105 protein-coding genes, 1 other RNA gene and 5 pseudogenes are annotated in these 110741 nt (G+C 60.4%); 61 read left to right on the plus strand and 50 right to left on the minus strand.

Translation table 11 applies throughout. The annotated features are described in order from the left end of the window. Window positions 1-163: 163 nt before the first annotated feature. Window positions 164-619, minus strand: coding sequence for a dUTP diphosphatase (dut, locus tag AB4N48_RS25190; RefSeq protein WP_041476635.1), 456 nt, complete (start codon window positions 617-619; stop codon window positions 164-166). A 5-nt stretch (window positions 620-624) separates the two neighbouring features. Continuing rightward, window positions 625-1833 (minus strand): bifunctional phosphopantothenoylcysteine decarboxylase/phosphopantothenate--cysteine ligase CoaBC, encoded by a 1209-nt coding sequence (gene coaBC, locus AB4N48_RS25195; protein ID WP_016772551.1) that lies wholly within the window; start codon window positions 1831-1833, stop codon window positions 625-627. A gap of 133 nt (window positions 1834-1966) precedes the next feature. Between coaBC and radC the strand changes: the two genes are divergently transcribed. After that, on the plus strand, window positions 1967-2641 hold the full coding sequence (gene radC / locus AB4N48_RS25200; RefSeq protein WP_095181239.1) for a RadC family protein: 675 nt from the start codon (window positions 1967-1969) through the stop codon (window positions 2639-2641). A 145-nt stretch (window positions 2642-2786) separates the two neighbouring features. Here radC and AB4N48_RS25205 read toward each other — a convergent pair whose 3' ends face one another. Continuing rightward, the gene (locus tag AB4N48_RS25205; RefSeq protein ID WP_133335679.1) at window positions 2787-4373 is read right to left on the minus strand and encodes an ABC transporter substrate-binding protein; all 1587 of its coding nucleotides are present in this window, start codon (window positions 4371-4373) and stop codon (window positions 2787-2789) included. A gap of 446 nt (window positions 4374-4819) precedes the next feature. Here AB4N48_RS25205 and rpmB point away from each other — a divergent pair, with 446 nt between their 5' ends. Further along, on the plus strand, window positions 4820-5053 hold the full coding sequence (gene rpmB / locus AB4N48_RS25210; RefSeq protein WP_007920377.1) for a 50S ribosomal protein L28: 234 nt from the start codon (window positions 4820-4822) through the stop codon (window positions 5051-5053). Between the two features lie 11 nt (window positions 5054-5064). Beyond that, entirely contained in the window at window positions 5065-5220 is a 156-nt protein-coding gene (gene rpmG / locus AB4N48_RS25215; protein ID WP_016772554.1) for a 50S ribosomal protein L33, read from the plus strand. 203 nt (window positions 5221-5423) lie between these two features. Here the strand turns inward: rpmG and AB4N48_RS25220 are convergent, their stop codons facing one another. Then, a complete protein-coding gene (locus AB4N48_RS25220; RefSeq protein WP_150742913.1) occupies window positions 5424-5786 on the minus strand; it encodes a cupin domain-containing protein in 363 nt (120 codons plus the stop codon). A gap of 236 nt (window positions 5787-6022) precedes the next feature. Between AB4N48_RS25220 and AB4N48_RS25225 the strand changes: the two genes are divergently transcribed. Both AB4N48_RS25225 and AB4N48_RS25230 read left to right on the plus strand, forming a co-directional pair. Continuing rightward, window positions 6023-7516 carry an aldehyde dehydrogenase gene (locus AB4N48_RS25225; protein WP_041476638.1) on the plus strand — a complete coding sequence of 498 codons (1494 nt, stop codon included), beginning with the start codon at window positions 6023-6025 and terminating at the stop codon, window positions 7514-7516. A 259-nt stretch (window positions 7517-7775) separates the two neighbouring features. Further along, entirely contained in the window at window positions 7776-8918 is a 1143-nt protein-coding gene (locus tag AB4N48_RS25230) for an MFS transporter (protein ID WP_056791596.1), read from the plus strand. A gap of 87 nt (window positions 8919-9005) precedes the next feature. Here the strand turns inward: AB4N48_RS25230 and AB4N48_RS25235 are convergent, their stop codons facing one another. Next, complete coding sequence (locus AB4N48_RS25235) at window positions 9006-10574, minus strand: phospholipase D family protein (RefSeq protein WP_460059655.1); 1569 nt, start codon at window positions 10572-10574, stop codon at window positions 9006-9008. Window positions 10575-10635: 61 nt separating this feature from the next. Beyond that, on the minus strand, window positions 10636-12057 hold the full coding sequence (locus AB4N48_RS25240; RefSeq protein ID WP_041476641.1) for an aminotransferase-like domain-containing protein: 1422 nt from the start codon (window positions 12055-12057) through the stop codon (window positions 10636-10638). A 175-nt stretch (window positions 12058-12232) separates the two neighbouring features. On the opposite strand from AB4N48_RS25240, the gene AB4N48_RS25245 reads away from it, so the two are divergent. Continuing rightward, window positions 12233-12475, plus strand: coding sequence for a DUF1127 domain-containing protein (locus tag AB4N48_RS25245; RefSeq protein ID WP_150637114.1), 243 nt, complete (start codon window positions 12233-12235; stop codon window positions 12473-12475). Window positions 12476-12595: 120 nt separating this feature from the next. On the opposite strand, the gene AB4N48_RS25250 is transcribed toward AB4N48_RS25245, so the two are convergent. Beyond that, window positions 12596-13906 carry an NAD(P)/FAD-dependent oxidoreductase gene (locus tag AB4N48_RS25250; protein ID WP_460059654.1) on the minus strand — a complete coding sequence of 437 codons (1311 nt, stop codon included), beginning with the start codon at window positions 13904-13906 and terminating at the stop codon, window positions 12596-12598. A 146-nt stretch (window positions 13907-14052) separates the two neighbouring features. Here AB4N48_RS25250 and AB4N48_RS25255 point away from each other — a divergent pair, with 146 nt between their 5' ends. Continuing rightward, window positions 14053-14406, plus strand: a complete 354-nt coding sequence (locus AB4N48_RS25255) for a YkgJ family cysteine cluster protein (RefSeq protein WP_041476668.1) — start codon at window positions 14053-14055, stop codon at window positions 14404-14406. Between the two features lie 120 nt (window positions 14407-14526). Here the strand turns inward: AB4N48_RS25255 and AB4N48_RS25260 are convergent, their stop codons facing one another. Further along, window positions 14527-15015 (minus strand): Lrp/AsnC ligand binding domain-containing protein, encoded by a 489-nt coding sequence (locus AB4N48_RS25260; protein WP_010465173.1) that lies wholly within the window; start codon window positions 15013-15015, stop codon window positions 14527-14529. Between the two features lie 153 nt (window positions 15016-15168). On the opposite strand from AB4N48_RS25260, the gene dadA reads away from it, so the two are divergent. The 6 genes from dadA to AB4N48_RS25290 all read left to right on the plus strand — a co-directional run bounded on the left by dadA (window position 15169) and on the right by AB4N48_RS25290 (window position 21290). Then, the gene (dadA, locus tag AB4N48_RS25265; RefSeq protein WP_056791607.1) at window positions 15169-16473 is read left to right on the plus strand and encodes a D-amino acid dehydrogenase; all 1305 of its coding nucleotides are present in this window, start codon (window positions 15169-15171) and stop codon (window positions 16471-16473) included. Further along, window positions 16445-16798 carry a RidA family protein gene (locus AB4N48_RS25270; protein WP_041476645.1) on the plus strand — a complete coding sequence of 118 codons (354 nt, stop codon included), beginning with the start codon at window positions 16445-16447 and terminating at the stop codon, window positions 16796-16798. Before dadA ends, AB4N48_RS25270 begins: the two co-directional genes overlap by 29 nt. Window positions 16799-16891: 93 nt before the next feature. Then, window positions 16892-17965, plus strand: coding sequence for an alanine racemase (alr, locus tag AB4N48_RS25275; protein ID WP_095181432.1), 1074 nt, complete (start codon window positions 16892-16894; stop codon window positions 17963-17965). Window positions 17966-18053: 88 nt separating this feature from the next. Then, window positions 18054-18602 carry a cupin domain-containing protein gene (locus tag AB4N48_RS25280; RefSeq protein ID WP_016772566.1) on the plus strand — a complete coding sequence of 183 codons (549 nt, stop codon included), beginning with the start codon at window positions 18054-18056 and terminating at the stop codon, window positions 18600-18602. A 181-nt stretch (window positions 18603-18783) separates the two neighbouring features. Further along, window positions 18784-19197, plus strand: coding sequence for a c-type cytochrome (locus tag AB4N48_RS25285; protein ID WP_039757383.1), 414 nt, complete (start codon window positions 18784-18786; stop codon window positions 19195-19197). Window positions 19198-19367: 170 nt separating this feature from the next. After that, on the plus strand, window positions 19368-21290 hold the full coding sequence (locus AB4N48_RS25290) for an acetyl-CoA hydrolase/transferase C-terminal domain-containing protein (RefSeq protein WP_460094489.1): 1923 nt from the start codon (window positions 19368-19370) through the stop codon (window positions 21288-21290). A gap of 132 nt (window positions 21291-21422) precedes the next feature. Here AB4N48_RS25290 and AB4N48_RS25295 read toward each other — a convergent pair whose 3' ends face one another. After that, window positions 21423-21995: a xanthine phosphoribosyltransferase gene (locus AB4N48_RS25295; protein WP_016772573.1), complete on the minus strand. Its 573-nt coding sequence runs from the start codon at window positions 21993-21995 to the stop codon at window positions 21423-21425. A 57-nt stretch (window positions 21996-22052) separates the two neighbouring features. After that, on the minus strand, window positions 22053-24062 hold the full coding sequence (gene rep, locus AB4N48_RS25300; RefSeq protein WP_150742918.1) for a DNA helicase Rep: 2010 nt from the start codon (window positions 24060-24062) through the stop codon (window positions 22053-22055). A 272-nt stretch (window positions 24063-24334) separates the two neighbouring features. Here rep and AB4N48_RS25305 point away from each other — a divergent pair, with 272 nt between their 5' ends. Continuing rightward, on the plus strand, window positions 24335-26008 hold the full coding sequence (locus AB4N48_RS25305) for a putative bifunctional diguanylate cyclase/phosphodiesterase (RefSeq protein WP_150742919.1): 1674 nt from the start codon (window positions 24335-24337) through the stop codon (window positions 26006-26008). Window positions 26009-26136: 128 nt separating this feature from the next. On the opposite strand, the gene AB4N48_RS25310 is transcribed toward AB4N48_RS25305, so the two are convergent. Then, entirely contained in the window at window positions 26137-27531 is a 1395-nt protein-coding gene (locus AB4N48_RS25310) for a NorM family multidrug efflux MATE transporter (RefSeq protein ID WP_056791616.1), read from the minus strand. 160 nt (window positions 27532-27691) lie between these two features. Here AB4N48_RS25310 and AB4N48_RS25315 point away from each other — a divergent pair, with 160 nt between their 5' ends. From AB4N48_RS25315 to AB4N48_RS25325, 3 genes are all read left to right on the plus strand, one after another. Beyond that, window positions 27692-28612: a LysR substrate-binding domain-containing protein gene (locus AB4N48_RS25315; RefSeq protein WP_024014781.1), complete on the plus strand. Its 921-nt coding sequence runs from the start codon at window positions 27692-27694 to the stop codon at window positions 28610-28612. A gap of 188 nt (window positions 28613-28800) precedes the next feature. Then, on the plus strand, window positions 28801-30777 hold the full coding sequence (locus tag AB4N48_RS25320) for a methyl-accepting chemotaxis protein (RefSeq protein WP_016772578.1): 1977 nt from the start codon (window positions 28801-28803) through the stop codon (window positions 30775-30777). Window positions 30778-30972: 195 nt separating this feature from the next. Continuing rightward, window positions 30973-32187 (plus strand): aldose 1-epimerase family protein, encoded by a 1215-nt coding sequence (locus AB4N48_RS25325; protein ID WP_150742921.1) that lies wholly within the window; start codon window positions 30973-30975, stop codon window positions 32185-32187. Here AB4N48_RS25325 and AB4N48_RS25330 read toward each other — a convergent pair. Further along, window positions 32184-33044, minus strand: a pseudogene (locus AB4N48_RS25330) (YifB family Mg chelatase-like AAA ATPase); the annotation flags it as partial. The gene AB4N48_RS25325 and the pseudogene AB4N48_RS25330 overlap by 4 nt on opposite strands. A 121-nt stretch (window positions 33045-33165) precedes the next feature. Here AB4N48_RS25330 and AB4N48_RS25335 point away from each other — a divergent pair. The 5 genes from AB4N48_RS25335 (at window position 33166) to AB4N48_RS25355 (ending at window position 37095) form a co-directional block, all read left to right on the plus strand. Next, window positions 33166-33963, plus strand: a complete 798-nt coding sequence (locus AB4N48_RS25335; protein WP_460094490.1) for a hypothetical protein — start codon at window positions 33166-33168, stop codon at window positions 33961-33963. 541 nt (window positions 33964-34504) lie between these two features. Beyond that, window positions 34505-34966 (plus strand): hypothetical protein, encoded by a 462-nt coding sequence (locus AB4N48_RS25340; protein WP_460094491.1) that lies wholly within the window; start codon window positions 34505-34507, stop codon window positions 34964-34966. A gap of 73 nt (window positions 34967-35039) precedes the next feature. Continuing rightward, the gene (locus AB4N48_RS25345; protein ID WP_460094492.1) at window positions 35040-35858 is read left to right on the plus strand and encodes a DUF4393 domain-containing protein; all 819 of its coding nucleotides are present in this window, start codon (window positions 35040-35042) and stop codon (window positions 35856-35858) included. A 339-nt stretch (window positions 35859-36197) separates the two neighbouring features. Beyond that, on the plus strand, window positions 36198-36413 hold the full coding sequence (locus tag AB4N48_RS25350) for a hypothetical protein (RefSeq protein WP_460094493.1): 216 nt from the start codon (window positions 36198-36200) through the stop codon (window positions 36411-36413). A gap of 136 nt (window positions 36414-36549) precedes the next feature. Further along, window positions 36550-37095, plus strand: coding sequence for a recombinase family protein (locus tag AB4N48_RS25355; RefSeq protein WP_460094494.1), 546 nt, complete (start codon window positions 36550-36552; stop codon window positions 37093-37095). A gap of 457 nt (window positions 37096-37552) precedes the next feature. Here AB4N48_RS25355 and AB4N48_RS25360 read toward each other — a convergent pair whose 3' ends face one another. The 3 genes and pseudogenes from AB4N48_RS25360 to AB4N48_RS25370 form a co-directional block, all read right to left on the minus strand. After that, window positions 37553-39310 (minus strand): recombinase family protein, encoded by a 1758-nt coding sequence (locus AB4N48_RS25360; RefSeq protein ID WP_460094495.1) that lies wholly within the window; start codon window positions 39308-39310, stop codon window positions 37553-37555. A gap of 46 nt (window positions 39311-39356) precedes the next feature. After that, window positions 39357-40001 (minus strand): annotated as a pseudogene (locus AB4N48_RS25365) (magnesium chelatase domain-containing protein); the annotation flags it as partial. A gap of 383 nt (window positions 40002-40384) precedes the next feature. Further along, the gene (locus tag AB4N48_RS25370; RefSeq protein ID WP_082530345.1) at window positions 40385-40849 is read right to left on the minus strand and encodes a hypothetical protein; all 465 of its coding nucleotides are present in this window, start codon (window positions 40847-40849) and stop codon (window positions 40385-40387) included. 323 nt (window positions 40850-41172) lie between these two features. Between AB4N48_RS25370 and AB4N48_RS25375 the strand changes: the two genes are divergently transcribed. Then, window positions 41173-41370, plus strand: a complete 198-nt coding sequence (locus tag AB4N48_RS25375; RefSeq protein ID WP_460143622.1) for a HigA family addiction module antitoxin — start codon at window positions 41173-41175, stop codon at window positions 41368-41370. A gap of 212 nt (window positions 41371-41582) precedes the next feature. On the opposite strand, the gene AB4N48_RS25380 is transcribed toward AB4N48_RS25375, so the two are convergent. Next, complete coding sequence (locus tag AB4N48_RS25380; RefSeq protein WP_008086041.1) at window positions 41583-41843, minus strand: accessory factor UbiK family protein; 261 nt, start codon at window positions 41841-41843, stop codon at window positions 41583-41585. A 394-nt stretch (window positions 41844-42237) separates the two neighbouring features. Here AB4N48_RS25380 and glnK point away from each other — a divergent pair, with 394 nt between their 5' ends. The 4 genes from glnK (at window position 42238) to sutA (ending at window position 45019) form a co-directional block, all read left to right on the plus strand. Beyond that, window positions 42238-42576, plus strand: a complete 339-nt coding sequence (glnK, locus tag AB4N48_RS25385) for a P-II family nitrogen regulator (RefSeq protein ID WP_002555808.1) — start codon at window positions 42238-42240, stop codon at window positions 42574-42576. 37 nt (window positions 42577-42613) lie between these two features. Further along, complete coding sequence (locus tag AB4N48_RS25390; protein WP_041476939.1) at window positions 42614-43951, plus strand: ammonium transporter; 1338 nt, start codon at window positions 42614-42616, stop codon at window positions 43949-43951. 214 nt (window positions 43952-44165) lie between these two features. Further along, complete coding sequence (locus AB4N48_RS25395) at window positions 44166-44591, plus strand: secondary thiamine-phosphate synthase enzyme YjbQ (RefSeq protein WP_071172132.1); 426 nt, start codon at window positions 44166-44168, stop codon at window positions 44589-44591. A 101-nt stretch (window positions 44592-44692) separates the two neighbouring features. Next, window positions 44693-45019 carry a transcriptional regulator SutA gene (gene sutA / locus AB4N48_RS25400; RefSeq protein WP_236167761.1) on the plus strand — a complete coding sequence of 109 codons (327 nt, stop codon included), beginning with the start codon at window positions 44693-44695 and terminating at the stop codon, window positions 45017-45019. Window positions 45020-45209: 190 nt separating this feature from the next. Here the strand turns inward: sutA and AB4N48_RS25405 are convergent, their stop codons facing one another. From AB4N48_RS25405 to lptM, 6 genes are read right to left on the minus strand one after another with little or no spacing between them, the layout of a single operon-like run. Next, a complete protein-coding gene (locus tag AB4N48_RS25405) occupies window positions 45210-45917 on the minus strand; it encodes an HAD family hydrolase (RefSeq protein WP_460094497.1) in 708 nt (235 codons plus the stop codon). Beyond that, entirely contained in the window at window positions 45914-46813 is a 900-nt protein-coding gene (xerC, locus tag AB4N48_RS25410) for a tyrosine recombinase XerC (protein WP_024014773.1), read from the minus strand. The genes AB4N48_RS25405 and xerC overlap by 4 nt, the downstream gene beginning before the upstream one ends. Window positions 46814-46815: 2 nt before the next feature. Continuing rightward, window positions 46816-47541, minus strand: coding sequence for a DUF484 family protein (locus AB4N48_RS25415; RefSeq protein WP_042607115.1), 726 nt, complete (start codon window positions 47539-47541; stop codon window positions 46816-46818). A gap of 13 nt (window positions 47542-47554) precedes the next feature. Next, the gene (gene dapF / locus AB4N48_RS25420) at window positions 47555-48385 is read right to left on the minus strand and encodes a diaminopimelate epimerase (protein ID WP_041476933.1); all 831 of its coding nucleotides are present in this window, start codon (window positions 48383-48385) and stop codon (window positions 47555-47557) included. Between the two features lie 3 nt (window positions 48386-48388). Further along, the gene (gene lysA, locus AB4N48_RS25425) at window positions 48389-49636 is read right to left on the minus strand and encodes a diaminopimelate decarboxylase (RefSeq protein WP_460094498.1); all 1248 of its coding nucleotides are present in this window, start codon (window positions 49634-49636) and stop codon (window positions 48389-48391) included. 9 nt (window positions 49637-49645) lie between these two features. Next, window positions 49646-49816 (minus strand): LPS translocon maturation chaperone LptM, encoded by a 171-nt coding sequence (gene lptM / locus AB4N48_RS25430; RefSeq protein ID WP_016772589.1) that lies wholly within the window; start codon window positions 49814-49816, stop codon window positions 49646-49648. A gap of 314 nt (window positions 49817-50130) precedes the next feature. Between lptM and cyaY the strand changes: the two genes are divergently transcribed. From cyaY to rnk, 3 genes are all read left to right on the plus strand, one after another. After that, complete coding sequence (gene cyaY / locus AB4N48_RS25435) at window positions 50131-50463, plus strand: iron donor protein CyaY (protein ID WP_056791639.1); 333 nt, start codon at window positions 50131-50133, stop codon at window positions 50461-50463. A 3-nt stretch (window positions 50464-50466) separates the two neighbouring features. Beyond that, window positions 50467-50688 (plus strand): DUF1289 domain-containing protein, encoded by a 222-nt coding sequence (locus AB4N48_RS25440; RefSeq protein ID WP_076564524.1) that lies wholly within the window; start codon window positions 50467-50469, stop codon window positions 50686-50688. 254 nt (window positions 50689-50942) lie between these two features. Then, window positions 50943-51362: a nucleoside diphosphate kinase regulator gene (gene rnk, locus AB4N48_RS25445; RefSeq protein ID WP_024014769.1), complete on the plus strand. Its 420-nt coding sequence runs from the start codon at window positions 50943-50945 to the stop codon at window positions 51360-51362. Between the two features lie 9 nt (window positions 51363-51371). Here rnk and AB4N48_RS25450 read toward each other — a convergent pair whose 3' ends face one another. From AB4N48_RS25450 to AB4N48_RS25460, 3 genes are all read right to left on the minus strand, one after another. Beyond that, window positions 51372-54215, minus strand: coding sequence for a class I adenylate cyclase (locus AB4N48_RS25450; protein ID WP_460094499.1), 2844 nt, complete (start codon window positions 54213-54215; stop codon window positions 51372-51374). A gap of 182 nt (window positions 54216-54397) precedes the next feature. Next, window positions 54398-54643 (minus strand): TIGR02647 family protein, encoded by a 246-nt coding sequence (locus tag AB4N48_RS25455; protein ID WP_003229392.1) that lies wholly within the window; start codon window positions 54641-54643, stop codon window positions 54398-54400. 200 nt (window positions 54644-54843) lie between these two features. After that, a complete protein-coding gene (locus AB4N48_RS25460) occupies window positions 54844-55131 on the minus strand; it encodes a hypothetical protein (RefSeq protein WP_460094500.1) in 288 nt (95 codons plus the stop codon). A gap of 123 nt (window positions 55132-55254) precedes the next feature. Between AB4N48_RS25460 and AB4N48_RS25465 the strand changes: the two genes are divergently transcribed. Continuing rightward, window positions 55255-55914, plus strand: a complete 660-nt coding sequence (locus tag AB4N48_RS25465; protein WP_056791651.1) for a glutathione S-transferase family protein — start codon at window positions 55255-55257, stop codon at window positions 55912-55914. A gap of 119 nt (window positions 55915-56033) precedes the next feature. On the opposite strand, the gene argH is transcribed toward AB4N48_RS25465, so the two are convergent. Beyond that, a complete protein-coding gene (argH, locus tag AB4N48_RS25470) occupies window positions 56034-57428 on the minus strand; it encodes an argininosuccinate lyase (RefSeq protein ID WP_056791653.1) in 1395 nt (464 codons plus the stop codon). A 317-nt stretch (window positions 57429-57745) separates the two neighbouring features. On the opposite strand from argH, the pseudogene AB4N48_RS25475 reads away from it, so the two are divergent. The 8 genes and pseudogenes from AB4N48_RS25475 to rsd all read left to right on the plus strand — a co-directional run. Beyond that, window positions 57746-57901 (plus strand): annotated as a pseudogene (locus AB4N48_RS25475) (sensor histidine kinase); the annotation flags it as partial. Further along, entirely contained in the window at window positions 57898-58644 is a 747-nt protein-coding gene (locus tag AB4N48_RS25480; RefSeq protein ID WP_016772598.1) for a LytR/AlgR family response regulator transcription factor, read from the plus strand. The pseudogene AB4N48_RS25475 and the gene AB4N48_RS25480, both read left to right, overlap by 4 nt. A 137-nt stretch (window positions 58645-58781) precedes the next feature. Continuing rightward, window positions 58782-59723 carry a hydroxymethylbilane synthase gene (gene hemC, locus AB4N48_RS25485; protein ID WP_252882855.1) on the plus strand — a complete coding sequence of 314 codons (942 nt, stop codon included), beginning with the start codon at window positions 58782-58784 and terminating at the stop codon, window positions 59721-59723. After that, window positions 59720-60418, plus strand: a pseudogene (locus tag AB4N48_RS25490) (uroporphyrinogen-III synthase); the annotation flags it as partial. The gene hemC and the pseudogene AB4N48_RS25490, both read left to right, overlap by 4 nt. Window positions 60419-60502: 84 nt before the next feature. Further along, on the plus strand, window positions 60503-61645 hold the full coding sequence (locus AB4N48_RS25495; RefSeq protein WP_252880181.1) for a uroporphyrinogen-III C-methyltransferase: 1143 nt from the start codon (window positions 60503-60505) through the stop codon (window positions 61643-61645). Next, window positions 61642-62880 (plus strand): heme biosynthesis protein HemY, encoded by a 1239-nt coding sequence (locus tag AB4N48_RS25500; protein ID WP_150637092.1) that lies wholly within the window; start codon window positions 61642-61644, stop codon window positions 62878-62880. The genes AB4N48_RS25495 and AB4N48_RS25500 overlap by 4 nt, the downstream gene beginning before the upstream one ends. Before the next feature lie 216 nt (window positions 62881-63096). Next, complete coding sequence (locus AB4N48_RS25505) at window positions 63097-63648, plus strand: disulfide bond formation protein B (protein ID WP_305381736.1); 552 nt, start codon at window positions 63097-63099, stop codon at window positions 63646-63648. A 181-nt stretch (window positions 63649-63829) separates the two neighbouring features. Next, window positions 63830-64288 (plus strand): sigma D regulator, encoded by a 459-nt coding sequence (gene rsd, locus AB4N48_RS25510; protein ID WP_460094501.1) that lies wholly within the window; start codon window positions 63830-63832, stop codon window positions 64286-64288. A 57-nt stretch (window positions 64289-64345) separates the two neighbouring features. Here rsd and AB4N48_RS25515 read toward each other — a convergent pair whose 3' ends face one another. Next, the gene (locus AB4N48_RS25515; RefSeq protein ID WP_016772603.1) at window positions 64346-65011 is read right to left on the minus strand and encodes an FKBP-type peptidyl-prolyl cis-trans isomerase; all 666 of its coding nucleotides are present in this window, start codon (window positions 65009-65011) and stop codon (window positions 64346-64348) included. 192 nt (window positions 65012-65203) lie between these two features. Here AB4N48_RS25515 and AB4N48_RS25520 point away from each other — a divergent pair, with 192 nt between their 5' ends. After that, window positions 65204-66370, plus strand: a complete 1167-nt coding sequence (locus tag AB4N48_RS25520; protein ID WP_460094502.1) for an AlgP family protein — start codon at window positions 65204-65206, stop codon at window positions 66368-66370. Here the strand turns inward: AB4N48_RS25520 and AB4N48_RS25525 are convergent. Continuing rightward, the gene (locus AB4N48_RS25525; protein ID WP_460094504.1) at window positions 66367-66828 is read right to left on the minus strand and encodes a TIGR02444 family protein; all 462 of its coding nucleotides are present in this window, start codon (window positions 66826-66828) and stop codon (window positions 66367-66369) included. The genes AB4N48_RS25520 and AB4N48_RS25525 overlap by 4 nt on opposite strands. A gap of 50 nt (window positions 66829-66878) precedes the next feature. On the opposite strand from AB4N48_RS25525, the gene AB4N48_RS25530 reads away from it, so the two are divergent. From AB4N48_RS25530 to rhtB, 3 genes are all read left to right on the plus strand, one after another. Then, entirely contained in the window at window positions 66879-68789 is a 1911-nt protein-coding gene (locus AB4N48_RS25530) for an ATP-binding cassette domain-containing protein (protein ID WP_056791667.1), read from the plus strand. Next, on the plus strand, window positions 68789-69370 hold the full coding sequence (locus AB4N48_RS25535; protein WP_460094505.1) for a mechanosensitive ion channel domain-containing protein: 582 nt from the start codon (window positions 68789-68791) through the stop codon (window positions 69368-69370). Before AB4N48_RS25530 ends, AB4N48_RS25535 begins: the two co-directional genes overlap by 1 nt. 154 nt (window positions 69371-69524) lie before the next feature. Then, window positions 69525-70157: a homoserine/homoserine lactone efflux protein gene (gene rhtB / locus AB4N48_RS25540; protein WP_024014759.1), complete on the plus strand. Its 633-nt coding sequence runs from the start codon at window positions 69525-69527 to the stop codon at window positions 70155-70157. 217 nt (window positions 70158-70374) lie between these two features. On the opposite strand, the gene AB4N48_RS25545 is transcribed toward rhtB, so the two are convergent. The 5 genes from AB4N48_RS25545 to AB4N48_RS25565 all read right to left on the minus strand — a co-directional run bounded on the left by AB4N48_RS25545 (window position 70375) and on the right by AB4N48_RS25565 (window position 75144). Next, window positions 70375-71121, minus strand: a complete 747-nt coding sequence (locus AB4N48_RS25545; RefSeq protein ID WP_236167750.1) for a penicillin-binding protein activator LpoB — start codon at window positions 71119-71121, stop codon at window positions 70375-70377. Window positions 71122-71124: 3 nt separating this feature from the next. Continuing rightward, window positions 71125-71712 (minus strand): penicillin-binding protein activator LpoB, encoded by a 588-nt coding sequence (gene lpoB / locus AB4N48_RS25550; RefSeq protein ID WP_016772610.1) that lies wholly within the window; start codon window positions 71710-71712, stop codon window positions 71125-71127. A gap of 36 nt (window positions 71713-71748) precedes the next feature. Beyond that, window positions 71749-72120: a YcfL family protein gene (locus AB4N48_RS25555; protein WP_016772611.1), complete on the minus strand. Its 372-nt coding sequence runs from the start codon at window positions 72118-72120 to the stop codon at window positions 71749-71751. Between the two features lie 16 nt (window positions 72121-72136). Beyond that, window positions 72137-73531: a COG3014 family protein gene (locus tag AB4N48_RS25560; RefSeq protein ID WP_056791673.1), complete on the minus strand. Its 1395-nt coding sequence runs from the start codon at window positions 73529-73531 to the stop codon at window positions 72137-72139. 206 nt (window positions 73532-73737) lie between these two features. Next, window positions 73738-75144: a COG3014 family protein gene (locus tag AB4N48_RS25565; RefSeq protein ID WP_150637080.1), complete on the minus strand. Its 1407-nt coding sequence runs from the start codon at window positions 75142-75144 to the stop codon at window positions 73738-73740. 242 nt (window positions 75145-75386) lie between these two features. Here AB4N48_RS25565 and AB4N48_RS25570 point away from each other — a divergent pair, with 242 nt between their 5' ends. Further along, complete coding sequence (locus tag AB4N48_RS25570) at window positions 75387-77285, plus strand: FTR1 family protein (protein WP_095181268.1); 1899 nt, start codon at window positions 75387-75389, stop codon at window positions 77283-77285. Window positions 77286-77387: 102 nt separating this feature from the next. Continuing rightward, window positions 77388-77843 (plus strand): YaiI/YqxD family protein, encoded by a 456-nt coding sequence (locus AB4N48_RS25575; protein WP_041476910.1) that lies wholly within the window; start codon window positions 77388-77390, stop codon window positions 77841-77843. A gap of 104 nt (window positions 77844-77947) precedes the next feature. Here AB4N48_RS25575 and elbB read toward each other — a convergent pair whose 3' ends face one another. Both elbB and AB4N48_RS25585 read right to left on the minus strand, forming a co-directional pair. Then, entirely contained in the window at window positions 77948-78616 is a 669-nt protein-coding gene (gene elbB, locus AB4N48_RS25580; protein ID WP_016772616.1) for an isoprenoid biosynthesis glyoxalase ElbB, read from the minus strand. A gap of 167 nt (window positions 78617-78783) precedes the next feature. After that, window positions 78784-79443 (minus strand): DedA family protein, encoded by a 660-nt coding sequence (locus AB4N48_RS25585; protein ID WP_095181269.1) that lies wholly within the window; start codon window positions 79441-79443, stop codon window positions 78784-78786. 207 nt (window positions 79444-79650) lie between these two features. Between AB4N48_RS25585 and hemB the strand changes: the two genes are divergently transcribed. Together hemB and ppk1 are read left to right on the plus strand one after the other, a co-directional pair. Next, window positions 79651-80664: a porphobilinogen synthase gene (gene hemB, locus AB4N48_RS25590; RefSeq protein ID WP_122751194.1), complete on the plus strand. Its 1014-nt coding sequence runs from the start codon at window positions 79651-79653 to the stop codon at window positions 80662-80664. An 18-nt stretch (window positions 80665-80682) separates the two neighbouring features. Continuing rightward, entirely contained in the window at window positions 80683-82908 is a 2226-nt protein-coding gene (gene ppk1, locus AB4N48_RS25595) for a polyphosphate kinase 1 (RefSeq protein WP_016772619.1), read from the plus strand. Window positions 82909-83152: 244 nt separating this feature from the next. Here the strand turns inward: ppk1 and ppx are convergent, their stop codons facing one another. From ppx to AB4N48_RS25620, 5 genes are all read right to left on the minus strand, one after another. Beyond that, window positions 83153-84655: an exopolyphosphatase gene (gene ppx, locus AB4N48_RS25600; RefSeq protein ID WP_076564507.1), complete on the minus strand. Its 1503-nt coding sequence runs from the start codon at window positions 84653-84655 to the stop codon at window positions 83153-83155. A 224-nt stretch (window positions 84656-84879) separates the two neighbouring features. Next, window positions 84880-85617, minus strand: coding sequence for an amino acid ABC transporter ATP-binding protein (locus AB4N48_RS25605; protein WP_256807805.1), 738 nt, complete (start codon window positions 85615-85617; stop codon window positions 84880-84882). After that, window positions 85604-86254 (minus strand): amino acid ABC transporter permease, encoded by a 651-nt coding sequence (locus tag AB4N48_RS25610; RefSeq protein ID WP_016772621.1) that lies wholly within the window; start codon window positions 86252-86254, stop codon window positions 85604-85606. The genes AB4N48_RS25605 and AB4N48_RS25610 overlap by 14 nt, the downstream gene beginning before the upstream one ends. Next, a complete protein-coding gene (locus tag AB4N48_RS25615) occupies window positions 86251-86919 on the minus strand; it encodes an amino acid ABC transporter permease (protein ID WP_122612308.1) in 669 nt (222 codons plus the stop codon). Before AB4N48_RS25615 ends, AB4N48_RS25610 begins: the two co-directional genes overlap by 4 nt. 21 nt (window positions 86920-86940) lie before the next feature. Beyond that, window positions 86941-87726 carry a transporter substrate-binding domain-containing protein gene (locus tag AB4N48_RS25620; RefSeq protein ID WP_016772623.1) on the minus strand — a complete coding sequence of 262 codons (786 nt, stop codon included), beginning with the start codon at window positions 87724-87726 and terminating at the stop codon, window positions 86941-86943. Window positions 87727-87982: 256 nt separating this feature from the next. Here AB4N48_RS25620 and AB4N48_RS25625 point away from each other — a divergent pair, with 256 nt between their 5' ends. The 6 genes from AB4N48_RS25625 to AB4N48_RS25650 all read left to right on the plus strand — a co-directional run bounded on the left by AB4N48_RS25625 (window position 87983) and on the right by AB4N48_RS25650 (window position 94174). Next, the gene (locus AB4N48_RS25625) at window positions 87983-88690 is read left to right on the plus strand and encodes a FadR/GntR family transcriptional regulator (protein ID WP_056791723.1); all 708 of its coding nucleotides are present in this window, start codon (window positions 87983-87985) and stop codon (window positions 88688-88690) included. Between the two features lie 120 nt (window positions 88691-88810). Then, complete coding sequence (gene trxA / locus AB4N48_RS25630; RefSeq protein ID WP_003206727.1) at window positions 88811-89140, plus strand: thioredoxin TrxA; 330 nt, start codon at window positions 88811-88813, stop codon at window positions 89138-89140. A 247-nt stretch (window positions 89141-89387) separates the two neighbouring features. Then, the gene (rho, locus tag AB4N48_RS25635) at window positions 89388-90647 is read left to right on the plus strand and encodes a transcription termination factor Rho (RefSeq protein ID WP_003229334.1); all 1260 of its coding nucleotides are present in this window, start codon (window positions 89388-89390) and stop codon (window positions 90645-90647) included. A gap of 239 nt (window positions 90648-90886) precedes the next feature. Then, complete coding sequence (gene ubiD / locus AB4N48_RS25640; RefSeq protein ID WP_039757427.1) at window positions 90887-92353, plus strand: 4-hydroxy-3-polyprenylbenzoate decarboxylase; 1467 nt, start codon at window positions 90887-90889, stop codon at window positions 92351-92353. Beyond that, on the plus strand, window positions 92353-93321 hold the full coding sequence (locus AB4N48_RS25645; protein ID WP_460094508.1) for a CDP-6-deoxy-delta-3,4-glucoseen reductase: 969 nt from the start codon (window positions 92353-92355) through the stop codon (window positions 93319-93321). The genes ubiD and AB4N48_RS25645 overlap by 1 nt, the downstream gene beginning before the upstream one ends. 184 nt (window positions 93322-93505) lie before the next feature. Beyond that, window positions 93506-94174: a gamma-glutamylcyclotransferase gene (locus tag AB4N48_RS25650; RefSeq protein ID WP_024014748.1), complete on the plus strand. Its 669-nt coding sequence runs from the start codon at window positions 93506-93508 to the stop codon at window positions 94172-94174. On the opposite strand, the gene glpT is transcribed toward AB4N48_RS25650, so the two are convergent. Further along, on the minus strand, window positions 94150-95499 hold the full coding sequence (glpT, locus tag AB4N48_RS25655; protein WP_024014747.1) for a glycerol-3-phosphate transporter: 1350 nt from the start codon (window positions 95497-95499) through the stop codon (window positions 94150-94152). The genes AB4N48_RS25650 and glpT overlap by 25 nt on opposite strands. Before the next feature lie 257 nt (window positions 95500-95756). Further along, window positions 95757-96733, minus strand: a pseudogene (locus AB4N48_RS25660) (NADPH:quinone oxidoreductase family protein). Window positions 96734-96883: 150 nt separating this feature from the next. Between AB4N48_RS25660 and AB4N48_RS25665 the strand changes: the two are divergent. After that, the gene (locus AB4N48_RS25665) at window positions 96884-97291 is read left to right on the plus strand and encodes a flagellar basal body-associated protein FliL (protein ID WP_460094509.1); all 408 of its coding nucleotides are present in this window, start codon (window positions 96884-96886) and stop codon (window positions 97289-97291) included. 19 nt (window positions 97292-97310) lie between these two features. On the opposite strand, the gene AB4N48_RS25670 is transcribed toward AB4N48_RS25665, so the two are convergent. The 4 genes from AB4N48_RS25670 to AB4N48_RS25685 all read right to left on the minus strand — a co-directional run bounded on the left by AB4N48_RS25670 (window position 97311) and on the right by AB4N48_RS25685 (window position 102687). Continuing rightward, entirely contained in the window at window positions 97311-98429 is a 1119-nt protein-coding gene (locus AB4N48_RS25670) for an ABC transporter permease (RefSeq protein ID WP_095181272.1), read from the minus strand. Next, complete coding sequence (gene rbbA, locus AB4N48_RS25675; RefSeq protein WP_460094510.1) at window positions 98429-101152, minus strand: ribosome-associated ATPase/putative transporter RbbA; 2724 nt, start codon at window positions 101150-101152, stop codon at window positions 98429-98431. The genes AB4N48_RS25670 and rbbA overlap by 1 nt, the downstream gene beginning before the upstream one ends. Next, window positions 101149-102114, minus strand: coding sequence for an HlyD family secretion protein (locus tag AB4N48_RS25680; protein ID WP_305381729.1), 966 nt, complete (start codon window positions 102112-102114; stop codon window positions 101149-101151). Before AB4N48_RS25680 ends, rbbA begins: the two co-directional genes overlap by 4 nt. Before the next feature lie 123 nt (window positions 102115-102237). After that, a complete protein-coding gene (locus AB4N48_RS25685; RefSeq protein ID WP_095181275.1) occupies window positions 102238-102687 on the minus strand; it encodes an EVE domain-containing protein in 450 nt (149 codons plus the stop codon). A 197-nt stretch (window positions 102688-102884) separates the two neighbouring features. On the opposite strand from AB4N48_RS25685, the gene AB4N48_RS25690 reads away from it, so the two are divergent. Continuing rightward, window positions 102885-103040, plus strand: coding sequence for a hypothetical protein (locus AB4N48_RS25690; protein ID WP_024014743.1), 156 nt, complete (start codon window positions 102885-102887; stop codon window positions 103038-103040). A 35-nt stretch (window positions 103041-103075) separates the two neighbouring features. On the opposite strand, the gene AB4N48_RS25695 is transcribed toward AB4N48_RS25690, so the two are convergent. The 4 genes from AB4N48_RS25695 to AB4N48_RS25710 form a co-directional block, all read right to left on the minus strand. Then, entirely contained in the window at window positions 103076-103681 is a 606-nt protein-coding gene (locus tag AB4N48_RS25695) for a 5-formyltetrahydrofolate cyclo-ligase (RefSeq protein ID WP_252882847.1), read from the minus strand. Window positions 103682-103761: 80 nt separating this feature from the next. Beyond that, window positions 103762-103940: non-coding RNA, 6S RNA (gene ssrS / locus AB4N48_RS25700), on the minus strand. A gap of 30 nt (window positions 103941-103970) precedes the next feature. Next, window positions 103971-104288: a cell division protein ZapA gene (locus tag AB4N48_RS25705; protein WP_016772632.1), complete on the minus strand. Its 318-nt coding sequence runs from the start codon at window positions 104286-104288 to the stop codon at window positions 103971-103973. After that, complete coding sequence (locus AB4N48_RS25710) at window positions 104285-104494, minus strand: TIGR02449 family protein (protein ID WP_007911197.1); 210 nt, start codon at window positions 104492-104494, stop codon at window positions 104285-104287. Before AB4N48_RS25710 ends, AB4N48_RS25705 begins: the two co-directional genes overlap by 4 nt. Before the next feature lie 125 nt (window positions 104495-104619). On the opposite strand from AB4N48_RS25710, the gene AB4N48_RS25715 reads away from it, so the two are divergent. The 6 genes from AB4N48_RS25715 to AB4N48_RS25740 all read left to right on the plus strand — a co-directional run bounded on the left by AB4N48_RS25715 (window position 104620) and on the right by AB4N48_RS25740 (window position 110680). Next, window positions 104620-105180 carry a YecA/YgfB family protein gene (locus tag AB4N48_RS25715; protein ID WP_041476897.1) on the plus strand — a complete coding sequence of 187 codons (561 nt, stop codon included), beginning with the start codon at window positions 104620-104622 and terminating at the stop codon, window positions 105178-105180. A 27-nt stretch (window positions 105181-105207) separates the two neighbouring features. Beyond that, the gene (pepP, locus tag AB4N48_RS25720) at window positions 105208-106542 is read left to right on the plus strand and encodes a Xaa-Pro aminopeptidase (RefSeq protein ID WP_256807823.1); all 1335 of its coding nucleotides are present in this window, start codon (window positions 105208-105210) and stop codon (window positions 106540-106542) included. Beyond that, the gene (ubiH, locus tag AB4N48_RS25725) at window positions 106539-107726 is read left to right on the plus strand and encodes a 2-octaprenyl-6-methoxyphenyl hydroxylase (protein ID WP_095181278.1); all 1188 of its coding nucleotides are present in this window, start codon (window positions 106539-106541) and stop codon (window positions 107724-107726) included. The genes pepP and ubiH overlap by 4 nt, the downstream gene beginning before the upstream one ends. Continuing rightward, on the plus strand, window positions 107719-108204 hold the full coding sequence (locus AB4N48_RS25730) for a DUF4442 domain-containing protein (RefSeq protein ID WP_460094512.1): 486 nt from the start codon (window positions 107719-107721) through the stop codon (window positions 108202-108204). The genes ubiH and AB4N48_RS25730 overlap by 8 nt, the downstream gene beginning before the upstream one ends. 9 nt (window positions 108205-108213) lie before the next feature. Next, window positions 108214-109431: a 2-octaprenyl-3-methyl-6-methoxy-1,4-benzoquinol hydroxylase gene (locus AB4N48_RS25735; RefSeq protein WP_460095578.1), complete on the plus strand. Its 1218-nt coding sequence runs from the start codon at window positions 108214-108216 to the stop codon at window positions 109429-109431. 244 nt (window positions 109432-109675) lie between these two features. Then, complete coding sequence (locus AB4N48_RS25740) at window positions 109676-110680, plus strand: extracellular solute-binding protein (protein WP_110599906.1); 1005 nt, start codon at window positions 109676-109678, stop codon at window positions 110678-110680. Window positions 110681-110741 lie beyond the last annotated feature (61 nt).

The following is a 110741-nucleotide window of genomic DNA, read 5'->3' on the forward strand; positions in this document are numbered from 1 at the left end:
CGGCAAAACCTTGATTTACGGTGTTAAAACCTGCTGCCGATATAGCGCATTTTTTGTGGCGAGGGGATTTATCCCCGATGGGCTGCGCAGCAGACCCAAAATCTTGGGGCCGCTTCGCAGCCCATCGGGGATAAACCCCCTCACCACAATAATTTCTATCCGGTTATTTGGTGCCGGTATGGCCAAAACCACCGGTACCGCGCTCGGTCTCGACAAACTCTTCAACCATTTCGAAATGCGCCTGCACCACCGGTACCAGCACCAATTGCGCCAGGCGTTCGCCGACGGTCATGGTGAAGTCGCTCTGGCCGCGGTTCCAGCAGGAGACCATCAGCGGGCCCTGGTAATCGGAGTCGATCAGGCCGACCAGATTGCCCAGCACGATGCCGTGTTTGTGGCCCATGCCCGAGCGCGGCAGGATCAGCGCGGCGAGATTCGGGTCGCCGATGTACACCGACAGGCCGGTGGGAATCAGCACGGTTTCACCCGGTTTGATCACGATGTCCTGTTCCAGCATGGCGCGCAGGTCGAGGCCGGCGGAGCCCGGCGTAGCGTATTGCGGCAGCGGGAATTCGCTACCGATGCGTGGATCGAGGATCTTGGCTTGCAAAGCGTGCATGTAAATTAAACCTGGTTCAGACGTTCGGCGATAAAAGTGACCAGTTGGCGAGCGATCTTGCTCTTGCTGGTCTGGGCGAAAACCGTGGCGTGCAGCTCACGGTCGATGACGCTGCAGGCGTTTTCTTCGCTGTTGAAACCGATGCTCGGATTGGCGACGTCGTTGGCGACGATCAGATCGAGATTCTTGTCCTTCAGCTTGCGTGCAGCGTAGTCGAGCAGGTGTTCGGTTTCGGCGGCGAAGCCGACACTGAACGGACGGTCGGGACGGGTCGCGATAGTGGCAAGGATGTCCGGGTTGCGCACCATTTGCAGGACGAAGCCGTCACCGCTCGTAGGATCTTTCTTGAGTTTATGCGGGGCGACGACTTCAGGGCGGTAGTCCGCCACCGCTGCCGACGAGATGAACACGTCGCAAGGCATGGCCGATTCGCAGGCGGCGAGCATGTCGCGGGCGCTGACCACATCGATCCGCGTCACGCGATCAGGCGTCGGCAAGTGCACCGGGCCGCTGATCAAAGTGACACGGGCGCCGGCTTCCACGGCTGCTTCGGCGAGGGCAAAACCCATTTTGCCGGAGCTGTGGTTAGTGATGTAGCGCACCGGGTCGATGTTTTCCTGAGTCGGGCCGGCGGTGATCACCACATGCTTGCCGGTCAGGGCCTGGCGCTGGAAGCAATCAGCGGCGAGCAGGGCCAGATCGGTGGCCTCCATCATGCGGCCCATGCCGACGTCGCCGCAGGCCTGGCTGCCCGAGGCCGGGCCGAAAGTCTTCAGGCCACGGCTTTCCAGCAGTTGCAGGTTGGCCTGGGTCGCCGGGTCGCGCCACATCGCCTGATTCATCGCTGGCGCGACAGCAACCACGGCGTCGGTGGCCAGCACCAAGGTTGTCAGCAGATCGTTGGCAATGCCTTGGGCCAGACGGGCGATCAGGTCGGCGGTGGCCGGGGCGATCAGCACCAGATCGGCCCATTTCGCCAGCTCGATATGACCCATGGCGGCTTCGGCGGCAGGGTCGAGCAAGTCGAGGTGAACCGGGTGGCCCGACAGGGCCTGCATGGTCAGCGGGGTGATGAATTCGGCGCCGCCATGGGTCATGACCACGCGCACTTCGGCACCCTGGTCGATCAGGCGGCGAACCAGATCGGCGCTCTTGTAGGCCGCAATGCCGCCGCCGACGCCCAGAACGATGCGTTTCCGATACAGCCGCTGCATAGGTCTGCCTTTCATTTCGTTGATGACGGCGGCGCGATACCCCTCCCCAGGGTTGAATCGACCGCCAAAAAGATGGGCTACGATATCACAGCGACCGCTACGGAACAGCGGCGCCCACAGACAAGGAGGTGCTATGAGTATTCGCGATTGGCCGGCGGCGGAACGGCCGCGGGAAAGGCTGTTGGAACACGGCGCAGGGAGTCTTTCGGACGCTGAGTTGTTGGCGATTTTTCTGCGCACCGGATTGCCCGGAAAAAGCGCTGTCGACCTCGCCAGACATCTGCTGACGCAATTCGGTGGCCTGCGTTTGCTGCTCGAGGCCGATCAGGACGCATTCAGCAAACAACTGGGCCTCGGCCCCGCCAAGTTCGCGCAGCTGCAAGCCGCGCAGGAAATGAGCAAGCGCCATCTGGCCGAGCGCTCACGACAGAAACCGGCACTCGAGAACCCTCAGGTCGTCCGCGATTACCTCAAGGCGATGCTGCGGCATGAGCCGCACGAGGTGTTCGGCTGCCTGTTTCTCGATTCGAAACATCAGGTGCTGAATTTCGAGGCGCTGTTTCGCGGCTCGATCGACAACACCAGCGTGCACCCACGGGAGGTGGTGAAGCGCGCGCTGGCCAATAACGCCGCAGCAGTGATCCTCTGTCACAACCACCCGTCCGGAAACACCGATCCGAGTCAGGCAGATCGGCTGCTGACCAAGCGCCTGCAGAAAACCCTGGAACTGATTGACGTGCGAGTGCTCGATCACTTCATCGTCGGCGACGGCGAACCGCTGTCGATGGCGGAGTGTGGCTGGATGTAGTTCTCGGCGCCGATTCTGGACCTTGTGGGAGCGAGCCTGCTCGCGAAGGCGTTTTATCAGTCAGCATCATTGTTTGCTGAAAGACCGCTTTCGCGAGCGGGCTCGCTCCCACAGATTGTTTCCATCCACCGGCGTGTCAGGCAGGTTATTTGAGGCTGATCTTGGAATAATCCTGCCGGCCAAACGGGCTGACGGAATAACCCTGAACATCCTTGCGCGTCAAAGCGTAGGCCGTCGGGTGCGCCAGTGGCAGCCACAATGCCTGCTGCTGGATCTGCGCTTGTGCCTGCTCATACAGCTTGGTGCGCACGCCTTGCTCGCTGGTGGTCTTGCCGGCGCTGATCAGCTTGTCCAGATCGGCGTTGCAGTAGCGGGCGAAGTTGGTCCCGGACTTCACTGCCGCGCAGGAAAATTGCGGGGTGAGGAAGTTGTCCGGGTCGCCGTTGTCGCCGGCCCAGCCCATGAATAGCAGATCATGTTCGCCGGCCTTGGCGCGGCGAATCAGTTCGCCCCATTCGATCACGCGGATTTCTGCCTGGATGCCGATCTCGGCCAGATCCGACTGCAGCATCTGCGCGCCGAGGCTTGGGTTCGGGTTGAGCAGGCTGCCCGATGGCCGCGTCCAGATTGTGGTCTGGAAGCCGTCCTTCAAGCCGGCCTTGGCCAGCAGCGCCTTGGCCTTGGCCACGTCGTGCGGGTAGCCCGGCAGGTTCTTCGCGTAGCTCCAGGTGTTCGGCGGGTACGGGCCATTGGCCGCTTCGGCGGTGTCTTCGAACACGGCTTTGATGTAGTTGGCCTTGTCGAAAGCGAGGTTGATCGCCTGGCGCACTTCCGGCTTGTCCAGCGGCGGATGCTGGCTGTTAATGCCCACGAAAGCGGTCATGAAAGCGTCAGTCTTTTCGACTTTCAGCGTCGGTTCCTTCAGCGCGGCCTGTACATCCAATGGTTTCGGCGACAGGGCGATCTGGCATTCATTGCGCCGCAGCTTTTGCAGGCGCACGTTGGCGTCCGGCGTGATGGCGAAGATCAACGGGTCGACGGCAGGCTTGCCATGGAAATAATCCGGGTTGGCCTTGTAGCGAATCGCCGCGTCTTTCTGAAAGCGATTGAACACGAACGGACCGGTGCCGATCGGCTGGCTGTTGAGTTTGTCGGTGGCGCCGGCCTTCATCAGTTTGTCGGCGTATTCGGCGGAATAGATCGAGGCGAAGCCCATGCTCAGGGTCGCGAGGAAGGTCGAATCCGGATGATCAAGCGTGAAACGCACGGTGAGCGGGTCAAGGGCGTCGATCTTCTTGATCAGGGTTGGCAGTTGCATCGACTGCGCATGGGGGAAGCCGCTCTGCGCGACTTTGTGCCACGGGTTGGCCGGGTCGAGCATGCGGTCGAAGCTGAATTTGACGTCTTCGGCACTCAGCTCGCGGCTCGGCTTGAAGTAATCGGTTGTGTGAAATTTCACCTGCGGGTGCAGTTTGAACACATAGGTGAGGCCGTCGGTGCTGACTTCCCAGCTGTCGGCAAGGCTCGGAATGACCTTGCCGCTGGCGGTGTCGAAATCCACCAGGCGGTTCATCAATACGTCAGCCGAAGCATTGGTGGTGGTCAGTGAGTTGTACTGCACCACGTCGAACCCTTCAGGGCTGGCCTCGGTGCACACGCTCAACGCGGCGGCCTGGGCAAGGGGGCTCAGCAGGAGCGGGGCGAGCAACAGGGGTAGGGCAGCGAGGCGCATGGTCGGTTTCCTTTACAGATCGAAGGCCCATCTGCAAGTGCAGTCTGGAAAAGTCCTACCCTAGAGCTCTGAATTGCAAATGACTATCCCCTTTTTGCATTTTCAGGCGCACTCTTGCGCGGTTTCGAGCGTGGGCCGCCCGATGAAAAGTCTGAATCGCCTGTAGGACGGGATTTCTGCGACGAGTGGTCAAAACTGGCCGCAGCCTTTGTCCAAGGCGTCTGCGGCGGAAAAAATCGCCCTTTTGCCGATTGATTGCACACCGATTGTTGTTGCACCCCGGTCTTTCTGGTATAAAGCAGCGCTCTTTTCTAGGGGCCCGGTTCCTTCACTGTAGGTGTAGCCGGTAAGACCTCTAAAGAAACGCGGCGCCTGGCGCCAAATGACTGAGAGATTAAGCGGCCAACCCATGCCGGGTTGGGCATGTGGTTTTAGAGGGCTGAGGCATGTCGAGAGTATGTCAAGTTACCGGTAAGGGTCCGGTGACTGGGAATAACATTTCCCACGCAAACAACAAAACCCGTCGTCGTTTCCTGCCGAACCTGCAGCATCACCGCTTCTGGGTTGAAGAAGAGAAACGTTTTGTGCGTCTGCGCGTATCTGCCAAAGGCATGCGTATCATCGACAAGCGTGGCATCACTGTCGTGCTCGCCGAACTTCGCCGCGATGGCAAGATTTAAGGGAGCTAATCATGCGTGAATTGATTCGTTTGATCTCGAGCGCCGGTACTGGTCACTTCTACACTACCGACAAGAACAAGCGTACTACCCCGGACAAAATCGAGATCAAGAAATATGATCCGGTTGTTCGCAAGCACGTGATGTACAAGGAAGGCAAAATCAAGTAATTGATTTTTCCTGACTACGAAAAAGGCCCGTATCGTGAGATACGGGCCTTTTTTTTGCCTTGGATTCTGCGGTGACCGGTTGGGCCTTATCGCTGGCGAGCCAGCTCCCACTGTGATTGCCGGTCTTCACAGAACCTGTGTCATGCACAAAACCTGTGGGAGCTGGCTTGCCAGCGATGAGGGCCGATCAGCCAGCAAACATCTCAAGCCTTCTGTTCAAAGATCACATAAACCTTGCGGCAAGCCTCCAGCACTTCCCAGGTTCCGCGAAACCCCGCCGGGATCACGAAGCGATCGCCAACGCGCAAGGTCTTGGCATTGCCATCGCTGTCACGCAATACCGAAACCCCCTGCAGAATCTCGCAGTACTCATTCTCGGTGTAATTCACCGTCCACTGGCCCACCGCGCCTTCCCACACACCAACACCCATTTGCCCACAAGGGCTGTCGTATTGATGAAACACCGCTTGCTCAGGGTCGCCTTTGAGCACTTTCGCCGGGTCCGGGCGATAACGCTCGGCTTCGCTGCTGGCGAGGCTGATGTCGACGACGTTCTGGATGTTCATTGTTGTTTTCTCCGTTAATGACGGCGCGTTGGCTGGAATGGGCCAAAGTCTATGTTTATTAAAATGAACACCGCAAGGCCGTATGGCCAGCTTATGTCAAATATATTGAAACAAACCCGGTCGCTGGTTTAGGGTGGCGGGTGCCTCGGGCCGAAAGTGCAGGCTGGCCGGGCAGAATTCTTGAACAGCGCCGCAGCGCTTGCGGTGCTCGTATTCAATAAGAGGAGGACACCCGAATGACCACCCTGACTCGTGCCGACTGGGAACAACGCGCCCGCGATCTGAAAATCGAAGGCCGCGCCTTCCTGAATGGCGAATACACCGACGCCGTTTCCGGCGAAACCTTCGAATGCATCAGCCCGGTCGATGGCCGCTTGCTCGGCAAGATCGCCAGCTGCGACGCCGCCGATGCTGACCGTGCTGTAGAAAACGCCCGCGCCACCTTCAACTCCGGCGTCTGGTCGCGCCTGGCGCCGACCAAACGCAAAGCCACCATGATCCGCTTCGCCAGCCTGCTGAAACAGCACGCCGAAGAACTCGCGCTGCTGGAAACTCTCGACATGGGCAAGCCGATCAGCGATTCGCTGTACATCGACGTGCCGGGTGCGGCGCAGGCGCTGAGCTGGAGCGGTGAAGCGATCGACAAGATCTACGACGAAGTCGCCGCGACCCCACATGATCAACTGGGCTTGGTGACTCGCGAGCCGGTGGGCGTGGTCGGCGCTATCGTGCCGTGGAACTTCCCGCTGATGATGGCTTGCTGGAAACTCGGCCCGGCGCTGTCGACCGGTAACTCGGTGATCCTCAAGCCGTCGGAAAAGTCGCCGCTGACCGCCATCCGTATCGCTGCGCTGGCCATTGAAGCCGGTATTCCGAAAGGCGTGCTCAATGTGCTGCCGGGCTATGGCCACACCGTCGGCAAGGCGCTGGGTCTGCATAATGATGTCGACACGCTGGTCTTCACCGGCTCGACCAAGATCGCCAAGCAACTGATGGTCTACGCCGGCGAATCGAACATGAAGCGCGTCTGGCTGGAAGCCGGCGGCAAGAGCCCGAACATCGTCTTCGCCGATGCGCCGGATCTGCAGGCCGCCGCTGAATCCGCCGCCAGCGCCATCGCCTTCAACCAGGGCGAAGTCTGCACCGCCGGTTCGCGTCTGCTGGTCGAGCGCTCGATCAAGGACAAATTCCTGCCGATGGTGATCGAGGCGCTGAAAACCTGGAAGCCCGGCAATCCGCTGGACCCGGCGACCAACGTCGGTGCGCTGGTCGATACCCAGCAGATGAACACCGTACTGTCGTACATCGAATCCGGCCATAGCGATGGCGCCAAACTGGTCGCCGGCGGCAAGCGCATCCTCCAGGAGACCGGTGGCACTTACGTCGAGCCAACCATTTTCGATGGTGTGAGCAATGCGATGAAGATTGCTCAGGAAGAGATTTTCGGCCCAGTGTTGTCGGTGATCGCTTTCGACAGCGCCGAAGAAGCCATCCAGATTGCCAACGACACGCCATACGGTCTGGCCGCAGCGGTGTGGACCCAGGACATCTCCAAGGCGCATCTGACTGCCAAGGCCCTGCGCGCCGGTAGCGTGTGGGTCAACCAGTACGATGGTGGCGACATGACCGCGCCGTTCGGTGGCTTCAAGCAGTCGGGCAACGGTCGCGACAAATCGCTGCACGCCTTCGACAAGTACACCGAGCTGAAGGCGACGTGGATCAAGCTGTAAGACGTTAGCGAGCCCGGTCACTCCGGGCTTCCTGACCAAACAGAGATCCCCTGTGGGAGCGAGCTCTGTGGTGAGGGGATTTATCCCCGTTTGGCTGCGAAGCAGTCGCTAAACCATTGCACGAGGTGTACCTGGTACATCGTGGTTGCAGGTTTTGGGGCCGCTGCGCGACCCAACGGGGATAAATCCCCTCGCCACAGGGGCTCGCTCCCACAGTGATTTTGTGGTGCATATAAAAATATCCACAGGAGCGTGGAACATGCGGTGGGCGACGTATTTCGCCGTGTTGGCGTCTGTCTTGAGTGTCGGTCTGGCCCTGGGGGTCAGCATGCCGCTGGTGTCGTTGCGTCTGGAGGGCTGGGGCTACGGCTCGTTCGCCATCGGTGTGATGGCAGCCATGCCGGCAATCGGCGTGCTGCTCGGGGCGAAGGTCTCCAGCCATCTCGCTGCGTATTTCGGCACGGCGAACCTGATGCGCCTGTGCCTGTGGGCCGGGGCATTGTCGATCGGCCTGCTGGCGCTGCTGCCGAGTTATCCGATCTGGTTGCTGCTGCGGTTGCTGATCGGTGTGATCCTGACCATCGTGTTCATTCTTGGCGAGAGCTGGATCAATCAGCTGGTGGTCGAGCAGTGGCGCGGGCGTCTGGTGGCGCTGTATGGCAGCAGCTATGCGCTGAGCCAGCTGTCCGGTCCGTTGCTGCTGGGTGCGCTGGGTACCGAGCATGATTACGGTTTCTGGGTCGGGGCCGGTCTGCTGACGCTCTCGCCTTTCCTGCTGCTGGGGCGCAGCGGCGCGCCGAGCAGCGAGGCCAACAGCGTCACGTTTGGTGATCTGTGGGGCTTCGCCCGTGAGCTGCCGGCGATTGCCTGGGCGGTGTCATTGTTCGCCGCGTTCGAAGCGATGATCCTGACGCTGCTGCCGGTGTACTGCCTGCAACAGGGGTTCACCGCCGAAATCGCGCTGGCCATGGTCAGCACCGTGGTGGTCGGCGATGCGCTGCTGCAATTGCCGATCGGCGCATTGGCCGATTACCTGTCGCGGCGCACGCTGTTTGCTGGTTGCGCTGTGGTGTTGATGCTGTCGAGTCTGGCCATTCCGATGCTGATCGACACGCTGCTGATCTGGCCGCTGTGGGTGCTGTTCGGCGCCAGTGCTGGCGGCTTGTTTACCCTGTCGCTGATTCTGATTGGCGAGCGTTATCGTGACGATGCGCTGGTGCGCGCCAATGCGCATATTGCCCAGTTGTGGGGTGTCGGTTGTCTGGTCGGGCCATTGGCGGCGGGGGCGGGGAGTCAGTGGATCAACGGGCATGCGTTGCCACTGTTGATGGCGGCGGGGGCTTTCGGGTTGGTTATCCTGTTGTTGCGCCAGGGCGCCTTCGGCAAAATCCAGACTGCTTGAGATCAAAAGATCGCAGCATCCGGCAGCTCCTACAGTTGGAAATGCGTTTGCCCTGTAGGAGCTGCCGAAGGCTGCGATCTTTGCTTTTTACAGCATCCGCTCCAGGCCGACGCTGGTGCTGAACCATGAGTTGAAGCGCCGCCACCAGCTCCCCGGTTCCTTGGTCAGGGTATGCATCTGGCCGTTGTCCTCGGTGACCCAGACGACCTTGCCGTCCTCGAGTTTCGCCTGATAACTCAAGGTCGGCGCCATGCCTTGCAGTGCCAGTGCGCGCACATGCTCGGCCAGTTCCGGGCTGTCGACCAGGACGCCGACTTCGGTGTTCCACAGCACCGAGCGCGGGTCGAAATTGAACGAGCCGATAAACGATTTGCGTCGATCAAAGATCATCGCCTTGCTGTGCAGGCTGGAATCCGAGCCGCGAAACGACTTGCTGTAGAACACGCGTGGCCCGCTGCCGTAGTTATCCCCAGGCTGGCGGCGCAACTCATAGAGTTTCACTCCGTGTTCAAGCAACGCCTTGCGATAGGGCGCGTAACCGCCATGCACCGCCGGCACGTCGGTAGCCTCCAGCGAATTGGTCAGCAGACTTACGGAGACCCCGGCATCGGCGCGCCCGGTCAGGTAGACCAGCCCCGGCTGGCCGGGCACAAAGTAGGCGGAAATCATGATCAGCTCTTTGCTGACGCCGGTCAGTTCCGGCGCCAGTTGCGTGGTCAGCAGCAGATGCGGATCCGGTTCGCCCTTGGACAGGACCTTGCTCGGTGCATCCCATAGTGCCTGGTTCCAGGCCCAGATCAGCTCTCTGCGCCAGATGTCCATGCGCGGGTCGGTGGTGAACTTCATCAACTGCTGATACAGCGCGTGGTTCTGCTTGCGGGTTTCTTCCAGCGACTCTTCCAGGCGCGTGCGCGTGTTTTGCAGGTCGGCGGCGGTCGGTTGGCTGGAGAGGAATTCGTCGATCGGCTTGCTCAGCGCGCTGTTCCAGTACTGGTCGAAACTGTGTCCGAGCTGCTCGGCCACCGGGCCGATGCTGAGCATGTCGATGTCGGTGAAATTCAGGTTGGCTTCGGCGTCGAAATATTCATCGCCCAGATTGCGCCCGCCGACGATGGCCGCGCTGTTGTCCGCCAGCCACAACTTGTTGTGCATGCGCCGGTGCTGCACGGACAGATTGAACAGTCGCCCGGCCGCGCGTGTTACGCCGGTGCTGCGTCCCAGGTGCAACGGATTGAACAAACGAATCTGGATCTGCGGATGTGCCGCAAGGGTCGCGATGATCTGGTCGAGGCCGTCGCTGGTGGTGTCGTCGAGCAGGATGCGCACGCGCACGCCACGGTCGGCCGCCTTCAACACTTCCTCCACCAGCATCCGCGTGCTGATGCCGTCGTGGACGATGTAGTACTGCAAATCGAGGCTGACCTGGGCGTGACGAATCAGCTCGGCCCTGGCAGTAAACGCCTCGCCGCTGTCGGAGAGCAGGCGAAACCCTGACTGCCCCTTGTAGGGCGCGGCCTGCGCCTGGATCGAACGGCCGAAGCTGGATTGCGAAGCTGGCAAAGCCTGGCTCGGTTCGCGCGGTACATCAAGGCTGGCGCAGCCGCTGAGGAACGAGGCGAGTATCAGTAAAGCGAGTAGGGGCTGTCTGAAGCTCACGTAGGGTCGTTCCGGTTGGCGGCTGAGGTCGGCAATTTGGACGCCGGGCGCGCAAAAAAGGTCAGTCGGTCTCAGCGAGTAATTTGATTGCTGCAGCGCCGACCTTGCGCACCGCTTCTTCGATCTGCGCTGTTGGTTTGGCAGCGTAGTTCATACGCAGACAATTGCGGTACTTGCCCGAGGCGGAAAAGATGCTGCCGACAGCAATCTGTACGCCCTGATCGTGCAGCGCGCGATTCAGTTTCAGCGTGTCGAAACCTTCCGGCAGTTCCACCCAGAGCATGAAGCTGCCTTGCGGGCGACTGGCGCGAGTGCCGGCGGGAAAGTAGCGGGTCACCCAATCGATCATCGCGTCACGATTGCGTTGGTACTGCATGCGCATGCGCCGCAAGTGCGGCTCGAAATGGCCGGCCTTGATGAATTCGGCGATAGCGATCTGCGGTTGTGGTGCGGTCGAGCCGGTGCTGATGTATTTCATGTGCAGCACTCGCTCCAGATATCGGCCCGGCGCCACCCAGCCGATGCGCAGCCCCGGCGCCAGGGTCTTGGAGAACGAGCTGCACAGCAACACGCGGCCGTCTTCGTCGAAGGATTTGATCGTACGCGGGCGCGGGTAGGTATAGGCCAGCTCGCCATACACATCGTCTTCGATGATCGCCACGTCGAAACGCTGGGCGAGCGTCAACAACGCGCGTTTGCGCGACTCGGGCATGACGTAGCCGAGCGGGTTGTTGCAGTTTGGGGTGAGCTGAATGGCCTTGATCGGCCACTGTTCCAGCGCCAGTTCCAGGGCGTCGAGGCTGATCCCGGTGAGCGGGTCGGTGGGGATTTCCAGGGCTTTCATGCCCAGGCCTTTGAGGGTCTGCATGGCGCCGTGGAAACTCGGCGAGTCCACCGCGACGATGTCGCCCGGCTCGCAGATCGCGTGGATGCTGGTGGACAGCGCTTCGTGGCAGCCAGTGGTGATCACCAGATCGCTGGCGCTCAACTGGCAGCCGGAATCAAGCATCAGCCGTGCGATCTGTTCGCGCAGTTCGAGGTTGCCGTGGATGTTGTCGTAATACAGACCAGGCATGTCCTGCCGCCGACTGATTCGCGCCAGCCCACGCAGCAGCGGCTTCATGGTGGGTGAGCCGACGTCGGGCATGCCCCGACCCAATTGCACGACGTCCTTGCGCGGTACGGCGCGAATGAGTTCCAGCACCTGATCCCATTGCGAAATCTCTACCGGCCGTTGCGCGGGGCGGCCTACTGCGGGCAGCTCCGGCAATTCGCGTCCTACGGGGACAAAATAGCCGGACTTGGGTTTTGGCGTGGCCAGACCGCTGTCTTCAAGCACGCGATACGCCTGCTGCACCGTGCTCAGACTGACTCCGTGTTCGACGCTCAAGGCACGCACCGACGGCAAGCGGTCGCCGGGACGATAGAAGCCTTGTTCGATGCGGGTGCCGAGCAATTCGGCGAGGTTTACATACAGAGTCATGGTGGCCTCGGTGCGTCTTGGTGAAAACCAGTACAGATGCGGCAAAAATCAATCATTCAGTCGGCGAATCGGCAAATCTGTATGGATTTAATACTGGTTCTTTGAGTCTGTAATGGTTTTGCTCGCCCGCGCATCATGGAATCTCTGGCTACCCAAGTAAACAGGAGCAACGAAAATGAACGGCTTGAGCGATGTGCGGCTGACGTTACACAGTCAGGAACTGGCGGCAGGGCAAAAGGACAACGCGCGCAATCTGCTGCGTAATGCGCCGTCCGGCCTCAGTCGCTGGGAGCTGTTCTGGCATCGTCTGCACACGCGCAAGGCGTTGCTCGGCCTGACACCGGAGCAGCTCAAGGATGTCGGGTTGACGCGGGAGCAGGCAAGGGAGGAGGGGTTGAAGCCGTTCTGGCGGATATGAATACCGCAGAGCGTTCCCATGCTCTGCGTGGGAACGCCGGCCCGGACGCTCTGCGTCCGCTGTGACGCAGAGCGTCACTGGATGCATTCCCGCGCGGAGCGTGGGAACGATCCTGATTCGTCAGACCAACTCTTTCAGCCGATGCCACAACATCCCCAACGCCAACAACGGCGAGCGCAAGTGCTTACCGCCGGGGAAGGTGATGTGCGGCACCTTGGCGAACAGATCAAAGCCGCCGCCGTGCTGCCCGCTGATTGCTTCGGCCAGCAGCTTGCCGGCCAGGTGTGTGGCATTCACTCCGTGGCCCGAATAAGCCTGGGCGAAATACACGTTCGGCTGGTCGGCGAGCCGGCCAATCTGCGGCAAGCGGTTGGCACCGATGCCGATCATCCCGCCCCACTGATAATCGATTTTCACCTCGGCCAGTTGCGGGAACACTTCAAGCATCTTCGGTTGCATATAGGCGCCGATGTCTTTCGGATCGCGCCCTGAATAATGGCAGGCGCCACCAAACAACAAACGTCGATCCGCCGAGAGCCGGTAGTAATCGAGCGCCACCCGCTGGTCGCAGACCGCCATGTTCTGCGGCAGCAGGTTGTGCGCCTGCTCTGCGCTCAACGGTTCGGTGGCGATGATGTAGCTGCCGGCGGGCAGGACCTTGCCGCTCAGTTGCGGGTTGAGGTCATGGAGATAGGCATTGCAGCCCAACACCAGAGTCTTCGCCCGCACCGAGCCTAGCGCGGTGTGCACCTTCACTTCGGGGCCGTAATCGATGCGCGTCACTGCCGATTGCTCGAACAACTGCACGCCCAGTTGCTGCGCCGCTGCCGCTTCGCCCATCGCCAGATTCAGCGGGTGCAGATGCCCGGAACCCATGTCGATCAAACCGCCGACATAGCGCTTGGAACCGACCACGGTGTGCATTTCACTGGCCTGCAACAGACGGGTTTCGTAGCGATAACCCAGGCTGCGGAGTTCTTCGGCATCTTCGGCAAAACCGTCGAGATCGGAAGGCTTGTTGGCGAGGTCGCAGTAGCCCCAGGTCAGATCGCAGGCAATGCCGAAACGCTCGACGCGGTGACGGACAATCTCCACCGCTTCCAGGCCCATGAGTTTCATTTCGCGCACGCCCTCGGCACCGATGACATTGGCGAACTGATCAAGGCCGTGACCGACACCGCGAATCAACTGCCCGCCGTTGCGACCGCTGGCGCCCCAGCCGATCCTGTGCGCTTCCAGCAACACCACGCTGAAACCGCGTTCGGCCAGTTCCAGCGCCGTGTTCAACCCGGAAAAGCCACCGCCGACCACGCAGACATCCGCCACCACCTCGCCTTGCAGCACGGGATGGTCAGGCTGCGGCAGGCTGCTGGCGGCGTAATAAGAGGCAACGTGGGGTTGGCTCGCGGTGGTCGGGGCGCGGGCGGTCATGGGCATCATCCAACGGCTGAGTGTCGAGAAAATTTGACGGAGCATAAGCCGCGCGCCCGAACGTGGGCAACATCGGTCGGCCTGCGGTGTCTGGATCCGGACTTTTGCGGCACAATCATCAGCCCGCCACTTTGGTCACCGTTTCGATGAGCTGCAACAGTCAGAAAATCCGCACCCTGCGTCAGCAGATCCCCACGTTCGACTGCGTGCCGGGCTGCCACGACTGCTGCGGCCCGGTGACCACGTCGCCCGAGGAAATGGCCCGGCTGCCGCGCAAATCCCGCGCCGAGCAGGATGCCGCGCTGGAAGAACTCAACTGTGTGCACCTGGGGCCGAATGGCTGCACGGTGTATGAAGAGCGGCCGCTGATCTGTCGATTGTTTGGTACGACCAAGACCCTGCCGTGCCCGAACGAGCGGCGGCCGGTGGAGTTGATACATCCACGGGTCGAGAAGCAGATTTTCGAGTACATGGCGGCGAATCGGCAGGTGTTGGTGTAAGTGATCGTTCCCACGCTCTGCGTGGGAATGCCTCTTCGGACGCTCCGCGTTCGGCCTTTGGGACGCAGAGCGTCCCGGGCTGCATTCCCACGCAGAGCGTGGGAACGATCATTGCGGTGATCAGTCCGGAATCGGCAGGCAAAGGCTCTCTTTCACCTCTTCCATGACGATATAGCTCTTCGATTCACGCACATGTGGCAGCTTCAACAGAATGTCGCCGAGCAGTTTGCGGTACGAGGCCATCTCGGAAATCCGCGCCTTCACCAAATAGTCGAAATCTCCTGAGACCAAATGGCACTCCAGCACATGCGGCAGCTTCAGCACCGCGCGGCGGAATTCCTCGAATGTGTCTCCGGATTTGTAATCGAGACTGATCTCGACAAACACCAGCAAGCTACCCTTCAAGTGCTGCGGATTGAGCCGGGCGTTGTAGCCCATGATGATCCCCTCGCGCTCCAGGCGCCGCACGCGCTCGGTGCAGGGCGTGGTCGAGAGGCCGACCTTTTCCCCGAGTTCGGTAAAGGAAATCCGCCCATCCGCCTGCAGGATGCGCAGGATGTTGCGGTCGATCTTGTCCAGCTCACGTTTGGTCTGAGTGTTAGTACGCATAGGGGATGCGCCTCCGTGAAAAGGGTTTTTGCCGAGAATTGTCGCCAAATATAGGCGCTTATATAGTGAAAAGCACTGGCATTTCTTTTTTACACTGCGCCCATCATTGCTCTAACAAACAGTTCGGCGAAAAGCCGCGATGAGGGATTGAAAATGCGCGTCATGGTCTTGGGTAGCGGCGTCATCGGTACCGCCAGTGCTTACTATCTGGCCCGTGCCGGGTTTGAAGTGGTGGTGGTCGACCGGCAGCCTGCTGCGGCCATGGAGACCAGTTTCGCCAACGCCGGCCAGGTCTCGCCGGGTTACGCCTCGCCCTGGGCCGCGCCGGGCGTGCCGCTCAAGGCCATCAAGTGGTTGCTGCAACGCCATGCGCCATTGGCGATCAAGGCCACCGCTGATATCGACCAATACCTGTGGATGGCGCAAATGCTGCGCAACTGCACCGCCAGCCGTTACGCGGTGAACAAGGAGCGCATGGTGCGTCTGTCCGAGTACAGCCGCGACTGCCTCGATGAATTGCGCGCCGAAACCGGTATCGCCTACGAAGGCCGCAGCCTCGGCACCACGCAGTTGTTCCGCACCCAGGCGCAATTGGATAACGCCGCCAAAGACATCGCCGTGCTGAAAGAATCCGGCGTGCCCTTTGAAGTCCTCGACCGCGCCGGCATTGCCCGCGTCGAACCGGCTCTGGCAGGCGTAACTGACATTCTCGCTGGCGCGCTGCGTCTGCCCAATGACCAGACCGGCGACTGCCAGATCTTCACCACCCGTCTCGCCGAAATGGCGCGCAAGCTCGGTGTGGAATTCCGTTTCGGCCAGGACATCCAGAGGCTCGATTACGCCGGTGACCGCATCAACGGTGTGTGGATCGACGGCAAGCTGGAAACTGCGGATCGCTACGTACTGGCGCTGGGCAGCTACTCGCCGCAGTTGCTCAAGCCGCTGGGCATCAAGGCCCCGGTGTATCCGCTCAAGGGCTACTCGCTGACCGTGCCGATCACCAATCCGGACATGGCGCCGACCTCGACCATTCTCGACGAGACCTACAAGGTCGCGATCACCCGCTTCGACAACCGCATCCGCGTCGGCGGCATGGCCGAGATCGCCGGTTTTGACCTGTCGCTGAACCCGCGTCGGCGCGAAACCCTGGAGATGATCGTCAACGACCTTTATCCTCAGGGCGGCAATCTGGCCGAAGCGAGTTTCTGGACCGGCCTGCGTCCGACCACGCCGGACGGTACGCCGATCGTTGGCGCCACGCCGTTCAAGAACCTGTTCCTCAACACCGGTCACGGTACGCTCGGCTGGACCATGGCCTGCGGTTCCGGCCGTTTGCTCGCCGACCTGATGGCGAAGAAAAAGCCGCAGATCAGCGCCGAAGGCCTCGATATTTCCCGTTACGGCAACCAGACCCAGGAGTCCGCAAAACATGTCAATCCAGCGCCAGCTCACCAATGAGCGCATGAGTCAGATCGTCAGCCACAACGGCACCGTGTATCTGGCCGGGCAGGTCGGCGACGACTTTGACGCCGGAATTGAACAGCAGACCCGCGAGGTGCTCGCCAATATCGAGCGCCTGCTCGATCTGGCCGGGACGGACAAGCAGCATCTGTTGTCGGCGACGATCTACCTGAACGACATTGAAGCGCACTTCGCCGGGATGAACGCGGTGTGGGACCAGTGGCTGCCAAAAGGCGCCGCACCGGCCCGTGCCACCGTCGAAGCGAAGATGGCCAAGCCAAGCATTCTGGTGGAGATATCCATCGTCGCCGCGCTGCCATAACGTTTTACAGATCCCTCTCCCGGTGCTGTTGGCGGTTCACGTCGTCAGTCAGCGCCGGTTTTTCTTCCCATGACCGCCCAGAAGTCTGCCGCCATGCGTCCTGCCCGTGCCCTGATCGACCTCCAAGCCCTGCGCCACAACTACCGAATTGCCCGCGAAGTCACCGGCGCCAAGGCGCTCGCCGTGATCAAGGCGGACGCCTACGGCCATGGCGCGGTGCGTTGCGCTCAGGCGCTGGAAGCCGAGGCTGACGGTTTTGCCGTGGCCTGCATCGAAGAAGCATTGGAGCTGCGCGCTGCCGGAATTCGCGCGCCGGTACTGCTGCTGGAAGGCTTCTTCGAAGCCGATGAGCTGGCGTTGATCGTCGAGCATGATTTCTGGTGCGTGGTGCATTCGCTGTGGCAGCTCGAAGCGATCAAACAGGCAGTCCTGAGCAAACCGATCACGGTGTGGCTCAAGCTCGATTCCGGTATGCACCGCGTCGGCCTGCATCCGAAAGATTATCCAGCGGCCTATCAACGTCTGCTGGCCAGCGGCAAAGTTGCGAAAATCGTGTTGATGAGCCACTTCGCCCGCGCCGATGAACTGCATGCGCAAAGCAGCGCCGAGCAGGTCGCGGTGTTCGAAGCGGCGCGTCAGGGTCTGGCGGCGGAAGTCAGCCTACGCAACTCGCCAGCCGTGCTCGGTTGGCCAGAAATCCAAAGCGACTGGGTACGCCCGGGCATCATGCTCTACGGCGCGACCCCCTTCGAAGAAGTCAACGCCGTGGCCGAACGCCTGCAACCGGTGATGACCCTCGAATCGAAAGTCATCAGCGTGCGTGAATTGCCGGCCGGCGAACCGATCGGTTATGGCGCCAGATTCATCACCGACAAGCCGATGCGCATCGGCGTGGTCGCCATGGGTTACGCCGACGGTTACCCGCGTCAGGCGCCGACCGGCACGCCGGTGCTGGTGGCCGGCAAACTCAGCCGCCTGCTGGGGCGTGTGTCGATGGACATGCTCTGCATCGACCTGACCGACATACCGGAAGCGGGCCTCGGTTCCAACGTCGAACTGTGGGGCAAAAACATCCTCGCCAGCGATGTGGCGAAGTGGGCCGATACCATCCCGTATCAGATCTTCTGCAACCTGAAACGTGTGCCAAGGCTCTATTCCGAGGGTTGACGCCGCTGCGGGGGCCAAGTGTTGTAAATACTGAACGCTGTCGCCATGATAACGCTCAATATTCTTACAACATCAGGAGGCTCCCGCCTTGGACGTCGGTGAACGACTGCAATCGATCCGCAAGCTCAAAGGGCTTTCCCAGCGTGAACTCGCCAAACGCGCGGGCGTCACCAACAGCACCATTTCGATGATCGAAAAGAACAGCGTCAGCCCATCGATCAGTTCGCTGAGAAAGGTGCTCGGCGGCATTCCCATGTCGATGGTCGAGTTCTTTTCCGAAGAGATCCTGCAGGACCAGCCGACCCAGATCGTCTACAAGGCCAATGAGCTGATCGACATCTCCGACGGCGCCGTGACCATGAAACTGGTCGGCCGCGCCCACCCGAGCCGCGCCATCGCCTTCCTCAACGAAATCTATCCGCCGGGCGCCGACACTGGCGAAGAAATGCTCACCCACGAGGGCGAGGAAACCGGAATTCTGGTCGAAGGCCGCCTCGAACTGGTGGTGGGTCTGGAAACTTTTATCCTCGAAGCCGGCGACAGCTACTATTTTGAAAGTACCAAGCCGCATCGTTTCCGTAACCCGTTCGACGTGCCGGCGCGACTAATCAGCGCAGCCACGCCGGCGAATTTCTAAGCAGAAGGCGCCAAGCCAATACGGCAAAGGCCCCAGAACCATTTTACCGATGGGCAACAAGACCCCTCTAACCATGGGGTTGTTTCAGTACGGCGGCCTACCCGCTATACTTGCGCCCGCCTGCGAACCGTGGCCGCAGGCGTGAATAGCCACCATTGAGGGTGAACGCGTGAACCTAATTATGAAAATGCTGGCCGCACCAGCAACCGTACTGGCCCTCTGGGCTGTCAGCGCTCAAGCTGCGACAAATGACGACATCGCCAAGCGCCTCGAGCCCGTCGGCCAGGTGTGTGTTCAAGGGCAGGAATGCAAGGGTATGGAAGTGGCTGCTACCGCTGGCGGTGGCGGGGGAGCAAAGGCCCCTAAAGACGTGATCGCCAAGCACTGCAACGCTTGTCACGGCACGGGCCTGCTCGGCGCGCCGAAGATCGGCGACAAGGCAGCCTGGAAGGAGCGGGCCGATCATCAGGGTGGTCTGGACGGCATCCTCGCCAAGGCCATCACCGGCATCAACGCCATGCCGCCAAAAGGCACCTGCGCCGATTGCTCCGATGAAGAGCTCAAGGGCGCGATCAAAGAGATGTCCGGTCTGTAATCAGCGCCGGCTTTGAAAAAAAACCGTCTTCGGACGGTTTTTTTGTGTCTGTGGTTTCTGGTTTCCGATTCAGTTAGGCCCTGATCCCTCCAAACCAAACACTGTCCTTTGCAGCAAACTCAAGGCAATCTCGGTCTACCCCTATCAATAGAACGGGCGGGAGGCTTCAGATGGTGCAGTTGTGTTCGATCGAACAGGCGGTGGACGACGTGCTGGCGCGTTTGCCTGCGCACATCCACATGGGCCTGCCGCTGGGGTTGGGCAAGCCGAATCACTTCGTCAACGCGCTGTACCGGCGCATCAAGGACCTGCCCGAGCGGCAGCTGACGATCTATACCGCGCTGTGCCTCGGTCGGCCGAATCTGGGCGATGGGTTGCAGAAGCGCTTTATCGAGCCTTTTGTCGAGCGCGTGTTTGGTGATTATCCGGAGTTTGATTTTCTCGCCGATCTCCAGCATGACAGCCTGCCCGCCAACATCCGAATCCAACAGTTCTTCATGCAGCCGGGCAGTCTGCTCAACAGCGCGCCGGCGCAGCAGGATTACGTCAGCAGCAATTACAGCCATGCTGCCCGCGACATCAATGCGGCGGGCCTGAACCTTGTGGCGCAACTGCTGGCCAGCAACAGTGAGCATCCCGATCGTCTGAGCCTGAGCTGCAACCCGGACATCACCCTCGACCTGCTGCCGATGATCGCCAAGCGCCGCGAAGCGGGGGAGACCATTGTGCTGGTCGGCCAGGTCCATACGGATCTGCCGTACATGCCCGGCGATGCGGAAGTCGATATCGACACGTTTGATCTGCTGATCGACGAAAAGGACAGCAGCACGCTGTTTTCCACGCCGAATATGCCGGTGGGCTTTCAGGATCATTTCATTGGTTTGCACGCCAGTGCGCTGGTGCGCGATGGCGGTACATTGCAAATTGGTATCGGCTCGATGGGGGATGCGTTGACTGCTGCGCTACTCGCGCGGCAGGCCGATAACGCCGGCTATCAGGCGGTGCTCGATGACATCAACCTCAGCCAATGGGCGCAATTGATTCAGCGCGAGGGCGGCACCGCGCCATTTGCCAAAGGCCTCTACGGTTGCAGCGAGATGTTCGTCAACGGGCTGCTGGTTTTGGCGGATGCCGGGATCATCCGGCGCAAGGTCTATCCGGATGTGCCGACCCAAGAGCAGGCCAACGCCGGCAGCCTAGATGAAGCGGCACAGCCTGACGGTATCTGCGTCCACGGCGGCTTCTTCCTCGGCCCGCGCAGCTTTTATGAACGGCTGCGCGAGTTGCCGCAAAGCAAGCTGCTGGAATTCAACATGACCCGTATCAGCTACATCAACGAGCTGTACGGCCAGGAAGAGCTCAAGCGCTTGCAGCGCATCGATGCGCGCTTCATCAACACCGTGTTCACCATGACTCTGCTCGGCGCCGGCGTGGCTGATCAATTGGCAGACGGACGCGTGCTCAGCGGGGTTGGCGGCCAGTACAACTTTGTTGCTCAGGGCCATGCGCTGGAGGGCGCGCGATCGATGTTGATCCTGCGCAGCTGGCGCGAATCGGGCGGCGAGGTCAGTTCCAATATCGTCTGGGACTACGGCCACTGCACGATCCCGCGGCACCTGCGCGACATCGTCGTCACCGAGTACGGCATCGCCGACCTGCGCGGAAAATCCGACGCAGCGGTGATCGAAGCGCTGCTCAACATCAGCGATTCTCGCTTCCAGCCGGGACTGATCGAACAGGCGCAGAAAGTCGGCAAGCTGCCAAAGGATTTCCGTATCGATCCACGGTTTGCCGATAACACACCGCAACGCTTGCAGGCGATTGCCGCGCGACATCCGAACCTGTTTCCGGAGTATCCGCTGGGCTGTGATTTCACTGTGATCGAACGGGATCTGCTGCGGGCGCTGAACTGGCTGAAGAGCAAGTTCAAGCTGACTGAGATTCTGGAATTGGGCAAGGCAGCGCTGGATGCGCCGGAGGCCTCAACGTTCCCGGAACACCTTGAGCGGATGCAGCTGACCAATCCGGAAGGTCTCAAGGAAGACCTGTTCCAGCGCTTGCTGCTCACAGGCCTCAAAGCTGCCGCGCAATAACTGACCACCCCGGAACCCACTGTGGGAGCGAGCCTGCTCGCGAAAGCGGTGTGTCATTCACTCAACAGGGTGACTGACACAATGCATTCGCGAGCAGGCTCGCTCCCACAGGGGATAACTCGGGGCGGCGGGTTACTCGATGAAGGTAACGACGCCATCCTTCAGCGATTGCACCCGGGCCAGGGATTCAACGCGGTAGCCCTGCGAGTCCAGTTCGGCGCGGCCGCCCTGGAACGACTTTTCGATGACGATGCCCAGACCGGCAACGGTGGCGCCGGCCTGTTTGATGATCGAGATCAGCGCTTGCGAGGCCTTACCGTTGGCCAGGAAGTCGTCGATGATCAGCACGCGGTCGCTGCTGGTCAGGTGGCGCGGGGAGATGGCCACGGTGCTTTCGGTCTTCTTGGTGAACGAGTACACGGTCGCCGACAGCAGGTTTTCAGTCAGGGTCAGCGACTGTTGCTTGCGGGCGAAGATCACCGGCACGCCGAGGTTCAGACCGGTCATGATCGCCGGGGCGATGCCTGAGGCCTCGATGGTGACGATCTTGGTGATCCCGGAATCCTTGAACAGCGCGGCGAATTCGTCACCGATGAGCTTCATCAGGGCCGGGTCGATCTGGTGGTTCAGAAAAGCGTCGACTTTCAGGACCTGATCGGAAAGCACGATGCCTTCTTCGCGGATTTTTTTGTGCAGTGCTTCCACAACAGCTTCCTCTGTTGGCGCGATGGGCGCCGAAGGTAGATTAAAAAGTAGTCGATTCTAGCGCTTTAACATCGCGCGTATGTCGGCCAATGCGCTATTGCCACGCACGGCTTTGACTTCAGTTGGGGTGTCGTCGTTGCCTTCCCAGGCCAGATCGTCCGGCGGCAGCTCATCCAGAAAGCGACTCGGCGCGCAGTCGATGATTTCACCGTACTGCTTGCGCTTGGCAGCGAAGGTGAAGGCCAGGGTCTGGCGGGCGCGGGTGATGCCCACGTAGGCCAGGCGACGCTCTTCTTCGATGGTGTCGGCTTCGATGCTGGAACGGTGCGGGAGGATTTCCTCTTCCATGCCCATGATGAACACGTAAGGAAATTCCAGCCCTTTGGACGCATGCAGCGTCATCATCTGCACACCTTCGGCACCGTCCTCTTCTTCCTGCTGGCGCTCGAGCATGTCACGCAGCACCAGTTTGCCGATGGCGTCCTCGACGGTCATTTCGCCGTCTTCGTCTTTCTCGAGGGTGTTTTTCAACGCCTCGATCAGGAACCAGACGTTGCCCATGCGGTAGTCCGCCGCCTTGTCGCTGGAGCTGTTGGTGCGCAGCCAGTTCTCGTAATCGATGTCCATGACCATGCTGCGCAGCGCAGAGATCGGGTCTTCGCCGGCGCACTGCTCGCGGACCTTCTCCATGAAGCGCTTGAAGCGCGCCAGGCGATCGGTGAAGCGGCTGTCGAGATGTTCGCCCAGACCGATTTCGTCGGTGGCGGCGTACATCGAGATCTTGCGCTCGGTGGCGTAGTTGCCGAGCTTTTCCAGGGTGGTCGAGCCGATCTCGCGACGCGGCACGTTGATCACGCGCAGGAAGGCGTTGTCGTCATCCGGATTGACGATCAGGCGGAAGTAAGCCATCAGGTCCTTCACTTCCTGGCGACCGAAGAAGCTGTTGCCGCCGCTCAGGCGATACGGCACCTGGTGGTGTTGCAGCTTCAATTCGATCAGCTTGGCCTGGTAGTTACCGCGATAGAGAATCGCAAAATCGCTGTACGGGCGGTCGGTGCGCAAATGCAGGCTGAGGATTTCCATCGCCACGCGCTCGGCTTCGGCGTCCTCGTTGCGGCAGCGGATCACGCGGATCTCGTCGCCGTGGCCCATCTCGCTCCACAGCTGTTTTTCGAATTCGTGCGGATTGTTCGAGATCAGCACGTTGGCGCAGCGCAGGATGCGGCTGGTGGAGCGGTAGTTCTGCTCCAGCATCACCACTTTCAAGGACGGATAGTCGTCCTTGAGCAGCATCAGGTTTTCCGGGCGCGCGCCACGCCAGGCGTAGATCGACTGGTCATCGTCGCCCACCACGGTGAACTGGTTGCGCTTGCCGATGAGCATCTTCACCAACAGATACTGACTGGCGTTGGTGTCCTGGTATTCGTCGACGAGCAGGTACCGCACCTTGTTCTGCCACTTTTCGAGAATGTCGGCGTGTTCTTCGAAGAGCTTTACCGGCAGCAGGATCAGGTCATCGAAGTCCACCGCGTTGAACGCCTTGAGCGTGCGCTGGTAGTGGGTGTAGACGATCGCGGCGGTCTGTTCCTTGGGATTGCGCGCGTTTTCCAGGGCCTGGGCGGGCAGGATCAGGTCGTTTTTCCAGGCGCCGATCATGTTCTTGATCTCGTCGACGCCGTCGTCGCCCGCGTATTCCTTCTGCATGATGTCGGTCATCAGGGCTTTGACGTCGGTCTCGTCGAAGATCGAGAAACCGGGTTTGTAGCCCAGCCGCGCATGTTCCTTGCGGATGATGTTCAGGCCCAGGTTGTGGAAGGTGCAGACGGTCAGGCCGCGCCCTTCGCCGGCACGCAACAGGGTGCCGACCCGCTCTTTCATTTCGCGCGCGGCCTTGTTGGTAAAGGTCATGGCGACGATGTACTGGGCGCGGATGCCGCAGTTCTGGATCAGGTGCGCGATCTTGCGCGTGATCACGCTGGTCTTGCCGGAGCCAGCACCGGCGAGCACCAATAGAGGGCCGCCGACGTAGTTCACGGCTTCTTGCTGCCGGGGATTGAGTCGGGACATACGAAAATTCGGGAGTCGTTGACGAAATGGGCCGGCATTTTAACAGGCTCAGCGATTTCTGCTGCTCTGTCCGACTTGTGACGCAACACGCGATTCAAATTTGCCGGTTTTGTTACTTTCACGCAGGATACGCGGGGATTTTGCGGCTAATGTTCTCATTCGTGACACAAAATAACGTTTAGAGGTCGTTGTCATCAGACAACGCATTGGTCATTGTTCAGCACACCGGCATAATGCCCCGCCTACATCATTGCAGAGTCTAGGGAGTCAGCTTGTCTACGCCTGTCGAACCCTTGCGTTTGCTGCTACTGGCCGAAGAGCCAGCGTGGACAGCGTTGTTGCGTGAGTGTCTGGCTCCGATGGGGAGCGCGGCGGTGCTGATCAGCGCGCCGAACTGGGATTCGGTCAGCCGCCTGTTCGAAGACAACCGCCACGCGGTACTGCTGACCCTGCCAGCGTTGCAACCGCCGCCCGGGCGTTGCAGCCTGCCGACCGTTCTGCTGCTGGAGCACGAGCCGGCCACCGCGCCGGTCGGTGTCAGCGACTGGCTGGTGTTCGACGCTCTCGACGCCGGCATGCTCCAGCGCTGCCTGCGCCATGTGCGCGAGCGCGGCGTGCTGGAAAACACTCTCCAGCGCCTCGCCGAACAGGACCCGCTGACCGGCATCGCCAATCGCCAGGGCTTTCAGACTCTGCTTGCTGCGCGCCTTGCCGAGGGCGACGGGCGCGGTCTCGCCCTCGGCCATCTTGATCTCGACAATTTTCGCCATGCCAACGACGCCCTCGGGCATCAGGCCGGGGATCGTCTGATTCTGCAGGTCGTCGCGCGGCTGAAAAGTCAGCTGGAGGCCGGCGATCAACTGGCACGGCTGGGCAGCGATGAATTCGCTCTGCTGATCGATACCCGCCGCGCGCCGCAACGCGCCGAGTGGATGGCCGAACGCATCACTGAGGCGTTGGCCGAACCTTATTGGGTCGACGGCGAGAGCCTGCTGATCGGCTCCAGCCTTGGCATCGCCCATGCCCGCGCCAATGGCGGCGCCGATCCATTGATGTGGCACGCGCACATCGCCATGCAGCAGGCCAAGAGCACGCAGGGCTGCACCTTTCATATCTTCAACGAACGCATCAATCGCAACGCGCGGAGCATGGCCGATCTCGAAAGCGAGCTGCGCCGGGCCTTGCGCCGCGATGAGCTGGAACTGCATTACCAGCCACGCCTGAATCTTGAGGACGGCCAGATTGTCGGCCTCGAAGCGCTGGTGCGCTGGCGTCATGGCGAGCGCGGTCTGTTGCCACCGAGCGAGTTCGTCCCGCTGGCCGAGCAGAGCGGTCTGATCGTGCCATTGGGTTACTGGGTGATTTCTCGCGCCTTGCGCGACATGCAGGCTTTGCGCGAGCAGGGTCTGCCGGCGCTGCACATGGCGATCAACCTGTCGTTCCGCCAGTTTCAGGACAGCCAGTTGCTGCCGACACTCAGCCGTCTGATTGCCGAGCGCGGCGTCGAGGCGCAGTGGCTGGAATTCGAACTGACCGAAACCGCGGTAATGCGGCGCAGCGATCTGGTCAAACAGACCATGGACGCTCTCGGCCGCCTCGGTGTGCGCTTCTCCCTGGACGATTTCGGCACCGGGTTTTCGTCGTTCGTGCACCTCAACAGCCTGCCCATCACCTTGCTGAAGATCGACAAGAGTTTTGTCGGCGGCATGGAACAGCGCGAAGAGAACCGCAAACTGGTGCACGCGATGATCAACCTTGCGCACAACCTGCATCTGGAAGTGGTCGCCGAGGGCGTCGAAACGCCGGAGCAACTGGAATTGTTGCGCGGGTTCGGCTGCGATCAGGTGCAGGGTTATCTGATCAGCCGACCGTTGCCGCTGGATGAGTTGGTGGAATATCTGACGTCTGGATCGAACCAGCAGCCGGCCCTGGAAATCGTCGGTTGATCACAATTGTTGCGGCCGGCGCAAATCCCCGTGGGAGCGAGCCTGCTCGCGAAGACGTTCTGTCAGCTGAATGATCTGGGCCTGGCACTCGGTCTTCGCGAGCAGGCTCGCTCCCACAAAGGAAACCCTCATTCGGCCTGGGGGATGTTGAAACCTTGAGCTTGCGGCTCGCGCCGAATCATCCGCTGCATCTTCCATTCGAACGCCAGCGTCAGGCTCACCGCCGCACACGCCAGGCCCAGCGCCAATCCCCACCAGACGCCCGTCGGCCCCCAGTTCAAATGGAACGCCATCCACCACGCCGCCGGTGCGCCAATCAGCCAATAGCAAGCCAGTCCGACCAGAAATGTGGTTTTGGCATCCTTGAGCCCGCGAATACAGCCCATGGCAATCGTCTGCGTGCCGTCGAACAGCTCGAACCACGCCGCTACTGCCAGCAGGCTCACCGCCAGACGGATCACCTCGGCAAACGCCGGGTCATTATGGTCCAGGAACAGGCCGACCAACTGGTTCGGCCACAGCCAGAACACCAGGGCGAAGCCGAGCATCACCACGGCGCCGAAAGCGATACCGACACGCCCGGACATCCGTGCATCGACCAGTTGCCCGGCGCCGTAGTGTTGGCCGACGCGCATGGTGATGGCATAGGACATCCCGGCCGGGACCATGAAGGCCACCGACACGATCTGCAGGGCGATCTGATGCGCACCCATTTGCGTACTGCCCATGGTGCCCATGCACAACGCGGCAAAGGCAAACAGCCCGACTTCCACCGCATAGGTGCCGCCAATCGGCAGGCCCAGGCGCCAGAGTTCTTTCAGGTATTGCCGGTTCGGCCGCGACAGACCGGCGCGCAACGGATAAGCGTCATAGGCCGGATGCCGGCGGATATGCCAGGCCAGCGCCAGTGCCATGCAGTTGGCGACAATCGCCGTGACCAGACCGATGCCGGTCAGACCCAGCTGCGGCAGGCCGAACATGCCGGTAATCAGCGCGTAGTTGAGCAGGAAGTTGGCCACCGTGCCGGCGAGGCTGATGACCATCACTGGCGTCGCCCGGCCGATTGCACTGGTAAAGCCGCGCAGCGCCATGAAGCTCAGATAACCGGGCAGGGCGAAGGGCAGGGCGATGAGGAATTGCCCGGCGGCGTTGACGTTGGTTTCGGTCTGGCCAAACAGCAGCAACACCGGTTTGAGGTTCCACAACAGCAGCCCGGCGCCGAGGGCCATCAGCCAAGCCAGCCACAACCCGGCCTGGGTCAGGCGCGCGGCACCGATGATGTCGCCGGCACCCTGACGGATCGCCACCAGTGTGCCGACCGCTGCAATCACGCCGATGCAGAAAATCGACACGAACGAGTAGCTCGCCGCACCGAGGCCGCCACCGGCCAGCGCTTCGGGACTGAGGCGCGCCATCATCAGGGTGTCGGTGAGCACCATCAGCATGTGCGCCAACTGCGAAGCAATCAGCGGCCCCGCCAGCCGCAGAATGGCCCAGAGTTCGGTACGCACAGGATGCTGCATGGTCATCACCACCCAAATATCAGAGGAAGCAGAAGAGCGTCGATTCTCGGCGCTTGGCAGGCTTTGCACAAAGGGATAAAAAGGATGGGTGGCATGATTAATACTCATCCTGAAACGTACCCGCCGAATTGGCTGTATCCCCGCTACTGGAGCTTTTTGTATGTCCCGACGCCTTCCGCCGTTGTATGCCCTGCGCGCATTCGAAGCGGCAGCGCGACACAGCTCGTTCACCCGCGCGGCGGAAGAATTGTCGATCACCCAGAGCGCGGTCAGTCGGCACATGCGCACCCTTGAAGAACACTTCGCCTGCCGGCTGTTTCATCGCAGCGGGCGCAACCTGCAACTGACCGAATCGGCGCGGCTGCTGCTACCCGGAATCCGCGAAGGCTTCGCCGCCCTCGAGCGCGCCTGCAATACCTTGCGCGCCGAGGACGACATCCTGCGCATGAAAGCGCCATCGACCCTGACCATGCGTTGGCTGCTGGCGCGGTTGAGTCGCTTCCGCCATTTGCAGCCGGGCAATGAGGTGCAACTGACCAGCGCGTGGATGGACATTGATTCGGTGGACTTCAACAACGAACCGTTCGATTGCGCGGTGTTGCTCAGTGACGGGCATTTCCCACCGGACTGGGAAGCGAGCCTGCTGTTTCCCGAGGAATTGATTCCGGTCGGCGCGCCGAACCTGCTCAATGACCAACCTTGGGATGTAGCGCGTCTTGCGACCGCCGAACTGCTGCACCCGACCCCGGATCGCCGCGATTGGCGCAGTTGGCTGGAGCGCATGGGCCTGTCCGATCAGGTCTCGCTCAAGGGCGGACAAGTGTTCGATACGCTGGAGCTGGGCATGATCGCCGCGGCGCGCGGCTATGGCGTTTCGATGGGTGATCTGTTGATGGTTGCCGAAGATGTTGCGCAAGGGCGCTTGAGCCTGCCGTGGCCGACCGCCGTCGCCAGTGGCCTGAATTATTACCTGGTGTGGCCGAAACCGCGTCCGGGAGGTGAACGTTTGCGCCGCCTCAGCGATTTTCTCCAAGGCGAAGTCCGCGCCATGCAATTGCCGGCGGTAGAGCGCTTGAGCTGAAACGTTCGAGCCGGCACAATGCCACTACTGCGCCATACCCACGCAATCCGCTCAAGTATTCGGTTTTACCGCCGACTACGAGCATGTGGAACCGTCGTGCCGGTTCCGCGTTACACCCCACTATTAGAATATTTTCCGGGCAATTACCGCGATCAAGGAGGATTCGGTGGCTCGGCCAGGAGCTGTTCATGTCTCAACCTCGTGCTCGGATCGCCTCGCAGCTGGGTCTTGCCCTTGCTGTGATACTGGCGATAGTCATCAGCGGCAGTACGGTGTTCGCCTTGCGTTCGCTGGATTCCGCCAACCTCGCCACCCGTGAAGAGCATCTGGCCAGTGAGGCCCGGCTGCTGGCCGATCAACTGAGTACCTTCCACGGTACGCTGCGCGAAAGCACCTTGCGCCTGAGCGGTCTGTTCGAAAAACGCTTCGGCAGTGGCCTGAGTGTGCACCCTGATCAGCCAGTGACCGTGGCCGGCGTGCAGACCCCGGGTCTGCATCTGGGCAACGAAGTGCTGAACAACAACTTCAAGGAAGTTGACGAGTTCAAGCAGATGACCGCCGGTGTGGCCACGGTATTCGTGCGCAGCGGCGAAGACTTCATTCGCGTCAGCACCAACGTCAGCAAGCAGGACGGCACCCGTGCCATCGGCACCGTGCTCGATCATGCCAACCCGGCCTACGCGAAGTTGATGGCGGGGCAGAGTTATGTCGGTCGCTCGCTGCTGTTCGAGCGCTACTACATGTCGCAGTACACACCGGTGCGCGATGCGGGCGGCAAGATCATCGCCGTGTTGTACGTAGGTTTCGATTACACCGACGCGCAGAACGCGCAGTTCGCCAATCTCAAGCGCTTCCGCATTGGCAAGACCGGCTCGCTGGCCCTGCTCGACGAGCAGAACAAATGGCTGGTGCCGATTGCCGGCGTCGAAAACCTGGATCAAGCCGCCCCGACCATCAACAACCTGGTGAAAACCCCGGGCAAGGGTGAGTTCTGGAGCGACAAGGGCGAGGACTTCTACAGCATCGCCGTGCCGTTTGAAGGTGGTCCGTGGTCGGTGGTGGCGAGCATGCCGAAAGCCGAGATCCGCGCGGTGACCTGGAGCGTCGGTACGCAACTGGCGATCGGCAGCCTGCTGGCGATGTTGCTTGCGGTCGGTTCCGTGGTCTGGCTGCTGCGCAGCAAACTCGCGCCGTTGGGCGATCTGGTGCGTCAGGCTGAGGCCTTGGGTGCTGGTGATCTGAGCGTGCGTCTGAACGTATCGAGCCACGATGAAATCGGGCAGCTGTCCCGCGCGTTCAACCAGATGAGCCAGGCGCTGTCGACCATGGTCGAGCACATCCGCCGCGCTTCGGAAGAGGTCAATAGCCGTGCGCAGGCGCTGTCCGGTTTGTCCGGTGGTGCTTACGAAGGCATGGAGCAACAGTCGGGCGAAATCACCAGCATGGCCGGCGCCGTGGAAGAGTTCAGCGCGACGTCGTTGAACATCGCCGACAACATGGGCGCGACCCAGCGCCTGGCGCAGGAAAACGCTCAGCAAACCCAGATCGGCCGAAGCTCGATGGAAGAAGCGTCGTCGTCGCTGGAGCAGATCGCCGGTGCGCTGAACAGCACCGCCAGCGTGATCAACACGCTGGGGCAGCGTTCTCAGGAAATCGGCGGCATTGTCGGTGTGATCACCTCGATCGCCGAGCAGACCAACCTGTTGGCGCTCAACGCTGCCATCGAAGCCGCTCGTGCCGGTGAACAAGGTCGCGGTTTTGCCGTGGTCGCGGACGAAGTGCGCAGCCTCGCCTCGCGTACCCGTCAGGCGACCGACGAAATCTCCAGCATGATCCACAGCATCCAACAGGAAACCGGCAACGCCATCAGCACCATGGAACAGGGCAATGTGCTGATGCAGGAAGGCCTGTCGCGCAACGCCAATGTCGCCTCGGCGCTGGCGCGGATTGACGAGCAGAGCCGTTCGGCAGGCCAGCAGTTTGCTGCGATCACCACCGCCACTCAGGAACAAAGCAGCACTGCGACGTTGCTGAGCAGCAATTTGCAGAGCATCGCCTTGGCCAACAGCGAGCAGCGTGAGGTGGTGTCGAACCTGGCTGTCACCGCGAAAGAGCTGGAGAAGCTGGCGGCGGATCTGCGTTCCGAGGTTGATCGCTTCCGTTGATGCATCTTTGAAACAGCTATCGCGAGCAGGCTCGCTCCCACAGTAGTCGGCGTAATTCACAAATATTGTGAAGGCCCGATGTCCCTGTGGGAGCGAGCCTGCTCGCGAATGCTTTTCTCCCACCGCTTCTTTGCACTTGCTGAAACGTTTCCGCAGCGCTATAAAAATGGCACAACTCCAATAAAGGCTGCTGCCATGACCCCGCTCAAACTCCTCGTCGCCCTCGGCGCATTCTCTGCCGCTTCTCATGCCATGGCCTGGGACTATGTCCTGCTCGACGCCAACACTCCGGCAAAAAACCGGACGATCACCAGTGAGCAACTCGGTGTAAAAACCGCCAAACCGTTTTCCGTGACCTTGCGTACTCTGCATGGCGGTCGTCAGGAGGGCGTCAGCATCGTCGACATCGATAACGGCACGATGAAACTCTCGGTGGTGCCAACCCGTGGCATGAACGTGTTGCAGGCTTCGGTGGGCGACGTGCGCATGGGCTGGGATTCGCCGGTCAAGGACGTGGTCAACCCAGCGTTCATCGAACTCAACGGTCGCGGTGGTCTGGGCTGGCTGGAAGGCTTCAATGAGCTGGTCACCCGTTGCGGTTACGAGTGGGTTGGCCATCCCGGCATGGACAACGGCGAACTGCTGACCCTGCACGGTCGCGCCGCCAACATCCCGGCCAGCACCGTCACTTTGCACATCGACGAGAAGCCGCCGTATGCCATCACGCTGCGTGGCGAGCTGAAAGAGCAGGCATTCAAGAAAGTCGATTTCTCGGTAGCGACCGAACTGGTCACCGAACCGGGCAGCGCAAGCTTCGCCCTTAACGACACCCTGACCAACAACGGCGACTATGCGAAGGAATATCAGGCGCTGTATCACAGCAACTTCAGCACGCCGTTTCTTGAGCAAGGGGCAAAATTCGCTGCGCCGGTGAAGCAGGTATCGCCGTTCAACGACAAGGCCAAGGGTGACCTGCCCGACTGGCAGACCTATCGCGGGCCAACCAAGGATTACGACGAAACCGTCTACAACGTCGTGCCTTACGCCGACGCCAAGGGCGACACCTTGACTGTGTTGCACAACAAGGCCGGTAGTCTCGGCGTATCCGTTGGCTTCAACACCGAGCAGTTGCCGGTGTTCTCGCTGTGGAAAAACACCGACACCCAGGGGCAGGGCTACGTCACCGGGCTGGAGCCTGGGACGAGTTTTTCCTATAACCGTCGCTATCAGCGGCCGTTGAATCTGGTGCCGACCATCGCCCCAAAACAGCACAAGCAGTTCCAGATCAGCTACAGCCTGTTGGCGGATAAAGCTGCGGTGGATAACGCCTTGAAGCGCGTGACCGAGATTCAGGCCGGGCGTGATACCGAAGTGCGTCAGGCACCGCTGGTTGATCTGACCGAGCATTAAGGTGTCGCCGGCCGGTATTGCAGTGCCTCGGCCAGATGCTCGCGGGTAATCGCATCGGCCTGCTCAAGATCCGCCAGTGTGCGCGCGACCTTGAGCAGGCGATGCGCCGAGCGCAGCGACAGGATTAGTCGCTCGCATGCCGCCTCCAGCCATTTCTCGTCAGCTGTGGATAACTTGCAGTGACGCTTGAGCCCCGGCAGATCGAGAAACGCATTGGCACAGCCCTGACGCTTCTGCTGTCGTTCGCGAGCCTCGGCCACCAGAGCCGCAGCGCTGGCGCTGTTTTCGCCGGGCTTGGCTGCCGGATTCAACGCGGTTGCCTCCCGCGCCACGGTCAGGTGCAGATCGATACGATCCAGCAGCGGCCCTGACAACTTGTTGCGATAGCGTTGGACCATATCCGGTGTGCACGAGCATTTGCCGCTGGGTTCGCCAAGATATCCACAGGGGCACGGATTCATCGCGGCAACCAATTGAAATCGCGCGGGGAAACGTACGCGATCCTTGGCCCGCGCGATGACGATATGTCCCGACTCCAAAGGCTCGCGTAAAACTTCCAACACCTTGCGATCAAACTCCGGCAACTCATCGAGAAACAGCACGCCGTGGTGGGCGAGGGTGATCTCGCCGGGTTGCGGTTTCGAGCTGCCACCGACCAATGCCGGCCCTGAAGCCGAATGGTGCGGTTGCCTGAACGGCCGCTGCGGCCAGTGAGTCAAGGGAACCCCGCTGGCGACCGATTGAATCGCTGCCACTTCCAGCGCCTCGCATTCGGAAAGCGGCGGCAGCAAACCCGGCAGACGACTGGCCAGCAGCGTCTTGCCGGTTCCCGGTGGCCCGCTAAACAACAGGTTGTGAATGGTTACAAAACATAATCGCTTTGGTTCTGTATGCCATGGCGTGCGTGATGTTTGCCTTTGACTGATGGCGTGTTGATATCTACCATGGCTCGTCATGTTATTAATAACGAGAAAGTAGATGTCCGGGACAAAATTGATACCAGAAAAAATAACAAGTCCGTTTCAATTGATGGCCGCTTGGTTTTCTATGTTAGTACTGTTGGTAGGGGTGTTGCTCGCAGCTGCTATAAAGATTGAAAAGCCGGAGTGGGCGGCTGGCTATCTAGTGATTTGCTCAACAATTTTGATAATGGTGGTATTAGGGTGTGTAACTTTAATGCTTACAAAGTTTCGGCCACACCTTCAGGATGGTAAAGAGTACGCTCAGTGGTTACGGTCAACAGGAAAATATGCAGCCGCCTTACGCCTTGGCCAAAGCAGCACCGTGGTTGAGAGTCGTGCTTCCTCGGTAGTTGTAACTTCCACCGCCTCGGCAGATGAAATCCCATTGGCTCCACTGCAGGGGTATGGAACGGTTAATATTTCCAGTTTGAGCGGCTGTGAGAAGCTTGCAGAAAAGATTAATGCTATCGGTATTACGCCATATTTGTATGATGGTGGGGTTGATGATGGTTCTAGGAGTTCTAATTTCAGCGAGCACGAAAGCATCTGGCTTGGAAAGAGAGTTTCCAGCAATTATGTTGCGGCTGTGTTTAAAATAGTCTCTGAGTATTGGCCTCATTTAAAATATGTTCATTTGTCTAGTGATGGTGAGGCACCACCGGATGATGTACATGACGAAATTTTTGTGGGAGGGGCGACGTCAACTGCTTTGGGTTTTGGTCTCAAGCCATGGACCCAAAAAGAGCTTTCTTCACTTGATAGTACGATGCGAATTGAAGAGCTTCACAAGTTGATTCGTAGCAAATACAGCTAACGTTAATGTTAAGAGCCTTGGAGAGTACTGGCGGAATTGCGACAGTGCTCTTTGCTTACAGAAATTCACTTGTTCTGTATGTGCAATGTTAAAGTAATCACGCGGCCGCATAATTATCTGAAAAAGGCAGTGTCGATTTTTAGGTCGAGGCACCTCCTAATTTTTCTGTTGCTGGAGGATGCAGTACTAGCAGGTTGTGTATAGATACCAAACATTTTGAAACTGTTCTAAAACTGCACTAAAACCCATACAAAACATATGGGATTAATCTGCTGTCTGGCGCTTCATTGGCATGGGAGGCCATGTTTCTGGGACTGGTGTTTAGCAAAGGCCTGATTGCGATCCAGTTTGAGTTTTACCGCACTACTAATGCATAATCGTGACCAAAATCGGTCCCCGATTCGCCGTCCTTCGCTTAAACGCACGCCAGTGTTGACGCTGGCTCCAGTATTTGTTGGCCAGTGATGTAGAAGAACGTTGGATTCGTAAGTATAGGAGGGGGACTCCGTGTGAGTGTGTTCATCTGTAGAGAGGTTAGTGTGTGAGTGAGACGAGTGAAGAGAAGACAAAGAGAAAGTATCTGACAGTCCTTCGTGGCTACCAATGGTCGTACCAGCATTCAATCTTTTACAAAGATGCTGAACAAAGTCATGCCTTGCTTGATGACATGGTGAGATTCAAGCAGGTACTCCGTAGAAGGTGTCCAGATCAACCGTTCCTGATTCGAGTACAAGCACTCAAGAGGGGGGCTGTCCATCAGGCATTTCTCTCCATCATCACCACAGCAAAGGTGGAAGACCTACAGGAGATCGCAAACAATACGTTCCCTGCGTTGATGAATGTTGTTGGTCGGCGTCTGTCAGCAGAGAGGCTGTCCCAGCAGGCAAGTGTCATTGAAGAAGCCAAGCCACATGACCTTTCCAAGCTGTTCGACAAGTCTGGGATCAATCGGTGGACACTGCTCAATAAGCAGCGTCTAGCTGAATTGAATGATGCGGTTTGACGGAAGGGGGGCTAGAGTATCAGCCAGTGTGGCGTTCTGTCAGTCCCGTAGTGTATGACGTTGAGGAGCTGTAATGGGTGAGGATAACAAGGTCAAGGAAACGGTTGAGGCGGTAACGGGGCTGGTACAAGCCATTCCAATTTATCAGGACCTGGCTCAGCCCGCTGTGAAGCAAGTAGGCAAAGCACTTGAGACTGTAGGGAAGGCAATTAACGTTGCTCTTGCCCCTGTCGGGGCGTTAGTTTGGGGTTATGAGAAATGCCAAGACTTCATATCCACGAAGGTGGCAGATCGTCTCAAGGATGTTCCACCTGAAGACATCATTACACCGAAGCCCAATGTTGCTGGTCCAGCTATAGAAGCCTTGAGATATACAGGTCATGAAGAGACGCTGAGTGACATGTACGCGAACTTGCTGGCTGCGTCCATGGACAAGAATACTGCGAATGGTGCTCACCCAGCCTTCGTTGAAATCATCAAGCAGCTAACGCCAGATGAGGCGAAGATTCTTGCTCTCTTTGCTCCCGGCCGTGCATTTCCCCTTCTCAATGTTCGGGCGTCTTACAAAATTGATCCTGAATTTACGAAGGGCTCGAGGGTAAGGCTTGCTCACTTTTCATTGTTGGGCGAAGAGGCTGGGGTCGAGTTCGTAAATCTGACGCCAGCATACCTTGATAATCTTTGCCGCTTGGGATTGGGAGATTACCTTGGCACCGGCATTCACTACACCTCCCCCAATCTTTATGACAAGTTAGAGAGCCATCCAAGCATTCTTGCTCTTAAACAAGAGATTGAGGCCGATCCAGAGTTGAAATGCGATTTGGTCCGAACTGGTTTCAATATCACTGAACTGGGTAAGCAGTTTGCGAACGTATGTGTTTTTCGTAAATGACTTGTTGCCTTCTCCTCCAGAGGTTTCCTATCGCTGTTACTGGTATCCGTTTCAAGCCACCATTTTCTTCGACAAGCACTATTCCCTCAGTACCTTGCGGAAAGAGCTTCCTGAACTAGCTTTGACGGTGTCGCCAACGTGGTGATTGGCTATTAAGGAGCGAATATGCCTACTAGGTATCGTGATGCAGTGAGCGGCGAGTACATCAGTGGAGAAAAGGCGAAGCGGAATCCGAGGGAGTCTGTAAAGGAGACCGACAAGCCATCGAAGCCAAAGGGTAAATAGCATCACCGGGAGGGTGGCACTAGGCGCCCTCACACCTCTCAAGGACGACCGCCCATGACCACCCAGAATCAAGCAATAGCCATGGCTGACGCTTTAACGTTGATGCTTTATAGCCAGCATGGCATCGCTGCCGCTTTGGAAGAACTCGCCAATTGGATTTCCAACCAAGGGGGAGCCATCGCCGCCGAAAATGCTTTATCAGCGTTGCAAGTTCTCGACTTGAACGCTCAAGCCATTACCGATGCGATCAATCAGGTGCGACAAGCGTAGTGCGGTGTGTTCAACTGGGTACACCCTGATGACCGCTTGTCGGGTGAATACAGTTTCGTGGCTCCCAGCGTTGTTTCCAGCTGGTCTGAAGGGCATAATGGCAGCATCTAGACCCAGATGAATACAGGTGGCGGAAATGGATGTTGGATATGTACGGATCAGCTCAGTAGACCAGAACATTGCCCGTCAGCTTGATGGCGTACAACTGGATAAGGTTTACACCGACAAATGCTCGGGTAAGGACACTAACCGTCCACAACTTCTAGTGATGCTGGATTCGGTCCGGGAAGGCGATACAGTTCATGTTCACTCGATTGACCGTCTCGCACGTAGCCTGTCAGACCTGCTGAGTCTGGTTCAGTCCTTGAATGAGAAGGGCGTGTCTGTCCGCTTCCACAAAGAGAGCCTTATGTTTACTGGGGCCGATGACAAGTACCAAAACTTGATGCTCCAGATGATGGGGGCGGTTGCTGAGTTCGAACGTTCGATGATTCGAGAGCGTCAGCGAGAGGGCATCAAGAAGGCGAAAGACGCAGGTGTGTACAAAGGTGGAGTGAAGACCACTAATGCAGACGCCATCCGTACCCACGTCGCTAATGGATCGTCATACCGAGATACTGCAAAGGCTCTTGGCGTGAGTCTAAGCACGGTACAGCGAGCCATGAAGAAAGAATCCGTCTGACCAGCGACCTTTTACAGTGTCCTCCATCCCGCCACAGAGAAGGCTTGTGGTTTGGTCCTGGGCTTCGGTCATTCTGTATTGCTCGCTTCCGTGTGGCGTAGCAGAGCGTCTGCTGGGGCTGCCAAGGGTTATTTGTGGTGCCCTTTGGACCTTTTCTATTGACCCCGGCCATCGCCTGTCAAGCACCTCAGGTGTCGAGCTGTGATTTCATGGAGGGCGCTCAGCTTATTAGTTTGGCTGACGTTTGGATCGACCCCCACCCTGCACAAAGTACGAAAAACGGCGGGACGGCACAGTTAGTTAGAGATGTCCTCAGGCTACGTTGGTGGATGGCTTCCAAGGCGTCTGTGGCGCTGTATAGGCAGAGATAGATAAATACGGCTGGTAATGGACTGCCTATCTGTATCTGCTCTCCTGCGGCTTTGTATGGTCATCCTGAGGGTGTTCTGCTCGGCGGCTATTGTTGCTTTGTACGAGTTATCGACTTTGGCAGAGTGCCTTTGAACCTGATTTTGACCTTGCTGATGTCCATTTCTTTGATCCGATTTACAACGTCCTCGGAGTCAATAAGGGATGGATTGTTAAGGAGTTCTATCAGGCGAATGGCAGCGTCTCTTTGCTCGGCTGAAATTTCTCCCTGTAGCACCCTCAGGTCGACGATATTCTTCTGGGCGGCGAACATCATCATCGAGTTTTCGAAATGAATGATCTGGAACTGGGTGATGCCTTCTGCTGACACGGTGTACATCTGCATAGGCAGCTTGTGGTTACTGGTGACAGACGCAAATATCAATATGCCAAGACGCTTCAGGAGTCGGTTAGCAGCATGCCTGCCTTCGAATGACACGATGTCTAGTTGGGCGAAAAAGTCCTTCTTGGACACCACCTGATTCACCGCCAGCAGTTCCCTCAACCGTTGTTGCTCTTCACCCAGCGCTGCTTGTTCGCTTTCGAGGTTTTGTACCAGCACCGCCAACGCAGAGGATGGAGCTTCGGTCATTAATGTCACAGCCGTGGCTAGTCGTTCGTTTACGGTCTGCATCTTGCCGTCTACGGTAGCCAGTTCTTTCATCGTCTGACCTTCACTGGCTTGCACGAGGCTCAGGCTATCCACCTTCGCCAGTACCTCACGTAATACACGTTCTGCACGTTCCACTCGGAGATAACCGTTCTTGCATACGCCTTTGCGGGCAGAGTGACATTGCAGGTAGGTTGCCCCTTTCGGAGGGCGTCCCTTGTTAACAAGATGCATCGCATCGCCGCAGGTCCGGCACTTCATGATCCCTTGGAACACATTGAATCGTTCGGATTGCTTGCCAGTCTTGTGAATGCGACGTTCAGCACGAACCGCTTGTGCCTGATAGAAAACAGATTCTTCAATCACGACCGGGAAGAACCCAGTTACAGGTTGGCCATCATTGACTCGTTTCCCTCCGACTATATGTGTGGGCTGATACTCGCCAAGTAGGGCACGGTTTCCCAGAAGCTTGGATATGCTGCTTGTACCCCACGCACCAGAGTGGTTCCGATTACGACTACCAAAGACTGGGATGCCACGTTCGTTGAGCAATCGGGGAATCACACCCTGGCCATAGCCCTGTATCGCCAAGTCGAAGATGAGCTTCACGGTTTCAACACGTTCTGGAATCGGCATGTACGCGTCATCGATAAGCGTCAGCCAGTAGGGGCATGCCTTTCCCAGTGGTTTCTTCTCTGAACGAGCAAGTGCTTTCTTGTTGGACCATGCTGCCGATACACGATCACCCTTAATGGAGCTTTCGTTGTGGGCACGGGACATGTGAACGATGGAGATGATCAGATCAAGTTCGTTGAACTCGTCGGTGTATAGGCGTTCATCTGCCAGCGTGACTACTCGGATTCCTCGGTTGAGGAGGTCCATGAATCGGGGTAATGCAGTGTTCACCTTTTCCCGCGACAGCCTGTCGAGGCTTTCCACCAGAAGGTAAGAGCCACGCTCGATGGTGCCGTTCTCGACCAGATCAAGGAAGCGTCTGAGCTGACCTTCATCATCGAGGTGACGCCCGCTGTAGGCACTCTTGCCTTTGTCGAGGAATGTGTACTCTTTGGCCGTAGCAAGCTCAAGTCCGTGATCAACACAGTATTGAACTGCCGCATCACGCTGCCGTCGGTAGCTGTCACCCTTTGCTTGTTCGGGGCTGCTGAATCGGACGTAGCTGTACGCTTTGTTGGTCATCGTAATGGGTACTTGGATTCAAATGTTTTGTAACCTAGCACAATGTTAACAAATTGTGAGCTCCCGCTGCGGCAATCAGCAGTGCGCGCTTTGCGGCTGTTTGACCCTGCACTTCGTTGAGGTCGGGATAGGGCTTGGCAGCGTGCATCAAACCATCGGAAACGTAAGGCTCGACCGGCGTGTGCCCATTGAAATGCGCCACCGCTTCCAGCAAATGATCGACCGCAAACACCTTGAGCCCGGATGCCAGGCACGCCTCTTCTGCATTCGCTCGAGGCACCACCAGCGCCCGCCCGGCCTTGCGCGCCGCCAGTGCCGCCGGCAGCACACCACGCACCGGCCGCACGGCACCCGACAGCGCCAACTCACCCAGACATTCCACCTCGTCCAGGGTCAGGCAGGGCACCTGCACACTGGCCGACAAAATCCCCAAGGCAATCGCCAGATCGAAGCGTCCGCCATCCTTGGGCAGATCCGCCGGCGCCAGATTCAAGGTGATCCGCCGCGCCGGAAATTGCAGTCCGGAATTGATGATCGCGCTGCGTACGCGATCCTTGCTCTCCTTCACCGCCGCTTCAGGCAGGCCGACCATGGTCAGCGACGGCAGACCGTTGGCCAGATGGACTTCGACGGTAACAGCGGGGGCTTCCACGCCAATCTGGGCGCGACTGTGGACAATGGAGAGGGACATGGTCGTTCCTTGAGCTGAATCGGGGAGCCGCTTCCTGCGGGTTTTTGAAGGGTAGTTGAGCCGGGTTTCGGTGCTGAAATAGAGGTTTACAAGACGTATCCAGACCCGATGGGCTGTCACTGCTTGCCTGAATTAGAGCGTTGACTCTCGCACGGCATTGAAGGATCATCCCATTCGAGGACTGCAACTGCGCATTCGTCGGGACTGGGCACCAGCAAAAGCTCCCCCGCATTTTTGGCAGCAGAGAAAGCTGGTTTCTCTGAAGTAGTGACGACGGGCTAGCCTGTCGGATTCTGAACCCAAGGCCGTAAAGCCAGGAGCTAAAGAATCGCTGCGACTACTCCTCAAAAAATACTTAAAAGGCGTCCATCGGACGCCTTTTTTTATTTCTGATTTGGTGGTGCTCGTGGTATCTGCCCCACTAACGTGCCATGTGCACGTTTTTGCGGGTACCAAGTCACCACGAAGTAACCAAATCCTGTGGCGCGCTCGTGTCGCGGTTCAAGAATCAGTGTTCCCATAGATGTCCTCAGTACCGCGACCCTGTTTCCACATCGTTGTTCTTTGAACTCACAATAGATTTGCGCCCCCGGGACGATCATTTTCGCAACAATCGCTGCTACCCCATCGGCAGTCTGGCAACCATGCTTGAGCAAATCGGCACTATGGGCTTCCCAAATGTGCACTACGCCAAAACCACTATTCGCTCGACGGTGAATACCTACCCGCAGATAAATCTTCCCGCCTGGCAAGCCGAATTTTGGCATATCGGGGATCGTGCCAAAGATGTAACCACCATCTGGATGCTGAACCAGCGTGTTTTCTTTGAGCTTGAGCAAATCAGACAAGAGGGATCCAGAACCAGAGTGTCTGGCGATCAATGTGTATCGCCTGGAACTCGACGAATAGGATCGACCAGCGCAGGCGAAAGCCACCAGCCTAATCACAGCGAAGAGCTCACGGAATCAGGCGCAGACGCTGATGTTTGTAGGGCCATGCCCTAATATTTGTAGGACGCTGGCGAAAGGGGTGTGAAGGTCTTGTACCGGGAGTCGGATGTTCCAGTTTGGCCACTCAATGCAGCCTCTGGAGGCGAAAAATGGACCGCAATGGTATGCGCCCGATTCATCCGGGCGAGGTTCTGAATAAGTAATTCATGGAGCCGTTGAGCATGACCGTCATGGATCTGGCCATGCCCACGAAATGGCCCGAAAGCGAGATCGAAGAGCTTGTGAAATGCCAGCTCAGGATCTGCGCCGATCTGGCAATCAGCCTCGCCATTCAGCTCAACACTACGCCTGAGTTCTGGATGAATCTTCAGTCGACTTACGATTTGCGCAGAGCCCAGCTCCGGCATGCGGGCTCATAGCGATTGCAGCATCCGCGAAGCCCTTTTCCACCATGGCCCTGCCCGGGTCGCCCAACCCTCTGCTGAACATTCAGCATCAGATGAGCTTAGAAACCTGGGTTTTTTGGCGCAATCGGACGGCGGTCATCAAGGTTGTAGGACGTTGCGGGGATGGTTCAAGGGCTGAAGATCAAAAGATCGCAGCCTTCGGCAGCTCCTACAGGGGACGCGAATTATTCAGCGGGCGGTGTCAGCTTCGCTTCCATCTCGGCAACCTTGGCTTCGAGGCTTTCGAGGCGGGCGCGAGTACGCGCCAGCACTACCATCTGACTATCGAACTCTTCCCGGCTGACCAGATCAAGTTTGCTGAAGGCACTTTGCAGCAGCATTTTGAACTGGCTTTCGATTTCGGCTTTCGGCAGCGGGGTGTCGCCGTTGAAGAGGCGGGAGGCGGTGCCGCTCAGGGCGTCGAGGAAGTCTTTGGGCGCGAGCATGGGAAATGTCCTGGAAACAATGGCCGGCAGTGTATCACGCAGTGTCTATAGTCAATCCCGTTGCACGGATGCACGCTTTTCGCGCAGGGGGACGGACGGTGGCGCACCGTTGTTGTGCGTATCGGCAAAAGCTTTTCTGCCCGAGCGCGTGCAACAGGGGCCAAGAGATTGAAATGCAGGGTTTTTGCCGAGCTGGCAAGGTTTCTGCTTAGTCACCCTCGACCCATGCACTGATGCAGTCGCTGTGACGAATGCAGTGCGGCAGACGAAGCGGGGAGTTTCGTCTGATGCGGTTAGCTGGCGTCAACGATGCGTTACAAAGCCAGGCACTGCGCTTAGACTTGAGACGGGTTTGTTTTCCTGGGGCAAGTCCACCAATTCGGGAGAGAGTTTCATGAAGCTAGTCACTGCCATCATCAAGCCGTTCAAGTTGGACGACGTGCGCGAGTCGCTGTCCGAAATCGGCGTGCAGGGCATTACCGTTACTGAAGTCAAAGGCTTCGGCCGGCAGAAGGGTCACACCGAGCTGTATCGCGGCGCGGAATATGTGGTCGATTTTCTGCCCAAGGTGAAAATCGACGTGGCCATCGACGACAAGGATCTGGATCGGGTTATCGAGGCGATAACCAAAGCGGCCAACACCGGCAAGATCGGTGACGGCAAGATCTTCGTGGTCAATCTGGAACAGGCGATCCGCATCCGTACCGGCGAAACCGATACCGACGCGATCTAAGCGCCGCCACAAACCCAACGCCCCAGGAGAAAACAATATGACTCTGCGTAAATTCGCAGGGCTAGGCGCCCTGTTGTCCATCGTAATGCCCGGCATCGCCATGGCGGCAGACGAAGTGGCAGCGCCAGTCCTCAATTCCGGCGACACCGCCTGGATGCTCACCTCGACAGCGCTCGTGCTGTTCATGACCATCCCCGGCCTGGCGCTGTTCTACGGCGGTATGGTTCGCTCGAAAAACATTCTTTCCGTGCTGATGCAGTGCTTCGCCATTACCGGTCTGATCAGCATCCTGTGGGTCATTTATGGCTACAGCATTGCCTTCGACACCACCGGCATGGAGCAGGGCGTCGTCAACTTCAATTCGTTCTTCGGTGGCATGGGCAAGGCGTTCCTCGCCGGTGTCACGCCTTCGAGCATCACCGGCCCGGCGGCGCTGTTCCCTGAAGCGGTGTTCATCACCTTCCAGATGACCTTCGCGATCATCACCCCGGCGCTGATCGTCGGTGCGTTCGCCGAGCGCATGAAGTTCTCCGCGATGCTGATTTTCATGGGCATCTGGTTCACTTTGGTTTATGCACCGATCGCGCACATGGTCTGGTCCGGTAACGGCGGCCTGATGTGGGACTGGGGCGTGCTCGACTTTGCTGGCGGCACCGTGGTGCACATCAACGCCGGTATCGCCGGCCTGGTCGCGTGCCTGGTACTGGGCAAGCGCAAAGGCTTCCCGACCACACCGATGGCTCCGCATAACCTCGGCTACACCCTGATGGGCGCGGCGATGCTGTGGGTTGGCTGGTTCGGCTTCAACGCTGGTTCCGCTGCTGCCGCCAACGGCACTGCCGGTATGGCCATGCTGGTTACTCAGATCGCCACCGCCGCTGCGGCACTGGGCTGGATGTTTGCCGAGTGGGTCACCCACGGCAAGCCAAGCGCACTGGGGATTGCTTCGGGCGTGGTCGCCGGTCTGGTCGCGATCACTCCGGCCGCTGGCACTGTAGGCCCGATGGGTGCACTGGTGATCGGTCTGGCCGCAGGCGTGGTGTGCTTCTTCTGCGCCACCACCCTGAAACGCAAACTCGGCTATGACGACTCCCTGGATGCCTTCGGCGTGCACGGTATCGGCGGTATCCTCGGCGCGATCCTCACCGGTGTGTTTGCCGCACCGGCACTGGGCGGCTTCGGCACCGTGACTGACATCGGCGCGCAGGTCTGGATTCAGATCAAAGGCGTCGGCTTCACGGTGATCTACACCGCGATCGTGACTTTCATCATCCTCAAGGTGCTGGACGCCGTCATGGGTCTGCGCGTAACCGAGGAAGAAGAGTCGGTCGGCCTCGATCTGGCACAACACAACGAACGCGGCTACAACCTGTAAGTACGCGCGATAAAAAACTGCCCGGTTCGCCGGGCATTTTTTTGTCCGGGATTTGTCATTCAAGGTGCGGCTGAAAGGATTTTTCTTACGGCTTTGGTCGTCTTTACGACGAGGCTTTTTCTGCGGGCAATCGCTTACATCGCTGCAGGAATATTAGGGCCTTTGTTTTTTTTCAGAGCACGCTAGAATGCGCCCCGAACGAGCGGAGAACTGTATGTGGCAACAGACTCTGATAACCCTGCGGGCAAGGCCCCGGGGCTTTCATCTGGTGACGGACGAGTTGCTCGCAGGCTTGCCTGAACTCAAGACCTGTCGGGTCGGTCTGTTGCATTTGTGGCTGCAGCACACGTCGGCGTCGTTGACCATCAACGAGAACGCCGATCCGGCAGTTCGTCGCGACTTCGAACGATTTTTCAATCGTCTGATCCCACAAGGAACAGACGGCTACGAGCACAACGACGAAGGCCTGGACGACCTCCCGGCGCACTTCAAGGCCAGCGTGCTCGGTTGCCAGATCAGTCTGCCGGTTGCGGCAGGGCGGCTGGCACTGGGTACCTGGCAAGGGATTTATCTGGGCGAGCACCGTGATCATGGCGGTGCCCGTAAAGTCCTCGCCACCTTGCACGGTGAACAGGCATGAGCCGCTGCCGGGCAGCGGCAGAAGATTTTTCAACGGCGGCTTCGACAGCCGCCAAAGCTGGTCTATAACTAATCTGCTTTTGGCAAGTCATGAGGTAGAACATGAGCGACGATGATCTGGAAAACGACGACCTCGAAGTAGGCGACGAAGACGAGGCCGAGGAAGGCCTGGGAGCGGCAGCGGAAGACGTTACCGAAGACGATGGCGGTGACGACACGCCGGCCCCGGCTGCCAAAGGCAAAGCCAAGGCTGCGGTCTCGGTCGACGAGTTGCCGAGCATCGAAGCCAAGAACAAGGAGCGTGACGCCCTGGCCAAGGCCATGGAAGAATTCCTTGCGCGCGGCGGCAAGGTGCAGGAAGTGGAGGCCAACGTGGTCGCCGATCCGCCCAAGAAGCCGGACAACAAGTACGGCAGCCGCCCTATCTGAGGCGCGTCGCTCGCTTGCTGAAAAAGCCCGCCGTCGCTGCGGGCTTTTTTATGCCTGAAATAAATCCGTTGAAAGCAAATGCAGTCCTCTGTGGGAGCGAGCCTGCTCGCGAAGAGGGCATGTCAGCCGACATACATGTTGAATGACACACCGCATTCGCGAGCAGGCTCGCTCCCACAGGGTTTGTGGATTATTTCGAGGTGGCATTCCAGCGGGAGAGGACGACGGGCAATTCGGTCAGGCTGCGAATTTCCGCATCCGGCAAGCGCTCCGCCTCCCAGACCTTGCCTGTCGGGTTGAACCACACCGCGCGCAACCCCGCCTGCTGCGCCCCGGCGATGTCATCGCCGGGATGATCGCCGACATGCACCGCCGCTTCAGCACCCACACCACCGCGCTGTAACGCTTCATGAAACAGCCGCGCATCCGGTTTGGCGATGCCGATGTCTTCGGCACACAAGGCGAACTTGAAGTAATCCGCCAGCCCCAGCCGGCGCACGTCGGCATTGCCATTGGTGACCACGCCGAGGGCGTAATGATTGGCGAGCAGCTCCAGCAGCGGCTCGACCTCCGGGAACACTTCGATCTGATGCCGCGCATGCAGGAACACTTCAAAAGCCTTGTCAGCCAGCTCCGACGCCTCGCCGTGGGCATACCCGGCTTCTTCGAGCGCATGGAACAGCACACGTCGACGCAGCGCGCTGATGCGGTGCTTGAGCCCCGGTTCGCCCGCCAGCACGCGCTCGCGAATCGACCACAAATGCTCCACCGGCACCGCGCCCAGGTTCGACGCATGTTCGCTCAGCCATTCGCGCAACACGGTTTCGGCGCTGGCGATTACCGGAGCGGTGTCCCACAGAGTGTCGTCGAGGTCGAACGTGATCAACTGAATGCTCATGAATCATCGCCTTTCATGCGTTTGGCCCGGGGATGGGCGCTGTCGTAGACCGCCGCCAGATGCTGGAAGTCGAGGTGGGTATAGATCTGTGTGGTTTTGATATCAGAGTGACCGAGCAATTCCTGCACCGCGCGCAAGTCCTGCGAGGACTCGAGCAAATGGCTGGCGAACGAGTGCCGCAGCATGTGCGGATGCAGGTTCTGCCCCAGTTCGCGCTCGCCAGCCAGTTTGACCCGCACCTGAATCGCCCGCGGGCCGAGGCGTCGGCCTTGCTGGCTGACAAATACCGCGTCGTCCGCCGGGTTGGTCATGGCGCGCAGCGGCAACCAGTGTTCAAGGGCTTCGCGGGCCTTGGTGCCAACCGGCAACAGCCGGGTCTTGCTGCCCTTGCCGAGCACCTGAACCATGCCGTCGGCGAGGTCGAGTTGATCGAGATTGAGCCCGGTCAGCTCGGACAGGCGCAGGCCAGAGGAATAGAACAGCTCGAGAATCGCCTGATCGCGCCGGGCGAGAAAATCGTCCTCGACCGCACCTTCCAGCAGCTGCAATGCGCGGTCGGTATCAAGGGTTTTCGGCAGGCGCCGTTCGCCTTTCGGCGGGGCCAGGCCGGTGGCCGGGTCGTGGTCGCACAGGCCTTCGCGATTCAAGTAGTGATAGAGCCCGCGCACCGCTGAGAGCAGGCGGGCGAGGCTGCGCGAGGACTGGCCTTGCGCATGCAACCGGGCGATCAGGCTGCGCAGGCGCTGGATGTCCAGCGCGGCCCAGCTGCCGATGTTCTGCTTGATGCACCAGCCGAGGACTTTATCGAGGTCGCGGCGATAAGCCGACAGGGTGTGCGGCGACACCTGTCGCTCACTGCGCAGATGTTCGCAGTAAGCGTCCAGTTGTCGTTCCATGGTCAGCGTACCGAGCGCAGCGAGCTGTTGACCCGTGGCAGCACGCGGCCCATGACCTCGGCGATGTAACTGAGGAACAGCGTGCCGACCGAGCTCTTGTAGTGCTGCGGGTCACGGCTGGCGATGGCCAGAATGCCGTGAATGCCCTGATGGCTGACGGCAACCACGGCGGTCGAGCCGATCTGCTGGCGCTGTTCTTCGCCGAAGAGGAAGTCCAGCTCATGTTCACGCAGGCTGCCGCTGACGCTTTTGCCTTCGGTGAGCAGGCCGCCAATCGCGGTTTGCGCATCGGCGTGGGTTACCCAGCGGCCGACCGGGGCCGGGTTGTCGCCGAGCAGGATCAGGCTGACGAAGGGCACCTGGAAATCCTGACGCAGGCTGTCTTCAACGCTGATGACCACGTCTTCCAGGGTCGATGCATCCATCAGCGCGAGAATCAGGCGGCGGGTTTTTTCGAACAGGCGATCGTTGTCGCGGGCCACGTCCATCAGATGCGAAAGGCGATGGCGCATCTCGATATTGCGGTCGCGCAGGATGGTCATCTGCCGCTCGACCAGCGACACGGTGTCGCCGCGTCGGTGCGGGATGCGCAACGACGGCAGCAGCTCTTCGTGCTCGACGAAAAAGTCCGGATGAGCCTCCAGGTAGGCGGCAACCGCGGCTGCCTCGAGGCTCTCGGACGCTGATTCGTCGGCTGGTCGGGCGGGTACCTGTGGCTTGTCGGTCATGATTTCTGCTCGCTCAAAGACGCACTTGTCCTTCGTATACACGCACTGCCGGACCGGTCATCAACACCGGTTCGCCCGGGCCGGCCCACTCGATGGACAGACGCCCGCCGGGCAGGTCGATCAACAGCGGCGAATCCATCCACCCCTGACTGATGGCCGCCACCGCCGCCGCACAGGCGCCGGTGCCGCAGGCCTGGGTTTCCCCGGCGCCGCGTTCCCAAACACGCAGTTGCGCGCGATGGCGGTCGATGACCTGAAGGAAGCCGACATTGACCCGCGCCGGAAAGCGCGGGTGATGTTCGATCTTCGGCCCCAGTTCATGCACCGGTGCGCTGTTGATGTCGTCCACGCGAATGACCGCATGGGGATTGCCCATCGACACGGCGGCCAGTTCGACCGTGGTGCCATCGACTTCCAGCTGATAGCTGCTGGCCTGGGCCGGCGCCTGGAATGGAATGTCTGCCGGCACCAGGCGCGGCGCGCCCATGTTCACGCCGATCTGGCCGTCGTTACGCACGTCCAGTTCAATGATGCCGCCCTTGGTCTCGACGCGGATCTGCCGTTTGGCGGTCAGACGCTTGTCGAGCACGAAGCGGGCGAAGCAGCGCGCACCGTTGCCGCACTGCTCCACTTCCGAACCGTCGGAGTTGAAGATCCGGTAGCGGAAATCCACATCCGGGTTGCTCGGCGCTTCGACGATCAGCAACTGGTCGAAACCGATACCGGTGTGGCGGTCGCCCCATTGCTTGGCGTGTTTGGGCTGAATGTGCGCGTGCTGGCTGACCAGGTCGAGGACCATGAAGTCGTTGCCCAGGCCGTGCATTTTGGTAAAACGCAGCAGCATGGGTTACTCCGGCAGCAGGCTTTCGCCGGCAAACAGCTCGGCCACGGTTTCGCGGCGACGCACTTCAAAAACCTGATCACCATCCACCAGCACCTCGGCAGCACGGCCACGGGTGTTGTAGTTGGAACTCATGACAAAACCGTAGGCGCCGGCCGAATGCACCGCCAGCAGATCGCCTTCTTCCAGCGCCAGCTCGCGGTCCTTGGCGAGGAAGTCGCCGGTTTCGCAGATCGGGCCGACGATGTCGTACTTGCGTGCAGCGCTGTCGCGCGGTTTCACCGCGGTGACGTCCATCCATGCCTGATACAGCGCTGGACGGATGAGGTCGTTCATCGCCGCATCGACGATGGCGAAATCCTTGTGCTCGGTGTGCTTGAGGTATTCGACCTGTGTCAGCAACACGCCGCCATTGGCAACGATGAAGCGGCCTGGCTCGAACACCAGCGCCAGATCACGCCCGTCGAGACGTTCGCGCACAGCCTTGATGTAATCGGCAGCCAATGGCGGCTCTTCATCGCGATAACGCACGCCCAAACCACCACCGAGATCGATGTGGCGCAGGTGAATGCCGCAATCGCCGAGGCGGTCGGCCAGATCCAGCAGGCGATCGAGCGCATCAATGAACGGCGGCAGGGTGGTCAGTTGCGAACCGATATGGCAGTCAACACCGACCACTTCCAGGTTCGGCAGATGCGCGGCGCGCACGTACACGTCTTCGGCATCGGCAATGGCGATGCCGAACTTGTTCTCTTTGAGACCGGTGGAAATGTACGGGTGGGTGCCGGCATCGACGTCCGGGTTCACGCGCAGCGAAACCGGGGCGCGAACACCCAGCTCGGCGGCGACTACTTGCAGGCGCTCGAGCTCATCGGTGGACTCGACGTTGAAGCAGTGCACGCCGACTTCGAGGGCGCGGCGCATGTCGTCACGGGTCTTGCCGACGCCGGAGAAAACGATCTTGTCGGCGCTGCCACCTGCGGCCAGTACACGTTCCAGCTCGCCTCGGGAAACGATGTCGAAACCGGCGCCGAGACGGGCCAGGACATTCAGCACACCGAGGTTGGAGTTGGCTTTGACCGCGAAGCAGACCAGATGCGGCATGCCGGCCAGCGCATCGGCGTAGGCCAGATATTGCGCTTCGATGTGCGCGCGCGAGTAGACATAGGTGGGCGTGCCGAAGCGGTCGGCGATGGCGGACAGCGCCACACCTTCCGCGAACAGCTCCCCGCCACGGTAGTTAAAAGCGTCCATGGCGATCCCTTAGTAAACGTCGTGCTTATGAGCCTTGGATGGCTGCTTCTGCGAAGACTGGGCTTGTTCGGCCGGGTCCTGATCGTCATCCGGCAGGTACAGCGGGCCTTTTTGACCACAGGCCGAAACGAGGCAGGCAACCGCGACGAGCGCAGCAAGGGAAGAGATCAGGCGCTTCATGGCGAAATCCTTGAAAATGCGTTAATTGCGCCGGAGTATACCGGCCACCCGGCAGCTTGCCTATGCGAGGGGGTTCCCGTCCGGCGGGGCTCCTGTGATGCGCATCATCCCTGTGGGAGCGAGCCTGCTCGCGAAGGCGTCGGCAAATTCAACAGGCTCGTTGCCTGACACACCGCTTTCGCGAGCAGGCTCGCTCCCACGGGGGCGGTGCTGGATGGGCCGACAGGTGCTTGGTCGTTAATCTTTGCAATCGGTCGGCAGCGTCCGTATCTTTCGGCGCTTGAGCCTGATCAGACATTTTTGAGGTTGCCGCAATGAGTTTGTCCGAAGCCCGTTTCCACGATCTGGTCGATGCTACCCAGCAGACGCTGGAAGATATCTTTGATGACAGCGACCTGGATATCGACCTGGAGAGCTCGGCAGGTGTCTTGACCGTCAAGTTCGAAAATGGCTCGCAGCTGATCTTCAGCCGCCAGGAGCCGTTGCGTCAGCTGTGGCTGGCGGCCGTGTCCGGTGGTTTCCACTTCGACTATGACGAAGAAAGCGAGCGCTGGATGTGCGACAAGAGCGAAGAGCAATTGGGCGAAATGCTGCAGCGCCTCGTCAAGCAGCAGGCTGGCGCCGAATTCGATTTCGAAGGTCTGTGATTCGTGACTGATGCAGCGCCTGTTCGCCCGCCGAAACCGCTCTACAGTAACGTCAGCCCGGCGGTGCCTTCGCCGTGCACGGGTGTGTGTCGACTGGACGAGCAGAAAGTCTGTCTCGGCTGTGCGCGCCACGTCGAGGACATTCGCGAGTGGCGCTCGGCGGATGATCAGCGGCGCCGGGTGATTTGCCAGCAGGCTACCGCACGAAAATCCCAAGCCTGTTGATATTGTGGCGAGGGGATTTATCCCCGTTGGGTCGCGTAGCGGCCCCAAAATCTATACGGCTGCTGCGCAGCCGAACGGGGATAAATCCCCTCGCCACAAGGGTTTCACCCAGGCAAAAAAGGGCGTGACTTGTATATTTTTTGAGCTGTGATAGTGTCCGCGAACGCCTCAAACCACCGAGGCACGGTGAAAACCCCGTCTTTTTTGGCGGGGTTTTGCTTTTTTTGTGCAGAAGAAAGGAGTCTGCCTGGATCATGACCGCACCTTCCATCACCCTTACCCGTCTGGACGTGCAACGTCTGGAGCGCCTGATCGACAGCCTGAGCGACAAAGACCAGGCTGCGCCGGGCGTGATTGCGCTGCAAACCGAGCTGGACCGCGCCGATACCGTGGTCGGCCACGATGAAGTGCCCGCCGATGTCGTGACCATGAATTCCCGCGTGCATTGCCGCGAAGAAGGCAGTGGCAAGGATTACCACCTGACGCTGGTCTATCCCAAGGACGCCAACGCCGATGAAGGCAAGATTTCCATTCTCGCGCCGGTCGGCAGTGCGCTGCTGGGCCTGAAGGTCGGTCAGCATATCGATTGGCCGGCGCCGGGCGGCAAATCGCTGAAACTGACCTTGCTGGAAGTGGAATCGCAACCGGTCAACGGCGGCGCCTTTCCCGAATAAATCCCCGCTTCAAACCTGTTCGAGCGCTTCATTCAACGAGCGCTCCAGGTCCGCCTTGTAGCGCAGATACAGATTGCTTGAACTGTGCCCGTCACCGAGCAGACCCGACAGGTCGAGGTCGGTGATGTAGCAGCGATAACGCTCGGTCTCGCGGCGCTGCTCGACGATCTCCCGGGCGACCACGCTGAACAACTGGTCGCCATGCTCCAGCTCGCTGAATTCCCGCTGATTGCAATACAGGGTGACCTGCACTTCGCCGGGTGCGGCTTTGCCGATGATCGCCTGCACGTCGTAGAACGGTTTGTTCACCGGGGTCTGCGGTGCTGGTCGGGTTTCGACCCTGCGCGAGCGCCCCGGGCCTGACGGCAACAGCTGGTAATACAAAGTCTCGGGGCTGCCCGCAGGGCCACCGTCCATCGGCAATTGCGCTTCCCGGCGATACTGGATCGATTGCAGAAAACGTTGCAGCGGCACCAGCAGACTCTGCTCGTCGTGGTACGGCAGCTGCTGTTGCCACAGCGCATTGAATTCATCCAGCACGTACAGCTCCGCCTGCGGTTCACTGATGCGATAGAACACCTGAATGCACTCCGGCTGACCCATCGGCAGGATCAGCGCCAGATCGTGATCTTCCAGAGCCATCGGGTCGAGGTGCAGCGGGCTGTAGCGCGGTTGTTCTTCGCCAAGATAATCGAGCAGCGCCGGCAGGGTGGCGAGGGCGACATGGTTGACCTGCCCCGGCACCAGCTCCAGCACGTGATAGTGCTGCTGCACCTGAATCAGGTAGCGGTGATTCAGCTCGCTGAGCAACAGGGTCTGCGCAGTGTCGACGATTTCCTCGACGCGGCGGGCAATGAATTGCGCGCGGTTGTGGCAGAAGCAGCGCACTTTCAGCGAAGGCTGCACCGGGCCGCGCGGCAGGTTGTTGAGGTAATCGCGCAGGCAGTCGAGCAGCGCATGCGGGCCGTCGAAACGATTGACCAGCACTTCGTTCCAGCTGTTGAGCGTGACCTGATCGAGGGTCAGCACCAGGTTCTCGCGCACGCCGGCATAGCTCAGCGAGTCGGTGCGTTCGGTGGTCATCAAAATGTTCAGATCACGGTGATGCTTGAGCGGATCGACGCCGACGTTGATCAGCAGCAGCACTTCGCTGGGCACGGCGGCGCGCAGCAAGGGCTCTTCGGCGACGGTGGACAAGGGCAGGGCGATGCATTGCTGCAGGCTGCCGAGCAGGTTGAACAGCTCGAACTCGCTCAAGTCGCTGGTGCCCGGATGCAGGGCCAGGCGGGTGCTGCTGTCGATCACGCCGTTGCGGTGGCACCAGGTCAGCAGTTCAAGCAGCTCGCGACTGCGCTTGATCGGCGCGAAGTGTTCCCACTCCAGCGCCGTCAGGCTGCCGTTGTACAAACCCCACTGGGTCTGCCCCGGCTCCTTTTTGTTCGGCGACTGCACCAGGGTCAGGGTGTCTTCGGCCAGGTCCGGGGCGATGCCCGGATTGATGAACTCGACCTTGTCGGCCTTGCGCTCGAATGCCGCGTAGAGTCGACGGCCAAGCACATTGAGGTCGCGCTTGTTGATCAGGCTGACAGTCTGTTCGCTGCGGGCGAACTGGGTCAGGAAGCGATAGCTGTAGTTGAGTTCGTTGACCAGCGCTCGGCGCTCGGCGCTGACCTGGCGGACTTTCCACTGACTGCGGCTGTCGAGCAGCGCCAGTTGCCGCTGATCCCAGTGCCACTCGCCGGCCAGGCGTTCGAGCAGTGCGCGTTGCCAACCCTGACTGCGGCTGTTGCCGGTGAGCTTGCGGTTGACCTTCAGATACAGCGCGCGGCGCACCAGCTCAAGGCGTTCCGGTTCGTTGCGGGCGAGCAGGTATTCCTCGATACGCCGGTACACGACCATGTACGGGTCAAGCTCATCGAGATCGAGCTGATTGGCGAACACGGCTTTCTTGAAGCGCAGGCTCAGGCACTGCACCTGCGGATGTTCGCTGGCGTACACCTCGGTCAGCAGCAGTTTGAGCACCGACTTGTAGGGCGACTCGATGCCTTTGAACAACTGCCACAACCCGGCACCGATGAATTCGCCGGGCGGAATGGTCGCCATCGGCCCGAGATCGAGGGTTTCATCGGCGCGAATAAAACGTTTGGACAGCAGGGTGTGGGTGTAAGCGTCGTAGGCTGTTTCTTCATAGACTGGCACCAGCCACCAGATCGGCGTGCGCCCGGCCAGCCAGATCGCCGTGCGATAAAACTCGTCGAGCAGCAGATAGTGCTGGGTGCTGCCGCAGTTTTCCGAACTGAGCTGAGCATCACGTTCGCCTTTGACGAAGCGCGCCGGGTCGATCAGGAAGAAATGCGCCTCGGCACCCTGGCTCGCGGCCCAGGTTTCCAGCAACTGGCATTTCTTGCGTAGCTCGGCGAGTTCGCTTTCGCTCAGATCTGGGGCATGGCAGACCCACACATCCATGTCGCTCTGATCGGCCTGTGCCAGCGTGCCGAGGCTGCCCATCAGGAACAGACCGTGAATCGGTCGCGGTGGGTTGCTGCCATGGCGCGGTTTGTAAGAAAACGAGCGGGTCAGGCGCTGCGCCTCGGTCAGCGCATTGGCGTCCGGCTCATAATTCGAGAGACCGGCCGGCGTACTGCCCGAGACATAGCCGGGCAGCAACGGATGATTGACGTGAAAGAACAGCGGCAACAGCGTCAGCACGCTTTGCTGGCGCGTCGACAAACCTTCGAGGGCGCGGCCGAGGCGGCCTTCATTGAGTTTGAGAAAACGGGCGCGCAGTTGGCTGAGTACCTTGCGGTCGATGCCTTCGTCCAGGTCGGGGCGGATTTCGTGGGTGCGCGTCATGTCAGCTCAAACCGGCTTGCAGGCTCGGACGTAGAGGGTCTCGGAATGGCCGCAGTTTAGCCTCTGCGCAGCAGGAGGTTTAAGCTGAATTTGTTTTTTGACGTCAGATTTTCATCGGCAGTGATCAGGCTGGCCCGCGGAAATCCCGTGGCAGGAGTTTCCGTGGGCAAAGTCGGAAAAAGTCAGGCGGTTTCCTGCTCTCTCAGAATCGTCAGTACGGTCTGCACGTTTTGCGCGGCATCGCGGCCGAGGCTGGTCAGATAACCGCCATCGGGCTGGTCGGTGAGTTCTTTTTCGAAGAGGCGTTTGGCGGCGGCTATGTGTTTCGGGGCAGCGGTCTGATGAATTTTCAGACCTTCCTGGGAACTGTCCAGGTTGAAGAGTGCAAGGACTTCCAGTTCGGCAACCAACTCAGGGGTAAGCGACATAAGGACTCCAGACTTTCTAGGAATTGGACGACAGCGCCCCTAAGGTGAACCCGCTGGTGCAGCATGTCCAGTGCTCGGATCAGGGGATTTTGTCTTGAGGCGAATTCCAGTGTAGTCCGCATAAAAAAGATCGCAGCCTTCGGCAGCTCCTACAGGAGATTGGTGCAGGAGCTGCCGAAGGCTGCGATCTTTTGATTTTATTATTTTTCCGGTGGCAGCTCTGGCAGCTTGCGCAATGCCGTTTCGTACCATTCGGTGTTGAACGCGCGGTCTTCATCGAGCATCGCGTCAATCTCATAGGCAAGCACGTGAGCCATGAGGTTGAGGATCTCTTCGCGCTCCATACCGACCAGAGTCAGCTTGTTCAATGTCGCCTTGGCCGCTGGGGGGGTGTCGCTTTCGATCTGGTTCTCGATGGCTTCGATCAGCGTCGCTTCGGTGAATGCTTCTTCGTCGTCATCGTTGACGATATCTGTCGGCTCGCTCATGGCAGGCTCCTCAGGGAAAGGCGCCAGTTTACCCGCATTCAGCGGCGTGATGCTGCTGGCGGGAAACGTCGCGGCGATCTATAAACAGGCACTGCCCACCCCGCACGGCCTGGAGGCTCTGTGATGTTCAAGCTCTACGGATTTGCTGTCAGCAACTACTACAACATGGTCAAACTGGCGCTGCTGGAAAAAGGCCTGCCCTTCGAAGAGGTGACGTTCTACCCGGCGCAAACCCCGGAGTCACTGGCGATCAGCCCGCGCGGCAAGGTCCCGGTGCTGGGCGTCGACGCCGGTTATATCAACGAAACCGCGATCATTCTCGAATACCTCGAACAATCACAAAAGGGCACGCCGCTCCTGCCCAGCGATCCGTTCGAGCGCGCGCAGGTATTGGCGATTGCGAAGGAGATCGAGTTGTACATCGAGTTGCCGGGGCGTGCCTGCTATGGCGAGGCGTTTTTCGGTATGACGTTGCCGGAGGCGATCAAAGAGAAGACCCGGACGGAGCTGCTGCTGGGCTTCGCGGCACTCGGCCGCCACGGCCAGTTCGCCCCGTATGTGGCGGGTGACAGCCTGAGCATTGCCGATTTGTATTTCCTCTACAGCGTGCCGCTGGCCTGTGCGGTCGGGCAGAAGCTGTTCGGGATTGATCTGCTGGCCGAGATGCCGCAGGCGAAGGCGCTGCTGGAGCGGTTAGAGCAGAATCCGCACGTGCAGAAGATTGCGGCGGATAAAGACGCGGCGATGCCGGCGTTTTTGGCGATGATTGCAGCCAAGAAGTGAATTTTGTAGCGCTCTGAAGTCAGTCATCGCTGGCAAGCCAGCTCCCACAGGGCTATGGGTCGAACGCAAAATTGTGTTCCACATAGAACCCTGTGGGAGCGGGCTTGCCCGCGATGCTTCTAGCGGCTGGCCAGCAGGGCCTGACCGCGCGCCACCGCAGCCCTGACCTGCGCCGGCGCAGTCCCGCCGATATGGTCGCGGGCATTCACCGAGCCTTCCAGGGTCAGCACGGCAAACACGTCCTGCTCGATCTGATCGCTGAATTGACGCAGTTCTTCGAGGCTCATCTCGGCCAGATCCTTGCCCGTGTCCACGCCGTATTTCACCGCGTGGCCAACGATTTCATGGCAATCACGGAACGGCAGGCCACGGCGCACCAGATAATCCGCCAGGTCAGTCGCAGTGGAGAAACCGCGCAGTGCCGCTTCACGCATGATCGCGTGTTTCGGCTTGATCGCCGGGATCATGTCGGCAAACGCGCGCAGCGAATCGCGCAGGGTGTCGGCGGCGTCGAACAGCGGCTCCTTGTCTTCCTGATTGTCCTTGTTGTAGGCCAGCGGCTGGCCCTTCATCAGGGTCAGCAGGCCCATCAGCGCGCCGAAGACGCGGCCGGTCTTGCCGCGTACCAGTTCGGGCACGTCAGGGTTTTTCTTCTGCGGCATGATCGAGCTGCCAGTGCAGAAACGATCCGGCAGATCGATGAACTGGAACTGCGCGCTGGTCCACAGCACCAGCTCTTCGGAGAAGCGCGACAGGTGCATCATCGCGATGCTTGCGGCCGAGCAGAATTCGATGGCGAAGTCACGATCGGAGACGTTGTCCAGCGAGTTGCCGCCGACGGCGTCGAAGCCGAGCAGTTGCGCGGTGTATTCGCGGTCGATCGGGTAGGTGGTGCCGGCCAGTGCGGCGCTGCCCAATGGCATGCGGTTGGTGCGCTTGCGGCAGTCGACCAGACGCTCGTAGTCGCGGCTGAGCATTTCGAACCAGGCCAGCATGTGGTGCCCGAAAGTTACCGGCTGCGCGGTCTGCAAGTGGGTGAAGCCCGGCATGATGCTTGCGGCCTCACGCTCGGCTTGCTCCAGCAGGCCTTTTTGCAGGCGGGTGATCTCGGCGAGGATCAGGTCGATTTCATCGCGCAGCCACAGGCGGATATCGGTGGCGACCTGGTCGTTGCGGCTGCGCCCGGTGTGGAGCTTTTTACCGGTGACGCCGATGCGGTCGGTCAGGCGTGCTTCGATGTTCATGTGCACGTCTTCGAGGTCGACGCGCCAGTCGAACTGGCCGGCCTCGATTTCGCCCTGAATGGTCTTCAGGCCATCGATGATGCTGTCGCGCTCGGCATCGGTCAGCACGCCGACCTTGGCCAGCATGGTGGCGTGGGCAATTGAGCCCATGATGTCGTGGCGATACAGGCGCTGGTCGAAAGTGACGGAGGCGGTGAAGCGGGCGACGAAGGCGTCGACGGGTTCACTGAAGCGGCCGCCCCAGGACTGATTGGTCTTGTCAGTGCTCATGAATTCGCTCGTATCGGCTTGAAGAAATGGCGTGAAACGCTGGCGCGGATAATAACAGGGTTGCCAATCCTGTCGCTGACACCGGTCGATACGTTTTTTCGCGGATGTGTCAGGCATGTCCGGCGCGGTCTGCAAGGAATTTACAAAAGGATATTTTTTGATTGAGCAATATCGTTCCGACGAACGTCTACAGTGGACATAAGGGTCGGTGCGAATGCGGATCATGCAAAGGTCCGGCCACTGGCTATAAGAAGAGGGGGCGGGTGAGTTGTACAACGGTCACCCACCGCGAGAAACGCAGGAAACACTGGGCTCTGAGCCGTTCGACCCGGACGCTGGCAAATATTGCTGGCCGACGTACGGCACTTTTTGGCGCTCGGGCTAGTCTTAGCGTGGATCGCGGTGACGGAGGTCACTACACCTGTCTACGCTATCCTTGTGCGAGACTCACGCAGGAATCCAGCGCAATATGAATGTCCTGATCGTTGATGACGAACCCCTGGCTCGCGAGCGCCTAAGCCGTATGGTGAGCGAGCTCGAGGGTTACACAGTCCTGGAGCCCAGTGCCACGAATGGCGAGGAGGCGTTAGCGCTGATCGACAGCCACAAGCCGGATATCGTGCTGCTCGATATCCGCATGCCGGGCCTCGATGGCCTGCAGGTTGCTGCCCGACTGTGCGAACGAGAGACGCCGCCGGCCGTGGTGTTTTGCACCAGTCCCGATGAATTTGCCGTGGAAGCCCTGCAGGCCAGCGCCGTGGGCTATGTGGTGAAACCTGTGCGAACCGAACACTTGAATGAAGCCCTGAAGCGGGCTGAACGTCCCAACCGGGCGCAACTCTCGGCCCTGACCCGTCCCGCTGCCGAAAGTGGCAACGGCCCACGCAGCCACATCAGCGCACGGACCCGTAAAGGCATCGAGCTGATTCCGCTGGATCAGGTGGTCTACTTCATCGCCGACCACAAATACGTGACCCTGCGTCACGAAGCCGGCGAGGTGCTGCTCGACGAACCCCTCAAAGCCCTTGAAGACGAATTCGGCGAACGCTTTGTGCGTATCCACCGCAACGCGCTGGTCGCTCGCGACCGCATCGAGCGCTTGCAACGCACCCCACTGGGACATTTCCAGTTGTTCCTCAAAGGCCTCAATGGCGATGCGCTGATTGTCAGCCGTCGGCATGTTGCCGGTGTGCGCAAGATGATGCAGGGGCTGTGACCCGGTCTTCGCCGGGCCTTTCGAGTTCTTTTACCCGGCATGGCAGGCCAGGGAGGCCGCGCCGGTTCTGATTCAGGTCAAAGTGAAATTGACTGAGCTGTTATTATCCGCCGTATCTATTCAGTACGGATTGTTCCATGTCCCCTCGCGAAATCCGCATCGCCACCCGTAAAAGTGCGCTGGCCCTCTGGCAGGCCGAATACGTCAAAGCCCGTCTCGAGGCGGCCCACCCGGGCCTGCTGGTGACGCTGGTGCCCATGGTCAGTCGCGGTGACAAGCTGCTCGACTCGCCACTGTCGAAGATCGGCGGCAAGGGCCTGTTCGTCAAGGAACTGGAAACCGCGCTGCTGGAAAACGAAGCTGATATCGCCGTGCATTCGATGAAAGACGTGCCGATGGACTTCCCGCAAGGCTTGGGTCTGTTTTGCATCTGCGAGCGTGAAGACCCGCGCGATGCTTTCGTCTCCAACACCTACGCCAGTCTTGAAGGGCTGCCTGCCGGTGCCATCGTCGGCACCTCGAGCCTGCGTCGGCAGACGCAATTGCTGGCGCGTCGCCCGGATCTGCAGATCCGGTTCCTGCGTGGCAACGTCAACACCCGTCTGGCCAAGCTCGACGCCGGCGAGTACGACGCGATCATCCTCGCCGCTGCCGGCCTGATCCGCCTGGGTTTCGAAGAGCGCATCACATCGGCGATCAGTGTCGATGACAGCCTGCCGGCCGGTGGCCAGGGCGCGGTCGGCATCGAATGCCGCAGCGCCGACCACGAAATCCACGCCTTGCTCGCGCCTTTGCATCACGCCGATACCGCTTCGCGGGTGAATGCGGAACGCGCCCTCAACAAACATTTGAACGGCGGCTGCCAAGTGCCGATCGCCTGCTACGCCGTGCTTGAAGGCGAGCAGTTGTGGTTGCGCGGTCTGGTCGGTGAGCCGAGCGGTGGCAAGCTTCTCAGTGCCCAAGCCCGGGCGCCGCGTGCCGACGCGGAAACCTTGGGTGTGCAGGTCGCTGAAGACTTGCTCAAGCAAGGCGCTGACGACATTCTCAAAGCTGTCTACGGCGAGGCGGGTCACGAGTGACAGCCTGGCGCCTGCTGCTGACGCGCCCGGCAGACGACTGCGCGGCGCTGGCCGAACAGCTGGCCGGGCACGGGATTTTCAGCAGTTGTCTGCCGCTTTTGGACATTGTTCCGCTGCCGGTCTCTGACACTATTCGCCAAGCGATTTCGCGATTGCCCGCTTGCAGCGCAGTGATCGTGGTCAGCAAACCGGCGGCGCGGATCGCGGTGGACTTGCTCAAGTCTGAAGGCGCGCCGCCATTGAGCATGCCGTGGTTCAGCGTCGGCGCGGCGACCGCAGGCATTCTTCGCGAACACGGTCTCGATGTGAGCTTTCCGGTTGACGGCGATGACAGTGAAGCCTTGCTGCAATTGCCGCGTCTGCGCGAGGCGGTGAGCCACCCCGGCGCGCAGGTGATGATCCTGCGCGGCGAGGGCGGTCGTGAACTGCTCGCCGAGCGCCTGTGCGCGCTTGGTGCTAGTGTCGAGTATCTGGAGTTGTATCGCCGTGAACTGCCAGCCTATCCGCTGAACGAGCTGCCACGGCGGATCGAAGCGGAACGCTTGAACGGGCTGGTGGTCAGCAGTGGACAGGGTTTCGAGCACCTGCGGCAGATGGCCGGCGATGCCTGGCCGAAGATCGCGCAGTTGCCGTTGTTTGTTCCAAGCCCGAGGGTCGCCGAGCTGGCACGTGCCGCCGGGGCTCAAACAGTTGTGGATTGCCGCGGCGCGAGTGCCGCGGCTTTGCTGACGGCGTTACGGGAATTTCCCGTGCCGTTTTCTAATGCAAAGGATGGATACGTGAGCGAAACAGCCTTGCCAAAAGATGACGTCCAGCCTGCGCTCGATGCCCAGGTTGAAACTCCACCACCGGCCAAAGAGCCGCGCCGAGGCAATGGACTGGCAATTGTCGCCCTGCTGCTCGGCGCCGCCGGTGTCGCCATTGGCGGCTGGGGTGTCTGGCAGGTGCGCCACCTGCAGAACAACACGCAGCAACAGTCGAGTCAGGTGCAGGCGCTGAACGATCAGGCGCAGAGTCTGAAGCTCAACGAACAGCGTCTGACCGAACGACTGGCGCAGTTGCCCGGTGCGGACGAACTCGCCGAGCGCCAGCGTCTGGTCACGCAACTGCAGGGCGATCAGCAGCGCCTCAATCAACGTCTGGAAACCGTCCTCGGCGCCAGCCGCAAGGACTGGCGTCTGGCCGAGGCCGAACACTTGCTGCGTCTGGCCAGCCTGCGCCTTTCAGCGCTGCAGGACATCAGCAGCGCCCAGGCACTGGTGCAGGGCGCCGATGAAATTCTCCGTGAGCAGAACGATCCGGGTTCCTTCGCCGCGCGCGAGCAAGTGGCGAAAACCCTGGTCGCCTTGCGCAGCACCGAACAGCCGGATCGCACCGGGCTGTTCCTGCGTCTCGGCGCGCTGCGCGATCAGGTCATCGACCTCACGGAGCTGGCGCCGGAGTACAAGGATCGCGGCGAGTCGCTGCTGGGCCTGACCAACGATGGCGATGGCGCCAGTCGCTGGGCGCAATGGTGGGACAAGGTTTCGCGCTATATCCGCATCGATTTCAACGCTGACAAAAACGTCAAACCGCTGCTGGCCGGGCAAAGCCTGAGCCAGGTGCGCCTGGCCCTGAGCCTGGCGCTGGAGCAAGCGCAGTGGGCGGCGCTCAACGGTCAGGCGGCGGTGTACACCCAGGCGCTGGCCGAGGCACGCGATGTGCTCAAGGGCAATTTCAACCCGGACAATCCGCAAAGCAAAGTCATGCTCGAACAGGTCTCCGAGCTGAGCAAGGAACCGGTCACCGTCAAGACGCCGGATCTGACCGGCACCTTGAGTGCGGTGCAGGGGTATCTGGAGCGGCGTAACGTCAATGCCGAAGAATCGGTGAAACCGTTCGCCAAGCCAGCCGCCAATGCTGCGCAGGAGGCGACCCCATGAAGCGCCTCTATGTAATCGTGTTTCTGGTCATCGCCGCGACGGCAGCGCTGGGCCTGGCGATTGCCGAGCATTCCGGTTACGTGCTGGTGGCGTACAAGAGCTTCCGTTACGAGTCGAGCCTGTGGGCGACCCTGGCGGTGATCGCGGTGCTGTGGCTTCTGTTCTGGGGCATCAAGGTGCTGGTCGAGCTGGTGATGACCTCCACCGGCGTGGTCAATCCGTGGTCGCGACGCAATCGCAGCCGCCGCGTGCAAGTGGCGATCGAGCACGGGCAGCTGGATCTGGCTGAAGGTCGCTGGGCCAGCGCGCAACGGCATCTGACCCGCGCGGCGGAAGCCGAGCGCCAGCCATTGCTTTATTACCTCGGCGCCGCACGTGCGGCGAACGAGCAAGGCCAGTACGAAGAAAGCGATCGTTTGCTCGAGCGTGCGCTGGAGCGTCAGCCGCAAGCCGAATTGGCAATTGCCCTCAGTCACGCACAACTGCAAACCGATCGTGGCGACACCGACGGTGCGCTGGTGACCTTGCAGGCAATGCATGAGCGGCATCCGCGCAGCGCGCAGACGTTGCGTCAATTGCAACGTCTGCATCAGCAGCGTGGCGAATGGTCGGCGGTGATTCGTTTGCTGCCTGAGTTGCGCAAGGACAAAGTGCTGCCGCCGGCAGAACTGGCCGAGCTCGAACGGCGCGCCTGGGGTGAGAACCTCTCGCTGGCAGCGCATCGTGAAGAAGACGGTACGGTGGGTCTGCAATCGCTCAAGCGGGCGTGGGAACAGCTGACTTCGGCGCAGCGTCAGGAAGCACCTTTGGTACTGGCCTATGCCGAGCAATTGCGCCAGCTGGGCGCTCAGGTCGAGGCCGAAGAGGTCCTGCGTACAGCGCTCAAGCGCAAATACGACAGCCATCTGGCGCGGCTTTATGGTCTGGTTCGTGGCAGTGATCCTGCGCGTCAGTTGCAGACGGCCGAGGGCTGGCTCAAGGAGCACCCGGCCGATCCGAGCCTGCTGCTGACCCTTGGACGCCTGTGTCTGCAAACCAGCCTTTGGGGCAAGGCCCGTGACTATCTGGAAAGCAGTCTGCGCGTGCAGCGTAATCCGGAGACCTGTGCGGAGTTGGCCCGTCTGCTTGCACAGCTTGGCGATACCGAGCGCAGCAATCAGTTGTTCCAGGAAGGTCTGGGGCTGCTTGATGAACGCCTGCTGGCGGCGCCTCTGCCAGTCCCGGCGAAGGTATGAATGGCGAGGGAGGTTGCTCCCTCGTGAACTTCGATGACCGAAAATTCCCCTTCTTTGCGCTCTACAGACAAAGTCCTACAAAGCGCTTCACCGTTTCCTATCGAGCCTGTCGGGTTTTCCCTACACCTGTGGTGAACTGTCGCCAGGCCCTTGCCTTGAAAGGCTGACACGCTTTCCTCTACCGTAACCGTCTGTCTCTACTGTTACGGAAAAGCCATGTCGTTGGCCTGCTCACGCTCCTTGTTCTTCATGGCTTTCATTGCGGGGGCCTTTGCTCTGGGAGCTTCCTATTACCTCGAATACGCGGTCGGCCTGACGCCTTGCAGTCTGTGCCTGGTGCAGCGATTGTTCCTCACATTGCTGTGCATTGGCTGCGGCGTGGCGGCGGTGCATGGCCCCCGGCGCGTTGGCTTATGGTGGTACTGGCTGTTTGCACTCGGCGCCAGTCTGGGGGGAACCACCGCTGCGTGGCGGCAGGTGTTGATCCAGAGTGACTCGATGCTGCAACTGGTCAAATGCTCGCCAACCGTGGAGTCACTGTTCAGCGACCTGCCGTGGATCTGCGCCTTGCAACGGATGTTCAACGGCGGCGCCGATTGTGCGGACATCTCCTGGACACTGTTCGATTTGAGCATCCCGGAATGGAGCCTGCTGTTTTTTGTCGGCGTGTCGATCCTTGCGGTTTATCAGTTGTTGCGTCTGACCTGGAGCGCTCTGCAACGATCTGTCAGCGACGAAGCGTCGCACCACATGCTGGTCAGGGATTAAACACTTGTATGAACTTTATCTCCTGCGTACCTTGAAGCCATAGGCGTGCGGGCATAATCTGGCCGGCACGTGTCATTGGATTTATGTTGCTCGATGACGCTCTGCCCGATCGTCCACCAGTCAAATCAGAACAGGGGCGCGGGTGTAGAGCAGCATGACCCACAAGGGAAGAGAGATCGCCATGCTCGAAAGTTGTCAGAATGCTCAGGAACGTTGGGGTGGGGTTCATCTGCTGATCGACCGCTGGTTGCAGGAGCGTGAAGAGCTGATCGGCGCCTACGACAAGCTCGGTGCGCAGCCTGAGTCGCTGTCCGAGAGCCGCAAGCCTTTGCAGGAATTCTGCGGCGTGCTGGTCGATTACGTATCGGCGGGGCACTTCGAAATCTATGAACAGCTGACTGGCGAAGCCAAGGCGTTCAACGACAAGCGCGGTCTGGAACTCGCCGAGACCATCTATCCGCGCATCGACGTCATTACCGAGAAGCTGCTCGCGTTCAATGATCTGTGCGATGAAGGCAAATGCGTTGCGGAGAAATTCAAGGAATTGGGCGGCTTGCTGCATGAGCGCTTCGAACTTGAAGATTGCCTGATCGAAGTGCTGCACACGGCACACAAGACAGAAGATCCGGTTCAGGCCTGATCCACGTCCTTCATGAAAAACGGTGCGCCCGAAAGCGCACCGTTTTTTTATGCCTGATCAGCTCGTCGCGCCACGCAATTCCACTTCGAAAACCAGAGGCGTGAACGGCGCGATCAGGTCGCCGGCACCGTCGGCGCCATAGGCTTGATCCGATGGAATCACCAGCCGCCATTTCGCCCCCACCGGCATGTTCTGCAAGGCGGTGCGCCAACCGGCGATCACGCTGTCGAGGTTGAACCATTGCGGCTGGGTGTTCTGATCGAACACGGTGCCATCCGGCAGCTTGCCGACATACAGCACCTGCACTTTGCCGTCCGGGCCGGCCTTGGCGCCAGTGCCCGGAACCAGTTCAGTCAGAAGGATGCCATCGGCCAGTTCCTTCACCCCCGGTTTGGCTTTTTCCGCACTGAGAAAGCGTTGCTCGTTTTCCATCGCCGCGTCGCTCGATTGCCGTGATGCCTGCTCGGCATTGCGCGATTCGTGGTCGGCCAGAATCTGTTCGATACGCGCTTCACTCAGCGCCAGCGGCTTGCCCTGATACGCTTGTTGCAGACCTTCGATCAGCGCCTGGATCTGCAACTGCGGCACCTCTTGGCGCAGCCGTTCGCCGAGGCTGGCACCGAGGCTGTAAGCCAGATCATGAGCATCGTTCGCCGTGTTTTTTTCATCGGCATACGCCGTCGAAAAAAACACGCAGAGGGACAAAATAAAGTAGCGCGACATGGGCACTCTCCGACCTGGGATGCGGGAGATTATGCCAGTGCAAACGTCTGCATCGGTGAACTGCTTTTTCCCGCGTACAGAACATTTCGGCTTCGGTGCAACGCAACGGTGCAGATACTGTCAACATGCCCTAGCGGCGGTATCAGCAGAGGTCTAGTATGAGCCGCACTCACGTCAGCCAGGAGGTAAACCATGTCGGCCACCAAGAAGCCTGTAAATACTCCGTTGCACTTACTCCAACAGTTGTCGGGCAGCCTGCTCGAGCATTTGGAAAACGCTTGCTCGCAAGCCTTGGCTGATGCTGAAAAACTGCTCGCCAAGCTGGAAAAACAGCGCGGCAAGGCGCAGGAAAAACTGCACAAATCGCGCTCTAAATTGCAGGACGCCGCCACCGCCGGCAAAGCCAAGGCACAGAACAAAGCCAAGGCTGCCGTGAAAGAACTCGAAGACCTGCTGGACGCTTTGAAAGATCGTCAGTCCGAAACCCGCAGCTACATTCTGCAACTCAAGCGCGATGCCCAGGAAAGCCTGAAACTGGCCCAGGGTGTCGGCCGCGTGCAGGAAGCAGTGGGCAAGGTTCTGTCGTCGCGTTCGGCCAAACCGGCAGCAGCACCAGCGAAGAAAGTCGCTGCTAAACCTGCTGCAAGCAAAGCCCCGGCGAAGACCGCTGCGGCGAAACCTGCTGTTGCGAAAACCGCCACCAAACCAGCGGCCAAGGCGCCAGTGAAAGCGGCTGCCAAACCAGCGGCGAAAACTGCAGCGAAGAAGCCGGCGGCGAGCGCGGCAAAACCGGCGGCTAAAACCACCGCAGCCAAACCTGCTGCAGCCAGGCCAGCAGTGAAAGCCACCCCTGCCAAAGCCGCTGCAAAACCGGCCGCGAGCAAAGCTGCACCGGCGAAAACCGCAGCCGCCAAACCTGCTGCCAAAGCAGCAGCGAAACCAGCAGCAAAACCTGCTGCCAAGACTGCCGCTGCGAAGCCTGCTGCCAGGACTGCGGCCAAGCCGGCCGGCGCCAAACCTGCTGCGAAAGTGACGGTAAAACCGGCTGCCAAACCAGCCGCAACATCGGCAGCAAAACCTGCGGCAAAAACCGCTGCGAAACCGGCCGCCAAGCCTGCGACCGCTGCTGCAAAACCGGCCGCCAAGCCAGCCGCAAAACCAGCGGTGAAAAAGCCTGCAGCTGCCAAACCAGCCGCGACCAAACCGGCCACCGCTCCAGCGGCCAAGCCTGTCACTGCCGCTACCCCGGCTGCTCCAGCTGCGTCGGCACCGTCGTCCGCCGCCCACTCGACCACTTCGACTGCGCCAGCGCCAGCTGCTTCGTCGAACGTCAGCAGCACCCCGACCAGCGCTTCCTAAGTGCCGGTTGCCGCGACGCGCAGCACTTGCAGCGCGTCGCGGTTCAGGCTGGCGGCATTGCCGGCCAGGTCTTCAAGCCAGGTCACCGAACCTGCATCGTTGCGCGTCCACTCTTGCGCCACACCTTCAAGGCGTGAAAGCAAGGTGCGCTCAGCTTCCAGCTCCAGTGATTTGATCTGCTCCCGCATGCCGGCCACCACCGCATCGTCGACGGCCCGCGCTTTCCATTGCAGGCGCAGGGTTCGCAGCGGCTGCACCACTTCGATATCCCACGGCGCGGTCAAGGCCTTGAGTAAGCGTACGCGCGGCTGATCGCAGGCCACCGCGCGCTGCTCCAGCCACAAACCGCACAGCAGCAGGCAGACATTGGCGCCCGCCGTTTGCAATTGCAGGCAGGCATCTTCCACACCCGGGCAGGCGTAGACATCAAGGGCAAAGCTCCACAGGTCAGAGGACATCGTGCTACTCGCGCCAGTTGTGAGCGAAGCTGGTAGACTCCGCCGCCATTATGATCCGACTTCAGAACCTGACTTTACAGCGTGGCCCGCAACGTCTGCTAGAAGACGCCGAGCTGACCCTGCACGCCGGCCACAAAGCCGGCCTCATCGGCGCCAACGGTGCCGGCAAATCCAGCCTGTTCGCCCTGCTGCGCGGCGAGTTGCACCCGGATTCGGGCGACTGCCTGCTGCCGGCCGACTGGCGTATCGCGCACATGCGCCAGGAGGTCGACACCCTCGAACGCCTGGCGGTCGATTATGTGCTCGATGGCGACCTGCGTCTGCGCGAGGTGCAACGCGAGCTTGCCGCCGCCGAGCAGGCCCACGACGGCACCGCGCTGGCGCGCCTGCACGCCGAACTCGACAGCGCCGACGGTTACACCGCCGATGCGCGGGCGCGCAAGCTGCTCGCCGGTCTTGGGTTCACCAATGAGCAGATGGATCGTCAGGTAGGCGATTTCTCCGGTGGCTGGCGGATGCGTCTGAATCTGGCGCAGGCACTGATGTGCCCGTCGGATCTGCTGCTGCTCGACGAACCGACCAACCACTTGGACCTCGATGCGATCATCTGGCTCGAAGAGTGGCTGAAGAGTTATCCGGGCACCTTGCTGCTGATTTCCCACGATCGGGATTTCCTCGACGAAGTGGTCGATCACGTTGCCCATGTCGATCAGCGCAAACTGACCCTCTACCGTGGCGGCTACACCGCGTTCGAGCGCGCCCGTGCCGAGCGTCTGGCCCAGCAGCAACAGGCCTACGAGAAGCAGCAGGCGCAGCGTGCGCACATGGAAAGCTACATCGCCCGTTTCAAGGCGCAAGCGACCAAGGCCCGTCAGGCGCAGAGCCGGATCAAGGCGCTGGAGCGCATGGAAGAGCTGTCGGCGGCCCACGTCGATTCACCGTTCGACTTTGTCTTCCGTGAGTCGACCAAGATCTCCAGTCCGCTGATCGACCTGTCCGATGCACGCCTGGGTTATGGCGACAAGACCATCCTCGAGAAGGTCAAGCTGCAACTGACCCCGGGTGCGCGGATCGGTCTGCTTGGGCCGAACGGCGCGGGTAAATCGACGCTGATCAAGAACCTCGCCGGCGAGCTCGAACCGCTGGCCGGGCGCCTGACCCGTGGCGAAAACACCGTGGTCGGCTACTTCGCCCAGCATCAGCTCGACTCGCTGGACTCCAAGGCCAGCCCGTTGCTGCATTTGCAGCGCCTCGCGCCGGGTGAGCGCGAGCAGACCTTGCGCGATTTCCTCGGCGGCTTCGACTTCCGGGGGGCGCGCATCGATGAGCCGGTGCTGAATTTCTCCGGTGGCGAGAAGGCCCGTCTGGCCCTCGCGCTGATCGCCTGGGAGCGGCCGAACCTGCTGCTGCTCGACGAACCGACCAACCACCTCGATCTGGAAATGCGTCTGGCGCTGACCATGGCCCTGCAGGAATTCAGCGGTGCGGTGCTGGTGGTCTCTCACGATCGGCACTTGCTCAAGAGCACCACCGACAACTTCTATCTGGTCGCTGACGGCAAGGTCGAAGAGTTCGACGGCGATCTCGAAGACTACGCGCGCTGGCTGGTGGAATACCGTCAGCGCAATGCGCCGGTCAGCAACACGCCTGTCAACCCGGACAAGACCGACAAGAAAGCGCAGCGCCAGGCGGCGGCAGCGTTGCGTCAGCAACTGGCGCCGCACAAGCGCGAGGCCGACAAGCTTGAAGCCGAGCTGGGCAAGCTCCACGAGAAACTGGCCAAGGTCGATGCCAGCCTCGGTGACAGCGATATCTACGAGCCGGCGCGCAAGAATGAATTGCGTGATCTGCTCGCCGAACAGGCGAAATTGAAGGTTCGTGAAGCCGAGCTGGAAGAAGCCTGGATGGAAGCGCTGGAAACCCTGGAAAGCATGCAGGCGGAGCTGGAGGCGTTGTCCTGATGGAAGCCTTCAAGCTGCCTTTCTCGGCGGTGTGGGTCGAACCGTTGTGGTTCACCGCGCAGATTCTGCTGATTCTGCTGGCCGGTTACCTGACCCAGCGTTTCGTCGCCAAAGGCTTCACTCGCCTGGGTGAGCGCTATCCGTTTCCGCCGCAGTTGCTGATGCCGCTACGCGGCGTGTTGCGCTGGCTGATCATGGGCAGCGCGCTGCTCTTCGTGCTCGAGCGCCTCGGCGTTTCGGCCACGGTGCTGTGGACGGCGCTGTCGGGATTTGTCGCGGTGGCGGCGGTGGCGTTCTTCGCCATGTGGAGCGTGCTGTCGAACCTGCTCTGCGCGATTCTGATCTTCACCGTCGGGCCGTTCCGCCTCGGCGACGTAGTCGAGCTGGTGGATACCACCGACAAGCCTGGCGTCAAAGGCCGGGTGATCGCGATCAATCTGCTCTACACCACGCTGGTCGAGGCCGAAGAGTCGGGCACCGGCAGCGCCATGGTGCAGGTGCCGAACAGCCTGTTCTTCCAGCGTTCGGTGCGGCGTTGGCGCGGGACAGATGTGTTTCCGTCGAGTGGCTTTGAGAAGTAGCTTTTCCAGCAAGATCAAAAGATCGCAGCCTTCGGCAGCTCCTACATTTGGAATACGATCCCTGTAGGAGCTGCCGAAGGCTGCGATCTTTTGCTTTTAGCCCCAAACAGCATTAGTTTTGACGACTTGTCACAAGCATCAGCCGAGGTGTGCGATGGAGCTTCAAACATGGCTGGCATTTTTTGCCGCCTGCTGGGTGATCAGCCTGTCCCCGGGCGCGGGCGCCATCGCGTCGATGTCCAGCGGTCTGCAGTACGGATTCTGGCGCGGCTACTGGAACGCACTGGGCCTGCAGATCGGTCTGGCGGTGCAGATCGCGATTGTCGGCGCGGGTGTTGGCGCTGTGCTCACCGCTTCGGCCACAGCATTCCATGCGATCAAATGGTTCGGTGTCGCCTATCTGGTTTACCTGGCGATCAAGCAATGGCGGGCGCTGCCCATGGACATGAGCGATGACGCCGCAGTGCGGCCGATCGGCAAGCCGCTGGCTTTGGTGTTTCGCGGCTTTCTGGTGAACATCAGCAACCCCAAGGCGTTGGTGTTCATGCTCGCGGTGTTGCCGCAGTTCATCAATCCCCATGCGCCGCTGCTGATTCAGTATGTGGTGATCGGCGTGACCATGGTTTTCGTCGATCTGATTGTCATGGCCGGCTACACCGGACTGGCGTCGAAGGTGCTGCGCCTGTTGCGCACGCCCAAGCAGCAGAAACGCATGAACCGCACCTTTGCCGGGTTATTCATTGGCGCGGCGGCGTTCATGGCGACGTTGCGCAAAGCGGCGGCGTAAACCGCTCGGACAGAAAAAAGGCGACCTCAAGAGGTCGCCTTTTTCATTTCTACCGAGACATCGGGGCAAGCGAGCTTTTGTGGCGAGGGGATTTATCCCCGTTGGACTGCGCAGCAGTCCCAATCGTCTTGAATCAATAGCGAGGGCCGCTTCGCGACCCAACGGGGATAAATCCCCTCGCCACAGAGCCCTTCGCCACAAAAGTCCTCAGATCGGCTCAGCGTAAAATCACCGGCGCCGTATCACGCGGCAGATTATTGCGCTGCGGCGCTTCACGCGGCTGCTCATAACCGTCACCGCCACCGAGTTGCATGCTCAGTTGCCCGGCCACGTCTTCGCCCAAGGCCTTCGACACCTCACGCACCACCCGCGGACGGTTCAGCGAGATCTTGATGTCGCGATGGTTCACCAGTTTGGTGTCCTGCGCTTCGCCCATCGCCGTGAAGGCCGAGGTGATCTCGTAGGTCTTGGTATTGATCAGGCTGAAATCCGCCACCAGCGTCAGGCCCAGCACTGCCGAGTAGCTGTCGGTGTGCGCCAGCTCGTTGATGTCCTGGGTGAAATCGATGTCGGACACGGTGCCGAACAGCACGTAGTCGGCGCCTTTGAAGTTGCCGGCCTTGATGCGCTTGATCATGTCATACACGTCGCCTTTGGATGAGGCGGTATACGGCGTGCCCTGCACCAGCTGGAACATGCCGGTACGCAGGATTTCACCCTTGATGTCGCCGGTGAATTTGCGCAACTCGCCCTGTTCGATGTAGCTGGTGGTCGCTTCGATCTCGTTGTAGCTCGAAGAACCGCTGGCGCTGTAGTAACTCTCGCGGTGATTGCTCTGCGCCGAAACGATGTGGATGTATTGCTCCACGCGCTCCTGATATGCCAGATCCGTCACCGCTACCTTCGGGGCCGCCTGCGCGCTGAACGCGCAAGCCAGGGCCATCATGCCAATCCATGTGCGCATCGATTAACGCTCCGTGGTTTTGCGGATCTCTTTTTCGTCCATCCACTCGGCCAGACCGCTTTCGACGTCGATCAACTGCAGGCTGAATTTGTAGAAGACGTCCTTGTAGTCGCTGCTGCGCTTGACGATCGAGCTGATCGAGCCTTCGATGCGGTACTTGGCGGCAACCATGTTGCCGGTCTTGGCCACGGTGCTTTTCTTGTACAGGCCGCTCTGGTTTTGCAGCTTGAGCTGGTCGACCTGGCTCTGCATTGCATTGTTGTCGCTGGCGAAGCGCGCAACACCGGTTTTCATCAGTTGGGTCTTGATGCTGGTGGTGATTTCGCGGGTGTCGATGTACTCGCTGGTCTTGTTCTTCACATCGTAGACCTGAACCACCGGACGGCCCTGCAGAATGCCGGACTGGGCCAGCGAGCGGGTCATCGACTCGGCGATCATTTGCAGGTCGGTCGAACCGAATTCGTTGGTCACGGTTTCAACCGCTTTGGTGTCGCCGTAGCTGATGTTCTTGCTGCCCAGGGTCGGCGAGGTGTTGGCGCAACCGGAGGCGAGCAGGGCGATGACGGCGATGCAGGAAAAGCGTGCAAACATGAGAAAGCTCTCTCAATCAGAAATAGGGTGGCGGGCTTAAGGCGTCTTGATTTCCAGACGGAAATCCACGGCTTTCGGGGTCGGGGCGATGGCCTGAATGAAGCTGGTCTGGGCGCCGTACATCATCTGGCTTTTCCACACTTCTTCTTCGGCAACCGGGAAACCTTCGGCGCCGAGCCAGGCGAAGCGGTAGTAGAAAATCTTGTTGCTGTTAAGGGTGTTGCTCAACTGCACGTTGACGGTCATGAAGCCGTTTTCACGAGCCACGCGCATGGCGCCGACGACGATGTGTTTCTGCGGGCCCATGGCCACGACTTTGCTCGCGGCGCTGCCCGGCTCAGGTGGTGGCGGGGTGGCGCAGCCTGCCAGCAAGGCGAGGGCGGCGACGGCGATGATCTTCAAGCGCATTGCAAAGACTCCGTTCTTAAGGTTGTTTGAGGCTGGCGACGTTGGTCGCGGCAGCGCTCGGCATTACGTGAGCAGCGATGCCGCCAGCGAATACCTGGTTGCCCACGGCACGCAGGCTGATCACTTGGTAACGCTGGTCGACGGTGACCTTGACCACCGAGCCGCCGACGGCGCTCGGCAGGGTAACCTGATGCTCACCTTTTTTCAGGCGCAGACGCACCACTTGGGTGTTGTCCGGCAGGGTGCGCCATGTACGGGTATCGGCACCTTCGAGCACTGCTGAAGAAATACCCACAGCGAGACCGGCCAGCGGATTGGTTTCGTTGATCTGCTTCTGCGCCACGCCTTTGGTGATCGCGCGCACGGTGGTGCGCACGATGATCCCCGGCATGTCATCACGCAGAGCGCGGCGGGACATGGCGGTGGTGCTGTTCAGTGCGGTCAGGTCGACCTGCTTGCCGTCGACGCCGATCTGCGCAAAAGGCGCGGTGGAGGTGTCCGGTTTGATGATCGGGAACGACAACGGGGTGATCACCACGTTGTTGGAAATCGGCAGCGGCAGCGGTACGCGAATCGAGTCACGGGCCGGGGCCAGACCGCTCTGCACGACGATGAGAATGTCGCTGTCATCGGATTTGGAAGGCTTGTCGAGGTTGACCAGCGCCTGCTCGAGCAGCGGCGTGTTCGGGCGCAATTCGGCAGCCTTGCGATAACCCGGCGCGGCCAGATCCTTCTCGCCCAGGGCTTCGTAAACGAAACCGGCCAGGTAATGGCTGAACGCACTCTGGTAGCTGTTTTTCAGGCCGACCACTTCCGGCGCGTCGAGGCTGGCCACCGGATAACCCTGCAGATCCTTGTACTGGGTCTTGATGCCTTCTTTCTCGGCCTGTTCTTCGCTCTTGAGGTATTCCTTGTCGCGCAGGTCAGCGATCACTGCTTCGCGTTCGTGAGTCTTTTTGATCGCCGTGCGGGCACCATCGAAATCGTTGACCGCCAACAGGTTCAGAGCCATCTGCGTGGTCAGCATGACTTTTTCGTAGTCATAGCCTTCGTAGCGACGCACCTTGTCGTTGACGATGAAGCTGCCGAACTGCGCCAGGTACTTGGCCGAGTCGAGCTTGACCGCGTCTTCCCATTGACCGACCACCTGATCGGCGCTGCCCCACGCGTTCTGGCTGCCTGACAGGTCGCCCTTGGCGCGCAGCAGTTCGCCTTTCTCGAAGTAATAGAGCAGGTCTTTGTCGGTGCCGGTGTTGTTCTTTTCCAGCAGGGTCAGCGCGGCGTCGACGTTGCCGGATGCCAGTTGCTGATTGGTCTGGGCCAGTTCGGAATCGTAGTTGCGAAACGCTGCGCAGCCGGACAACAGCGTGACGGCGCTGAGCGCGAGCAGCATGGGAGCGCGGAATGCCATGGGTACTTCTTCCCTGAGTAACAAAACTTGCAGCCGCGTGTGCTGGTCGGGCTGGTGTGACCTATCGACGGTGGCGCTGGCCTCCTGCCAATTCCTCATGCGTGAGGAGCTTTTGATGCCGGCTCGCTGGGCGAGGGCGCGGCATTATAAACGTGGGGTGATGGCTATGTAATAGCTTTTTGGGTGCATTTTCAGATGCGGTGCCATCACTTCTCCGCAGAAGCGGGTGTATCCGACGCGGGTTTTTGATTCGGTACAAAGGCTGATCCGACGGTATAGACCTGATCCCGGAATACCCGCAGGTGCAGAATCTGGCGGTCCTGGTCGACGCGCATTTCAAAAGGGTGGTCGATGGACGCAGGCGCAAAACGGAAGGTATGCAGGCCTTTTTTCAAGCGCAGGCGGGCGACCAGCGTCTTGTCCGGCAACGCTCGCCATGTGCGGGTGTCGGCTTCTTCGAACGGATCATGCTGAGTGACGATCAACGAGGCTTTCGCCGGGTTGCGCTCGTTTTCCTGCGCTTGACCGATGGCGGCCATGTTGGCGCGGAACATCGCCCGCGAGATGATTTGCGGCATGTCGTCGCGCAGTGTGCGCATGGACATATCGGTCACGCTATTGATCACTACCAACGGCTGTTTGCGACCGTCTACGGTGATATGGCTGAAGTTGGGTGTGACCGCGTCCGGCACCATCACCGGGAATGAAATGGGCGCAATGATGACCAGCGTTTCGTTCAGACGAACCGGGATCGGCACCTGCACGGAGCTGCGAGCCGGGGCCAGGCCACTCTGGATAATCAGCAACACATCGCTTTCATCGGCTTTCGCTGGCGGTTTGTCGAGATTGCGCAGGGCCTTTTGCAGCAAGGGCATATCCGGCCGCAGTTCGATCGCCTGACGATAACCGGCCGCCGCGAGGGCGCGTTCGCCGAGGGCTTCATAGGTGAATCCGGCCAGATAGTGGCTGAACGCACTCTGATAGCCGTTTTTCAGCTCAACGACCTGCGGCGCATCAAGCAAGGCGACCGGGTAGCCTTCCAGTTCCTTGTAATGGAGAACTTTGCCTTGAGCTTTTGCCTGTTCCTCGGCCGCTTCGTATTGCTTTTCACGCTGGCGGGCGATCAATGCTTCGCGTTCGTGGGTTTTCCTGATGTCTGCGCGGGCGCCGGCAAAGTCATTGACGGATAGCTGGTTCAAGGCCATTTGCGTAGTCAACATGACCTTTTCGTAATCGTAGCCTTCATAGCGCCGCAGCTTGTCGTTGACCAGCATCGTGCCCATTTCATCACCGAAACGGGCCAGTAATTTCATCGCGCCGGACGGGTTGGCTTCCTCGCGCTGGAAGATCATGCGGTCGGCATTGCGCCAGGCGTCCTGGCTGTCGGGCAGGGCACTGCCAGCGCTGAGGATCGCGCCTTTTTCCAGGTAATACAGCAGATCCTTGTCTTCCCACGGGTTGTTCATTTCCACCAGTGCCAGAGCCCCGGTCAGATTGCCCCGGGTCATTTGCTCGGTGGTCTGCTGCATTTCAAGATCGTAGTTGCGATAGGCGGCACAACCGCTCAACTGAACAGCGACGCAAAGCAGCAAAACGAACGGAAGACTCCGCATTGAGGTTGATTCCTTGCGCGCAAATGCTCTGGGGCGGGCAGTATAAAGTGGATGGTGGCAAATGGCTGCGATCTTGATCGAGCGTCAATCGGCAGCGGGCAGTGCGGCAATACTCGGCGACAAACGCTGCTGCCGTCTGCCGGGTATTTCCTGCCAATCAAAGCGAAACGCCGACAAAGCTTGAGAGAAATGTCTTCGAAGTGAACAATATGTAACTTCGCATTTCCATTTGAGATTCGTTCATGACTGCCTCGTCCCGATTGCTGGCCTGGCTGCTGTTCCCGTTATTGTCCCTGAGCAGCCTGCCGCTGCTGGCCGATACCGTGGAAGGCGCGCCGCAAGCGTTGCACCTGCTCGATTACATCAGTGCCGATTACCCGCCGACGGTCGCGGCAGGCAAAGTCATCGACGATGGCGAATACCGCGAGCAGCTGGAATTCACCCAGGTTCTGCAAGGCTTGATCACTGCATTGCCAGCCAAACCGGAAAAAGCCGCGCTGGAACAGGGCGTCGAATCTTTGCACGCCGCCATCACTGCGAAGCAGGACGGTGCTGATGTCGCCCGTCAGGCCCGACAGCTGGGGGCGAAACTGGCGGTGGCTTATGAAGTCAGCCAGGCACCGATCATCACTCCGGACCCGACACGCGGTGCGCCGCTGTATGCGCAAAATTGCTCGGTGTGCCACGGCGACACTGGTGCTGGCGACGGCCCGGCCGGTGTCGGTCTGACCCCTGCGCCAGCCAACCTGCGCGACGCTGCGCGGATGGATCACCTGAGTCTGTACGCGATCTACAGCACCCTCGGCCAGGGCGTCGAAGGCACCGACATGCCGGCGTTCGCCGATCAGCTCGATGATCGCCAGCGCTGGGATCTGGCCACCTACATCGCCGGCTTCAGCGCCGATGCGGCGGCCGCCAAGTCCGACAAGGTCTACAACATCGCCGACCTGGCCCGCCAGACCCCGGCCGAGGTGCAGGCTGCCGAGGGCGCAGAGGTCGCGGCGACGTTCCGTGCCCAGCGCGCGCAACCGCCGCAGGTCAAGCGCGGTCCGGCGCAGTTGCTCGATTACACCGCCGCCACGCTGGACAAAAGCCTCGCGGCCTACCGCGCCGGTGAACACGATCAGGCCTATGACCTGTCGGTGGCGGCGTATCTGGAAGGCTTCGAACTGGTCGAAAGCTCGCTGGATAACGTCGATGCCAACGTGCGCAAGGACACCGAAAAATCGCTGATGGCGTATCGGCAGTCATTGCAGGATGGTCTGCCGGTCGAGCAGGCCGAACAGCGTCTGGACGCGGCCAAAGCCAAACTCAAGGAATCCGCCGGCCTGCTGGGCAGCGATGGTCTGAGCTGGTCGCTGAGCTTCATCTCCGGCCTGCTGATTCTGCTGCGCGAAGGCCTGGAAGCGATTCTGGTGCTGGCGGCGATCCTCGCCTTCCTGCGCAATACCGGTCAGCAATCGGCAGTACGCAGTGTCAACGTTGGCTGGGGTCTGGCACTGCTGGCAGGTCTGGGTACCTGGGCACTGGCGGCGTACGTCATCGACGTCAGCGGTTCGCAGCGTGAGTTGCTGGAAGGCGCCACCGCGCTGTTTGCCAGCGTCATGGTGTTGTGGCTCGGCGTGTGGATGCATGACCGCCGTCATGCGGCGGCCTGGCAGGATTACATCAAAAGCAGTCTGGTCGGCGGCGGTGGACGTTTCGGCTTTGCGATCCTGGCGTTCTTCTCGGTCTATCGCGAGTTGTTTGAAGTGATCCTGTTCTACGAAACCCTGTGGCTGCAGGCCGGTCCAGCCGGGCACAACGCCGTGCTGGCCGGCGGCGCGACGGCGCTGGTGCTGCTGGTCGGCCTGGCCTGGGTGATTCTGCGCGGCTCGGCGAAACTGCCGCTGACGCTGTTCTTCAGCATCAACGCCGCGCTGTTGTGCGCGCTGTCGGTGGTGTTTGCCGGGCATGGCGTGAAGGCCTTGCAGGAAGCCGGGATCTTCGGCACACGGCCGGTCGCGTTCTTTGAATTCGACTGGCTGGGGATCCATGCCGATGCCTATTCGCTGACCGCGCAGGTGGTGGCGATTGTGGCGATTGCTGTGCTGTATGGGCGCAGTTGGGTGGCGGAGAAGCGTCGGGTTTCGGCTGCATAAAGGCATTCGCTGCGCTCATATTCGCGAGCAGGCTCGCTCCCACAGGTTCGGTATGTATCCTGTGGGAGCGAGCCTGCTCGCGAATTTTTTGGAGGCAAGAACATGCGTGTATGGATTGATGCCGACGCCTGTCCACGGGCGGCGAAGGATCTTGTAGTGAAATTCGCCCTCAAGCGCCAGTTCGAAGTGGTGCTGGTAGCCGGGCAGCCGCAGACCAAGCCGGGGCTGGCCATCGTCAAACTGATCGTGGTGCCGAGCGGGCCGGATGCGGCGGATGATTATCTGGTCGAGCACGCCGTGCCGGGCGAGCTGGTGATCTGCAGCGATATTCCGCTGGCCGATCGGCTGGTCAAGAAGGGCGTGGCGGCACTGGATCCGCGCGGCAAGGAGTTCGATGCGCAGAACATGGGCGAGCGGCTGGCGGTGCGGAATCTGTTCACCGATCTCAGGGAGCAGGGCCAGATGAGCGGCGGCCCGGCGCCGTTTGGCGAGCGCGAGAAGCAGGCGTTTGCCAATGCGCTGGATCGGATTCTCACCCGGCTCACCCGCAAGCCCTGAAAAGATCGCAGCCTGCGGCAACTCCTACAGGGGCGGTGTATGCCGCAATATCACGGCGCGACACGAAACCTGTAGGAGCTGCCGAAGGCTGCGATCTTTTGATTTCAAGCGTCGTTTTCGTGAGTCAGTTCGAGCACGCGGTCGACCAGTTTGTTGATCCCCGAAGCCGCTTCACTGATGGTCTGCGCCAGCATGTACGCCGGGGTGGTGACCAGTTTGCGCGCCTTGTCTTCGACGATTTCCGTCACGGCGCACTCTTCGTGGGTGGCGCCCATTTTGTTCATGGCCGCAGCGGTGTCGGCGTCGTTGCCGATGGTGCAAGTCACCCCCGGGCCATAGATTTTCGCCGCCAGCGCCGGTGAGATGCAGATCAGCCCGACCGGTTTGCCCGCTTCGGCAAATGCTTCGGCCAGGGCTAGCACTTCAGGTTGTACGGTGCAGCCGGCGCCTTCGATGGCGAAGTTCGACAGGTTCTTTGCCGCGCCGAAACCGCCGGGCACGATCAGTGCGTCGAAATCCTCGACATCGGCGTCGCGGATATCCTTGACGTTGCCCCGGGCAATCCGCGCCGATTCCACCAGTACGTTGCGCGATTCCGGCATTTCTTCGCCGGTCAGGTGGTTGATCACATGCAATTGCGCGATGTTTGGCGCGAAGCACTGCACCTGTGCGCCGCGCTGGTCGAGGCGCAGCAGGGTGATGACACTTTCCTGGATTTCGGCGCCGTCGTACACGCCACTGCCGGACAGGATCACTGCAACTTTTTTGCTCATGGGCTTCTCTCCAGATTCATGGCGCTCAATGTCCCTTAAATCGTCGCGCGTGGCCATAGGGGCATGGCTGGCGCGCGCGGGAACAGAGCGCTCTCTCAATGGATCGCAACGGCGGCGGGGTGTTCATTATTTGCCTGGAATGCGCGTGGCAGCCGCCAGCGAATGGCTTATTCGGCTGGCGTTTTCGGCCCGGCAGGAGGGGGCGCTTCGGCCTGGCGCAACTGCTCTGCCTCGGCGGCCTTGGCGAGCTGCTCGTCCTGATAGATTTTCTTTGCCAGTTGCGCATTCTTGAAGCGGCGCCGCAGCCACAGGCCCAGCCCGAGGATCAGCAAGGCGCCGAGCACCCATAGCTCGTACTTCTTGATGCTGCCGAGCATGCCTTCCAGCACTGCGCCGAAGTGGTAAGCCGCCGCAGCCAGTGCGGTGGCCCAGATCGCCGCGCCGATACCGTTGAGCAGCAGGTAACGTCCCGGTGGATAACCGGACAGGCCGATCGCCACCGGCATCACGGTGCGCAGGCCATAAACGAAGCGGAAGCTCAGGACCCAGATGTCCGGATGTTTGCGGATGTGCTCCAGCGCGCGGTCGCCCATCATCTGCCAGCGCGGCTTGCGCGCAAGCAATTTGCGCCCGTGCTTGCGCCCCAGGAAGTACCACAGCTGATCGCCGGCATAGCTGCCGAAGAACGCCACAACCACCACCAGGTTGATGTCCATGTATCCACGGAACGCAAGGAAGCCTGCGAGCACCAGAATGGTTTCGCCTTCGAAGAACGTGCCGAGGAACAAGGCAAAGTAGCCAAAGTCGTGCAGAAATTGTTGGAGCATTGTCTGGGTGCTGGCGAAATGAACGCGCAGCCTAACCCTTCGGGCACATTCATGAAAGTGTCCAAATGTGTCTCGACGTGAACATTTCCTACATCGACAATGGATTGCGGCTACCTGTCACAGAGCACACATAACTGTCATCTGTTAGTCATAATGGCCGTCTATAACTGTCACGCTCGCCCGTTTGCCCGGGCTCAGGAGTCTGCCGTGAGCTTTACCCCCGCCAATCGTCTGTTCCCAGCCACTCGTCTGCGTCGCAATCGTCGTGATGATTTTTCGCGGCGGCTGGTGCGTGAAAACGTATTGACGGTCGATGACCTGATCCTGCCGGTGTTCGTGCTCGACGGTGAAAACCGCCGCGAAGCCGTGGCCTCGATGCCGGGCGTCGAGCGACTGACCATTGATCTGCTGCTTGAAGAAGCGGCGAAATGGATCGAGCTGGGCATTCCGGCGCTGGCGCTGTTCCCGGTCACGCCGCCTGAACTGAAATCCCTCGATGCTGCCGAAGCGTGGAATCCCGAAGGCATCGCCCAGCGCGCCACTCGCGCCCTGCGTGAGCGGTTCCCGGAGCTGGGCGTGATCACTGACGTGGCGCTGGACCCGTTCACCACCCACGGTCAGGACGGCATTCTCGACGAAGACGGCTACGTGCAGAACGACATCACCGTCGATGCGCTGGTGCGTCAGGCGCTGTCCCATGCTGAAGCCGGCGCGCAGGTGGTGGCGCCATCGGACATGATGGACGGCCGCATCCAGGCGATTCGTGAGGCGCTGGAAATTGCCGGTCACGTCAACGTGCGCATCATGGCCTACTCGGCCAAATACGCCAGCGCCTACTACGGCCCTTTCCGCGATGCCGTGGGTTCGGCGTCGAACCTCGGCAAGGCCAACAAGGCCTCTTATCAGATGGACCCGGCCAACAGCGACGAAGCGCTGCACGAAGTCGGTGCCGACTTGTCCGAAGGTGCGGACATGGTCATGGTCAAACCGGGCATGCCCTACCTGGACATTCTTTTTCGGGTCAAAGATGCCTTCAAGGTGCCGACCTTCGTCTATCAGGTCAGTGGCGAATACGCCATGCACATGGCCGCTATCCAGAATGGCTGGTTGAGCGAAGCGGTGATCCTCGAGTCACTGACCGCCTTTAAACGTGCCGGTGCAGATGGCATCCTGACTTACTTTGCCGTTCGTGCCGCTCAATTGTTACGAGAGCAGAAATAGCCCTCCCAGGAACATTCCATGAATACCGAAGGACTCACTGAAGTTGCCGTAAAAGAAGCTCAGCCGGTGGTCGAGCAAATCACCGAAACCCCGCCGGAACTGGAGCCTGCGCCACCCGCGCCGGTTGCCGAAACCGCTGTGGCGGTGCCGGCGATCGCCATTCCCGGCCTGGATGACAGCAGCCTGTACATCCACCGCGAGCTTTCGCAATTGCAGTTCAACATCCGCGTGCTGGAACAGGCGCTGGACGAGTCCTACCCGTTGCTGGAGCGGCTGAAGTTCCTGCTGATCTTCTCCAGCAACCTCGACGAATTCTTCGAGATCCGCGTCGCCGGGCTGAAAAAGCAGATCACCTTCGCCCGTGAACAGGCCGGTGCTGACGGCTTGCAGCCGCATCAGGCGCTGGCGCGGATCAGCGAACTGGTCCACGGTCACGTCGACCGCCAGTACGCGATCCTCAACGACATCCTCCTGCCCGAGCTGGAAAAGCATCAGGTGCGCTTCATCCGTCGGCGCAACTGGACAACCAAGCTCAAGACTTGGGTACGCCGCTATTTCCGCGACGAGATCGCGCCGATCATCACCCCGATCGGCCTCGACCCGACGCACCCGTTCCCGCTGCTGGTGAACAAGAGTCTGAACTTCATCGTCGAGCTCGAAGGCATCGACGCCTTCGGGCGCGACTCCGGTCTGGCGATCATTCCGGCGCCGCGCCTGCTGCCACGGATCATCAAGGTGCCGGAAGAAGTCGGCGGCGCCGGCGACAACTATGTGTTCCTGTCGTCGATGATCCACGCCCACGCCGATGACCTGTTCCAAGGCATGAAGGTCAAAGGCTGCTACCAGTTCCGTCTGACCCGAAACGCCGACCTGGCGCTCGATTCCGAAGACGTCGAAGACCTGGCCCGCGCCCTGCGTGGCGAGTTGTTCTCGCGGCGCTACGGTGACGCGGTGCGTCTGGAAGTTGCCGACACCTGCCCGAAACACCTCTCGGACTATCTGCTCAAGCAGTTCAACCTGAGCGAGACCGAGCTGTATCAGGTCAACGGCCCGGTCAACCTGACGCGTCTGTTCAGCATCACCGGTCTGGACAGCCATCCGGAGCTGCAATACACGCCGTTCACCCCGCAGATCCCGAAACTGCTGCAAAACAGCGAAAACATCTTCAGTGTGGTCAGCAAGCAGGACATCCTCCTGCTGCACCCGTTCGAGTCGTTCACCCCGGTGGTCGACCTGCTGCGTCAGGCCGCGAAAGACCCGCATGTTTTGGCCGTACGGCAAACCCTGTACCGCTCCGGCGCCAACTCCGAGATCGTCGATGCGCTGGTGGATGCCGCGCGTAACGGCAAGGAAGTCACTGCGGTGATCGAGCTGCGCGCGCGCTTCGACGAAGAATCCAACCTGCAACTGGCCAGCCGTCTGCAAGCGGCGGGCGCAGTGGTGATCTACGGCGTGGTCGGCTTCAAGACCCACGCCAAGATGATGCTGATCCTGCGCCGTGAGGCTGGCGAGATCGTCCGTTATGCGCACCTTGGCACGGGTAACTACCACGCCGGTAATGCCAAGCTCTACACCGACTACAGCCTGCTGACCTCCGACGACGCTTTGTGCGAAGACGTCGGCAAACTGTTCAGCCAGTTGATCGGCATGGGCAAGACGCTGCGCATGAAAAAGCTGCTGCATGCGCCGTTCACCCTGAAGAAGGGCATGCTCGACATGATTGCCCGCGAAACCCAGTTCGCCCTCGAAGGCAAACCGGCGCACATCATCGCCAAGTTCAACTCGCTGACCGATCCGAAGATCATCCGCGCGCTGTACAAGGCCAGCCAGTCCGGCGTGCGCATCGATCTGGTGGTGCGCGGCATGTGCTGCCTGCGTCCGGGCATCGCCGGGGTCTCGCACAACATTCATGTGCGCTCGATCATTGGCCGCTTCCTCGAGCACACGCGGGTGTTCTACTTCCTCAACGGCGGCGACGAGCAGATGTTCCTCTCCAGCGCCGACTGGATGGAGCGCAACCTCGACAAGCGCGTCGAGACTTGCTTCCCGGTGGAAGGCAAGAAGCTGCTGACCCGCGTCAAGAAGGAGCTGGAGCTGTACCTGACCGACAACACCCACAGCTGGAGTTTGCAGTCGGACGGCCGCTACATTCGCAACACGCCCACCGGTAACCAGAACCCGCGCAGTGCGCAGGCGACGTTGCTGGAGCGGTTGGGCAGCCCGATATTGCCGGTGAGCAGCTGAGAGCTGAAAGTCAAAAGCCCCTCACCCTAACCCTCTCCCAGAGGGAGAGGGGACTGACCGAGGTGTCTCGCGTCATACACTGACCTGAAATACCTGATCGAACTCTGGCCTCAACGCTAGTACAAATCGGCTCCCTCTCCCTCGGGAGAGGGCTGGGGTGAGGGGGGAGCTACACCGCCGCTCTCAAACAAACCCAATAAAAAGGCGATCCTAACGGATCGCCTTTTTTGTGCCAGCCAGTTACTCAGTGCACCGTGAGAACAATCCCCACCCGCGTCAACCAGTCCGCCTCAAGCCCGAAATCCGCCTGGGTCAGCTGATTTTCATCCAGCCAGTTCTCCGGGAATTCCACATCGAGATGATCGCCACTCGCATGCAGCGCCACCTGCGGCATCGCCTGGGTTCCGCGAATGTGATGGAACAGAATGGCGAACCGCAGCAGCACGCACAGGCGAATCAGCTTGATTCCGTCATCGCCGAATTCGGCGAACTTGTCCTTGGGAATATTGCGCCGGTGCCCGCGCACCAATAGCGCGAGCATCTGCTGATCCTCGCGGGAGAAGCCGGCCAGATCGGAGTGCTCGATCAGGTAGGCACCGTGCTTGTGGTAGTGATAGTGAGCGATGTCGAGGCCGACTTCGTGGACTTTCGCCGCCCAGCCGAGCAGTTCGCGCCAGATGCCGTCATCCAGCTCCCAGTCCACGGCAACCTGATCGAACGCGTGCAGGGCCTTGCGCTCGACCCGCGCCGCCTGTTCCAGATCGACGTGATAGCGCTCCATCAGCGAGGTCAGGGTGCGTTCGCGCACGTCTTCGTGATGATGGCGGCCGAGCAGGTCGTAGAGCACACCTTCACGCAGCGCGCCTTCACAATGATCCATGCGTTGCAGTTCGAGGGCGTCGAAGATCGCTTCGAGAATCGCCAGGCCCGCCGGAAAGATCGCGCGGCGGTCAGGCTTGATGCCTTCGAAATCGATCTTGTCGGCGTCGCCCAGCTTGAACAGTTTGCGCTTGAGCCACGCCAGGCCTTCGGCGTTGACCTCGCCGCTGCCGTGGCCGCCAGCCTTCAGGGCCAGGCCGATGGCGCGAATCGTACCGGAGGAGCCGATGGCTTCATCCCAAGTCAGGCGATGCAGGGCGTGCTCGATGCTCATGATCTCCAGGCGCGCCGCCGTGTAAGCCTGGGCGTAGCGCGCCGGGGTGATCTTGCCGTCCTTGAAGTAGCGCTGGGTGAAACTCACGCAGCCCATTTGCAGGCTTTCGCGCAGCAACGGCTCGAAGCGCTGGCCGATGATGAATTCAGTACTGCCGCCGCCGATGTCGGCGACCAAACGTTTGCCTGGGGTGTCGGCGAGTGTGTGCGAAACGCCGAGATAGATCAGGCGCGCTTCTTCGCGGCCGGAGATGACTTCTACCGTGTGGCCGAGGATTTCTTCGGCGCGGCGGATGAATTCGCCACGATTGCGCGCTTCACGCAGGGCGTTGGTGCCGACGATGCGCACGGCGCCGAGCGGCATACCGTTGATCAGTTGGGCAAAGCGCTTGAGGCAATCGAGGCCGCGCTGCATCGATTCTTCGTTGAGCTGGCGCGCGTCGTCGATGCCGGCGGCCAGTTGCACCTTCTCGCCGAGGCGCTCGAGGATGCGGATTTCGCCGTTCTGGGCCTTGGCCACGACCATGTGAAAGCTGTTGGAGCCCAGGTCGATTGCGGCGATCAGGGACAGATTCTTGGCTTGGGATTGCGGCATGGTCAGGGGGTCTCGGTCGATAACCCCGACATCGTGCCACGATCAAACGCTGGCGCCAACGCGCATGGCTCAAACCGCCGGAGCGCGCACCCCGAACCTGATCGTTCCCACGCTCCGCGTGGGAATGCCTCACCGGACGCTCTGCGTCCGCTTTTGGGACGCGGAGCGTCCCTGGCTGCATTCCCACGCGGAGCGTGGGAACGATCAACAGGACAGAGGGCCTTTCAGGCTGTCGCTTCCACCGTGCCAATAAAGTTCGCCAGCTCGACCGTCTGCGGATTGGCAAACAACACCTTCGGATCGCCCACCTCATGCACCTTGCCATGGTGCATGAACACCAGTTTGTCGCCCACCTCTCGGGCAAAGCGCATCTCGTGGGTGACCATGATCAGCGTCATGCCTTCCTTGGCCAATTGCCGCACCACGCTGAGCACTTCATTGACCAGCTCAGGGTCCAGCGCCGAGGTGATTTCATCGCACAGCAGCACCTTCGGCGACATCGCCAAAGCCCGGGCGATCGCCACCCGTTGCTGCTGACCACCGGACAAACGGTCCGGGAAGGCATCGAATTTCTCCCCGAGCCCGACTCGCTCGAGCATTTCGCGCGCCAGTTCGGCTGCCTTGGCCTTGGGTACTTTCTGCACCACTTGCGGCGCGAGCATGACGTTCTCCCCGACGGTCAGGTGCGGGAACAGGTTGAACTGCTGGAAGACCATGCCGACCTTCTGTCGCAGGCTGCGCAGATCAGCGCGGGCGGCGTCGAGGTATTCGCCGTCGACTTCGATCACGCCGTCGTTGATCGACTCCAGGCCGTTGAGTGTGCGCAATAGAGTCGATTTGCCCGAGCCGCTGCGGCCGATGATCGCCACGACCTGGCCTTCCTCGACGCTGAGGTCGATGCCTTTGAGTACGTGGTGATCGCCGTAGTATTTATGCAGGGCGGAAATTCTAAGCAGAGGCATGCAGTCTCCTTTCCAGGTAGCGCGCACTGAGGGACAAGGGGTAGCAGAGCAGGAAGTAGCCGAGGGCGACGAGGCCGTAGACCATGAACGGTTCGAACGTGGCATTGGCGAGCATGCCGCCGGTCTTGGTCAGTTCGGTGAAGCCGATGATCGAGGTCACCGCTGTGCCTTTGACCACTTGCACCGAGAAGCCCACGGTCGGCGCCACGGCGATGCGCAGCGCTTGCGGCAGGATCACGTAGCGCAACTGCTCAAGCGGATTGAGCGCCAGGCTCGACGAGGCTTCCCACTGACCGTGGGGAATGGCCTCGACGCAACCGCGCCAGATCTCCGCCAGATAGGCGCTGGTGAACAAGGTCAAAGCGATCGCCGCGGCCATCCACGGCGAAATCTCGATGCCGGCCAGCGCCACGCCGAAGAACACCAGAAACAGTTGCATCAACAGTGGCGTGCCCTGAAACAGCTCGATCCAGGTGCGGGCGATGCTGCTTGGCAGCGTGTTCTTGGAGATGCGCATCACCAGAATCAGCAGGCCGACGAGGCCGCCGCCAATGAACGCCACCAGTGACAGCGCCAGGGTCCATTGCAGGCCGGTGAGCAGGTTGCGCAGGATGTCCCAGAAAGTGAAATCGCTCATTGGCTGCTCCTCGCAATGAACCGACGCCCGAACCAGTTGAGCAACTGGCGGATCAGCAGCGCCATGCACAGATAGATCAGGGTGGTCAGCGCATAGGTTTCAAAGGCGCGGAAGTTGCGCGACTGAATGAAGTTGGCGGCGAAGCTCAATTCTTCCGTGGCGATCTGCGAACACACCGCCGAACCGAGCATGACGATGATGATCTGGCTGCTCAGCGCCGGCCAGACCTTGCCCAGCGCGGGCAGCAGGACGACGTGGCGGAACGCTTCGAAGCGCGTCATCGCCAATGCCGCAGCCGCTTCCAGCTGCCCGCGCGGAATCGCCTGGATGCCGGCGCGGATGATCTCGGTCGAATAGGCGCCAAGGTTGATCACCATCGCCAGCACTGCCGCCTGCCACTCGGAAATCTGCACGCCGAGCGACGGCAGGCCGAAGAAGATGAAGAACAGTTGCACCAGAAACGGCGTGTTGCGGATCAACTCGACGTAGACGCCGAAGATCGCTGAGAACGGGCGGATCTGCCACGCCCGCACCAGCGCCCCGACAATGCCCACGCCGACCCCGAGCAGCGCGCCGATGGCGGTCAGCTCAAGGGTGAACAGTGCGCCGCGCAGCAGCAGGTCGGTGTTTTCCACCACCGGCAAAAAATCGAACTGATAAGCCATGAAGGTCTCCCGCGCAGTCGATCAGAGATCGGCCGGCAGCGGCTCTTTCAGCCAGGTCTGCGAGTTTTTTTCCAGCGCGCCGTCAGCCTTGGCGGTGTTGAGGATGTCGTTGACCTTGGCCAGCAACGCCGCTTCGTTCTTGTTCACGCCCACATAGACCGGGGAATCCTTGAGCTTCACCTTCAGCGCCGGCACGCGCTTGGGGTTCTTCTCGCTGATGGCGACCATCACCACGTTGCCGCTGGCGATCAGATCGACCTGGCCTGCCAGATAAGCAGCGATGGTCGAGTTGTTGTCTTCGAAACGTTTGATGGTCACGCCTTCGGGGGCGACTTTGCTCAGCTCGATGTCTTCGATGGCGCCCCGGGTGACGCTGATGGTCTTGCCTTTGAGGTCGTCGAGGCTGGTGATCGCAGCGTCTGGCGGACCGAACACGGCGAGGTAGAACGGCGCATAGGCGCGGGAGAAGTCGATGACCTTCTCGCGCTCGGCGTTTTTGCCGAGGCTGGAGATCACCAGATCGACTTTGCCGGTGGTGAGGAACGGGATGCGGTTGGTGCTGTTGACCGGGGTCAGTTCGAGTTTGACCTTGAGTTGGTCAGCGAGCAGTTTCGCCGTGTCGATATCCAGGCCGCGCGGCTTCATGTCCGGGCCGACCGAGCCGAACGGCGGGAAGTCCTGGGGCACGGCGACTTTCAGCGTGCCGCGTTTGACCACGTCGTCCAGACCGTCGGCGTGAGCGGGGGCCTGGCACAGCAGCAGGCCGGCAAACAGGGAAGCGAGGAGGGCGCTGTAACGCTGGGTCATGGACAATCTCCGGATCGGCGGGAAGTGGTTGCTGCGATCGGACAGAGCATGGGCCGTGCCAACAGGCGGATTTCGCCCCGGCAGGCCGCGGCATCAGCGGCTTGGTTCGGTCTTACTGGTCTGAACAGTCAACTCGGTTTTCGCACTGCGATGGCGCATCGGCAGTGCGCGCCGAACCCCGCTGGGGCACGACTTGCCGGACTCGACGAATAGCTTTACAACTAGCCGCACCTTGGCCCTGACGCGTCCGCACATCATGAATTCGATCTCCCGCGCCGTACCCGAAGTGGCGCTGCAAGCGATCCGCAAACTGATCACCGAACAGGGCTTCGGTGCCGGCGACGCGTTGCCTTCGCAACGGGATCTGGCGCTGCAACTGGGCGTCAGTCGGGCATCGTTGCGTGAAGCGCTGTCGTCGCTCAGTGCACTGGGCGTGGTCAGCATTCAGCCGGGCAAGGGCGTGTTCGTGCAGTCGCCGGTCGAATTGTCGCGCGGCGACAACGCGCCAGGCTGGTCGTTTGCGGCGCAGGCATCGCCGCTGGATATCTTTCAATTGCGCTATGCGCTCGAAGGGTTTGCAGCAGGTTTGGCGGCAGTGACGTTGAGCACGTTCGATCTGGATGCGCTGGAAGACAACGTTGCGGCCATGCGCGAGCAATTGAAGCTCGGCGACTTTGAGGCAGCGGCGAAACTCGACTTCGAATTCCACCGACGCATCCTTCTTGCCAGCGGTAATCAGGCGATGCTGAGCATTCTCACCGCCAGCGCCGAGATCTTCCTCGAGAGCCAGAAACTGCCGTTCATCCGCGCCGAGCGCGCCATGGAAACCTGGCAGGAACACCGCAAGATCCTCCGCGCACTGGCGCGCCGCGCCTCGGCGGCGGCGCAGAAAGCCATGCAGGAACACGTGCGCAACGCCGCCCTGCGCACTGGAATCGCCTTCATCGCTCCCGCCACGGCGTGACTTGAGCTATACCCAAACTCATCAAGGGCCATAGCAACACTCAATCATCTGCGGCTTCCTGAACAAGGGAAGGGCGGCTATGATGGGCCACGTTTTTTTGCTTACAACCTGGAGAATTCCATGAGCAGCGATCTGATCAAACACGTTAGCGACGCTAGTTTCGAAGCCGACGTACTCAAGGCCGAAGGCGCTGTCCTGGTCGACTACTGGGCTGAATGGTGCGGCCCTTGCAAAATGATCGCACCGGTTCTGGACGAGATTGCCGAGACTTACAAAGGCAAGCTGACCGTCGCCAAACTGAACATCGACGAAAACCAGGAAACCCCGGCCAAGCATGGCGTGCGTGGTATCCCGACGCTGATGCTGTTCAAGAACGGCAACGTTGAAGCGACCAAGGTCGGCGCACTGTCGAAGTCGCAGCTGGCGGCTTTCCTCGACGCCAACATCTGAGCGTCGCAGTAAAACGCTGAAAAAAAGCCCCGCAAATCGCGGGGCTTTTTGCATATTCAGGGCTAGACGCTCCGAAACTCAGGTGGTACATTCGGCCCCGCACTGGTTTCTCCAATGCCCCCTGCTAGCCGTCGCCGACGCACTCCTTTTCGAATTAGTTCGCGATCCTGTCGCCTTCTCCGCGGCGCGGCCTCATTAAGCCAAAAGCTTAATTTCCCCCCTCCATAAATGATTACGTCATTCCTATATGAATCTGACTGAACTCAAGCAAAAGCCGATTACCGAACTGCTCGAATTGGCCGAACAGATGGGCATAGAAAATATGGCCCGTTCGCGCAAGCAGGACGTGATTTTCTCCCTGCTGAAAAAGCACGCGAAAAGCGGCGAGGAAATCTCCGGTGATGGCGTGCTGGAGATTCTCCAGGACGGCTTCGGCTTCCTGCGCTCCGCAGACGCTTCCTACCTCGCCGGCCCTGACGACATCTACGTCTCGCCGAGCCAGATCCGCCGCTTCAACTTGCGCACCGGTGACACCATCGTTGGCAAGATCCGGCCTCCGAAGGAAGGCGAGCGGTACTTCGCCCTGCTCAAGGTCGACACGATCAACTTCGATCGTCCGGAGAACGCGAAAAACAAGATTCTCTTCGAGAACCTGACGCCGCTGTTCCCGACGGTGCGCATGAAGATGGAAGCCGGCAACGGTTCCACCGAAGACCTCACCGGTCGCGTGATCGACCTGTGTGCACCGATCGGCAAAGGCCAGCGTGGTCTGATCGTCGCACCGCCGAAAGCCGGTAAAACGATCATGCTGCAGAACATCGCAGCGAACATCGCCCGTAACAATCCTGAAGTTCACCTGATCGTGCTGTTGATCGACGAGCGTCCGGAAGAAGTGACCGAAATGCAGCGCACCGTGCGCGGCGAAGTGGTTGCCTCGACCTTCGACGAGCCGCCGACCCGTCACGTGCAGGTTGCTGAAATGGTGATCGAGAAGGCCAAGCGTCTGGTCGAACACAAGAAAGACGTGGTGATCCTGCTCGACTCCATCACCCGTCTGGCCCGTGCCTACAACACCGTGATCCCGAGCTCCGGCAAGGTATTGACCGGTGGTGTCGATGCCCACGCCCTCGAGAAGCCGAAGCGTTTCTTCGGTGCCGCGCGTAACATCGAAGAAGGCGGCTCGCTGACCATTATCGCCACCGCGCTGGTTGAAACCGGCTCGAAGATGGACGAAGTGATCTACGAAGAGTTCAAGGGTACCGGCAACATGGAGCTGCCTCTGGATCGCAAGATCGCCGAGAAGCGTGTGTTCCCGGCCATCAACATCAACCGCTCCGGCACCCGCCGCGAAGAGTTGCTGACCGCCGACGACGAACTGCAGCGCATGTGGATTCTGCGCAAGCTGCTGCACCCGATGGACGAAGTCGCCGCCATCGAGTTCCTGGTCGACAAGCTGAAAACGACCAAGACCAACGACGAGTTCTTCTTGTCGATGAAACGCAAGTAATACGCTGGCGTTTCAACAAAGGACGCTCCCGCGAGGGGGCGTTTTTTTTTGCCCCGAAAAATCTCGCGCCCATCACGGATATCTGTTGATGGGCCGATTCTGCGGCGTCGGCAGCGCACTCCCGAGTTCAATACCTGCTCCTTACCGGCAGCGCGCGGGCCACAATCGAGCAATGACGGGCTGCTGTTTGCCCCTCAGAGCAGGTAGGATGTACGCCTATTTTGAGGGTGCCATCGTCAATGAAATTCAAGGATCTTCGGGATTTCGTGCAGCAGCTTGAGCAGCGCGGAGAGTTGAAACGCATCCAGATTCCCGTCTCGCCGGTGCTGGAGATGACTGAGGTGTGCGACCGCACGCTGCGGGCCAAAGGCCCGGCACTGTTGTTCGAGAAACCCACCGGTTATGACATTCCGGTGCTTGGTAACCTGTTCGGTACCCCCGAGCGCGTGGCCATGGGCATGGGCGCCGAGTCGGTCAGCGAGCTGCGCGAAATCGGCAAGCTGCTGGCCTTCCTCAAGGAGCCGGAGCCGCCGAAGGGCTTGAAGGACGCGTGGTCGAAACTGCCGATCTTCCGCAAGATCATTTCGATGGCGCCGAAAGTCGTCAAAGACGCGGTGTGCCAGGAAGTGGTCATCGAAGGCGACGACGTCGATCTGGCGATGTTGCCGGTGCAGACCTGCTGGCCCGGCGACGTTGGCCCGCTGATCACTTGGGGCCTGACGGTCACCAAAGGCCCGAACAAGGAACGCCAGAACCTCGGCATCTACCGCCAGCAAGTGATCGGCCGCAACAAGGTGATCATGCGCTGGCTCAGCCATCGTGGCGGCGCTCTCGACTTCCGCGAGTGGTGCGAGAAGCACCCGGGCCAGCCGTTCCCGGTGTCCGTGGCCCTTGGCGCCGATCCGGCGACGATTCTCGGTGCCGTGACGCCGGTGCCGGACAGCCTCTCCGAATATGCTTTCGCAGGGCTCTTGCGCGGCAACCGTACCGAACTGGTCAAGTGCCGTGGCAACGATCTGCAAGTACCGGCCACCGCCGAAATCATCCTTGAAGGCGTGATTCATCCGGGCGAAATGGCCGACGAAGGCCCTTATGGCGACCACACCGGTTACTACAACGAAGTCGACAGCTTCCCGGTGTTCACCGTCGAGCGCATCACCCACCGGATCAAGCCGATCTATCACAGCACCTACACCGGCCGTCCGCCGGATGAGCCGGCGATTCTCGGCGTGGCGCTGAACGAAGTGTTCGTGCCGATTCTGCAGAAGCAGTTCCCGGAAATCACCGACTTCTACCTGCCGCCGGAAGGCTGCTCGTACCGCATGGCCGTGGTGACGATGAAGAAGTCGTATCCGGGGCATGCCAAGCGCGTGATGCTCGGTGTCTGGTCGTTTTTGCGACAGTTCATGTACACCAAGTTCGTTATCGTCACTGACGACGATATCAACGCCCGCGACTGGAACGACGTGATCTGGGCTATCACCACGCGCATGGATCCCAAGCGCGATACGGTGATGATCGATAACACGCCGATCGACTACCTCGACTTCGCTTCGCCGATTTCCGGCCTGGGCTCGAAAATGGGCCTGGATGCCACCCACAAGTGGCCGGGCGAAACCACTCGCGAGTGGGGCCGCGTGATCGTCAAGGACGACGCCGTCACCCAACGGATCGATGCCATCTGGAATCAGTTAGGAATAGATTGATGCGTGTAACCCTGCAGCCTTCCGGAGCAGTGCTCGAGATACAGCCCGGTGAGCGGATTCTCGACGGTGCGCGGCGCCTGGGCTATGACTGCCCGCAAAGCTGCCGCAACGGCAATTGCCACGTGTGTGCAGCGCTGCTGGTGGAGGGCCGCGTCGAGCAGGCCGGCAAAGTCCACGACCATGGCGAGTTCTACACCTGCATCGCCGCACCGCTGGAAGACTGCGTGCTGTTGTGGGATGGCGTGCTCGCACTGGGTGAGCTGCCGGTGCGTAGCCTGTCGTGTCAGGTCATCGAGTGCCGCGAGGTCGGCGGCGATACCTGGCGCGTGCGTCTGCGGGCACCAGCGGGCAAGCCGCCGCGCTATCACGCCGGGCAATATTTGATGATCGAGCGTGAGAACGGTGAGAAATCGGCGTTCTCCATGGCTTCGGCACCCCACGGCGGGCGTGATCTGGAAATTCATGTGCTGGCGCGCGAAACCAGTGCGTTGAGCCTGATCGAGCAGCTGCAACGCAACCCGCTGGTACGTGTCGAGTTGCCGTTTGGTGACACACATCTTGCGGAGCTACCCGACGGTCCGCTGGTGTTGATCGCCGCCGGCACCGGCATGGGCCAGATTCACAGTCTGATCGAACATTGCCGCGCCAAAGGCTTCAAGCATCCAGTGTATCTGTATTGGGGCGTGCGCCGTCCCGAAGATTTTTATCAGATCGAGCACTGGGACGAATGGCTGAAGCTGCCCAATCTGTTCCTGCACAAGGTAGTCAGCGACCAGTGCGGCTGGGAAGGGCGCTGCGGGATGTTGCACGAGGCAGTTTGCGAGGATTTCCCCGATCTGAAGCCGCTGCACGTCTATGCCAGCGGTTCGCCGGCGATGGTCTACGGCACGCTGGACGCGCTGGTCGAGGCGGGGATGGATGCGCATCAGATGCGCGCTGATGTGTTCGCCTACGCGCCGCGCTCCTGAGACTTATAACTTGGTATATAGCCGATCGGTATTTACCCTAAACAGTAAATATCGCTAGGTTATATATGAATCAGGCAATTAATCAGTGGCACTTAATTTGCCTTAAAACATATGTGCCTTATTGTTACAACGGTGCGTTCTATTAAGTAATTCTTCACCCGCGGGGAGCTGAACGCTATTCGCCATGAGCGCCATTGAAAACGCAATTCTGAACCTGGCTTACCCTCCGCGGCTCGATCTTGGGCCGCAGCTGACGCACGAACAACTTCTCGCTTCCATGCAATCGACCATGGCACGCCACAAGGGCGGGCCGGTGTGGCTGTTCGCCTATGGCTCGCTGATCTGGCGGCCGGAATGCACGGCGGTCGAGCGCATGCGCGGTCGCGTGCATGGCTATCATCGCGGCTTGTACCTGTGGTCCCACGAGCATCGGGGTACCCCGGAAATGCCCGGTCTGGTGTTCGGTCTGGATCGCGGCGGTTCATGCAGCGGTTTTGCCTACCGCTTGCCGGAAGACAATCTCGATACCGCGCTGTACGCCCTGTGGAAACGTGAGATGCCGTTTCCGTCGTATCGTCCGCACTGGCTCAATTGCCGGCTCGAAGATGGCACTCAGGTGCAGGCCTTGGGCTTCGTTCTTGAGCGCCACCTGCCGAGCTACGCCGGCAACTTGCCGGATCATGTGCTCAGCCAGGTGTTCGCCAGCGCGAGCGGGCGTTACGGCACCACTCGCGATTATGTCGAGCAGACCGCGCACGCCCTGCGCAGCCACGCCATGCCGGATCGAAATCTGGAGGCGCGGCTCAAGCGCTGTAAATCACACAGCGATCAGGCGACCGCTTCACGGCTCTGACTGGCGACTTGCTTGTGCCACAGCGTTGGCGCAAGGAAGGCCATCGCCAGCAGGCAAGCGCCGACCAGCAGCACGAAACCGCCATCCCAGCCGAAGTGGTCAACGGTGTAGCCCATCGCCGCACTGGCCGCGACCGAACCCCCCAGATAACCGAACAGACCGGTGAAGCCCGCTGCAGTACCGGCGGCTTTCTTCGGCGCCAGTTCCAGCGCTTGCAGGCCGATCAGCATCACCGGGCCGTAGATCAGGAAGCCGATCGACAGCAGGGCGATCATGTCGACCATCGGATTGCCGGCCGGATTGAGCCAGTAAACCAGGGTCGCGACAGTCACCAGGGCCATGAACACCATGCCGGTCAAACCACGGTTGCCACGGAAGATCTTGTCTGACATCCAGCCGCACAGCAGCGTGCCCGGGATGCCTGCCCACTCGTAGAAGAAATAGGCCCACGAGGTCTTATCCACGGTGAAGCCCTTGGCTTCCTTCAGGTACGTCGGCGCCCAGTCCAGCACGCCGTAGCGCAGCAAGTAGACGAAGACGTTGGCCAGAGCGATGTACCAGAGCATTTTGTTGCGCAGCACGTATTTGACGAAGATTTCCTTGGCGCTGAATTCGTCTTCGTGGCTGGCGTCGTAGCCTTCCGGGTAGTCGTTCTTGTACTGCTCGATCGGCGGCAGGCCGACCGATTGCGGGGTGTCACGCATGGTGATGAAGGCGAATACCGCTACGCCCAGTGCGACTGCTGCCGGGACGTAAAACGCCGCGTGCCAGTCGTTGAACAGGCCCATGCCGATCAGGAACAGCGGGCCGATCAGACCGCCGCCGACGTTATGCGCCACGTTCCACACCGACACCACGCCACCGCGTTCCTTCTGCGACCACCAGTGCACCATGGTCCGCCCGCTCGGCGGCCAGCCCATGCCCTGCGCCCAGCCGTTGATGAACAGGAGAATGAACATCATCGTCACGCTGGACGTTGCCCACGGCGCGAAACCGAAAATGAACATCACCCCGGCCGAGACCAGCAGACCGAACGGCAGGAAGAAGCGCGGGTTGGAACGGTCGGACACCAGGCCCATGAGGAACTTCGACAGGCCGTAAGCAATAGCGATCGCCGACATTGCCAGACCAAGGTCGCCACGGCTGTAGCCTTCGTCGATCAGGTACGGCATGGCCAGGGAGAAGTTCTTGCGCAGCAGGTAGTAACCGGCGTAGCCGATAAAGATACCGGCGAAGATCTGCCAGCGCAGGCGGCGGTAGGTGCTGTCTATTTTTTCTTCAGGCAATGGAGCCTGATGTGCGGCAGGACGAAAGAAAGCAAACATTCAAGAGCTCCAGTTTTCTTGTTTTGACTGCGGATGCGAATGTTACAGTTTCGTTACCGAAAATAGCATCGCTTCACGTCGGCAAAACAGCGGAAATTTGGGCAGATGAACGTTCCTTTATGAACATGTCGCTCTGAGACAAGTACGCGGCGCTGAGGGAATGGTGGCTCGGGTGGGTTTCTGCGGTTTGACGCATGGGAGAGGCAGATCTCAGCGCTAAAGCGATCCGGATTGCTGCTCCGGATCGCTCCATGTTGTTAACGAACCTGAACGACAACCTTGCCCACAGCCTTGCGCTGGCCAAGATCATCGATCGCCTGCGCGGCATTGCTCAGCGGATACACCTGCGACACCAGCGGTTTGAGCTTGCCCTCGGCAAACCAGGCGAACAGCTGCTGGAAGTTGGCTGCATTGTCCTGTGGCTGGCGTTGGGCAAAGAACCCCAGAACACGCCGAGTACCGCCGCGCCCTTGAGCAGGGCGAGGTTGACCGGCAGTTCCGGGATGCGTCCGCTGGCGAAGCCGACCACCAGCAGGCGGCCGTTCCAGGCGATGGCGCGGATGGCCTGGTCGAACAGGTCGCCGCCGACCGGGTCGTAGATCACGTCGGCGCCCTGGCCGTCGGTGAGGCGTTTGATCTCGTCCTTGAGGCTGGCTTCGCTGTAATTGATCAGCTCATCGGCGCCGGCAGCCTTGGCCACCGCGAGTTTCTCGGCGCTGCTGGCGGCGGCGATCACGCGGGCACCCATGGCTTTGCCAATCTCCACGGCGGCGAGGCCGACGCCGCCCGACGCGCCGAGCACCAGCAGGGTTTCGCCCGGTTGCAGGTTGGCGCGTTGCTTGAGCGCGTGCATCGAGGTGCCGTAGGTCATGCTGAATGCAGCGGCGATGTTGAAATCCATCGACGGCGGAATCGGCAGGACGTTGTAGCCCGGCACCGCCACCTGCTCGGCAAAACTGCCCCAGCCAGTCAGGGCCATGACCCGGTCGCCGACTTTCAGATGGCTGACCTTTTCCCCGACTTCACGCACCACGCCCGCCGCTTCACCGCCCGGCGAAAACGGGAAGGGCGGTTTGAACTGGTACTTGCCCTCGATGATCAGCGTGTCCGGGAAATTGACTCCGGCAGCGTGCACGTCCAGCAGGATTTCATTCTTCTTCGCGACAGGACTGGCGACGTCTTCCAGCACCAGCGATTCGGCAGGGCCGAAGGCTTTGCACAGCACGGCTTTCATCAGGGCTATTCCTTTGGGAGTGATGGCCGATAAGTGTAGGTGTGTGAATCAACGGGTCAACGAGCATGCCCGGCCCTGATAGTCAGCCATAAGCTTGTGCTTGCGCGGCGGGTCGTTATGCTAGGCCGCAAACCGGATAAGGAGCGAATTGTGAAAGCGTGGATCATGTTATTGCTGGCCCTGTCTCTGCCTGTGGCAGCACTGGCCGAAGAAGCCAAAGAAGGCGAGGCGCCGAAGGTCAATTACATCACCCTGAGCCCGCCGTTCGTCGGCAACTATGGCCTGGACGGCACCGCCAAGCTCAAGGTCTACAAAGCCGATGTGGCATTGCGTGTGACTGGTGAGGAGTCGACCAAACTGGTCAAGGCCAACGAGCCGCTGATCCGCAATCAGCTGGTGGCGTTGTTCACTCAGCAGTCGACCGAGGCGATGGGCAGCATCGAGGGCAAGGAAAAGCTGCGTCAGGAAGCGTTGAAGCAGACCCAGCAGGTCATGAATGACGAGACCGGCAAGCCTGTTGTTGAGGATCTGTTGTTCAACAACCTGATCATCCAGTAAATACGTTGGCTGCTGCTCTTCAGGACGCCAGGCTTTTGCGAAAGCGTGCCAAGGCGATGGCGAAGAACAGCAGACCGATGGCAGTCAGCGCCAGCAACTCCGGCCAGACCACGCTCAGCCCGGCGTCGCGAAACAGAATCGCGGCGCTGAGGCTGACAAAATGCGTGGACGGTGAGCCCTGCATGACCCACTGCAGCCAGTGCGGCATGCTGTCCAGTGGCGTGCTGCCGCCCGACAGCAGCAGCATCGGGATGATCACCGGAATCGCCAGCAAGCCGAACTGCGGCGTCGAGCGCGCGAGTGTCGCCAGAAAGATGCCCAGCGCGGTACTGGCAAACAGATAAACCGCAGTCACCAGCAAAAACAGGCTCATTGAGCCGGAAAGCGGCACGCCGAGTGCGCCTTTGACCACCACCTCCACGGACAGCCAGGTGCACAGCACCACCACCAGCAGGTTGCTCCAGATTTTCGCCAGCATGATTTCCAGCGCCGTCAGCGGCAGCACCAGCAAATGGTCGAGCGTGCCGTGCTCGCGTTCGCGCAGCAGCGCGGTGCCCGTGAGGATGATCGCCAGAATGGTGATGTTGTTGACGATCTGGATCACCGCCAGAAACCAGCCACCCTCCAGGTTGGTATTGAATAGCGCGCGGGTGGTCAGCGAAATCGGCGTCTTGCTCGCGGCATCGCTCTGACCGCCGTAGGCCTGCAGTTCACGCTGGAAGATCCGGCCGATGTAACCGGCGCCCATGAACGCCTGGCTCATCGCGGTGGCATCGACGTTGACCTGAATGGCCGGTCGCCGCGCCGCGAGCAGGTTGGTTTGAAACCCCGCCGGAATGTTGATCACGAAGGTGTACTGGCCGCTGTCCATCACCTGATCCAGTTGCGGGTAAGGCAGTAGCACCGGCGTCTGGAACTCCGGCGGTTGCAGGGCCTGGGCCAACTGGCGCGAGAGGGCGCTGCGGTCTTCGTCGACGATCGCCACGCTGGCGTTGTGCACGCCGATTACCGAACCGGCGGCGGGCATGTAGATCGCCACGGTGAAGGCGTAGAACAGGAACAGCAACAACACGCTGTCGTGGCGCAGGCTGGTCAGTTCCTTGAGTCCCAAGCGCAGGATGTGCGCGAACTTGTGCATCAGGCCTCCTGCTTTTTCAGCATGATCAGGCTCAACCCTGTGAACCCGACGAAGAAGCCGAACAGGGCCAGGCATTGTGGCCACAGCTGCCGCAAGTCCAGCGCCTTGGTGAACGTCCCCACGGCAATATCGAGAAAATGTCCTGCCGGAAACAGCATGCCCATCACCGCAGCCGCACCTTGCAGCGAAGAGCGCGGCACGATCAGCCCGGAGAACTGGATGGTCGGCAGGCTGGTGATGATCATGGTGCCGAGGATCGCGGCGATCTGTGTGCGGGTGAAGGCCGAGATCAGCAGACCCATGCTGGTGGTCGCCAGCACGTAGAGCAGGCCGCCAAACGCCAGTGTCAGCAGGCTGCCCTTGAACGGCACGCCAAACAGCCAGCGGTTCATCGCCACCAGCAGCGCGAGATTGACCAGACTGACCAGCAGGTATGGCGCCTGTTTGCCCAGCAGAAACTCCAGGCGGGTCAGGGGCGTGGCGTAGAAGTTGGTGATCGAGCCCAGTTCTTTCTCGCGCACGATGCCGAGTGCGGTGAGCATCGCTGGAATGAACGCCAGTATCAGCGCCATGACGCCGGGGCCGATAGCGTTGACGCTGACCACATCCTGGTTGTAGCGAAAGCGCGTTTCCAGGCTGGCGCCCGCCTGATGGTTGATGGCGAGACTGCTCTGTTCGGCCAACTGTTGCAGGTTGGCCAAGTGCACCGCTTCGACATAATTGCGGCTGGTCTCGGCGCGAAACGGCATGCCGCCATCCAGCCATGCCGCCACCGCGGGCTGGCGTCCGGCGTACAGGTCACGGCCGAAACCGGGGGGGATTTCCAGCGCAAGTTTGATCTCCGAGCGTTGCAGGCGTCGGTGCAATTCCTGTGCATCATGGATGGCTGGCCGTTCATCGAAGTAACGCGAGCCGCGAAAGGCCTCCAGATAGGTTCGGCTCTGCGGTGTCTGGTCCTGGTCGTACACGGCAAACGCGAGGTTTTCCACGTCCAGGGAAATCCCGTAGCCGAAAATCACCATCATGAAAATTGCCCCCGCCAGGGCGAATGCCATGCGCACCTTGTCACGCAGCAGCTCCTTGCCTTCGCGACTGGCCACTGCCAGCAGGCGACCGAGGCTGAAACCGCGCTGCTGGAGCGGCGGCGTGGCGGTCGTTGGCGCGGTCGGCGATTCACTGGCAGGCGGCGACTGCGCAGTGCCCTGAGCCTGTTCCAGGCACGTCACGAAAGCGGCTTCCAGCGTTTCTCCAGCGAACTGACGTTGCAGCGCTGCCGGGGTGTCGCACGCCAGCACTTGGCCGGCGTGCATCAGCGAAATGCGGTCGCAGCGCTGGGCTTCGTTCATGAAGTGGGTGGAGAGAAAAATCGTCACGCCTTGCTCGCGAGACAGTTCGATCAACAGTCGCCAGAAGTCATCGCGGGCGGCCGGGTCGACACCGGACGTCGGCTCATCAAGGATCAGCACTTCCGGACGATGCAACACCGCAACCGCCAGCGACAGGCGTTGACGCAGCCCCAGAGGCAGGGCGCCGGACGGCTGATCGGCGACGCTGAGCAGGTTGAAGCGTTGAATGAGGGCATCGATGCGTGGCGCACTCTCGGCTTTGGGCAAGTCGAACAGCCGGGTGTGCAGATCAAGGTTCTGTCGCACACTGAGTTCGCCATACAGCGAAAAGCTCTGGGACATGAAACCGACCCGTTTGCGTGTGGCCAGATCCTTGGCATTTACCGGGTTGCCGAGCAGTGTCGCGCGGCCTTCGCTGGCAGGCATCAGCCCGGTCAGGACTTTCATCGTGGTGGTCTTGCCGCAGCCGTTGGAGCCGAGAAAACCGAAAATTTCGCCGCGACCGATGGCGAAGTTGACGTGATCGACCGCAGTGAAGTCGCCGAAACGCAGTGTCAGGTCGTGGGCCTCGATGGCGGTGTCGCTGCTGCCACTGCTACGTGGCGGAATCACCAGCGGCCTGACGTCATGCTGGCTGTCACCCTGGAAATGGGTGAAGGCCTCATCGAGTTTGCCACTGGGGGTGACGGCCGCCAGTTCACGGCTCAGACCGGTGGCAATCAATTTGCCGTTGTCGAGCATCAGGCAATGCTCGAACTGTTCGGCTTCTTCCATGTACGCGGTGGCGACCAGCAGGGTCAGTTGCGGGCGCTGGCGCCGCACGTCGTCGATCAGCTCCCAGAAACGCCGTCGTGAGAGCGGGTCGACGCCGGTGGTTGGCTCATCGAGGATTAACAGATCCGGTTCGTGGATCAGCGCGCAGCACAGTCCGAGTTTCTGTTTCATGCCGCCGGACAACTTGCCGGCGGGGCGCTCGGCGAACTTCAGCAGGTCGGTGGCAAGCAGCAGATTGCGCATGCGTTGTTCGCTGTCGGCCTTCGACAGGCCGAACAGCGTGGCGAAGAACTGAATGTTTTCGCGGATCGACAGTTCTGGATACAGGTTGCCGCCCAATCCCTGCGGCATGAAAGCGATGCGTGCATACAGCGTGTCGCGGTGGTGGCGCTGCTGGATCGGCCCGCCAAGGACGTCCAGTTGCCCTTGCTGCAAGGCCTTCACGCCGGCGATCAGTCCCAGCAGGCTGGACTTGCCCGCGCCATCGGGGCCGATCAGACCGCAACGGGTGCCGGCTGGCAGGCTGAAGGTGATATCGCTCAGTGCTTGCTGTTTGCCGTAGCGGTGCGCGATAGCATTGGCCTGGACCGCGAGGCTGCTCATTGCAGATTGGCCGGCCAGACGATCGGCGCGGTGCGCACATACCCGGCACCGGGCATGCCGGGCTTGGCTTGCGGTACGGCGCTGGGTTGGGTCAAGCGCAGTTTGACGCGGAACACCAGTTTTTGCCGCTCGTCGCGGGTTTCGACTTCCTTGGGGGTGAACTGCGATTTGCCGGCGACAAAACTGATTTTCGCTGGCAAGGGCTTGTCGGGCAGGGCATCGAGCAGTACCCGGGCCTCATCGCCCACCGCCAGACGCCCGGCCACCGAGGCGGACAAGTAGAGATTCATGTACTGATCGTTGGGGTCAATCAACAGCAGGACGCGGCCACCGGCACCCAGCACTTCCCCGGGTTCGGCCATGCGTAACTGGATCACGCCGTCAATCGGCGCCCGCAGGCTGCTGTCGTCGATTTCGCTGGTCAGTTGAGCGACCTGCGCCTGGGCTGCGCCGATCGCTGCAGCGACCGCCGACACTTGGGCGCGGGCCGCCGTCACGGCAGCGTTGCCGGTGCCGATGCGCGACTGCAATTGATCGATGACCTGAGCGCTGACGAAACCGTGCTTGAACAGCGACTCAGAGCGCCCGAGTTCCTGTTGGGCCAGCAGTAGCTCACTCTGACGCAACTGCACGTTGGCTTGGGCGGCGTTGAGGTTTTCCCGGGCGCGCACCACCTCGGCTTCGGCCTGGTTGCGCTGGGCTTCAAGGGTGCGGGTGTCCATGCGGGCCAGCAGTTGGCCTTGAGTGACCTTGTCGCCTTCATCGACCAGCACCTCGGCGAGGCGCCCGGGGGTCTTGCTGGCGATTTGCACTTCGGTGGCCTCAAGTCGTCCGTTGCCGGCCGACAGCCCCTCGGGCAGGCGGCTGCTCATCGACTTCCAGTAACCGAAGCCGCCAGCGGCCAACAGCAAGGCTATGAGCGATCCGGCAAATAACAGTGAGGAACGGCGGTGCGTCGACATGGGGGCATCCTGCGGCTGTGGCGTCCACTCTGACGGTTCAAGCGCTGGGGGCGCTTGATGTCAATCAAATGAGCGTCAAGCCTAGACCCTTTTGTCTGCCACCACGGTGTGACCTGGCAGTTCTCAGCGCAGGCCGAGCACTGCGGCCCATTGTTCGGCGGTGACGGGCATCACTGAAAGCCGCGAGCCCTTCTGCACCAGTGGCATTTCTGCCAGCGCGGTCTGCTGTTTCAGGTAGTCGAGCTTCAAGACTCGCGCAAAGGTTTCGACGTGCGCCACGTCGATGGCGCTCCAGGCATTCTTCTGCGCGGTGGCCTTCGGATCGAAGTAATGGCTCTGCGGCTCCAGCGCCGTCGGATCGGGATACGCTGCTTCGATAATTTTGCCAATCCCGGCAATCCCCGGCTCGGGGCAGCTGGAATGGTAGAAAAAGAACTCGTCACCGACCGCCATCGCCCGCAGGAAATTGCGCGCCTGATAGTTGCGAACCCCGTCCCAGCGCGCCTTGCCGAGCTTTTCCAGACCCTTGATCGAGAGTTCGTCGGGCTCTGATTTCATCAGCCAGTAGGCCATGTCGTGTGCTCCTGAAGCGGTCATTGGGCAGGTTGTCGGGCAATTTTATGACAAACCGACAGTCGGTTGACGTCAGCGTTTGCGCACAGGTTCACGTTGCCGCAAAATGCCGGCCTTTAAAGCTTGACGCTGCTGCACGGCCTACGAACGGAAACCGCTGCTGTCATCGTGATGATGTGCCTTGAGGGGGGCAATCGATGAAACGCAAACCGGATTTGCTATGGACTTTGGTAATTTTGTTTGGCCTGGGCGTGGTAACCACCGGTTACGCGCAGAGCCTGTGGGCGAACAAGACCGACGCGCCGATTGAAGTGGCGCAACAGGTGCAACAGTCGACCGCTTTCAAACGCTGAACCTGTCTCTTCGACGCCGCTGTTCCATGCGGCGTCTACTCTGCGAAATACCACGCCTTGTCGGTGACCGTGCCTTGTAACGGCACATCCCAGCTCGCCTGCGCCAGACGTTCGACCTTCTGACACTCATGGGCCAGGCCCAGCAGCGTCGGCTTGCGCCAGTTCTTGCGCCGGGCCAGATAGGCGAGGCTGCGATCATAAAATCCGCCGCCCATGCCCAGGCGCCCGCCGACATCGTCAAACCCTACCAGCGGCAACAGCACCAGATCCAGCGCCCAGACCTTGCGTTGCCGAGCCAGATTGGCCCGGGGCTCGAGGATGCGGAAACGATTGGGGGTGAGCTTTTCGCCGGGGCGGATGCGCTGGAAGACCATTTTCGTTCGTGGCCATGCGCTGAGTACCGGCAGATAAGTTGCCTTGCCGCGACTCTGGGCTTCGCGCAGCAGCAGGCGCGGATCGATTTCACCGTCGGTGGGCAAGTACAGGGAGATATGTTTCGCCCGGCGAAAGTGCGGGTCCTGGGCCAATTGCCGGAACAGGCCTTTGGCAGCCTGGCGTTGTTCGCCCGGCGTCAGTGCGCGGCGTGCCTTGCGCAGCAGACGGCGGAGTTGCGGGCGGGGCAGCAGCGCGGGCTCGGTCATGGTTCGGCTTCGGCAGGTGGATGCAAAAACGTACGCATAAAAAATCCGATGTCGGCATACACCGACATCGGATTCGAATCAGGCTCCCCGGATGAACCGCTGTCAACTCAGCCCTTGAACCCGAAAGTTCAAGGTGGAAGAAGCAGTAGACTTTAAGGCTTTCCGTCTAGCGGACATGCACACCAGCCCAACGTGCAACTTCCAGGGTAGTGCGAATCGGCTCCGGGACATCGTCAACTGGCAAGCACCCCAGGGAGTGCCGCGAGTATACCTCAAGCTGTCAGGCGAATCAGCCCTTGGCGGTGTTCTGATCGTCGGCCAGGACCAGATCGACACGATCGAGCAAGTCGCGCACCTGTTCGCGGGTCGAACCGCTGGCCTGGATGTCCGGGCGCTCTTCTTTGTGCAACAGGTCGTGGGTGATGTTCAGCGCGGCCATCACGGCAATGCGGTCGGCACCGATGACTTTGCCGCTGCTGCGGATCTCGCGCATCTTGCCGTCCAGGTAGCGGGCGGCACTGACCAGATTGCTGCGTTCTTCCGGCGGGCAGATGATCGAATACTCTTTGTCGAGGATCTGCACGGTAACGCTATTGCTTGAACTCATGAGTCTTGCTCCAGGGCCTTGAGGCGCGAAATCATCGATTCGACCTTACGCCGGGCGATTTCGTTTTTTTCAATGAGGTGAGCGCGTTCCTCGCGCCAGGTTTTTTCCTGAGCTAGTAAGAGTGCGTTTTGACTCTTAAGTTGCTCGACTCGGCCAATCAGCAGTTCGAGTCTGGCCATCAGCGCTTGCAGGTCGGTGTCTTCCATTGGGTCCACGTGTTCGTCTGATGGGTGGTGACTGGCGGACAGCCTTTAATGGTCTTGGCGGGGCTGTCGATGTAGGATACAAGGCCTTCATTCTAGACATAGCGCCGTCTGGCGCCTAGCTGCCCATGACCATTGCGAATTCCCCGTACCAAGCCTTTGCCACCCTGCTGACTGCCAGCGGCCACAACGTCTCGCCTGCCGAACTGCACGGCGTGCTGCTCGGGCGCAGTTGCGCCGGGGCCGGCTTCGATCACGAAGGCTGGCTGATCGACGCCGCCGAACTGCTCGAAGGCGACATCCAGGACAACGTCCGCAACGCCCTGATCGGCCTGCAGGAGATGGTCAAAGGCGAGCTGACCGGCGACGACGTCACTGTCGTGCTGCTGCTGCCGACCGACGATGCACCGCTGGCCGACCGCGCTGCTGCGCTGGGCGAGTGGTGCCAGGGCTTCCTCAGCGGTTTCGGCCTGAACTGCCGCGACAGCAGCATGCTCAGCACCGAAGCCACCGAAGTGCTGCAGGATCTGGCCGCCATTTCCCAGGTGCAGGACGCGCTGGAAGAATCCGAAGACGGCGAATCCGACTACATGGAAGTCATGGAATACCTGCGCGTCGCGCCGTTGCTGCTGTTCTCGGAAACCAAGAAGTCCGATGTGCCGCCAGCGGCCAAACCTTCGCTGCATTAATCGCGTGCCAGGGAAAGCCATCTGCCCATGACCCATATCCCCAAAGCGGAATACAGCCGTCGCCGCAAGGCCCTGATGGCGCAGATGGAACCCAACAGCATCGCGATCCTGCCCGCCGCCGCGGTGGCCATCCGCAACCGCGACGTCGAGCACGTCTACCGTCAGGACAGCGACTTCCAGTACCTCAGCGGTTTTCCCGAGCCACAGGCCGTCATCGTCCTGATGCCCGGCCGCGAGCACGGCGAGTACATCCTGTTCTGCCGTGAACGCAACGCCGAACGCGAATTGTGGGATGGCCTGCGCGCCGGGCAGGAAGGCGCGATCCGCGAGTACGGCGCCGACGACGCCTTTCCGATTACCGACATCGACGACATCCTCCCGGGCCTGATCGAAGGCCGCGACCGGGTGTATTCGGCGATGGGCAGCAACCCTGAATTCGATCGGCATTTGATGGACTGGATCAACGTGATCCGCTCCAAGGCGCACCTCGGCGCGCAGCCGCCGAATGAATTCGTTGCCCTGGATCACCTCCTGCACGACATGCGCCTGTATAAATCGGCGGCAGAAGTGAAGGTGATGCGCGAAGCCGCGCGGATTTCGGCGCAGGCGCATATCCGCGCGATGCAGGCCAGTCGTCCGGGGCTGTATGAATACAGCATCGAAGCCGAACTGGATTACGAATTCCGCAAGGGCGGGGCGAAGATGCCGGCCTACGGTTCGATTGTCGCCGCCGGGCGCAACAGCTGCATCCTGCATTACCAGCAAAATGACGCGCTGCTCAAGGACGGCGATCTGGTGTTGATAGACGCTGGTTGCGAGATCGACTGCTACGCCAGCGACATCACCCGCACCTGGCCGGTCAATGGCAGGTTCTCGCCGGAGCAGAAGGCGATCTACGAGTTGGTGCTGGCTTCGCAGGAAGCGGCGTTCGCCGAGATTGCACCGAACAAGCACTGGAACCAGGCGCACGAAGCCACGGTGCGGGTGATCACCGCAGGTTTGGTCAAGCTTGGCTTGTTGCAGGGCGAGGTTGACGAGTTGATCGCCAGCGAAGCCTACAAGGCTTTTTATATGCACCGCGCCGGCCACTGGCTGGGCATGGATGTGCATGACGTTGGCGAGTACAAGGTCGGCGGCGAATGGCGTGTGCTGGAGGTCGGCATGGCGCTGACCGTGGAGCCTGGCATCTACATCGCGGCGGACAATCAGAACGTGGCGAAGAAATGGCGTGGCATTGGCGTGCGCATCGAGGATGACGTGGTCGTGACCCGATCCGGTTGTGAAATCCTCACCAGCGGCGTGCCGAAAACCGTCGCCGAGATCGAGGCGCTGATGGCACAAGCAAGGACACACGCAGCATGAGTCGAGTCAATCTGGCAATCATCGGTGGCGGTCTGGTCGGCGCCAGTCTGGCGTTGGCGTTGCAGGCCGGGGCCAAGGCGCAGGGCTGGAAAATCGTCCTGATCGAACCGTTCGCCCCCGGCGACAGCTGGCAACCGAGCTACGACGCTCGCTCCTCGGCGCTGTCCTTCGGCTCGCGGCAGATTTATCAGCGCCTGGGCGTGTGGCAGGAAATCTCCCGCCGCGCCGAGCCGATCAAACAGATTCACGTCTCTGACCGTGGCCGCTTCTCCACCGCGCGCTTGTCGGCGATGGAAGAGGGTGTGCCAGCGCTCGGTTACGTGGTGGAAAACGCCTGGCTCGGCCAGTGCCTGTGGCAGCACCTCGACAAAGACGTGATCACGTGGCGCTGCCCGGCGGAAGTCACGCGCATGGAGCCGTTGGCCGATGGCTATCGTCTGACCCTCAACGATGAAACCACGCTGGAATGCGACCTCGCGGTGCTCGCCGATGGCGGCCGCTCCGGCTTGCGCGAACAGTTGGGCATCAACGTGCGCAAGCGCCCGTACAACCAGAGCGCGCTGATTGCCAACATCACCCCGAGTGAAGCGCACAACGGCATGGCCTTCGAGCGCTTTACCGATGAGGGGCCGATGGCCCTGCTGCCGCTGCCGGATAATCGCTGCGCGCTGGTGTGGACGCGGCTGGGCATGGACGCGCAGCGTCTGACTGAATTGAGCGAGCGTGATTTTCTCAGCGAGCTGCAAGGCGTATTCGGTTACCGCCTCGGCACTTTGAAACAGGTCGGCGCACGGCATCTTTATCCGCTGTCACTGATCGAAGCTGAAGAACAGGTGCGCTCGCATCTGGCCGTGCTCGGCAACGCCGCACACAGCCTGCACCCGATCGCCGGCCAGGGCTTCAACTTGTCGCTGCGTGACGCCGACGCCTTGGCTGCCGCGCTGCTGGCCAGCGACAAGCCGCTGGGCGACTTCGCCACGTTGCAGGCCTATCGCGAACGGCAGCGCCTCGATCAGGACCTGACGGTGGGCTTCTCCGATCAGGTCACGCGTCTGTTCGGCAGCACCCAGCCGCTGGTGTCGCTGGGGCGCAACCTCGGCCTGCTCGGCCTCGACCTGCTGCCGCCAGCCAAACGCTGGTTCGCCCGGCAGGCGATGGGTCTGGGAACCCGTCCGGATGCTTGAGTGGCTGAGCAACACATTCGGCAAGGCGCGATTGATGCGTTGGGTAATGACCTGCTACCCGCCATATCTCGGCGCGGGTGTGCGGGTGCGGCACATCAGCGATGACTTTCGCGACGTCCAAGTGTCCATGGGGTTGGGCTGGTACAACCGCAACTATGTCGGCACCCAGTTTGGCGGCAGTCTGTATTCGATGGTCGACCCGTTCTTCATGTTGATGCTCATGGAAAACCTCGGCCCGAAGTACATCGTCTGGGACAAGGCCGCCGACATCGATTTCATTGCGCCGGGCAAAGGCCCGGTGTTCGCCCGGTTCAGCATCGACGAGACTCTGCTCGACGAGATCCGCCGGCAGACCGCCAACGGCGAGAAATACCTGCCGCAGTTGCAGGTCGACATTCATGACGGCGCTGGCAACCTTGTGGCGCGGGTCGGTAAAACCCTTTACGTGCGGCTCAAGCCGCAAGCGAGACAGGCCTAAAGCATGGAAATGCGCGCAGATGTGCTGATTGTCGGAGCCGGAATGGTCGGCAGCGCCCTGGCGCTGGCGTTACAGGACAGTGGGCTGGAAGTGCTGTTGCTCGACGGTAGCCCGCTGAGTGTCAAACCCTTCGATGCCGAAGCGGCGTTCGAACCGCGCGTCAGTGCATTGTCGGCGGCGAGCCAGCGCATTCTCGAGCGCCTTGGCGTCTGGGACGGCATCGTCCAGCGGCGCAGCAGCCCGTACACCGACATGCATGTGTGGGACGGCAGCGGCACCGGGCAGATTCATTTCTCGGCGAGCAGCGTGCATGCCGATGTGCTCGGCCACATCGTCGAAAACCGCGTGGTCCAGGATGCGCTGCTCGAGCGTTTGCATGACTGCGACCTGGGCATGCTCGCCAATGCGCGGCTGGAGCAGATGCGTCGCTCCGGCGATGACTGGCTGCTGACGCTGGCCGACGGCCGCACCTTGCGCGCGCCGCTGGTGATCGCGGCCGATGGCGCCAATTCTGCTGTGCGCCGTCTGACCGGCGTGGCGACTCGCGAGTGGGATTATCTGCATCACGCCATCGTCACCAGCGTGCGCTGTAGCCAGCCGCACCGCAAAACCGCCTGGCAGCGCTTTACCGATCACGGGCCATTGGCGTTTTTGCCGCTGGAGCGTGATGGTCAGCAGGACTGGTGCTCGATCGTCTGGTCGACCACACCGGCTGAAGCCGAGCGCTTGATGGCGCTCGAGGAGACTGCGTTTTGCGCTGAGCTAGAGCGAGCGTTCGAAGGGCGCCTCGGTGAAGTGATCAGCGCCGATCCGCGTCTGTGCGTGCCGCTGCGTCAGCGCCATGCCAAGCGCTACGTCGCTGAGGGCCTGGCCTTGATCGGTGATGCGGCGCACACCATTCACCCCTTGGCGGGGCAGGGTGTGAACCTTGGATTCCTCGATGCCGCCGTGCTGGCGGAAGTGCTCCTGCAAGCGCATCAGCGCGGTGAGCGACTGGCGGACGTGAAGGTGCTGAGCCGCTACGAGCGTCGGCGCATGCCGCACAATCTGGCGCTGATGGCGGCGATGGAAGGCTTCGAGCGGTTGTTCCAGGCCGACCCCCTGCCGCTGCGCTGGTTGCGCAATGCCGGATTGAAACTGGTCGAGCAGATGCCCGAAGCGAAGGCGTTGTTTGTGCGCGAGGCGCTGGGGTTGACGGGGGACCTTCCGGCCTTGGCCAAACCCTGAGATGTTCGTTGTTGCTGCTGACCTCATCGCGGGCAAGCCCGCTCCCACAGTGGTCGGTGTGAAGCATTAATGTTGGACACACCGAAAACTTTGTGGGAGCTGGCTTGCCAGCGATGGCGTCGGCAAACCCGAAACAAAAAACGCTGTGCAACATCTGGTAACGCCTTCCCCCAGTGTTCGATTGTGGTGGTAAATGTGAGTCCTTATCATTTGGCCCACCTTTCCCGACCGTGAGACCACTCCCATGTTGGCACCCAAGCGTCTTCTGACCGCACTGGCCTTGACCCTGATCGGCAGCACCACTGCCCAGGCCGCCGATGAGGTGGTGGTGTACTCGTCGCGCATCGATGAGCTGATCAAACCGGTATTCGATGCCTACACCGCCAAGACCGGGGTGAAGATCAAGTTCATCACCGACAAGGAAGCGCCGCTGATGCAGCGCATCAAGGCCGAAGGCGAAAACGCCACCGCCGATCTGCTGCTTACCGTCGATGCCGGCAACCTGTGGCAGGCCGAGCAGATGGGCATTCTGCAGCCTTTCACCTCGAAAACCATCGACGCCAATATTCCTCAGCAATATCGCTCGTCCACCCACGCCTGGACCGGCCTGAGCCTGCGCGCACGGACCATCGCCTATTCCACCGAGCGGGTGAAGCCGGGCGAACTGACCACCTACGAAGCGCTGGCCGACAAGAACTGGGAAGGCCGCCTGTGCCTGCGCACGGCGAAGAAGGTCTACAACCAGTCGTTGACTGCGACCATGATCGAAGTCCACGGCGCCGAGAAGACCGAGAAAATCCTCAAGGGCTGGGTCAACAACCTGTCCACTGACGTGTTCTCCGATGACGTTGCGGTGCTGGAAGCGATCAACGCCGGGCAGTGCGATGTCGGCATCGTCAACACCTACTACTACGGTCGCCTGCACAAGCAGAAGCCTGAACTGCCGGTGAAGCTGTTCTGGCCGAATCAGGCGGATCGCGGTGTGCATGTGAACCTGTCGGGCATCGGCCTGACCAAACATGCACCGCACCCGGAAGCGGCCAAGGCGCTGGTCGAATGGATGACCACGCCTGAGGCGCAGAAGATTTTTGCTGATGTGAATCAGGAATTCCCGGCCAACCCGGCTGTGGCGCCATCGGAAGAAGTGGCGGCGTGGGGCAAGTTTGTTGCTGATACGTTGCCGGTTGAGGTGGCGGGTAAACGTCAGGCCGAGGCGATCCGGATGATGGATCGGGCGGGGTGGAACTGAGGCGTTTCGTGTAACTGTTGATCTTTCAAGATCGCTCCCTCACCCCAGCCCTCTCCCGGAG

This window comes from Pseudomonas sp. S2_C11, assembly GCF_054668395.1.

Excerpts from the sequence above, each read along its gene's own strand:
- AB4N48_RS25285 (WP_039757383.1), top strand. The coding sequence starts at position 18,784 with ATGAAAATGCTGGCCGCACCAGCAACCGTACTGGCCCTCTGGGCTGTC.
- AB4N48_RS25670 (WP_095181272.1), bottom strand. The coding sequence starts at position 98,429 with ATGCACAAGTTCGCGCACATCCTGCGCTTGGGACTCAAGGAACTGACC.
- AB4N48_RS25395 (WP_071172132.1), top strand. The coding sequence starts at position 44,166 with ATGTGGCAACAGACTCTGATAACCCTGCGGGCAAGGCCCCGGGGCTTT.
- AB4N48_RS25605 (WP_256807805.1), bottom strand. The coding sequence starts at position 85,617 with ATGCCTCTGCTTAGAATTTCCGCCCTGCATAAATACTACGGCGATCAC.
- sutA (WP_236167761.1), top strand. The coding sequence starts at position 44,693 with ATGAGCGACGATGATCTGGAAAACGACGACCTCGAAGTAGGCGACGAA.
- AB4N48_RS25525 (WP_460094504.1), bottom strand. The coding sequence starts at position 66,828 with ATGTCCTCTGACCTGTGGAGCTTTGCCCTTGATGTCTACGCCTGCCCG.
- rhtB (WP_024014759.1), top strand. The coding sequence starts at position 69,525 with ATGGAGCTTCAAACATGGCTGGCATTTTTTGCCGCCTGCTGGGTGATC.
- lysA (WP_460094498.1), bottom strand. The coding sequence starts at position 49,636 with ATGGACGCTTTTAACTACCGTGGCGGGGAGCTGTTCGCGGAAGGTGTG.
- AB4N48_RS25530 (WP_056791667.1), top strand. The coding sequence starts at position 66,879 with ATGATCCGACTTCAGAACCTGACTTTACAGCGTGGCCCGCAACGTCTG.
- AB4N48_RS25515 (WP_016772603.1), bottom strand. The coding sequence starts at position 65,011 with ATGTCGCGCTACTTTATTTTGTCCCTCTGCGTGTTTTTTTCGACGGCG.
- AB4N48_RS25325 (WP_150742921.1), top strand. The coding sequence starts at position 30,973 with ATGACCCCGCTCAAACTCCTCGTCGCCCTCGGCGCATTCTCTGCCGCT.
- AB4N48_RS25380 (WP_008086041.1), bottom strand. The coding sequence starts at position 41,843 with ATGCTCGCGCCCAAAGACTTCCTCGACGCCCTGAGCGGCACCGCCTCC.
- trxA (WP_003206727.1), top strand. The coding sequence starts at position 88,811 with ATGAGCAGCGATCTGATCAAACACGTTAGCGACGCTAGTTTCGAAGCC.
- ppk1 (WP_016772619.1), top strand. The coding sequence starts at position 80,683 with ATGAATACCGAAGGACTCACTGAAGTTGCCGTAAAAGAAGCTCAGCCG.
- AB4N48_RS25570 (WP_095181268.1), top strand. The coding sequence starts at position 75,387 with ATGACTGCCTCGTCCCGATTGCTGGCCTGGCTGCTGTTCCCGTTATTG.
- rho (WP_003229334.1), top strand. The coding sequence starts at position 89,388 with ATGAATCTGACTGAACTCAAGCAAAAGCCGATTACCGAACTGCTCGAA.
- AB4N48_RS25455 (WP_003229392.1), bottom strand. The coding sequence starts at position 54,643 with ATGTCGCTTACCCCTGAGTTGGTTGCCGAACTGGAAGTCCTTGCACTC.
- AB4N48_RS25465 (WP_056791651.1), top strand. The coding sequence starts at position 55,255 with ATGTTCAAGCTCTACGGATTTGCTGTCAGCAACTACTACAACATGGTC.
- AB4N48_RS25450 (WP_460094499.1), bottom strand. The coding sequence starts at position 54,215 with ATGACGCGCACCCACGAAATCCGCCCCGACCTGGACGAAGGCATCGAC.
- AB4N48_RS25260 (WP_010465173.1), bottom strand. The coding sequence starts at position 15,015 with ATGCGTACTAACACTCAGACCAAACGTGAGCTGGACAAGATCGACCGC.
- rpmG (WP_016772554.1), top strand. The coding sequence starts at position 5,065 with ATGCGTGAATTGATTCGTTTGATCTCGAGCGCCGGTACTGGTCACTTC.
- rpmB (WP_007920377.1), top strand. The coding sequence starts at position 4,820 with ATGTCGAGAGTATGTCAAGTTACCGGTAAGGGTCCGGTGACTGGGAAT.
- AB4N48_RS25335 (WP_460094490.1), top strand. The coding sequence starts at position 33,166 with ATGTCCGGGACAAAATTGATACCAGAAAAAATAACAAGTCCGTTTCAA.
- AB4N48_RS25560 (WP_056791673.1), bottom strand. The coding sequence starts at position 73,531 with ATGGCATTCCGCGCTCCCATGCTGCTCGCGCTCAGCGCCGTCACGCTG.
- AB4N48_RS25735 (WP_460095578.1), top strand. The coding sequence starts at position 108,214 with ATGCGCGCAGATGTGCTGATTGTCGGAGCCGGAATGGTCGGCAGCGCC.
- AB4N48_RS25240 (WP_041476641.1), bottom strand. The coding sequence starts at position 12,057 with ATGACTCTGTATGTAAACCTCGCCGAATTGCTCGGCACCCGCATCGAA.
- glnK (WP_002555808.1), top strand. The coding sequence starts at position 42,238 with ATGAAGCTAGTCACTGCCATCATCAAGCCGTTCAAGTTGGACGACGTG.
- AB4N48_RS25740 (WP_110599906.1), top strand. The coding sequence starts at position 109,676 with ATGTTGGCACCCAAGCGTCTTCTGACCGCACTGGCCTTGACCCTGATC.
- AB4N48_RS25375 (WP_460143622.1), top strand. The coding sequence starts at position 41,173 with ATGACCGTCATGGATCTGGCCATGCCCACGAAATGGCCCGAAAGCGAG.
- dut (WP_041476635.1), bottom strand. The coding sequence starts at position 619 with ATGCACGCTTTGCAAGCCAAGATCCTCGATCCACGCATCGGTAGCGAA.
- pepP (WP_256807823.1), top strand. The coding sequence starts at position 105,208 with ATGACCCATATCCCCAAAGCGGAATACAGCCGTCGCCGCAAGGCCCTG.
- alr (WP_095181432.1), top strand. The coding sequence starts at position 16,892 with ATGCGTCCTGCCCGTGCCCTGATCGACCTCCAAGCCCTGCGCCACAAC.
- AB4N48_RS25690 (WP_024014743.1), top strand. The coding sequence starts at position 102,885 with ATGAAACGCAAACCGGATTTGCTATGGACTTTGGTAATTTTGTTTGGC.
- AB4N48_RS25320 (WP_016772578.1), top strand. The coding sequence starts at position 28,801 with ATGTCTCAACCTCGTGCTCGGATCGCCTCGCAGCTGGGTCTTGCCCTT.
- rnk (WP_024014769.1), top strand. The coding sequence starts at position 50,943 with ATGACCGCACCTTCCATCACCCTTACCCGTCTGGACGTGCAACGTCTG.
- AB4N48_RS25585 (WP_095181269.1), bottom strand. The coding sequence starts at position 79,443 with ATGCTCCAACAATTTCTGCACGACTTTGGCTACTTTGCCTTGTTCCTC.
- AB4N48_RS25565 (WP_150637080.1), bottom strand. The coding sequence starts at position 75,144 with ATGCGGAGTCTTCCGTTCGTTTTGCTGCTTTGCGTCGCTGTTCAGTTG.
- AB4N48_RS25535 (WP_460094505.1), top strand. The coding sequence starts at position 68,789 with ATGGAAGCCTTCAAGCTGCCTTTCTCGGCGGTGTGGGTCGAACCGTTG.
- AB4N48_RS25250 (WP_460059654.1), bottom strand. The coding sequence starts at position 13,906 with ATGACCGCCCGCGCCCCGACCACCGCGAGCCAACCCCACGTTGCCTCT.
- AB4N48_RS25610 (WP_016772621.1), bottom strand. The coding sequence starts at position 86,254 with ATGAGCGATTTCACTTTCTGGGACATCCTGCGCAACCTGCTCACCGGC.
- AB4N48_RS25710 (WP_007911197.1), bottom strand. The coding sequence starts at position 104,494 with ATGGAAGACACCGACCTGCAAGCGCTGATGGCCAGACTCGAACTGCTG.
- rsd (WP_460094501.1), top strand. The coding sequence starts at position 63,830 with ATGCTCGAAAGTTGTCAGAATGCTCAGGAACGTTGGGGTGGGGTTCAT.
- AB4N48_RS25415 (WP_042607115.1), bottom strand. The coding sequence starts at position 47,541 with ATGACCGACAAGCCACAGGTACCCGCCCGACCAGCCGACGAATCAGCG.
- AB4N48_RS25615 (WP_122612308.1), bottom strand. The coding sequence starts at position 86,919 with ATGGCTTATCAGTTCGATTTTTTGCCGGTGGTGGAAAACACCGACCTG.
- radC (WP_095181239.1), top strand. The coding sequence starts at position 1,967 with ATGAGTATTCGCGATTGGCCGGCGGCGGAACGGCCGCGGGAAAGGCTG.
- argH (WP_056791653.1), bottom strand. The coding sequence starts at position 57,428 with ATGAGCACTGACAAGACCAATCAGTCCTGGGGCGGCCGCTTCAGTGAA.
- AB4N48_RS25620 (WP_016772623.1), bottom strand. The coding sequence starts at position 87,726 with ATGACCCAGCGTTACAGCGCCCTCCTCGCTTCCCTGTTTGCCGGCCTG.
- lpoB (WP_016772610.1), bottom strand. The coding sequence starts at position 71,712 with ATGTTTGCACGCTTTTCCTGCATCGCCGTCATCGCCCTGCTCGCCTCC.
- AB4N48_RS25625 (WP_056791723.1), top strand. The coding sequence starts at position 87,983 with ATGAATTCGATCTCCCGCGCCGTACCCGAAGTGGCGCTGCAAGCGATC.
- ubiH (WP_095181278.1), top strand. The coding sequence starts at position 106,539 with ATGAGTCGAGTCAATCTGGCAATCATCGGTGGCGGTCTGGTCGGCGCC.
- ppx (WP_076564507.1), bottom strand. The coding sequence starts at position 84,655 with ATGCCGCAATCCCAAGCCAAGAATCTGTCCCTGATCGCCGCAATCGAC.
- AB4N48_RS25205 (WP_133335679.1), bottom strand. The coding sequence starts at position 4,373 with ATGCGCCTCGCTGCCCTACCCCTGTTGCTCGCCCCGCTCCTGCTGAGC.
- AB4N48_RS25270 (WP_041476645.1), top strand. The coding sequence starts at position 16,445 with ATGTCAATCCAGCGCCAGCTCACCAATGAGCGCATGAGTCAGATCGTC.
- AB4N48_RS25255 (WP_041476668.1), top strand. The coding sequence starts at position 14,053 with ATGAGCTGCAACAGTCAGAAAATCCGCACCCTGCGTCAGCAGATCCCC.
- AB4N48_RS25310 (WP_056791616.1), bottom strand. The coding sequence starts at position 27,531 with ATGCAGCATCCTGTGCGTACCGAACTCTGGGCCATTCTGCGGCTGGCG.
- AB4N48_RS25650 (WP_024014748.1), top strand. The coding sequence starts at position 93,506 with ATGAGCGCCATTGAAAACGCAATTCTGAACCTGGCTTACCCTCCGCGG.
- AB4N48_RS25715 (WP_041476897.1), top strand. The coding sequence starts at position 104,620 with ATGACCATTGCGAATTCCCCGTACCAAGCCTTTGCCACCCTGCTGACT.
- AB4N48_RS25390 (WP_041476939.1), top strand. The coding sequence starts at position 42,614 with ATGACTCTGCGTAAATTCGCAGGGCTAGGCGCCCTGTTGTCCATCGTA.
- hemC (WP_252882855.1), top strand. The coding sequence starts at position 58,782 with ATGTCCCCTCGCGAAATCCGCATCGCCACCCGTAAAAGTGCGCTGGCC.
- AB4N48_RS25705 (WP_016772632.1), bottom strand. The coding sequence starts at position 104,288 with ATGAGTTCAAGCAATAGCGTTACCGTGCAGATCCTCGACAAAGAGTAT.
- AB4N48_RS25520 (WP_460094502.1), top strand. The coding sequence starts at position 65,204 with ATGTCGGCCACCAAGAAGCCTGTAAATACTCCGTTGCACTTACTCCAA.
- AB4N48_RS25345 (WP_460094492.1), top strand. The coding sequence starts at position 35,040 with ATGGGTGAGGATAACAAGGTCAAGGAAACGGTTGAGGCGGTAACGGGG.
- AB4N48_RS25350 (WP_460094493.1), top strand. The coding sequence starts at position 36,198 with ATGACCACCCAGAATCAAGCAATAGCCATGGCTGACGCTTTAACGTTG.
- AB4N48_RS25500 (WP_150637092.1), top strand. The coding sequence starts at position 61,642 with ATGAAGCGCCTCTATGTAATCGTGTTTCTGGTCATCGCCGCGACGGCA.
- dadA (WP_056791607.1), top strand. The coding sequence starts at position 15,169 with ATGCGCGTCATGGTCTTGGGTAGCGGCGTCATCGGTACCGCCAGTGCT.
- rbbA (WP_460094510.1), bottom strand. The coding sequence starts at position 101,152 with ATGAGCAGCCTCGCGGTCCAGGCCAATGCTATCGCGCACCGCTACGGC.
- AB4N48_RS25290 (WP_460094489.1), top strand. The coding sequence starts at position 19,368 with ATGGTGCAGTTGTGTTCGATCGAACAGGCGGTGGACGACGTGCTGGCG.
- AB4N48_RS25360 (WP_460094495.1), bottom strand. The coding sequence starts at position 39,310 with ATGACCAACAAAGCGTACAGCTACGTCCGATTCAGCAGCCCCGAACAA.
- AB4N48_RS25355 (WP_460094494.1), top strand. The coding sequence starts at position 36,550 with ATGGATGTTGGATATGTACGGATCAGCTCAGTAGACCAGAACATTGCC.
- AB4N48_RS25460 (WP_460094500.1), bottom strand. The coding sequence starts at position 55,131 with ATGAGCGAGCCGACAGATATCGTCAACGATGACGACGAAGAAGCATTC.
- dapF (WP_041476933.1), bottom strand. The coding sequence starts at position 48,385 with ATGCTGCTGCGTTTTACCAAAATGCACGGCCTGGGCAACGACTTCATG.
- AB4N48_RS25505 (WP_305381736.1), top strand. The coding sequence starts at position 63,097 with ATGTCGTTGGCCTGCTCACGCTCCTTGTTCTTCATGGCTTTCATTGCG.
- AB4N48_RS25225 (WP_041476638.1), top strand. The coding sequence starts at position 6,023 with ATGACCACCCTGACTCGTGCCGACTGGGAACAACGCGCCCGCGATCTG.
- AB4N48_RS25220 (WP_150742913.1), bottom strand. The coding sequence starts at position 5,786 with ATGAACATCCAGAACGTCGTCGACATCAGCCTCGCCAGCAGCGAAGCC.
- AB4N48_RS25685 (WP_095181275.1), bottom strand. The coding sequence starts at position 102,687 with ATGGCCTACTGGCTGATGAAATCAGAGCCCGACGAACTCTCGATCAAG.
- AB4N48_RS25230 (WP_056791596.1), top strand. The coding sequence starts at position 7,776 with ATGCGGTGGGCGACGTATTTCGCCGTGTTGGCGTCTGTCTTGAGTGTC.
- AB4N48_RS25575 (WP_041476910.1), top strand. The coding sequence starts at position 77,388 with ATGCGTGTATGGATTGATGCCGACGCCTGTCCACGGGCGGCGAAGGAT.
- lptM (WP_016772589.1), bottom strand. The coding sequence starts at position 49,816 with ATGAAGCGCCTGATCTCTTCCCTTGCTGCGCTCGTCGCGGTTGCCTGC.
- cyaY (WP_056791639.1), top strand. The coding sequence starts at position 50,131 with ATGAGTTTGTCCGAAGCCCGTTTCCACGATCTGGTCGATGCTACCCAG.
- AB4N48_RS25730 (WP_460094512.1), top strand. The coding sequence starts at position 107,719 with ATGCTTGAGTGGCTGAGCAACACATTCGGCAAGGCGCGATTGATGCGT.
- xerC (WP_024014773.1), bottom strand. The coding sequence starts at position 46,813 with ATGGAACGACAACTGGACGCTTACTGCGAACATCTGCGCAGTGAGCGA.
- coaBC (WP_016772551.1), bottom strand. The coding sequence starts at position 1,833 with ATGCAGCGGCTGTATCGGAAACGCATCGTTCTGGGCGTCGGCGGCGGC.
- ubiD (WP_039757427.1), top strand. The coding sequence starts at position 90,887 with ATGAAATTCAAGGATCTTCGGGATTTCGTGCAGCAGCTTGAGCAGCGC.
- AB4N48_RS25680 (WP_305381729.1), bottom strand. The coding sequence starts at position 102,114 with ATGTCGACGCACCGCCGTTCCTCACTGTTATTTGCCGGATCGCTCATA.
- rep (WP_150742918.1), bottom strand. The coding sequence starts at position 24,062 with ATGTCCCGACTCAATCCCCGGCAGCAAGAAGCCGTGAACTACGTCGGC.
- AB4N48_RS25555 (WP_016772611.1), bottom strand. The coding sequence starts at position 72,120 with ATGCGCTTGAAGATCATCGCCGTCGCCGCCCTCGCCTTGCTGGCAGGC.
- AB4N48_RS25645 (WP_460094508.1), top strand. The coding sequence starts at position 92,353 with ATGCGTGTAACCCTGCAGCCTTCCGGAGCAGTGCTCGAGATACAGCCC.
- AB4N48_RS25480 (WP_016772598.1), top strand. The coding sequence starts at position 57,898 with ATGAATGTCCTGATCGTTGATGACGAACCCCTGGCTCGCGAGCGCCTA.
- AB4N48_RS25315 (WP_024014781.1), top strand. The coding sequence starts at position 27,692 with ATGTCCCGACGCCTTCCGCCGTTGTATGCCCTGCGCGCATTCGAAGCG.
- elbB (WP_016772616.1), bottom strand. The coding sequence starts at position 78,616 with ATGAGCAAAAAAGTTGCAGTGATCCTGTCCGGCAGTGGCGTGTACGAC.
- AB4N48_RS25695 (WP_252882847.1), bottom strand. The coding sequence starts at position 103,681 with ATGACCGAGCCCGCGCTGCTGCCCCGCCCGCAACTCCGCCGTCTGCTG.
- AB4N48_RS25405 (WP_460094497.1), bottom strand. The coding sequence starts at position 45,917 with ATGAGCATTCAGTTGATCACGTTCGACCTCGACGACACTCTGTGGGAC.
- AB4N48_RS25245 (WP_150637114.1), top strand. The coding sequence starts at position 12,233 with ATGAACGGCTTGAGCGATGTGCGGCTGACGTTACACAGTCAGGAACTG.
- glpT (WP_024014747.1), bottom strand. The coding sequence starts at position 95,499 with ATGTTTGCTTTCTTTCGTCCTGCCGCACATCAGGCTCCATTGCCTGAA.
- AB4N48_RS25545 (WP_236167750.1), bottom strand. The coding sequence starts at position 71,121 with ATGCGCACATGGATTGGCATGATGGCCCTGGCTTGCGCGTTCAGCGCG.